General features: G+C 69.2%; 118 protein-coding genes, 1 tRNA gene and 8 pseudogenes (1 of these 127 only partly in view). 72 read left to right on the top strand and 55 right to left on the bottom strand.

Features of this window, described 5'->3' with window-relative positions:
* The 3 genes from ABZZ17_RS19920 to ABZZ17_RS19910 form a co-directional block, all read right to left on the bottom strand.
* A protein-coding gene (locus ABZZ17_RS19920) for an ATP-dependent DNA helicase (RefSeq protein WP_356877613.1) crosses the window boundary here: on the bottom strand, positions 1–637 show its 5' end (the start). The gene continues 1,487 nt to the left of window position 1, outside the view; 637 of the gene's 2,124 nt are visible here — the first part of the coding sequence; its start codon is at positions 635–637; the stop codon falls past the left edge of the window.
* Positions 638–858: 221 nt separating this feature from the next.
* Positions 859–1,860, bottom strand: a complete 1,002-nt coding sequence (locus ABZZ17_RS19915; protein ID WP_356877612.1) for a BtrH N-terminal domain-containing protein — start codon at positions 1,858–1,860, stop codon at positions 859–861.
* Between the two features lie 61 nt (positions 1,861–1,921).
* A complete protein-coding gene (locus ABZZ17_RS19910) occupies positions 1,922–2,347 on the bottom strand; it encodes an HIT domain-containing protein (RefSeq protein ID WP_356877611.1) in 426 nt (141 codons plus the stop codon).
* A 116-nt stretch (positions 2,348–2,463) separates the two neighbouring features.
* On the opposite strand from ABZZ17_RS19910, the gene ABZZ17_RS19905 reads away from it, so the two are divergent.
* Together ABZZ17_RS19905 and ABZZ17_RS19900 are read left to right on the top strand one after the other, a co-directional pair.
* Positions 2,464–3,537 carry an NAD(P)H-binding protein gene (locus tag ABZZ17_RS19905; protein ID WP_356877610.1) on the top strand — a complete coding sequence of 358 codons (1,074 nt, stop codon included), beginning with the start codon at positions 2,464–2,466 and terminating at the stop codon, positions 3,535–3,537.
* A 91-nt stretch (positions 3,538–3,628) separates the two neighbouring features.
* Positions 3,629–4,102, top strand: coding sequence for a nuclear transport factor 2 family protein (locus tag ABZZ17_RS19900; RefSeq protein ID WP_356877609.1), 474 nt, complete (start codon positions 3,629–3,631; stop codon positions 4,100–4,102).
* 45 nt (positions 4,103–4,147) lie between these two features.
* On the opposite strand, the gene ABZZ17_RS19895 is transcribed toward ABZZ17_RS19900, so the two are convergent.
* Positions 4,148–4,266: transfer RNA gene (locus ABZZ17_RS19895), tRNA-OTHER, on the bottom strand.
* A gap of 126 nt (positions 4,267–4,392) precedes the next feature.
* Here ABZZ17_RS19895 and ABZZ17_RS19890 point away from each other — a divergent pair.
* Positions 4,393–5,751 carry a hypothetical protein gene (locus tag ABZZ17_RS19890; protein ID WP_356877608.1) on the top strand — a complete coding sequence of 453 codons (1,359 nt, stop codon included), beginning with the start codon at positions 4,393–4,395 and terminating at the stop codon, positions 5,749–5,751.
* 37 nt (positions 5,752–5,788) lie between these two features.
* Here the strand turns inward: ABZZ17_RS19890 and ABZZ17_RS19885 are convergent, their stop codons facing one another.
* On the bottom strand, positions 5,789–6,547 hold the full coding sequence (locus tag ABZZ17_RS19885; protein ID WP_356877607.1) for a hypothetical protein: 759 nt from the start codon (positions 6,545–6,547) through the stop codon (positions 5,789–5,791).
* A gap of 226 nt (positions 6,548–6,773) precedes the next feature.
* Positions 6,774–7,109, bottom strand: coding sequence for a DUF6233 domain-containing protein (locus tag ABZZ17_RS19880; protein WP_356877606.1), 336 nt, complete (start codon positions 7,107–7,109; stop codon positions 6,774–6,776).
* A gap of 101 nt (positions 7,110–7,210) precedes the next feature.
* On the opposite strand from ABZZ17_RS19880, the gene ABZZ17_RS19875 reads away from it, so the two are divergent.
* Positions 7,211–7,516 (top strand): hypothetical protein, encoded by a 306-nt coding sequence (locus ABZZ17_RS19875; RefSeq protein ID WP_356877605.1) that lies wholly within the window; start codon positions 7,211–7,213, stop codon positions 7,514–7,516.
* A gap of 456 nt (positions 7,517–7,972) precedes the next feature.
* On the top strand, positions 7,973–8,377 hold the full coding sequence (locus tag ABZZ17_RS19870) for a transglycosylase SLT domain-containing protein (RefSeq protein WP_356877604.1): 405 nt from the start codon (positions 7,973–7,975) through the stop codon (positions 8,375–8,377).
* 98 nt (positions 8,378–8,475) lie between these two features.
* On the opposite strand, the gene ABZZ17_RS19865 is transcribed toward ABZZ17_RS19870, so the two are convergent.
* Both ABZZ17_RS19865 and ABZZ17_RS19860 read right to left on the bottom strand, forming a co-directional pair.
* On the bottom strand, positions 8,476–10,008 hold the full coding sequence (locus tag ABZZ17_RS19865) for a hypothetical protein (RefSeq protein ID WP_356877603.1): 1,533 nt from the start codon (positions 10,006–10,008) through the stop codon (positions 8,476–8,478).
* Between the two features lie 182 nt (positions 10,009–10,190).
* A complete protein-coding gene (locus tag ABZZ17_RS19860) occupies positions 10,191–10,364 on the bottom strand; it encodes a CsbD family protein (RefSeq protein WP_356877602.1) in 174 nt (57 codons plus the stop codon).
* Between the two features lie 180 nt (positions 10,365–10,544).
* Between ABZZ17_RS19860 and ABZZ17_RS19855 the strand changes: the two genes are divergently transcribed.
* On the top strand, positions 10,545–10,946 hold the full coding sequence (locus ABZZ17_RS19855; RefSeq protein WP_356877601.1) for a hypothetical protein: 402 nt from the start codon (positions 10,545–10,547) through the stop codon (positions 10,944–10,946).
* A gap of 157 nt (positions 10,947–11,103) precedes the next feature.
* On the opposite strand, the gene ABZZ17_RS19850 is transcribed toward ABZZ17_RS19855, so the two are convergent.
* Both ABZZ17_RS19850 and ABZZ17_RS19845 read right to left on the bottom strand, forming a co-directional pair.
* Positions 11,104–11,484 (bottom strand): hypothetical protein, encoded by a 381-nt coding sequence (locus tag ABZZ17_RS19850; RefSeq protein ID WP_356877600.1) that lies wholly within the window; start codon positions 11,482–11,484, stop codon positions 11,104–11,106.
* Positions 11,481–11,738, bottom strand: a complete 258-nt coding sequence (locus ABZZ17_RS19845) for a hypothetical protein (protein ID WP_356877599.1) — start codon at positions 11,736–11,738, stop codon at positions 11,481–11,483. The genes ABZZ17_RS19850 and ABZZ17_RS19845 overlap by 4 nt, the downstream gene beginning before the upstream one ends.
* A 320-nt stretch (positions 11,739–12,058) precedes the next feature.
* Between ABZZ17_RS19845 and ABZZ17_RS19840 the strand changes: the two genes are divergently transcribed.
* From ABZZ17_RS19840 to ABZZ17_RS19830, 3 genes are all read left to right on the top strand, one after another.
* On the top strand, positions 12,059–13,282 hold the full coding sequence (locus tag ABZZ17_RS19840; RefSeq protein WP_356877598.1) for a hypothetical protein: 1,224 nt from the start codon (positions 12,059–12,061) through the stop codon (positions 13,280–13,282).
* A gap of 168 nt (positions 13,283–13,450) precedes the next feature.
* A complete protein-coding gene (locus tag ABZZ17_RS19835; protein WP_356877597.1) occupies positions 13,451–13,681 on the top strand; it encodes a hypothetical protein in 231 nt (76 codons plus the stop codon).
* Positions 13,682–13,980: 299 nt separating this feature from the next.
* The gene (locus ABZZ17_RS19830; RefSeq protein WP_356877596.1) at positions 13,981–14,325 is read left to right on the top strand and encodes a GNAT family N-acetyltransferase; all 345 of its coding nucleotides are present in this window, start codon (positions 13,981–13,983) and stop codon (positions 14,323–14,325) included.
* Positions 14,326–14,413: 88 nt separating this feature from the next.
* Here ABZZ17_RS19830 and ABZZ17_RS19825 read toward each other — a convergent pair whose 3' ends face one another.
* The gene (locus ABZZ17_RS19825; RefSeq protein ID WP_356877619.1) at positions 14,414–15,139 is read right to left on the bottom strand and encodes a leucine-rich repeat domain-containing protein; all 726 of its coding nucleotides are present in this window, start codon (positions 15,137–15,139) and stop codon (positions 14,414–14,416) included.
* A 107-nt stretch (positions 15,140–15,246) separates the two neighbouring features.
* A pseudogene (locus tag ABZZ17_RS19820) lies at positions 15,247–15,654 on the bottom strand (ATP-binding protein); the annotation flags it as partial.
* Between ABZZ17_RS19820 and ABZZ17_RS19815 the strand changes: the two are divergent.
* The 4 genes from ABZZ17_RS19815 (at position 15,637) to ABZZ17_RS19800 (ending at position 20,226) form a co-directional block, all read left to right on the top strand.
* Entirely contained in the window at positions 15,637–15,840 is a 204-nt protein-coding gene (locus tag ABZZ17_RS19815) for a hypothetical protein (RefSeq protein ID WP_356877621.1), read from the top strand. The pseudogene ABZZ17_RS19820 and the gene ABZZ17_RS19815 overlap by 18 nt on opposite strands.
* A 179-nt stretch (positions 15,841–16,019) precedes the next feature.
* Positions 16,020–16,940: a CehA/McbA family metallohydrolase gene (locus ABZZ17_RS19810; RefSeq protein WP_356877595.1), complete on the top strand. Its 921-nt coding sequence runs from the start codon at positions 16,020–16,022 to the stop codon at positions 16,938–16,940.
* Between the two features lie 1,013 nt (positions 16,941–17,953).
* Complete coding sequence (locus ABZZ17_RS19805) at positions 17,954–19,138, top strand: ParA family protein (RefSeq protein WP_356877594.1); 1,185 nt, start codon at positions 17,954–17,956, stop codon at positions 19,136–19,138.
* Positions 19,135–20,226 carry a ParB/RepB/Spo0J family partition protein gene (locus ABZZ17_RS19800; protein WP_356877593.1) on the top strand — a complete coding sequence of 364 codons (1,092 nt, stop codon included), beginning with the start codon at positions 19,135–19,137 and terminating at the stop codon, positions 20,224–20,226. Before ABZZ17_RS19805 ends, ABZZ17_RS19800 begins: the two co-directional genes overlap by 4 nt.
* Before the next feature lie 320 nt (positions 20,227–20,546).
* Here ABZZ17_RS19800 and ABZZ17_RS19795 read toward each other — a convergent pair whose 3' ends face one another.
* Positions 20,547–21,668: an NADAR family protein gene (locus ABZZ17_RS19795; RefSeq protein WP_356877592.1), complete on the bottom strand. Its 1,122-nt coding sequence runs from the start codon at positions 21,666–21,668 to the stop codon at positions 20,547–20,549.
* A gap of 621 nt (positions 21,669–22,289) precedes the next feature.
* Between ABZZ17_RS19795 and ABZZ17_RS19790 the strand changes: the two genes are divergently transcribed.
* The gene (locus tag ABZZ17_RS19790) at positions 22,290–23,165 is read left to right on the top strand and encodes an IS5 family transposase (protein WP_356877591.1); all 876 of its coding nucleotides are present in this window, start codon (positions 22,290–22,292) and stop codon (positions 23,163–23,165) included.
* Positions 23,166–23,185: 20 nt separating this feature from the next.
* On the opposite strand, the gene ABZZ17_RS19785 is transcribed toward ABZZ17_RS19790, so the two are convergent.
* Entirely contained in the window at positions 23,186–23,785 is a 600-nt protein-coding gene (locus tag ABZZ17_RS19785; RefSeq protein WP_356877590.1) for an SMI1/KNR4 family protein, read from the bottom strand.
* A gap of 104 nt (positions 23,786–23,889) precedes the next feature.
* Positions 23,890–24,495 carry a hypothetical protein gene (locus ABZZ17_RS19780; protein ID WP_356877589.1) on the bottom strand — a complete coding sequence of 202 codons (606 nt, stop codon included), beginning with the start codon at positions 24,493–24,495 and terminating at the stop codon, positions 23,890–23,892.
* A 1,219-nt stretch (positions 24,496–25,714) separates the two neighbouring features.
* On the opposite strand from ABZZ17_RS19780, the gene ABZZ17_RS19775 reads away from it, so the two are divergent.
* A complete protein-coding gene (locus ABZZ17_RS19775) occupies positions 25,715–26,419 on the top strand; it encodes a hypothetical protein (protein ID WP_356877588.1) in 705 nt (234 codons plus the stop codon).
* A gap of 51 nt (positions 26,420–26,470) precedes the next feature.
* Complete coding sequence (locus tag ABZZ17_RS19770) at positions 26,471–26,887, top strand: hypothetical protein (RefSeq protein ID WP_356877587.1); 417 nt, start codon at positions 26,471–26,473, stop codon at positions 26,885–26,887.
* Positions 26,888–27,180: 293 nt separating this feature from the next.
* On the opposite strand, the gene ABZZ17_RS19765 is transcribed toward ABZZ17_RS19770, so the two are convergent.
* A complete protein-coding gene (locus tag ABZZ17_RS19765) occupies positions 27,181–27,783 on the bottom strand; it encodes a YdcF family protein (RefSeq protein ID WP_356877586.1) in 603 nt (200 codons plus the stop codon).
* Positions 27,784–27,911: 128 nt separating this feature from the next.
* On the opposite strand from ABZZ17_RS19765, the gene ABZZ17_RS19760 reads away from it, so the two are divergent.
* The gene (locus tag ABZZ17_RS19760) at positions 27,912–28,499 is read left to right on the top strand and encodes a TetR/AcrR family transcriptional regulator (RefSeq protein WP_356877585.1); all 588 of its coding nucleotides are present in this window, start codon (positions 27,912–27,914) and stop codon (positions 28,497–28,499) included.
* Positions 28,496–28,876, top strand: a complete 381-nt coding sequence (locus ABZZ17_RS19755; RefSeq protein WP_356877584.1) for a hypothetical protein — start codon at positions 28,496–28,498, stop codon at positions 28,874–28,876. The genes ABZZ17_RS19760 and ABZZ17_RS19755 overlap by 4 nt, the downstream gene beginning before the upstream one ends.
* A 93-nt stretch (positions 28,877–28,969) precedes the next feature.
* Here the strand turns inward: ABZZ17_RS19755 and ABZZ17_RS19750 are convergent, their stop codons facing one another.
* Positions 28,970–30,460 (bottom strand): hypothetical protein, encoded by a 1,491-nt coding sequence (locus ABZZ17_RS19750; protein WP_356877583.1) that lies wholly within the window; start codon positions 30,458–30,460, stop codon positions 28,970–28,972.
* A gap of 20 nt (positions 30,461–30,480) precedes the next feature.
* On the opposite strand from ABZZ17_RS19750, the gene ABZZ17_RS19745 reads away from it, so the two are divergent.
* The 4 genes from ABZZ17_RS19745 to ABZZ17_RS19730 all read left to right on the top strand — a co-directional run bounded on the left by ABZZ17_RS19745 (position 30,481) and on the right by ABZZ17_RS19730 (position 37,075).
* Positions 30,481–32,622: a hypothetical protein gene (locus ABZZ17_RS19745; protein ID WP_356877582.1), complete on the top strand. Its 2,142-nt coding sequence runs from the start codon at positions 30,481–30,483 to the stop codon at positions 32,620–32,622.
* Positions 32,623–32,662: 40 nt separating this feature from the next.
* Positions 32,663–34,969 carry a WD40 repeat domain-containing protein gene (locus tag ABZZ17_RS19740; RefSeq protein ID WP_356877581.1) on the top strand — a complete coding sequence of 769 codons (2,307 nt, stop codon included), beginning with the start codon at positions 32,663–32,665 and terminating at the stop codon, positions 34,967–34,969.
* 277 nt (positions 34,970–35,246) lie between these two features.
* Positions 35,247–35,942: an RES domain-containing protein gene (locus ABZZ17_RS19735; protein ID WP_356877580.1), complete on the top strand. Its 696-nt coding sequence runs from the start codon at positions 35,247–35,249 to the stop codon at positions 35,940–35,942.
* A 683-nt stretch (positions 35,943–36,625) separates the two neighbouring features.
* Positions 36,626–37,075 carry an XRE family transcriptional regulator gene (locus ABZZ17_RS19730; RefSeq protein WP_356877579.1) on the top strand — a complete coding sequence of 150 codons (450 nt, stop codon included), beginning with the start codon at positions 36,626–36,628 and terminating at the stop codon, positions 37,073–37,075.
* Between the two features lie 71 nt (positions 37,076–37,146).
* Here the strand turns inward: ABZZ17_RS19730 and ABZZ17_RS19725 are convergent, their stop codons facing one another.
* On the bottom strand, positions 37,147–38,532 hold the full coding sequence (locus ABZZ17_RS19725) for a hypothetical protein (protein WP_356877578.1): 1,386 nt from the start codon (positions 38,530–38,532) through the stop codon (positions 37,147–37,149).
* A gap of 625 nt (positions 38,533–39,157) precedes the next feature.
* On the opposite strand from ABZZ17_RS19725, the gene ABZZ17_RS19720 reads away from it, so the two are divergent.
* The 4 genes from ABZZ17_RS19720 (at position 39,158) to ABZZ17_RS19705 (ending at position 41,691) form a co-directional block, all read left to right on the top strand.
* Positions 39,158–40,069, top strand: coding sequence for a hypothetical protein (locus ABZZ17_RS19720; RefSeq protein ID WP_356877577.1), 912 nt, complete (start codon positions 39,158–39,160; stop codon positions 40,067–40,069).
* 253 nt (positions 40,070–40,322) lie between these two features.
* Positions 40,323–40,649, top strand: a complete 327-nt coding sequence (locus tag ABZZ17_RS19715; RefSeq protein ID WP_356877576.1) for a ribosomal protein L7/L12 — start codon at positions 40,323–40,325, stop codon at positions 40,647–40,649.
* Between the two features lie 53 nt (positions 40,650–40,702).
* Positions 40,703–41,143 carry a hypothetical protein gene (locus ABZZ17_RS19710; RefSeq protein ID WP_356877575.1) on the top strand — a complete coding sequence of 147 codons (441 nt, stop codon included), beginning with the start codon at positions 40,703–40,705 and terminating at the stop codon, positions 41,141–41,143.
* A gap of 245 nt (positions 41,144–41,388) precedes the next feature.
* Positions 41,389–41,691 carry a hypothetical protein gene (locus ABZZ17_RS19705; RefSeq protein ID WP_356877618.1) on the top strand — a complete coding sequence of 101 codons (303 nt, stop codon included), beginning with the start codon at positions 41,389–41,391 and terminating at the stop codon, positions 41,689–41,691.
* Here ABZZ17_RS19705 and ABZZ17_RS19700 read toward each other — a convergent pair.
* The 3 genes from ABZZ17_RS19700 to ABZZ17_RS19690 all read right to left on the bottom strand — a co-directional run bounded on the left by ABZZ17_RS19700 (position 41,686) and on the right by ABZZ17_RS19690 (position 45,409).
* The gene (locus ABZZ17_RS19700; protein WP_356877574.1) at positions 41,686–43,857 is read right to left on the bottom strand and encodes a hypothetical protein; all 2,172 of its coding nucleotides are present in this window, start codon (positions 43,855–43,857) and stop codon (positions 41,686–41,688) included. The two genes, ABZZ17_RS19705 and ABZZ17_RS19700, sit on opposite strands and share 6 nt — an antisense overlap.
* Positions 43,858–44,492: 635 nt before the next feature.
* Entirely contained in the window at positions 44,493–44,699 is a 207-nt protein-coding gene (locus ABZZ17_RS19695; protein WP_356877573.1) for a hypothetical protein, read from the bottom strand.
* A 257-nt stretch (positions 44,700–44,956) separates the two neighbouring features.
* Entirely contained in the window at positions 44,957–45,409 is a 453-nt protein-coding gene (locus ABZZ17_RS19690) for a hypothetical protein (protein ID WP_356877572.1), read from the bottom strand.
* Between the two features lie 165 nt (positions 45,410–45,574).
* Here ABZZ17_RS19690 and ABZZ17_RS19685 point away from each other — a divergent pair, with 165 nt between their 5' ends.
* Positions 45,575–46,003: a DUF4259 domain-containing protein gene (locus ABZZ17_RS19685; protein ID WP_356877571.1), complete on the top strand. Its 429-nt coding sequence runs from the start codon at positions 45,575–45,577 to the stop codon at positions 46,001–46,003.
* A gap of 38 nt (positions 46,004–46,041) precedes the next feature.
* On the opposite strand, the gene ABZZ17_RS19680 is transcribed toward ABZZ17_RS19685, so the two are convergent.
* A complete protein-coding gene (locus ABZZ17_RS19680; protein WP_356877570.1) occupies positions 46,042–46,578 on the bottom strand; it encodes a hypothetical protein in 537 nt (178 codons plus the stop codon).
* A 251-nt stretch (positions 46,579–46,829) separates the two neighbouring features.
* Between ABZZ17_RS19680 and ABZZ17_RS19675 the strand changes: the two genes are divergently transcribed.
* Positions 46,830–47,120: a hypothetical protein gene (locus ABZZ17_RS19675; protein WP_356877569.1), complete on the top strand. Its 291-nt coding sequence runs from the start codon at positions 46,830–46,832 to the stop codon at positions 47,118–47,120.
* Positions 47,121–47,305: 185 nt separating this feature from the next.
* Here ABZZ17_RS19675 and ABZZ17_RS19670 read toward each other — a convergent pair whose 3' ends face one another.
* Positions 47,306–48,004 carry a hypothetical protein gene (locus ABZZ17_RS19670; RefSeq protein WP_356877568.1) on the bottom strand — a complete coding sequence of 233 codons (699 nt, stop codon included), beginning with the start codon at positions 48,002–48,004 and terminating at the stop codon, positions 47,306–47,308.
* Positions 48,005–48,204: 200 nt separating this feature from the next.
* Between ABZZ17_RS19670 and ABZZ17_RS19665 the strand changes: the two genes are divergently transcribed.
* Positions 48,205–48,738, top strand: coding sequence for a hypothetical protein (locus tag ABZZ17_RS19665; RefSeq protein WP_356877567.1), 534 nt, complete (start codon positions 48,205–48,207; stop codon positions 48,736–48,738).
* Positions 48,739–48,987: 249 nt separating this feature from the next.
* Here ABZZ17_RS19665 and ABZZ17_RS19660 read toward each other — a convergent pair whose 3' ends face one another.
* Positions 48,988–49,329 (bottom strand): hypothetical protein, encoded by a 342-nt coding sequence (locus tag ABZZ17_RS19660; protein ID WP_356877566.1) that lies wholly within the window; start codon positions 49,327–49,329, stop codon positions 48,988–48,990.
* Positions 49,330–49,757: 428 nt separating this feature from the next.
* On the opposite strand from ABZZ17_RS19660, the gene ABZZ17_RS19655 reads away from it, so the two are divergent.
* The 7 genes from ABZZ17_RS19655 (at position 49,758) to ABZZ17_RS19625 (ending at position 54,837) form a co-directional block, all read left to right on the top strand.
* On the top strand, positions 49,758–50,120 hold the full coding sequence (locus ABZZ17_RS19655) for a hypothetical protein (protein ID WP_356877565.1): 363 nt from the start codon (positions 49,758–49,760) through the stop codon (positions 50,118–50,120).
* Positions 50,121–50,177: 57 nt separating this feature from the next.
* The gene (locus tag ABZZ17_RS19650) at positions 50,178–50,936 is read left to right on the top strand and encodes a DUF5819 family protein (RefSeq protein ID WP_356877564.1); all 759 of its coding nucleotides are present in this window, start codon (positions 50,178–50,180) and stop codon (positions 50,934–50,936) included.
* Positions 50,933–52,039, top strand: a complete 1,107-nt coding sequence (locus ABZZ17_RS19645) for an HTTM domain-containing protein (protein ID WP_356877563.1) — start codon at positions 50,933–50,935, stop codon at positions 52,037–52,039. The genes ABZZ17_RS19650 and ABZZ17_RS19645 overlap by 4 nt, the downstream gene beginning before the upstream one ends.
* A complete protein-coding gene (locus ABZZ17_RS19640; RefSeq protein ID WP_356877562.1) occupies positions 52,036–53,559 on the top strand; it encodes a serine hydrolase domain-containing protein in 1,524 nt (507 codons plus the stop codon). The genes ABZZ17_RS19645 and ABZZ17_RS19640 overlap by 4 nt, the downstream gene beginning before the upstream one ends.
* 41 nt (positions 53,560–53,600) lie before the next feature.
* Entirely contained in the window at positions 53,601–54,008 is a 408-nt protein-coding gene (locus ABZZ17_RS19635; protein ID WP_356877561.1) for a DUF393 domain-containing protein, read from the top strand.
* A gap of 66 nt (positions 54,009–54,074) precedes the next feature.
* A complete protein-coding gene (locus tag ABZZ17_RS19630; protein ID WP_356877560.1) occupies positions 54,075–54,344 on the top strand; it encodes a hypothetical protein in 270 nt (89 codons plus the stop codon).
* A gap of 187 nt (positions 54,345–54,531) precedes the next feature.
* On the top strand, positions 54,532–54,837 hold the full coding sequence (locus ABZZ17_RS19625; RefSeq protein ID WP_356877559.1) for a hypothetical protein: 306 nt from the start codon (positions 54,532–54,534) through the stop codon (positions 54,835–54,837).
* A 10-nt stretch (positions 54,838–54,847) separates the two neighbouring features.
* On the opposite strand, the gene ABZZ17_RS19620 is transcribed toward ABZZ17_RS19625, so the two are convergent.
* Positions 54,848–56,458: an alpha/beta hydrolase gene (locus ABZZ17_RS19620; RefSeq protein WP_356877558.1), complete on the bottom strand. Its 1,611-nt coding sequence runs from the start codon at positions 56,456–56,458 to the stop codon at positions 54,848–54,850.
* 230 nt (positions 56,459–56,688) lie between these two features.
* Here ABZZ17_RS19620 and ABZZ17_RS19615 point away from each other — a divergent pair, with 230 nt between their 5' ends.
* Entirely contained in the window at positions 56,689–57,144 is a 456-nt protein-coding gene (locus tag ABZZ17_RS19615; protein WP_356877557.1) for a DUF3592 domain-containing protein, read from the top strand.
* A gap of 53 nt (positions 57,145–57,197) precedes the next feature.
* Here ABZZ17_RS19615 and ABZZ17_RS19610 read toward each other — a convergent pair whose 3' ends face one another.
* Positions 57,198–57,410, bottom strand: coding sequence for an IS3 family transposase (locus ABZZ17_RS19610; protein WP_356877617.1), 213 nt, complete (start codon positions 57,408–57,410; stop codon positions 57,198–57,200).
* A 275-nt stretch (positions 57,411–57,685) separates the two neighbouring features.
* On the opposite strand from ABZZ17_RS19610, the gene ABZZ17_RS19605 reads away from it, so the two are divergent.
* Positions 57,686–57,976 (top strand): hypothetical protein, encoded by a 291-nt coding sequence (locus tag ABZZ17_RS19605; protein WP_356877556.1) that lies wholly within the window; start codon positions 57,686–57,688, stop codon positions 57,974–57,976.
* A gap of 454 nt (positions 57,977–58,430) precedes the next feature.
* On the opposite strand, the gene ABZZ17_RS19600 is transcribed toward ABZZ17_RS19605, so the two are convergent.
* The 3 genes and pseudogenes from ABZZ17_RS19600 to ABZZ17_RS19590 all read right to left on the bottom strand — a co-directional run.
* The gene (locus tag ABZZ17_RS19600) at positions 58,431–58,712 is read right to left on the bottom strand and encodes a hypothetical protein (protein WP_356877555.1); all 282 of its coding nucleotides are present in this window, start codon (positions 58,710–58,712) and stop codon (positions 58,431–58,433) included.
* A 555-nt stretch (positions 58,713–59,267) separates the two neighbouring features.
* The gene (locus ABZZ17_RS19595) at positions 59,268–59,786 is read right to left on the bottom strand and encodes a proline dehydrogenase (protein ID WP_356877554.1); all 519 of its coding nucleotides are present in this window, start codon (positions 59,784–59,786) and stop codon (positions 59,268–59,270) included.
* 26 nt (positions 59,787–59,812) lie between these two features.
* Positions 59,813–60,515: pseudogene (locus tag ABZZ17_RS19590) on the bottom strand (transposase); the annotation flags it as partial.
* Between the two features lie 237 nt (positions 60,516–60,752).
* Here ABZZ17_RS19590 and ABZZ17_RS19585 point away from each other — a divergent pair.
* On the top strand, positions 60,753–61,358 hold the full coding sequence (locus tag ABZZ17_RS19585) for a recombinase family protein (RefSeq protein ID WP_356877553.1): 606 nt from the start codon (positions 60,753–60,755) through the stop codon (positions 61,356–61,358).
* Between the two features lies 1 nt (position 61,359).
* Entirely contained in the window at positions 61,360–62,865 is a 1,506-nt protein-coding gene (locus ABZZ17_RS19580; protein ID WP_356877552.1) for a S1 RNA-binding domain-containing protein, read from the top strand.
* Positions 62,866–62,955: 90 nt separating this feature from the next.
* Here the strand turns inward: ABZZ17_RS19580 and ABZZ17_RS19575 are convergent, their stop codons facing one another.
* A complete protein-coding gene (locus tag ABZZ17_RS19575; RefSeq protein ID WP_356877551.1) occupies positions 62,956–63,210 on the bottom strand; it encodes a hypothetical protein in 255 nt (84 codons plus the stop codon).
* A 714-nt stretch (positions 63,211–63,924) separates the two neighbouring features.
* Between ABZZ17_RS19575 and ABZZ17_RS19570 the strand changes: the two genes are divergently transcribed.
* The 3 genes and pseudogenes from ABZZ17_RS19570 to ABZZ17_RS19560 all read left to right on the top strand — a co-directional run.
* Entirely contained in the window at positions 63,925–64,545 is a 621-nt protein-coding gene (locus ABZZ17_RS19570) for a PH domain-containing protein (RefSeq protein WP_356877550.1), read from the top strand.
* 369 nt (positions 64,546–64,914) lie between these two features.
* On the top strand, positions 64,915–65,226 hold the full coding sequence (locus ABZZ17_RS19565) for a hypothetical protein (protein ID WP_356877549.1): 312 nt from the start codon (positions 64,915–64,917) through the stop codon (positions 65,224–65,226).
* 690 nt (positions 65,227–65,916) lie between these two features.
* Positions 65,917–66,184 (top strand): annotated as a pseudogene (locus ABZZ17_RS19560) (IS630 family transposase); the annotation flags it as partial.
* On the opposite strand, the gene ABZZ17_RS19555 reads toward ABZZ17_RS19560, so the two are convergent.
* Positions 66,181–67,446 carry a PQQ-binding-like beta-propeller repeat protein gene (locus ABZZ17_RS19555; RefSeq protein WP_356877548.1) on the bottom strand — a complete coding sequence of 422 codons (1,266 nt, stop codon included), beginning with the start codon at positions 67,444–67,446 and terminating at the stop codon, positions 66,181–66,183. The pseudogene ABZZ17_RS19560 and the gene ABZZ17_RS19555 sit on opposite strands and share 4 nt — an antisense overlap.
* Positions 67,447–67,919: 473 nt before the next feature.
* On the opposite strand from ABZZ17_RS19555, the gene ABZZ17_RS19550 reads away from it, so the two are divergent.
* Positions 67,920–68,495: a GNAT family protein gene (locus ABZZ17_RS19550; protein ID WP_356877547.1), complete on the top strand. Its 576-nt coding sequence runs from the start codon at positions 67,920–67,922 to the stop codon at positions 68,493–68,495.
* 306 nt (positions 68,496–68,801) lie between these two features.
* Here the strand turns inward: ABZZ17_RS19550 and ABZZ17_RS19545 are convergent, their stop codons facing one another.
* The gene (locus tag ABZZ17_RS19545) at positions 68,802–69,206 is read right to left on the bottom strand and encodes a hypothetical protein (RefSeq protein ID WP_356877546.1); all 405 of its coding nucleotides are present in this window, start codon (positions 69,204–69,206) and stop codon (positions 68,802–68,804) included.
* A gap of 846 nt (positions 69,207–70,052) precedes the next feature.
* On the opposite strand from ABZZ17_RS19545, the gene cutA reads away from it, so the two are divergent.
* Entirely contained in the window at positions 70,053–70,370 is a 318-nt protein-coding gene (gene cutA, locus ABZZ17_RS19540; protein WP_356877545.1) for a divalent-cation tolerance protein CutA, read from the top strand.
* Here cutA and ABZZ17_RS19535 read toward each other — a convergent pair.
* Positions 70,367–71,650: a helix-turn-helix transcriptional regulator gene (locus tag ABZZ17_RS19535; protein ID WP_356877544.1), complete on the bottom strand. Its 1,284-nt coding sequence runs from the start codon at positions 71,648–71,650 to the stop codon at positions 70,367–70,369. The genes cutA and ABZZ17_RS19535 overlap by 4 nt on opposite strands.
* A 235-nt stretch (positions 71,651–71,885) precedes the next feature.
* On the opposite strand from ABZZ17_RS19535, the gene ABZZ17_RS19530 reads away from it, so the two are divergent.
* The 7 genes and pseudogenes from ABZZ17_RS19530 to ABZZ17_RS19500 form a co-directional block, all read left to right on the top strand.
* On the top strand, positions 71,886–72,113 hold the full coding sequence (locus ABZZ17_RS19530; RefSeq protein WP_356877543.1) for a hypothetical protein: 228 nt from the start codon (positions 71,886–71,888) through the stop codon (positions 72,111–72,113).
* Between the two features lie 194 nt (positions 72,114–72,307).
* On the top strand, positions 72,308–72,439 hold the full coding sequence (locus ABZZ17_RS19525; RefSeq protein ID WP_258054030.1) for a hypothetical protein: 132 nt from the start codon (positions 72,308–72,310) through the stop codon (positions 72,437–72,439).
* 19 nt (positions 72,440–72,458) lie between these two features.
* Positions 72,459–73,643: a cupin domain-containing protein gene (locus ABZZ17_RS19520; protein WP_356877542.1), complete on the top strand. Its 1,185-nt coding sequence runs from the start codon at positions 72,459–72,461 to the stop codon at positions 73,641–73,643.
* Positions 73,640–74,533 carry an aldo/keto reductase gene (locus ABZZ17_RS19515; RefSeq protein ID WP_356877541.1) on the top strand — a complete coding sequence of 298 codons (894 nt, stop codon included), beginning with the start codon at positions 73,640–73,642 and terminating at the stop codon, positions 74,531–74,533. The genes ABZZ17_RS19520 and ABZZ17_RS19515 overlap by 4 nt, the downstream gene beginning before the upstream one ends.
* Positions 74,514–75,371, top strand: a complete 858-nt coding sequence (locus ABZZ17_RS19510) for a hypothetical protein (protein ID WP_356877540.1) — start codon at positions 74,514–74,516, stop codon at positions 75,369–75,371. Before ABZZ17_RS19515 ends, ABZZ17_RS19510 begins: the two co-directional genes overlap by 20 nt.
* A 112-nt stretch (positions 75,372–75,483) precedes the next feature.
* Entirely contained in the window at positions 75,484–75,906 is a 423-nt protein-coding gene (locus tag ABZZ17_RS19505; RefSeq protein WP_356877539.1) for a hypothetical protein, read from the top strand.
* 442 nt (positions 75,907–76,348) lie between these two features.
* A pseudogene (locus ABZZ17_RS19500) lies at positions 76,349–76,516 on the top strand (6-carboxytetrahydropterin synthase); the annotation flags it as partial.
* 771 nt (positions 76,517–77,287) lie between these two features.
* Here the strand turns inward: ABZZ17_RS19500 and ABZZ17_RS19495 are convergent.
* The 3 genes and pseudogenes from ABZZ17_RS19495 to ABZZ17_RS19485 form a co-directional block, all read right to left on the bottom strand.
* Positions 77,288–77,579 (bottom strand): annotated as a pseudogene (locus ABZZ17_RS19495) (hypothetical protein); the annotation flags it as partial.
* Between the two features lie 40 nt (positions 77,580–77,619).
* Positions 77,620–78,819: an MFS transporter gene (locus ABZZ17_RS19490; protein ID WP_356877538.1), complete on the bottom strand. Its 1,200-nt coding sequence runs from the start codon at positions 78,817–78,819 to the stop codon at positions 77,620–77,622.
* The gene (locus tag ABZZ17_RS19485) at positions 78,816–79,841 is read right to left on the bottom strand and encodes an ATP-grasp domain-containing protein (RefSeq protein WP_356877537.1); all 1,026 of its coding nucleotides are present in this window, start codon (positions 79,839–79,841) and stop codon (positions 78,816–78,818) included. The genes ABZZ17_RS19490 and ABZZ17_RS19485 overlap by 4 nt, the downstream gene beginning before the upstream one ends.
* A gap of 298 nt (positions 79,842–80,139) precedes the next feature.
* On the opposite strand from ABZZ17_RS19485, the pseudogene ABZZ17_RS19480 reads away from it, so the two are divergent.
* Positions 80,140–80,369: pseudogene (locus ABZZ17_RS19480) on the top strand (IS5/IS1182 family transposase); the annotation flags it as partial.
* Here the strand turns inward: ABZZ17_RS19480 and ABZZ17_RS19475 are convergent.
* Complete coding sequence (locus ABZZ17_RS19475; protein ID WP_356877536.1) at positions 80,334–80,738, bottom strand: hypothetical protein; 405 nt, start codon at positions 80,736–80,738, stop codon at positions 80,334–80,336. The pseudogene ABZZ17_RS19480 and the gene ABZZ17_RS19475 overlap by 36 nt on opposite strands.
* A 292-nt stretch (positions 80,739–81,030) precedes the next feature.
* Here ABZZ17_RS19475 and ABZZ17_RS19470 point away from each other — a divergent pair, with 292 nt between their 5' ends.
* Entirely contained in the window at positions 81,031–82,176 is a 1,146-nt protein-coding gene (locus ABZZ17_RS19470; protein ID WP_356877535.1) for a hypothetical protein, read from the top strand.
* 254 nt (positions 82,177–82,430) lie between these two features.
* Here the strand turns inward: ABZZ17_RS19470 and ABZZ17_RS19465 are convergent.
* The 7 genes and pseudogenes from ABZZ17_RS19465 to ABZZ17_RS19435 all read right to left on the bottom strand — a co-directional run.
* Positions 82,431–82,526, bottom strand: a pseudogene (locus tag ABZZ17_RS19465) (IS5/IS1182 family transposase); the annotation flags it as partial.
* Between the two features lie 17 nt (positions 82,527–82,543).
* Complete coding sequence (locus ABZZ17_RS19460; RefSeq protein WP_356877616.1) at positions 82,544–83,941, bottom strand: FAD-dependent monooxygenase; 1,398 nt, start codon at positions 83,939–83,941, stop codon at positions 82,544–82,546.
* Entirely contained in the window at positions 83,934–85,130 is a 1,197-nt protein-coding gene (locus tag ABZZ17_RS19455) for an MAB_1171c family putative transporter (protein WP_356877534.1), read from the bottom strand. The genes ABZZ17_RS19460 and ABZZ17_RS19455 overlap by 8 nt, the downstream gene beginning before the upstream one ends.
* A complete protein-coding gene (locus ABZZ17_RS19450; RefSeq protein WP_356877533.1) occupies positions 85,130–85,699 on the bottom strand; it encodes a hypothetical protein in 570 nt (189 codons plus the stop codon). Before ABZZ17_RS19450 ends, ABZZ17_RS19455 begins: the two co-directional genes overlap by 1 nt.
* An 11-nt stretch (positions 85,700–85,710) precedes the next feature.
* Positions 85,711–86,346: a hypothetical protein gene (locus tag ABZZ17_RS19445; protein WP_356877532.1), complete on the bottom strand. Its 636-nt coding sequence runs from the start codon at positions 86,344–86,346 to the stop codon at positions 85,711–85,713.
* Positions 86,347–86,805: 459 nt separating this feature from the next.
* Positions 86,806–86,994, bottom strand: coding sequence for a hypothetical protein (locus tag ABZZ17_RS19440; RefSeq protein WP_356877531.1), 189 nt, complete (start codon positions 86,992–86,994; stop codon positions 86,806–86,808).
* A gap of 477 nt (positions 86,995–87,471) precedes the next feature.
* On the bottom strand, positions 87,472–88,974 hold the full coding sequence (locus ABZZ17_RS19435; protein WP_356877530.1) for a hypothetical protein: 1,503 nt from the start codon (positions 88,972–88,974) through the stop codon (positions 87,472–87,474).
* A gap of 650 nt (positions 88,975–89,624) precedes the next feature.
* On the opposite strand from ABZZ17_RS19435, the gene ABZZ17_RS19430 reads away from it, so the two are divergent.
* Entirely contained in the window at positions 89,625–90,068 is a 444-nt protein-coding gene (locus tag ABZZ17_RS19430) for a hypothetical protein (protein ID WP_356877529.1), read from the top strand.
* A 74-nt stretch (positions 90,069–90,142) separates the two neighbouring features.
* Here the strand turns inward: ABZZ17_RS19430 and ABZZ17_RS19425 are convergent, their stop codons facing one another.
* The 3 genes from ABZZ17_RS19425 to ABZZ17_RS19415 form a co-directional block, all read right to left on the bottom strand.
* Complete coding sequence (locus ABZZ17_RS19425) at positions 90,143–90,475, bottom strand: hypothetical protein (RefSeq protein ID WP_356877528.1); 333 nt, start codon at positions 90,473–90,475, stop codon at positions 90,143–90,145.
* Between the two features lie 140 nt (positions 90,476–90,615).
* Positions 90,616–91,179, bottom strand: a complete 564-nt coding sequence (locus tag ABZZ17_RS19420; protein WP_356877527.1) for a dihydrofolate reductase family protein — start codon at positions 91,177–91,179, stop codon at positions 90,616–90,618.
* 206 nt (positions 91,180–91,385) lie between these two features.
* Positions 91,386–91,982 carry a hypothetical protein gene (locus ABZZ17_RS19415; protein WP_356877526.1) on the bottom strand — a complete coding sequence of 199 codons (597 nt, stop codon included), beginning with the start codon at positions 91,980–91,982 and terminating at the stop codon, positions 91,386–91,388.
* A 16-nt stretch (positions 91,983–91,998) separates the two neighbouring features.
* Here ABZZ17_RS19415 and ABZZ17_RS19410 point away from each other — a divergent pair, with 16 nt between their 5' ends.
* The 3 genes from ABZZ17_RS19410 (at position 91,999) to ABZZ17_RS19400 (ending at position 94,034) form a co-directional block, all read left to right on the top strand.
* Entirely contained in the window at positions 91,999–92,718 is a 720-nt protein-coding gene (locus ABZZ17_RS19410) for an ATP-binding cassette domain-containing protein (protein WP_356877525.1), read from the top strand.
* A 390-nt stretch (positions 92,719–93,108) separates the two neighbouring features.
* Positions 93,109–93,564 (top strand): DUF6228 family protein, encoded by a 456-nt coding sequence (locus ABZZ17_RS19405; protein WP_356877524.1) that lies wholly within the window; start codon positions 93,109–93,111, stop codon positions 93,562–93,564.
* Positions 93,561–94,034, top strand: coding sequence for a hypothetical protein (locus tag ABZZ17_RS19400; protein ID WP_356877523.1), 474 nt, complete (start codon positions 93,561–93,563; stop codon positions 94,032–94,034). Before ABZZ17_RS19405 ends, ABZZ17_RS19400 begins: the two co-directional genes overlap by 4 nt.
* 119 nt (positions 94,035–94,153) lie before the next feature.
* Here the strand turns inward: ABZZ17_RS19400 and ABZZ17_RS19395 are convergent, their stop codons facing one another.
* Positions 94,154–94,450 carry a hypothetical protein gene (locus tag ABZZ17_RS19395; protein WP_356877522.1) on the bottom strand — a complete coding sequence of 99 codons (297 nt, stop codon included), beginning with the start codon at positions 94,448–94,450 and terminating at the stop codon, positions 94,154–94,156.
* 291 nt (positions 94,451–94,741) lie between these two features.
* Between ABZZ17_RS19395 and ABZZ17_RS19390 the strand changes: the two genes are divergently transcribed.
* Positions 94,742–94,885 (top strand): hypothetical protein, encoded by a 144-nt coding sequence (locus ABZZ17_RS19390; RefSeq protein WP_356877521.1) that lies wholly within the window; start codon positions 94,742–94,744, stop codon positions 94,883–94,885.
* Between the two features lie 206 nt (positions 94,886–95,091).
* On the opposite strand, the gene ABZZ17_RS19385 is transcribed toward ABZZ17_RS19390, so the two are convergent.
* From ABZZ17_RS19385 to ABZZ17_RS19375, 3 genes are read right to left on the bottom strand one after another with little or no spacing between them, the layout of a single operon-like run.
* Positions 95,092–95,424, bottom strand: coding sequence for a hypothetical protein (locus ABZZ17_RS19385; RefSeq protein ID WP_356877520.1), 333 nt, complete (start codon positions 95,422–95,424; stop codon positions 95,092–95,094).
* Positions 95,425–95,453: 29 nt separating this feature from the next.
* Complete coding sequence (locus tag ABZZ17_RS19380; RefSeq protein ID WP_356877519.1) at positions 95,454–95,822, bottom strand: STAS domain-containing protein; 369 nt, start codon at positions 95,820–95,822, stop codon at positions 95,454–95,456.
* 54 nt (positions 95,823–95,876) lie between these two features.
* Entirely contained in the window at positions 95,877–96,530 is a 654-nt protein-coding gene (locus tag ABZZ17_RS19375; RefSeq protein WP_356877518.1) for an HSP18 transcriptional regulator, read from the bottom strand.
* A gap of 182 nt (positions 96,531–96,712) precedes the next feature.
* Between ABZZ17_RS19375 and ABZZ17_RS19370 the strand changes: the two genes are divergently transcribed.
* The 7 genes from ABZZ17_RS19370 to ABZZ17_RS19340 all read left to right on the top strand — a co-directional run bounded on the left by ABZZ17_RS19370 (position 96,713) and on the right by ABZZ17_RS19340 (position 100,872).
* On the top strand, positions 96,713–97,147 hold the full coding sequence (locus ABZZ17_RS19370; protein WP_356877517.1) for an Hsp20/alpha crystallin family protein: 435 nt from the start codon (positions 96,713–96,715) through the stop codon (positions 97,145–97,147).
* Between the two features lie 129 nt (positions 97,148–97,276).
* Positions 97,277–97,672, top strand: a complete 396-nt coding sequence (locus ABZZ17_RS19365; RefSeq protein WP_356877516.1) for a DUF2267 domain-containing protein — start codon at positions 97,277–97,279, stop codon at positions 97,670–97,672.
* Positions 97,673–97,724: 52 nt separating this feature from the next.
* Positions 97,725–98,171, top strand: a complete 447-nt coding sequence (locus ABZZ17_RS19360; RefSeq protein ID WP_356877515.1) for a DUF2267 domain-containing protein — start codon at positions 97,725–97,727, stop codon at positions 98,169–98,171.
* Positions 98,172–98,519: 348 nt separating this feature from the next.
* A complete protein-coding gene (locus ABZZ17_RS19355; RefSeq protein WP_356877514.1) occupies positions 98,520–98,681 on the top strand; it encodes a hydrophobic protein in 162 nt (53 codons plus the stop codon).
* Between the two features lie 379 nt (positions 98,682–99,060).
* Positions 99,061–99,429 (top strand): PRC-barrel domain-containing protein, encoded by a 369-nt coding sequence (locus ABZZ17_RS19350; protein WP_356877513.1) that lies wholly within the window; start codon positions 99,061–99,063, stop codon positions 99,427–99,429.
* A 175-nt stretch (positions 99,430–99,604) separates the two neighbouring features.
* A complete protein-coding gene (locus ABZZ17_RS19345) occupies positions 99,605–100,180 on the top strand; it encodes a hypothetical protein (RefSeq protein ID WP_356877512.1) in 576 nt (191 codons plus the stop codon).
* 281 nt (positions 100,181–100,461) lie between these two features.
* The gene (locus tag ABZZ17_RS19340; RefSeq protein ID WP_356877511.1) at positions 100,462–100,872 is read left to right on the top strand and encodes a Rid family hydrolase; all 411 of its coding nucleotides are present in this window, start codon (positions 100,462–100,464) and stop codon (positions 100,870–100,872) included.
* 57 nt (positions 100,873–100,929) lie between these two features.
* Here the strand turns inward: ABZZ17_RS19340 and ABZZ17_RS19335 are convergent.
* A pseudogene (locus ABZZ17_RS19335) lies at positions 100,930–101,043 on the bottom strand (transposase); the annotation flags it as partial.
* A 200-nt stretch (positions 101,044–101,243) separates the two neighbouring features.
* Between ABZZ17_RS19335 and ABZZ17_RS19330 the strand changes: the two are divergent.
* The 5 genes from ABZZ17_RS19330 (at position 101,244) to ABZZ17_RS19310 (ending at position 106,691) form a co-directional block, all read left to right on the top strand.
* Positions 101,244–102,092 (top strand): MerR family transcriptional regulator, encoded by an 849-nt coding sequence (locus ABZZ17_RS19330; RefSeq protein ID WP_356877510.1) that lies wholly within the window; start codon positions 101,244–101,246, stop codon positions 102,090–102,092.
* A gap of 381 nt (positions 102,093–102,473) precedes the next feature.
* A complete protein-coding gene (locus tag ABZZ17_RS19325; RefSeq protein ID WP_356877509.1) occupies positions 102,474–103,928 on the top strand; it encodes a hypothetical protein in 1,455 nt (484 codons plus the stop codon).
* Positions 103,929–103,955: 27 nt separating this feature from the next.
* Entirely contained in the window at positions 103,956–105,389 is a 1,434-nt protein-coding gene (locus tag ABZZ17_RS19320) for a hypothetical protein (protein ID WP_356877508.1), read from the top strand.
* A 164-nt stretch (positions 105,390–105,553) separates the two neighbouring features.
* Positions 105,554–106,336, top strand: a complete 783-nt coding sequence (locus ABZZ17_RS19315) for a lysophospholipid acyltransferase family protein (RefSeq protein ID WP_356877507.1) — start codon at positions 105,554–105,556, stop codon at positions 106,334–106,336.
* A gap of 166 nt (positions 106,337–106,502) precedes the next feature.
* Entirely contained in the window at positions 106,503–106,691 is a 189-nt protein-coding gene (locus tag ABZZ17_RS19310) for a DUF4236 domain-containing protein (protein WP_356877506.1), read from the top strand.
* A 133-nt stretch (positions 106,692–106,824) separates the two neighbouring features.
* On the opposite strand, the gene ABZZ17_RS19305 is transcribed toward ABZZ17_RS19310, so the two are convergent.
* Complete coding sequence (locus ABZZ17_RS19305) at positions 106,825–107,616, bottom strand: PIG-L deacetylase family protein (protein WP_356877505.1); 792 nt, start codon at positions 107,614–107,616, stop codon at positions 106,825–106,827.
* Between the two features lie 182 nt (positions 107,617–107,798).
* Positions 107,799–108,251, bottom strand: coding sequence for a hypothetical protein (locus ABZZ17_RS19300; protein ID WP_356877504.1), 453 nt, complete (start codon positions 108,249–108,251; stop codon positions 107,799–107,801).
* 212 nt (positions 108,252–108,463) lie between these two features.
* Here ABZZ17_RS19300 and ABZZ17_RS19295 point away from each other — a divergent pair, with 212 nt between their 5' ends.
* Positions 108,464–108,994 carry a hypothetical protein gene (locus ABZZ17_RS19295; protein WP_356877503.1) on the top strand — a complete coding sequence of 177 codons (531 nt, stop codon included), beginning with the start codon at positions 108,464–108,466 and terminating at the stop codon, positions 108,992–108,994.
* 10 nt (positions 108,995–109,004) lie between these two features.
* Here ABZZ17_RS19295 and ABZZ17_RS19290 read toward each other — a convergent pair whose 3' ends face one another.
* Positions 109,005–109,646, bottom strand: a complete 642-nt coding sequence (locus ABZZ17_RS19290) for a transposase (protein ID WP_356877502.1) — start codon at positions 109,644–109,646, stop codon at positions 109,005–109,007.
* Between the last annotated feature and the right edge of the window lie 271 nt (positions 109,647–109,917).

Here is a 109,917-nt window from a genome sequence, read left to right as displayed (position 1 = left end):
CCTCCTCCGCGGCGCGCGGGAACGCGTACAGGACGTAGGCCGCCCGGTGCAGGGCGACCACCGTCTTGCCGGTGCCGGGACCGCCCTGCACCACGGTCACCCCGCGGTGGGCGGAGCGGACGATCTCGTCCTGCTCGGCCTGCAGCGTCGCGACGGCCGCGTGCATCCTGCCCGTACGCCGGGCCGACAGGGCCTCGGTCAACGGGCCGTCCCCCACGACGTCCTCGTCGGTCGGGGCGGTCCCGTCCAGCAGTTCGTCGCTCACCGAGACGACCGTGCGCTCCTCAAGGCGCAGGTGCCGGCGCCGCCGCAGGTCCATCGGGTGGACGGGTGTCGCCTCGTAGAAGGGCCGCGCCGCGTTCGCGCGCCAGTCCACGAGCAGAGGCAGGTCGTCCTCCTCCGTGTGCAGTCCGATCCGCCCGATGCGCAGGGCCGTGCCATCCGTCCGGTCGATGCGCCCGAAGACCAGGCCCTTCTCGGCGCCCTCCAGCCGGCCGATTTCCTTGGCCAGACGCTCGGCGGCGATTTCCCTCTCGTATGCCTCACCGGCGCTTTCCGCCGGCGCCTTCAGCACACTCGCCCGGTGTACTCGCGCCTCGGAAATCCGCTCGGTGAGCAACTCGTATAAGGAGGACACATAATCCCGCTCCGATTCAACCGCACGCGCGGCGGGATCATTCATCTTCGACAACAGGGGCTCCTTCGATTCGAGCCACACCATACGGTCGAATTTCCCCGAAGGTAAGTCTTGACTTACTTGGCAGGCCATGGCCGCCTTACGGTTCAATTCAGGACGCCTGACCCTATGGAGTCCCCTGCATTCCGCCGCTCCCCCGTTCCGCACACGTACCGGAGGTGTCACGCTTGGGTCTTGCTGCCCAAACAGCTCAGCGCCTGCATGGCCTCGGCCTCGATACGTGAGAGGTCGCCGAGAATTGAGCCGGCCTGGACGAGGAACTGCCCATCTCCCGATTCGCCGGCCCTCGCGATCATTGCCGCTGCTTCCGTCCACAGGGCGGCTGCCTCGGCGTACAGCCCGTGGCCGGTGCGCAGGTGGCTGTCGTCCAGCAGGTCGGCGCATTCGGCGAGGAAGTCACGGTAGAGGTTGCGGAACAGGGCGCCGCCGGTGCCGGCCTTCTCCATCAGCAGAGCGGCCTGGGGCAGGTCTCGCTGTGGATCGTCGGTGCGCTGGAGCCATGCGGGTACCAGCTTGGCGGCCTTCGCGATGCCGCGGTGACCGACGTTGGCGATGGGCGGGTGGAGGAAGGCGTCGGCGCAGGCGGTGATGGCGGGGACGAGCTGTCCGTGCGGGGTGGGCAGGCCTCTCGGGGCGGTGACGGTGAACGACCGGTGCCTGGCGGTCATCGGACCGCGCGCTGCCCTGGCCTGCGCGAGGCTGGTCAGGCTGGTGGATACCGCTCCGCCTTGCGGGTCGGTGTCCACCAGGTAGGCGGCGTGCTCGTCATAGCCGTACATGGCGACGACGTGGCCGCCGAAGTGAACCTTCGAACCAAAGTAGTCCAGGTAGTAGCTGTCGAGCTGGAGTCCGACGGGGTGGCCGGCATCAACGGCGGCCGCCACCCTGTCCCACGCCTTGCGCGGGGACGTGGTCTCCTGGACTTGGAGCTCCAGCCCGATCCGGGTGGTCAGGTTCCTGGTGAGTTCGAAGGGCTTGACCCGTCCCCCGAGGAAGGGGAAGCCCATGTTCTTGCTGTCCCAGTAGATGAAGGACAGACCGGAGCCGAGGCCGAACAGCATGGGCTCGGACAGATCGAGTCCTTGGTGCCGCAGCAGCACCCCCAGGACCGTCGTCTCGCAGTGCTGCGTGCCGCGGGCGTCGATGCCTACTACCTTGGTCATGCCCTGCTCTCCTGGGTGGGGACGATCAGGCGGCGCTCCGTCCGCCAGAACGGACTTTGGCTCAACTCGTGTGGTGCCGGCCCGAAGCCAGGGCGGCGGCAAGCCGCGCCCCCGGGTCGCCGGCGACGTGGTGGGCGGACCTGCCGGCCGGCCAGGTCGAGATTCCGTCGTTCAACCACCGTGGAACCACGTGGAAGTGCAGGTGGGGCACCGACTGCTCCGATCCCGGACCGCTGGCGCTGAGGACGTTCACACCCGAAGCGTTCAAGACGGTACGCGAGACCTCGGCCACGCGCTGGACAAGTGCCGTCACCTCGGCGAGGACCGCGGGCGGGGCATCGAAGACGCCTGCGTAATGGACCGTCGGAACCACCAGCGTGTGACCCGGCGCCAGCGGGTCCAGCGGGGTAAAGGCACAGGCCACCGGCCCACGCGCCACCCAGCTCGCGGTGTCTTCATGGATGAGCTCGCAGAAGATGCAGTCCATACGCCGGACCCTGCCAGAAACGGGATGCTGCCCGCCAACCTGTTCGGGGTCTGGCCGGTGGTTTGCTGTGGACCTGTCACTGCTCCTGGTAAGCTGAACGACCTCGATCCGCAGCCTTGGTTCTGCGTCCACGCGGCACGGCAGAGGCCGTCCGCACCCGGGCCAGGTGCAAGATCCACGCTCACGCGTCGAAAGGTCTTGCTGTGAAAGCGTTCGGGCAGAACGAGCAGAACAATCAGAACAATCAGAACGAGACGGTACCGAAAACCGAAGGCGTCTACCTGCTGACCGCCGTCAGCCCGCGCCGGGACGAAGGCAACAGCCCGACCGGGATGGTCGGCCGGTGCATGGCACGACAACTGCTCACCTCGGGCCGGCAGGTGCGGGTGATCGCCGAGCCGGACCAGTGCGACGGCTGGCCTGACACGGTCGAAGTGGTCGAAGGCTCCATCACCCGGCCGCTGGAGTCCGCCCGAGCCTTCGACGGTATCGAGGCCGTGTTCCTGGCCGGCGCCCATCCGTCCACGGTCCAGGACGCCTTGACCCTGGCGCGGAACGCCGCCGCGAGGAAGATCGTCCTGTTGTCGTCTCATGGACCGGAGTACGAGGAGGCGAATCCGCCGGAGACCTGGTTCTGGCTGGCGATCGAGAAGGCGGTGGAACGCTCGGACATCCCCTGGACGCACATCCGGCCGTCGGCCGTGATGGGCGCCGTCATCGAGGGGACCTACCCGGCGACAGGGTCGGACTGGGCCGACACCGTCCGCGCCGACGGGGTGGTCCGTGAGGCGTTCCTCAACCAGGGCCACTACCCCTTCATCCACGAGGAGGACCTCGCCGCCGTAGCGGCCGCGGCCCTGATCGGCGATGACTACGCCGGGACGGTCATCGAGGCGGTGGGCCCACCGCTGAGCACACGGTCACGCGTACGGAGCATCACCACCGCTCTCGGCCGCGACATCGATACCGTTGAACTGACGCCGGACGAGAGCCGGACGACCTGGCAGGACCTCGGCTGGCCCGTCGGTGCGATCGACGTGACGCTGTACGCCCTTGAAGAGTACGGCGTCCGATTCGCCGAACTCGCTCAGTGGACAGCCGACCAGCAGCCGTCCGTGCAGGACATCACCGGCCGTCCGCTGCGCACCTACGACGACTGGGTGCGCGAGAACATCGACTCATTCCGCTGACCTCGGCACGTCGTGGTATCCGCCCCCGGGGCGCGGACGGCCAGCTCGGCTGAGGGTGCCTCAACCAGCGGCGATCTGATATGAGTTGATCATGAATGCAGAAACTCTTGCCCCGATGGAGCGCCTGCTCGCAGAGCGGGCCTGTGAGCGGCTCGTCGTCGAGTTCGTCCACCGGCTCGACCTCGGGGACCCGTCCTCCGTGGCGGACCTCTTCACGCAGGACGGCACCTGGGAATGGCCCGCCGGCGACCGCCGCATCGTCGGTCACAACGCCCTGCGCACCTACTTCGGCAACCGGCCCGCAGACCGGCTGTCACGCCGTATATGCACCAACATCCTGGTGACCGTGACCTCCGCGGACACCGCCGCCGCCACCACCTACTTCACCACGTACCGCGTCGACGGCTACAGCGGGGGCCTCGTACCGCCGCGGCCCCCGGTTCAGGTGGGGCACTACGAAGACAGGTTCCGCAAGGTGGACGGCACCTGGCTGCTCACCACGCGGACCCTCTTCCTCTCCTTCGCCGGTCCCACGGAACGCCTCGACGGACCCGTCCAGTCATGAGAACGGCCCGCAGTTGACGGGTCCTGCGCCAGAACTGGTCAGCTGCGGTGCCGACGGGATTCGAACCCGCGGACAGAGGGGAGCAGACCCGCCCCGTCTCCGTCAGTCGACGTGAGAGGGGCCTCCCCCACGTCGATCGCATTGGGCCGCTCTGCCACGGCACCGCAACCTGCGGGAAGGCGCGCCGTCCCGTTCGGATCAGAGTAGGGACATCGGCCTCCGGGGACGAGTCCTTATCGGGGACAAGGTCATGACTGAGATCGTTCGTCAGAGCATTACAGTGTGCCGCCATGGACGCTGCTGATCTTGACCGCCGGGCCCGGACCCACTCCGGCTGGATACCTCCGCTCGTCGTCTCCCGTCTCCTCGAGCTCGGTTACGAGGAGGTGGTGGAGCTCCGGGCCGGCCGCGGGGAGTGGTTCTGCGCGCTGGAGTGGGCGCGGCTGCTCGGTGACCGGGGGCGGCAGGAGGAGGCGTTGGAGGTGCTCGCTCCGTACGTCGCCACGGACTGGTGGACGGCCGTCCGGGCTCGGGTGGAGCTGCTGGAGCGCTGGGGGCGGGTGGAGGAGGCGATCGCCCTGGCCCGGCCGTACGCCAGGGGCGGAGGGTTCAAGCTGGAGTTGTTGGCGCGTTTGCTGGCCCGGTACGGACGCCAGGACGAGGCGGTCACGCGGCTGACCGCCGGCATCGAGGACCCGTGCCTCGCCCACGCTCTGGTCGAGCTTTGGGAGGGGGCGGGCCGGGACGAGGACATCGCCGTGCTCCTGGCCGCCCGGACACCGGCCCCCGGGCACCGGTGCGAAGACCCGTGGTGCTGCCCGGGTCTCGACCCCGACACGGCAATCGGCCTGCTCGCCGCCGTCCGTGAGCGCCAGGGCCGCGTCGACGAGGCCATCGCCCTGCTGCGGACCCGGCAGATCACCTCCGTCAACGACCGCGACGAGCTGGCGGAGCTCCTGGCACGGCAGGACCGGATCGAGGAACTCCGTGCGTACGCGGCGTCCGAACCCAACGGGCTCGCCGCACAGCGACTGGCCGAGCTGCTGGAGGAACGCGGCGACGTGGACGGTGCGATCGCCGTGTACCGGCTGCCGGACGACTCTCCGGTGTGCCGGGTTCACGTGGCGTGGGAACTGGCCGGGCTCCTGGCCCGGCACGGCCGGGGCGACGAGGCGATCGAGGTGATGCGCGCGCTCGCGGACTCGGCCGGCGGCGCCGACGAGTGGATCGTCGGCGCACTGTGCACCCTGTACGCCGACCACGGCCGCGCCCTCGACGGCTTGGCGTACCTCGACACCCTCACGACAGCCCGCGGCGGCCGGGAGGAATGGGAGTTCTTCAGGCCGAGGCTGCGTCTCATGGCCGCCGGCGGACTGCTGGACGAGGCGATCGGGCTGGCCCGTGAACGCCCCGAGGGCGACAGCGGGTACGCGGCCTGGACCATCTCGGACCTGCTCGCCGAGACCGGCCGGACCGAGGAGGCCGTCGCCGTCCTGGAACCCCACGGCGCCGACCACCCCACCCTCCTGGCCGGCCACCTCATCGGCCTCGGCCGGATCGAGGAGGCCGTGGCCCTCTTCCCGCAGCGCGCAGGTCAGCCGTTCGTCCCGGTCTGGTCGGGCACCTTCACGGCCGAACCCCCGCTCTGACGCTGGCCTCGGCGTATACGAACGGGGCGCCGACGAATCAGACGGGTTCCGCCCGCATGGAGGAGAAGACCCTGCCCAGCGCGTCGCCACGGTCCCGGAGCGCCCCGTCGGAGAACGCCGCCCGGGCCCGGTCGAGGTCGTCGCGCCTGATGGGGCGGGGCACCTGTGGGGTCAGCCCGATGACCATCGGACGGACCCCCGCCTGCTCGTACGCGGCGAGCTTGTGGTGCCCGTCGAGGAGGTAACCCACCCGGCTTTCGGCGGTGGGGAACAGCACGACCAGCGCCGGCAGGCCGTCCCCGGCGCGGATGCGGTCGCGGTAGCCGCGCACCGCCCTGTGGTCGCGGGGCGGCCACACGTCGGTGGTCACCAGCGCGAGCTCCTCGTCGGCGTACCAGCCCTGGACCTGGAGGGCGCGCGGGTGGACCACCCGCAGGTCGGGCGGAGCGAGCGCGGCCGTCATCACGTACCGCCCGGAGGCGAGCAGCGACGTCAGCGGGCGCAGGCGTTCCGGGTCCGGCGGCCCGGCCCGGCCGGTGCGCGGATCGGGCACGAGGTTGGGGGCGCCGAGCCACTCGGTGAGGTACTTGACCTCGGAGAGCCCGGGGCCGCCCGTGCCCGCGCGGGCTGCCAGCCGGCCCACGCTGCCGCAACCGTCGCCGGCTTCCAGGAACACCGGATCGCCGGCGAGCAGGAGCAGGCTGCCGCCCTCGTCGCCGGTCACTTCGATGACGCCGTGTCCGTCGGGCACGGCGAAGGGCACGGAGGAGGGAGGCGGCGGCGACCGTCGGAGCATGCGCCGATCCTATGGGCGGCCTCCCGTGGCCGCACCGGACGGACCGAACGCCGGACCCCTCACCGCCACCCCGGCGGGGACGCCGTTCCGGCCGACGGAGCCCAGTACGGCCTCCGCGCCATCGACACCGGCCATACCACCACCGGCTGACACACCGTCATATCGTCGGCCGCGACGACGACGCGCAGTTCGTCGGCGGTCGTGTCTCCACCCCGAGGGCACCGGGTCACTCGAGCACTCCGAGGGCGGTGTCCGGACGGCAGTGCGGGCAGGCTGGAATCCCCTCGGCGAGGGCGCGCCGGACCGCCTCCCGGGTCGCGGGCTTACAGCGGCTGCGGGTGTCCCAGCAGCTCCCCGTGTGGACGCGCACGGCGGGGCGGCCGGTCCCGATGCCGTGCTCGACCAGCCACTCCGGCCGCGGCGGCGCCGGCGGCCGCGCGGTGCTGGACGCTTCGCGGCGCTCCTCGGCGGCGATCCAGTCGCGGGTCCGTCGCAGGTCGTTGACCTGGACCTTTTCCAGGAAGCGGAGGAGCTCCAGGCGCGACAGCTGATTTTCGGACACAAGTTCGATTATAGGCCAGGGTGAGGATTCGGAGTCCGATGCCGGTGGCGCGTGCGGTGTGGTGCGGGACGGGTCCCCCCGGCCGGTTCTAGGCTCCGCTCGTGGCGGATGTCGAACTCACCGACGATTTGATCATTCTCCGGAAGCGCGCCGACACGGCGTGGGCGCTGCTGCGGGATGTCCAGGAGCGGCACGGCCGGCCGTCCGCGGAAGGCGGCTGGCCCGCGGAAGCACACGCGGAGTGGGACGAGGCGCGCGTCCAGTGGGGCGAAGCCGCCGACGCCGTCCGGGTCGCCATCGGGGCGTGGGCGGCGGAGAGCGGTCAGCGCCGTATCGACATCGAGGCCCGGCTGACGGGTGAGGTGCGCGGAGGGAAGGATCCCCAGGTCTGGCCGGAGGCCGGATAGCCGCATCGGTGACATCGCTTCCAGGCGGTACGGCGTACCGGTCTGTTTCCTCGGAACAAACCGATCCGGCACTCAGCTGCCCTTCCTCGAAGCGGTACATCCAGTGACAGTCGGTGAGATCGGGACGGCTCGGGGGTGAGCCGTCCCATAGGGCCCACGTCACATACGACCCGGGGTAGTAGGCGCCGAAGGTCCGGTGCGGGCTCCTCCTCCCCGGCTCCGACCTGCACGGATACGTTCCGGCTCGCCGGCGGGCCGGGGGTCCCCGGCTGCGAGGGCGGGTAGTAAGTGGGCTCGTTGCCAGGCGGGTGGGGCATCGGTAGAACTGGATGTGTCGCCGGGCGGCCCGGGTGCTTCACTCACTCGCCGCTGACGAACCCCTCTCCACCGCGTGAGTGGCTCACGCATGCCTCAGGCATGCCGCGACCGCCCTTGTTCCCTGTGGAAGGTTCTCCTGTGTCGAACTCCGTCATCCGCCGCATCGCCGCTTCGAAGAAGACCCTCGCGGGTGCCGTCGTCGCCGTCGGTGTCGCCGGTTCGATGCTCGCCACGGTTCCCGCCCAGGCGGCCCCGACGAGCGCCAAGGCGATCGCCCAGCAGATGATCAAGGACCCGGCGCAGTTCGCGGCGTTCAACAACATCGTTTCCCGTGAGAGCGGCTGGAACCACACCGCCACGAACTCCTCCTCGGGCGCCTACGGCCTGGTCCAGGCCCTGCCCGCCTCGAAGATGTCCTCGGCCGGTTCCGACTGGAAGACCAACCCGGCCACCCAGATCAAGTGGGGCCTGGACTACATGAACTCCCGCTACGGCAGCCCCGTCGGCGCCTGGAACTTCTGGCAGACCCACCACTGGTACTAAGCCACCAGCGGACCCGAGAACACACCGCGAGACGCCCGGCCGGGACACCCCCGCCGGGCGTCTTCGCGTACCCCGGGACGGGCCGCGGATGCCGGTCGTCAGCGCAGGACGGCCCCCGGCGGGGTGACGGTGCCGTTCAGGCACTGGTCGAGGAGGACGTGCATGCGCGGCACGGGGAGGGCCGGATTGGCCGCGGCGCCCTCCGCGGTGCGGGGGTCGGAGAGGAGGGCGTCGAGGGCTTCCGGGGGCAGGCTCGGGTTGGAGGCCGCCGCCCGGCGCACCGACGCGTCGGGGTCCTCCACCGGAGGGTCGGGCAGGGCGGGATCGGCTGCTGCCAGGGCCCGCACCTCGGAATCCGGGTGGTCGATGAGATGAGCCCAGCCGGTACGGGGGAACGCGGGCAGGTCCGCCAGGTGCGAACGGTGGGCTTCGCGGGTGACGAAGACGTCCAGGAGGAGGCTCGGCGGAGCCAGCGGGTGGTGGCAGGCCAGCCGGATCCTCACCTCCTCGTCGTCGTCCTGCGCGAGCGCCTCGACGAGTTCCGCCGACAAGCCCGGCCACCTTGCCGCGACCCGGCGGAGCACCGGCTCCTCGGACACCGCACACGCGGCGAACCAGTCGGGCGACGGCCCGACGTCCGGCTCGACGTGCGACCTGGTGTACGGCCCGCCGGACGGGCAGATGCAGTCAGGACCGTGCCCGAGGACCTGATCGATCGCCCAGTACTCCGCCCAGGTACGGGGGAAGGGGTGGAGGCGCGCGCACAACCGCACGTACTCGTCCGGGTCCTGCGTCAACTCCGCCATCAGGTCCGGTTCCACGTCGGGCCGGGCGGCGACCGCCGCGCGGATCTCCGCTTCGGGGTGGCGGGCGAGACGGGCGAGGGCGTAGGCGGGGATGTGCGGGTTCCGGGCCATGGGGAGCACCGTGCCGTCCGTGAAGCACTGCTCGACGAGCGCGGGGGACAGAGCACACGTGTCGAGCATGTACCGGTAGCGCGGGCCGAAGGACGGCAGCTTGGCCTCCACCCGTTCCGGGTCCAGCCGCCAGTTCCTGTCGTGCGCCTCTTCACGGACCGCGGGGTCCGGATCGTCGAGCAGCCCCGCCCGCTGCGCCGGGGTGAGCGACTCCCACCGCCACGTCGCCCGTATCCGGAGTTCGGGGTTCTCGCTGCCGGCCATGGAGCGGAAGAAGGAGAGCGGGATCTGCCGGGACGAGTCGAGCCCCGCGATGATCTCGTCCACGGTGACCCGGCCGTCCACGCTCGCGTCCTGGGCGGTCAGGAGGGTCACGAGGACGTCGTCCGGCAGCGGTCGGACCCATCGGACGTAGTGACGGGGATAGGGGCCGGAGGCGAGCCATGCGCGGACGACCCCCGACGGGTCCGTCGCCAAGGGCGCGAGCCGCGCCGGGTCGACGTACCGGTTGCGGGCGAGCTCGCGGCGGACGACTCCGTCCGGATGGTGCAGAGCGGCATCGACGACGGCGTCAGGCAGGTCACGACCCCCGCACATCAACAGACCGGCGTCACCGGCAGCCGATCGGTCCAACAGGCGTACCAGTACGTCGGAGGGCGCCGCCCGGTTGAAGGCGATGCCGCGCAGCCACAGTTCACGCAGAGAGTCGGACACCGTGCCATCCTGCCACCTCACCTCCTGAACCCGGCGGCCCGGGCGGCCGGGCGCAGACCCGCAGCCCCGCAGGCAGCGGCAACAGGGGGCGTTCGACACACGGCTGGGCCCCGACCCGGGGGGAGGGGGTCGGGGCCCAGCCGGCTTGTGGAGGGGGCGCGTTGGCCCCTCGGTCCGTCAGATCAGCGACGGAAGGCGTCCTTGACGTCTTCCTTGGCGTGACGCACCTTGCCCTTGGCCTGGTCGGCCCGCCCCTCGGCGGTCATGCGCTCGTTGCCCACGGCCCGTCCGACGGTCTCCTCGACCTTGCCCTTGGCCTGCTCCGCGTGCGCCTTGCTCTTCTCCGTGCCCGACATCGGGACCTCCTCGTGTAGTACCGGTTTGGTCGTGTCGCTCTCCTGCTCCCGATCGCGGCCCGCAAACCCCCTGTCTTCAGCCCGCTTTCCGGGTGTCGTGGGAACGGCCGAGGGACGGGGTGGGTGCCGAGCGTGCCCCTGGGTGCCTTCCTCGGAAACGGTGCTGACACCGTAGGAGTCGTGAGAGCAGAAGGAGCGGCACCAGAACCGGAAACCTCCGTGCGCAGTGGGTTCACTTCTCTGGGTGAGGTGGCGTGCCGCTATCAGGCGGACGAGCTGCGCCCGGAGGATCTGCCGATGATCGCTGCTGAGGCGCTGGCAGCCGGACTGGACACCCCGACGCTGTGCGAGCTGGCCGGCTGGCCCCGCAACACCGACGCCCGCGACATTCGCGACGCGTTCGAGCAAGCACTTGCCGAGTCGGGGATCGAGTTGCCGGACAGGGATCTGGCACGGCGCCACGCCCTGCGCCGGCTGGCGGCGAGGCTCGTCGACGGAGAGGCAACTCCCGCTGACCTGGCGACGACGACTGGTGCGAGACGGAGGCCGAGACCGCGGCTGAGCAAGCGCTCGTGGCGCTGATCCCGCCATGTGATTGCTGTATCGAGTACACGTTGGGTCTTGACCAGCAGACGTGGGCGGCGCAGCTACGGAACGCCGCCCTCGCCCTGACCCTGTCTCCGCCGATCCGCCCCGGATGCTGAGCTGGAGTGATCCCGCGCTTCCGGGCGGCGTGAGCCTACGGGGTGAGGTCCAGGACGCGGACCGGCTGCCCTTCCCAGCGCTTCGGCGCGGTCGTGGCGACGATCGCGCCGTCGGGCCGGTCGGCCGTCGGCTGTGCGGCGTGCCGACTGTGGGCGGCGGCCCAGGTCTCCTGCTGGGCGACCGCAAGCGCCGCCGGCAGGTCCAGGTCCAGAACGGTGATGCCCGGCAGGGCGGCGAGGTGCTCCGCGGTACCGGGCCGGGCCCGGTCGGCTTCCACGAGCGCGCACGACGGCGCGTACAGGAACCAGCCCGTCTCGGCGTGCGCACGGTGGATCAGCCGCGAGGCCAGCACGTTCCCCTGCCCGGCCGCCGCCATCGCCGTCTCGTCCAGCACGATGTGCATCGCCTCGCTCACGGGCGCTGCACCTGCGCAAGCCGCCGGTCCAGCTCGTCATCGAGCTCGTGCTGCTCGTCCGGAGTCGGCGCGTACCCGTTCCAGGCCCGCAGCGCGGCCTGCGCCTTCTCCGCGCGCTCGGCGCGCTCGGCCGGCGTCAGCATCGTCTCGGCCAACCTGGCCAGATAGGCGCGCAGGGACAAGCCCTCGGCGGCCGCGATCGCGGCAAGGCGGTCCCTGGCTTCCTCGGGGATCCTCACGTTGGCATCGGACATCGTCGTGCTCCTTCCCATCCCCTCAGGGTACGGGTACGTACCCGTACCCGCCACGTGGGACCGGGCCGCCGACTGCCCAGTAGCCCCGCCGACTCCCCCGGCAACGCGGCGGCCACCGCAGGCGGGGGTGCGGAAACGGGCGAATGCGGTCACTCCTGGCAGCAGCTCCGCCCTTGTTCGGGGCCGGTGGTCGGGGCTCCATCCACTCCCACGCCGCCTCCGTCAACTCACCTCAACCTGCCACAAGATCAATCTTGCAGACCAGGCCTTAGCATGGGCACGCCATCCCCCGTGCCGTGTCCAGCCGACGGAAGACACCCATGCGCCTCCAGCGGATATCCGCCGCGACCGCGGCCCTCGCCGCGCTCACCACCCTCGCCACCGCCTGCGAGGACTCCCCCAAGCCGGGCCCGCCCGCCGCGAGCCCCTCCGCGAGCCCCTCCGCGAGCGCTGGGGGCGCTGCCCCCGACTCCCCCACGGCCGCCGGCGCCGGCGCCGCGCCCGCCACGTTGGCCGGGGCGCAGGCCCACGTACAGCAGTACACGTCCTGCGAGAACCTCAGCACCGACCCGAACGACAGCCGGGTGCCGCTGAGCGGGTTCATCGGTGCCGGGGACTGGGGCATCACGGAGCGCGGCGTCTGCACCGACAAGAAGGCGCAGGGCGAGATCGTCCTCTTCCTGACCCCGGACATGAAGGCCTTCCAGCAGGCCGCCAAGGACCACGCCGCGAAGCTGCTCGCCGAGGGCCGGTACGACACCGACCTCGCCAGCCGCACGGTCGTGGGCAAGACCTTCGCCCTGACCGCGCTCAAGACCGCCACCGCCGTGTCCCTGGTCGACCCGCCCAACTCCGACCTGCGCATCCTGAGCTGCAACCCCGACGTCTTCGTCCCGGAGGGGTTCAAGAAGGAGAAGGCCCTGGTCGAGGGCTGCTTCCTCACCGACTACGTCAACAGCCCCGACGGCCAGGGCAGCCCCCACCGCGGGGCGGTCCGCGACCCCTCCACCGAGGGAGCCGCGAAGCCGGGCCAGCCGTCCACCGGCAGCCTGGGCCTGCCGAGCGCCGGCAGCATCGCCGAGCTGAAGAAGCTCGTCAGCCCGCACACGGTCGACTGCACGAGCATGACGGTCACCGACGAGCAGGTACGGTCGATCGACTACATGCCGGTCGTCGACGGCCCCGCGAGCGCTTGGGGCGTCAAGCAGCGAGCGGTCTGCGGCCAGCTCGGCGGGGAGCAGCGCGCGCACAACCTGAACTGGCTGGACACCGTCTCCGACATGAAGACCCTCCAGACCAAGGCCAAGGCGGCGCAGCTGGCCGACCTGAAGGACGACGGGCGTCTCAAGGCCACTGCGAGCAAGCTGCTGGTCGGCACGAACATCGCCGTGGAGTCCAACAACGCGAACGTCCGCCGCGGGCTGTACCAGCTCCAGTTCCTGTACCTGAACTGCGAGACCGGCTTCACCGCGCCGGCCGGCTACCGGCTGGAGAAGTCCCAGGTCGAGGGCTGCATCCTGACCAACTACGAGCGCCCGAGCTGACACACGGCCCTCCGGGGCGTGCGCGGCGCGCCCCGGAGGGTACCGACTGAGGTGTTCCGCCATCCGCGCACCAGAAGCACCAGCAGCGGGCTCCGCCGACGACCCACCACCCTGCCGCGCTACTCCTGGCAGACTGACCCTCGATCATGAACCGAAGGGAATTACCTGATGATGTCATTGCGTGCCTACCTCGCCAGCTACGCGGACGGTGAGGTCACTCGGGCCGAGATGATCGAGACTGTCGCGGCATGGCCGCTGGAGGAGACCGACTTCGATCCGGCCCACACCCTGCCGACCCACCAGGACAACACCCCTGACGTGTTGGCCATTGCCCTCCTCAACGGGCAGATCGCCGATGCCGACTACCAGGAGATCACCCTGCGTCGCCAGCGGTCCTGACCACGCCGCGACTGCGGCGAGGTGGGAGAGGCCGGCGGGCCATCCTGGAAGAGGCGAAGGGCAAGTGTGCGGACCTGCCGCGCGGAGCGAAGGCTGTGCTGCTGACGTCGGGACCGCCGGGGGCCAGCAATGGAGGGGCCCCGAATCTGCTGCGCGCACGCCAGGGGGACGGAACGGACCTCGGTCAGGCCGCTTATGTCCTGCCGCTCTGTGATCGCCGACAGACGTTGGCTGCCTCTGGGTATCGACAGGCCAGCAGTGGCACAACCGCGTGCGGCAGGTCGGTTGCACCTCGGAGAATGGTGCACGTGGTCCACCGAATCGAAGCGCCCAGTCCCGACGATGCCGCAGCCGTGGGCCGTATGCAGCTCAGGGCCTGGCTCCAGACCTACGTGACCCTCGGACCGATGTATCTGCTGAACGAAGTCCAAGGCCATGGCATCGGCGGTCAGCTGATGGGTGAGTTCTTCCTATGGGCGGACGGTGCTCCCCTGCACCTGTGGGTGACCGAGTACAACGGGAGAGCGATCCGGTTCTACGAGCGCCACGGGTTCCAGCTCACGGGCGAGCGTGCACTGTGGCGAGACAGGTTGCCCAACGTGCGTATGGCGCGCGGTCCCATGCAGCACCCTCGGATCGCATGAGACGCGGGCGATGCGCAACGTGATCGACCACAAACTTGAGCCAGAACCCGAGAAAGAGCGGCACTGTGCCGCGAGGGGGGCGTCGGTGTCAGGTCAGGACGAGGCAGCCTAGCCGCTCCAGCTCACTGAGGAGCGGCAGGGAGGGATCGACCTCGTTCCACCGCAGATCCAGCTTCTCCAGCGATGGCATCAGGGCGAGCCAGTCCGGCAACTGGCCGAGGCGGTTGCTCCGCAGGTCGATCTGCCGCAGTTGCGGGAGGCCGGCCAGGGACTCTGGCACCCCGGTCAGGGAGTTCTCGCGTAGGTCCAGGTAGCGCAGTTCATGCAGCTCGGCTGCCGACGACGGCAGGTGCTCGATTGCGTTCCCTCGGAGCCACAGCTCACGCAGGCAGCGAAGCTGGCCGATGCTATCGGGCAGGGCGGTGAGCTGGTTGTGCTGCGCCCTGAGCTCGATGAGGCTGCTCATCCGACCGATGGTCTCCGGCAGGGTGGTGAGGGAGTTCTCACCGACGTTGAGGTAACGCAACCGGGTCAGGTTCCCCAGAGAATCGGGTATCCGAGACAGCTGGTTGTCGTGCAGGTAGAGGCAGTCGCTGAGCTCAGTCAACTCGCCGAGTTCTTCGGGCACCGACGCCAGCGCATTGTGGCCCAGGTCCAGGGTCTTCAGCCGGTGGAGCTGCCCGATGTCCGCTGGGAGGGCTGTGAGTCCGTTGTCAGCGAGGATCAGCACATCGAGATTGGTCTGTCGCCAAACCGACTCGGGCACATCTCCGAGCTCCCGACGCCACAAGTTCAGTGTGTTCCTCACAGCCATCTCCTCGGGCAACAGTCCTGGGCTCCGATTCTCGTCCGGGATCTACCTCGCCGACGACGGGGCCAGCAGACAGACAAGGCAAGATCAAATGGCCGCGGCTTCGGCGCGGATCGGGTGCTGGCGAGGCGGTTGGAATCGGTTCTGGTCTCGATGATGGTGCCGTTGAAGGTGAGTGGGTCGATGATGGCCGCGCAGTGGCGGGGGCTGGTGAACGTCTTGGTCCAGCCGTTGAACGGCTCGTTCGCGGCGATGGCCACGCTGTTCTTCTCCTAGCGTTCGGTCAGAACCTGGAAGAGGAGTTCGGTGCCACGGCAGTCGAGTTCCATGTAGCCGACTTCGTTGATGGTAGGTCGACGCGGCCATCGCGGGCGATCGTCTTGGTCAGCTGCTTCTCGTCGGCAGCCTCTAGGAGCTGGTCGACCAGCTTCGTCGCCAGCATGTACTTGACCCAGGCAGAGCGGCTGGCTCTTCCTGATCCACTCGCAGCTGGCAAAGGTATGGATGGCAGCCGCGTTGTCGGCGGCTACCAGCTGGGTGTGCACGGCGAGGAGTACTACGTCGTCGGGATCGACCGGGGGCCGCGCCCGACCTGGTCGTCGTGGCTGATCACCGTCCGGTGGCTGGGCGACCGCCGTGTGACGACCCACTGCACGGGCTGGGACGACCGGCGCGACGCCGTGGTCGAGCAGCCCCCGGCCTGAGGTACGGCTCTCCGCGCCCGCTGTGCGAGCGGCCAGGCGGCCTCGCTGCGGCCGCCGAACGCCAGCGTTGAAGCTCGCGTCCACCACCAGCCAAATCCGGCTGCGCGTGCTGATCGCCTCACGGCAACATGGGCGCAGCAAGCCGAGCAACCTGTCTGATCAACCTCAGGAGGAATCGGATGCAGAGCCTGCCCTTCGATCAGCCGGGCCGCTTCTGGCGAGGGAACCTCCACACGCACTCCGACCGGTCCGACGGCGCCCTGTCCCCCGAGGCCACGGCGCAGTACTACCGGGACGCCGGAGACGACTTCCTTGCCGTCACCGACCACTTCCGGCCCGAGTACGGCTTCCCGGTAACGGACACCACGTCGCTGCGCACCGAGGGATTCACCACCCTGCTCGGTGCCGAGCTGCACGCGCCGCGTACGGAGGCCGGTCCGGAGTGGCACATCGTCGCCGTCGGGCTCCCCCTCGGCTTCGCACCGCCCTCGCCGCAGGAGACAGGGCCTCAGTTGGCCCTTCGGGCCCGTGCCGCCGGAGCCTACGTGGGCATGGCCCACCCGGCAGCTTCTCTCCTGAGCATCGCGGACGCCGAAAGTCTGGACGCCGCACACGCGGTGGAGGTGTACAACGCCCTCGCGGCCCGCGAAGACCGCGGGGACAGCTGGCATCTGACCGATGTCCTCCTCAACCGGGGGCACCGGCTGCACGCCTATGCGGCCGACGATGCACACCTCCAGCCCCAGGATCCGCCGGGCTGTGCCGCCTGGATCCAGGTCCGCGCCCCCTCACTCGATCCGGACCACCTGCTGGCCTCCCTCAAGGCCGGGCACTACTACTCCTCCACCGGCCCCGAACTGCTCCACGTCAGCCTGACGGGCGAGCACATCACCGTCCGCTGCTCCCCTGCCCGCAAGGTCCTGATCACGGGAAGCGCCCCCGGAGCACAGGTCGTTCAGGGCAAGAACCTGACGGACTGCACCCTGCCGCTGGCGATGTTCCGCGGCGGCTTCTGCCGGGTCACGGTGGAGGACACCGCCGGCGGGCGGGCCTGGAGCAACCCCATCCACCTCTGGCCCAACACGGCCACCGATTCATGATCACTACCGCCACACCTGACGAAGGGACCCCCGATGCTCTGGCCCGCTCTGCGCGCGCTCGCCTACGGACACGTGGAAGACCCCCAACTGACCTGACTCCTCGACGACCTCAGCCTCAACGAGGGCATCCGGACCGCGGGCCCCGGCACCGAACCGCGGGCCCCGGCGCCGAGAGGAGCGTCGCCCACCGCACCCTCGCCGACGAGAACGCCGTGCGCCTGGTCTTCGACCTCGCCCGGAGCGGCGACTCCGGCTGGGTCTTCACCGCCGCCACTGTCGCCGGATACCGGGACAGGTTCCGCGAGGCCGTGCGCCACGATCTGACACTCGTCCAGGTCGAGCCGCCGGCCTCCGCCGACGAGGTCCTGACCACGACGTCCGCACCGGACGAGCCGCTCTCCCCCTTCGACCCCCAGTGGAACCCTGCGGTCACACGCCTCACCAGGCTTTGGGCGCACCTCGGACTGGTTCCTGGTCGTCGTCGGCATACCTGTCCGCGCATTGCCGTAGGTGCTCCCCGGAGTACGGGGTCATGTGCACCCGGCTTTGCGGGCAGGACAGTTGCGGGGCTATCCGCTGAGACGGGTCCGGGCTGGCCGGCTGCGCATGTGGTCCTCAGCATGCCTCGACGCCGGTCGGGCCGGAACCACCCCCGCCCAGACCAGGGAGGCATCCGCTCTCCCTTGCCGGCGGCCACGGAACCGCCCCCGTCTCGCCTGGCTCTGAACGCGGGGCTGACAGGGACCGTGGCAACCAGGCCCAGGTGGTACCGACTCGGTCTCGTGCCCTGAACTGGCGACGTACCTGGACCGGCGGATGCGGGCGGCGTCGGAGCCCGTCTTCCCGCGCCATTGGGCGGCGGTCTGCCCGTAGTTGAGAGGGGTGCTAACGCCGTTAGCACCCCAGCAGGGTGCTAACGGCGTTAGCACTGGAGTAAAAACTGCCGCAGAAAGTTAGCAAAACGCGTCTATTGGATCCCCGGTGTTACCTGCCACGGCAGTATGCTGCCGTGCATGTCATCTCCGAACTCGGGTGCTGATCGGGAGAAGCTCGTCTCGAAGCTGCCCGCGCACCTTCAGCAGGCACTCAAGATCCGTGCAGCACAGCTCCAGACCGACATGCAGGACGCGGTCGCTGCCGGTATCCAGGCCTGGCGTGACTGCCGGGACCAACTCCCCACCGTCAACACCGCCGGAGCCGACTCCTTCGGCACCTACCTTCCCGAGGGCCTCTACGAGGACTTCAAGGACGACTGCGGTGAGCGAGGCGTCTCCTACATTCAGGGACTCGCCCAGTCCGTGGTCCTCTGGCTCGCCGACAACCCGGCCGAAGCACAGAAGGCCACCCGGCGGATCATCGTCTGCAACCAGAAGGGCGGCGTCGGCAAGACGGCCGTCTCCGCCGGCCTCGCCGAGGCACTCGCCGAAGACCCGTCCGCCACCGGAGCCACAGCCTCGACGGGAATCGGCGGCCTGCGGGTCCTCCTCGTCGACTACGACCCCCAGGGCCACCTCACCCACCAGCTGGGCCTCACCGCCATCCCGGCCGGCGAGGAAAGCCTCATCACCCACATGCTGCACCGCGAGCAGGCCAAGCAGTCACTCCTCGACCTCACCGTGGCCATAGGCGGTGACCGCTTCGGCGGCCGCCTGCGGATCCTGCCCGCCGCGTTCGACGCGTTCCTCCTCGACTCCGGCCTCACCGTCTTCCGCGGCCCGCGCGAGGCCGCACTCGAGCGGGCACTGGCCCCCCTCGAGGAGCACTTCGACGTCATCGTCGTCGACTCGCCCCCCAGCCTCGGGCTCGCCATGGACGCGGCTCTCAACTACGGCCGCCAGCGTGACGGGGAGAAGCCCGGCTCCTCCGGCCTCGTCATCCCCGTCGAAGCCGAGGACACCTCCGCCCAGGCGTACGGAATGCTCATCCAGCAGATCGACTCCCTCTCCCGCGACTTCGACATCGAGATCGAGCAGCTCGGCCTCGTCGTCAACAAGTTCGACAGCCGCCGCGGCTACATCGCGACGTCCTCCCTCGACAAGTGGAAGTCACTCGGCACTCCCCCGGTCCTCGCCGTCGTCCCCGACGTCAAGGAACAGCGCGAAGCCGTACGCAAGCAGCGCCCGCTCCTCGACTACGCACCCGACTGCGAACAGTCCCACCAGATGCGGCAGATCGCCCGGGGGGTGAAGACCGCATGAGCAAGGCAGACATGCTCGGCGACTCCCCCACCTTCAACGCGGTCGCCCAGCCCATGAGCAGCCGCGCGGCGTCCTTCGCACGGTTCGCCGGCCAGGACGCTCCCGCCGCCGAGCCCTCGTCCGCCGCCCCGACCGGCACCCTGCGTGTTCCGTTGGACGCCCTGGCGCACAACCCCTACAACCCGCGCGAGGAACTCAAGTCGGTCAAGGACCTGGCCGACAGCCTCACCTCCCGAGGCGTCATCCAGCCCCTCGCAGCCGTCACACGGCAGGCCTTCCTCGCCGCGCACCCCGGCCACGAAGAGCAGATCGGCCAGGCCGCCTACATCGTCGTCGACGGCAACCGGCGCCTGGCCGCCGCGAACCTCGCCGGGCTGGACGAGCTGCCCGTCCACGTCGACGACTCCCTCGCGCAGGACGCCGACACCCTCCTCGAGACCGCCCTCATCGCGGCGGTGCAGCACGAGAACCTCGACCCCCTCGACGAGGCGAAGGCACTCCAGCGCCTCGTCGACGTCCACGGATCCCAGCGAGCCGTCGCGCGTGCTCTGGGCAAGTCCAGCCCGTGGGTCACCCAGCGGATTGCTCTGCTCAAGCTCACCCCAGAGCTGCAGGAGGCGGTCGAGGACCGGACGCTTCCGGTGGAGATCGCCCGCAACGTGGGCCAGCTTCCTGCGCAGCAGCAGCAGAGCGCGGCCGAGGAAGCCCTGGCGAAGCGCGCTGAGACCAAGCGGCGCAAGCAGAGCACCCAGGGTGCTAACGCCGTTAGCACCCCGCCGACCCCTCACAGTGCTAACGCCGTTAGCACCCCCGCCACCCCTCAGGGTGCTAACGCCGTTAGCACCCCCTCCGCCTCTGAAGCTGCCACTCCCCCGGTCGGCCACGAGGTACAGGGCAGCGAGAACGCGGAACCTGGCCCGCCGTCCTCGGAAGCGGCCGGCGCCCCGTTCCTCATGGACGTCCGCTCGATTCCCCGGATGCCTTGGCATGACGGAGCCGCCGTGGCCGACATCCTCCTCGAGAAGATGGACCCCGCACAGCGCGAACTCCTCGTGGAACGGCTCCTGGCCGCACACGGCGAGGAGTAGCAGTACAGCTGGAACGTGACTGAGCCCGCCCGGATTCCGGGCGGGCTCAGTCACGTTTCGGGTCCGTGTTGCTGACAGCGTGAGTACCGGTCCGGCGGCCGCCCCGAGTGAGGCTGGTGGTCAGCGCGTCCCGACATGGGGTCGGCCGTAGGACTGCGGTCGGCCGAGCAGAGCAGAGCAGAGCACCCAAGGTGCTAACGGCGTTAGCACCCCGGCTATCCCTCAGGGTGCTAACGCCGTTAGCACCCCGGCAGTCGTCCCGTCCCCGGGTTCCCGGGTCGCATGGCCGGGCCCTGGGGGAGTCCATACGTCTGGTTCGGTCACAGCCCGGGAATCGGGGTTCGCCGCATATGGAGTTCTGAGCGGACGAGTTCGAGGAGGCGGCCTGTCCAGTTGCGGCCCCGGCCCGCGTTGTCACCCCAGAACGCCGAATGCAGGTCGTCATAGATCACGGTGGCGTCGTCTGTGGCCATCAGGATTTCGGCGAGCTCGGGGTGCTGGTCGTACTTGGCCCGCAGCAGGCTGGTCATGACCGCGGTGCGGGCCTGCTCCCAGCCCCCGCGCAGCGGTGTCCCGGCCGCGAGCTTGCGCGCCGCCATGGCAGAGTCCGCCGACGTGATCTCGCTGCGGACCTCTGGCAGCGCGACGGACAGGGCCCAGTAGGCGTGGGCGACGGAGGGGTAGGTGGCCTCTCCGACGGTGATCGGGGCGGGGTAGTCGTTGCGCAGTGCGAGTCGGCCGGGGTCGGCCAGCGGCTCGTTCGGGAAGGTCTGGTCGAGCTGGACCGCCGGGGCGTGCGGAGTCGCCGGGCCGTCCGCGGGGACGCGTGCGCGGTAGTCGGTACTCCGCCGGGCGCGCTCTTCGAAGTACGCGAGGGCCCTGCCGTACGCCTCCTCGGTGACTGGCGGGTCAGCCGGCCGGTAGGTCCGGTTGCCGGGCCCGGCAACCAGCACCCGCAGCGGCCAGTCCTTGCTGTCCATGTCGCCCAGCGAGTAGCGGCGCTGTGTCGTCGGGATGGCCAGGAAGGCGGCGCGGGCCGCGGCCCGGTTCTCCTCTGTCCGGTCGGCGAGGAATGCGTCGACGGCTGCCAGGCAACGGCCGGTCGAGTCGGGGCGGCCGTTCAGCTGGTCGATGGAGTCGCGGACTTCGGCCAGGAGCAATTCCGGGGTGAGCCCTGTCCGGGGTTCGCTGAACTTCCAGGACGCCAGTTCGTGCGCCGACGCCTGGGCGCCCTCCGGGAGGGTGGTGGCCACCCAGCCGGTGCGGAGCTTCTCCTCGAACTCCTCCAGCGTGACCAGACCCCAGCAGTCGATGAGCCCGTCGGCGTAGATGAAGAGGTCGGTGAGGAAGTAGCTGCCTCCGTTGCAGATGAAGGCGTGCCGCCAGGTGCCGGGTATGCGGACGCCGTCCGCGGTGCGATGGGTGATCTGCTTGCCGTTCATCTGGTGATTGTGCCGCACCGGCCGCTGAGGAGACTTTGCCGCGACTCCAGGAGGTCGTCCCTCGCACCCGGCGCGGAAACCATCGGGGGAGCGCAGCTCTGCTCTCGGCCGGACACGCCGCACCGATCTCCCTGTACGCCGGCACCTCTTACCCCGCGACCTTCGGGTGGATCACGACTGCTGGAGTACTGCCCGCAGGGGTCGCGGTGGTGGCACGGATGCGGCAGGCATGCAGGGCAAGGTGCGATGGTGGGCATCGGGGCCGACCGTGGTCGCGGTGATCGGCACCCTCTTCCTCGGAGCCACATCAGAGACGTACCAACCACCGGTCCTGGAGCGGGCCCACTCCGTCGGACCGCGGCTCCGGGCACGGGACTTGAAAGGCCTCGGAGGCGGCCCACGGCCTCCGAGCAGGCGTCGATCTGTCCATACCCCGACTGCGAGGGCTCGCGGCCGAGGTGGGCGGTGGCGGGGACGGACGAGAGACCGGAACTGTACGTGCTCCTGGGCGATCCGGATGCCGGGGATCTGGCCGTGCTGCGCAAGTGTCTGGGGTGGCCGTGAAGGAACGGTCTAGGGCCTGTTGCGAAAGTTGATCAAGGCCGCGGATGATCGTCAGCCGTGGGACGTGGTGATCTGACGGACGACCAGTGGGAGCGTCTGGAGCGGTTGGTACCGGTGGGAAAGAAGCCCGGCCGCCCTCGGATCTGGACACATCGGCAGTTGATCGACGGCATACGGTGGAGGACCAGGACCGGGGCGCCGTGGCGGGATCTCCCCGAGCGCTACGGGCCATGGGACCGAGCTTATGACCTGTTCCGGAGATGGCAGCGCAACGGCACCTGGGATCGGATCTTCGAGAAGCTGCAGGCTGAAGCCGACGCACAAGGTCTGATCACGTGGGATGTCAGCGTGGACTCCACAATCTTTCGGGTCCACCAGCACGCCGCCGGAGCGCGCAAAAGAGGGGACCTGCAGAAGGAGCCTCCCGGAGGCATCGACACCGAGCCCGACGACCACGCCATCGGGCGCTCGCGCGGCGGCCTGACGACCAAGTTGCATCTGGCGGTCGAGCAGGGACAGAAACCACTGTCCCTGCTCGTCACCGCCGACCAGCGACACGACAGTCCTCAGTTCCAGCTGGTGCTGGACGGTATCCGGGTGCCCCGAACCGGACTGGGCCGACCATGCACGAAACCGGACAAGGTTCGCGCGGACAAGGCGTACGGCTCCCGCGCGAACCGCGCCTACCTACGCAGACGAGGTGTGCGATGCACCATCCCGGAGAAGGCCGACCAGGTCCGCAACCGCAAGAAGCTCGGTTCCTGGGGCGGTCGCCCGCCGAAATTCGACAACGACGACTACAAGGAGCGCCACGCTGTCGAGTGCGGAATCAACCGCCTGAAGCGCCACCGCGCAGTCGCCACGAGGTACGACAAACTCGCCGTCCGATATCACGCGATCGTGCTGGTCGCAGCCATAAACGAGTGGCTGTGACCGGCAGGGCCGCGACACCCCTACTGGTTGGCGGACCGCAGTTCACCGGAGTACCGGTCCAAGCCCGCCTTCCACCGATGCTGCTGTATCAGCCAGTGCACGTAGCGTGGTGAGGCGTCGCGGAGGCCGATGCTGATCGGGTAAGGGTCGAACTCGTCCAGGAGCAGCTTGCGGAGGAATTCGACCATGCCGCAGGAGAACAGGGTGAAGTCCTCACGAGTGTGGCGACCGCAGACCAGGACCGGCCACCGATCAGGGTCGGGGTCGGTGGTCAGCCAGCACAGGATGTCCGCGCCGGAGGTGACACCCCAGGCGAGGATGTGGTCCGGGTTGATGTCGAGGCCTTCCTGGCCATCCAGCATCTCCCAGGTATAGCGGGCGTTCTCCGTCTCCTCCTCGAAGGTCCCGGGATCCCACTGGATGTACTCCTTCGGCAAGGGCATGAGAATGCAGACCTCCTCGAAGGAGCCGGCGCCCCACACAGACATGAAGGCCATGTAGTCCCGCGGGAGCCGCGTGCCCCACCGCACCTCCGCGGCCGCCCAGTCGATCTCCTCGTCAGTGCCAAGATCCGGAGGGATAATCCTGGCCAGCGCTGCGATACCCGTCGGGTCTTCCATGGCAATCCCTTCGATCAGATCGCCGAGAGCCTACGAGAACCCACTGACAACCAGCACGGCGGTGCCAGACGTTCCTGGGCGGGGCCGCACTTTCCCAACAGGCCCTAGTACGCGCCTCCGCGGAAGAGGATGCTGTCGTGATGGCGCGGGTGGTCGCCGCGTTCGTGGGCAGCGTCGGAACGGTCGGCGGGGCGTGAGTGCAGGGAGAGGGCCCGGAGGGTTTCCAAGCCGGCCAGCATGTCGTCGCGTCGATCCGCGGACTTCATCCAGGCCGGCAGCCGGGAGAACATCGACATGGTGGGGGAGGCGTGACGCTCACGCAACCGGGCACCCACGTAAGCGGCGAGGGCCTCGACATGGTCCGCGTCGTAGGCCCACAACGTCCGCCCCGCACAACGCGTCTGAAGCCAGAGCGGCCTCCGGAAGAACGGGTCCTCGGTACCACCGGGCGCCGCGCCGACCAGACCGGCGCCCCGCTCGTCGGCCGTCCAGTCGGCGACCGCGCCGCAGCCCGCGCAGGAGAGGCGACGGGGGAGGAAGAGCAGCGCGCTGAAGTACTTCGGTGCCGCAAGGCCGGGGAGCGGCACGACGACCGCGCGGCCACCGCACCGCGGGCAGACCACGAGGATCCGGGCGGTGAACTGGACGAGCCACATGCCGTGGTCGTGGTGGCGGCGGACCGGTTCGGGACGCGCAGGCTCGGAGCTCATGACACACACCCTGCCAGGCCCTGCTGGGCTGTTGGGGTGACGTCGTAGCCGATTCACACTGCACCGAACCCGGCCGAAGGGCCTGGAAGCCCCTCTGGCGGCGTCGCGGGTATGGGATGGTCAGATCACTCCAGGAGCTTCGAGATAGAGCCTTCAAGGTGCCATTCTGTGGGTCGCTTATGACCCAGTTTGAGCTTTTCGCGAACTTGTTCCGTAGTGAGTTGGGCGTCTCGTCTCAGTAGATCCCCTACTGGTCCTGCCGCCGGTTCCGGCCGGTGCAGCCTGCCTTCGGCATCACGGCCGCCACAGCTGATGGCTGCTGAATCCGGAATCTTGTCCGCAATTAAGTGACGGCCCGTCAATCCCAGGGGCCAGCCCCTGGACCCCGCCAGCGCCTGGCCGCGCTGGACCGGCCGTGGCATGGGGGGCTCCTCGCCCCCCAGACCCCCTCGCCAGGCGCTCCGGCGCCCTGGACCCGCTCACCCTCATGTCCTGCGCCGACTCCCTAACGGTCGCCGCCGCACCGGTCGGGCGCGGGGCGCCCTCCCTGGACACGAGGGCCTCAAGCCACAAGGGGCCGACGCCTTCTGATGCTGATGTGGGGGACTGCCCGTCAAATGTCGGCCGGGAGCGCCACTACGGAGTTGAGGTGCTGTGGCCAGGGTGGGGGAGGGGAGGGCGGAGTAGTTGCACAGCAAGAGGTCTCACCGTGCCGCCTGCCCATCACCGCCCGATGGGACTTGAAGGGCATATGAAGGCGCGGCCGGTTGCGGGTTGCTCTTGTAGTAAGAGAGCGCGGCGCTCATAGCCCTCTGACCTGCATGTTTATGAGCATGAGTGTGCTACCCAGGGCACATTCCGCGACGTGAAATGTGTACCTGGCGGGCACATTTGGGAAAAAAATCAAGCAACAGTTGATTTTCTGCAGCCTTGTTGCCGCGATGGATCACTGCAGGTCAGAGCGTCAAGGGCTGAGGCGGAAGCCGGACAAGCGCTCCTCGCGGCCGCACTGCAATGTGCCGCAATGGCGACACATAGAATCAAGCAGGCGTGTACTTTCGGGCCTTCGGCGCAGCAAAACTTCACGTGGTGTGTACTTTTGGAGCTGCTCCGCGCGGTTCGCGCATCAGAGGCGCCTCTCGGCGCGCCGGTGCACCAAAAGACAAGCCCACGTTGATTTTTCGGTAGTCTCAGACCGCCTGAGTAACAAGGAGGTCCTGTGACATCTGATCCGCCCGCCCGTCGTCGACAGCGCGGGCCCCGGCCTGTCCCGGCACCCGCCGCGGCAGGGAACGACGCCGAATACGGGGACATCCTGGCCGTCCTCGGCCAGCAGCTCGGGGAGACGGTCGCACAGGCCACCGACCCCGGCGGCCGCCGTCGCCTCAAGGGCGTCCACTTCGAATACGCCGCGGACCCGAGGTCCGTCCACGACATGGCCGGCGGCGCCGGCTACAGCCTCGCCAGCAACTGGTTCACCCAGCTCCTCGCGCAGCTGGCCGTCGCCAACAGCATCACCAAGTCCCAGCTCTGCGTCTTCCTGTTCGTGGCCGGAGGGCAGGTACCCGGTACTGGCATCGCCCAGTACACCCAGCAGGAGATCACCGACGGGCTGAACAAGATCGCCGCGCAGAAGGGCGGCAAGATGATCACCCGTTCCACCGTGAACCGTGCCGTGCAGGCGCTGTGCGGATACAACTGGGTGGAGAAGGCCGGCAACGGCCGGATCCAGATCAACGTGCGCCTGTGGTTCCAGGGCAACAGCACGGCCCAGCACGAAGTACTCGCCGAAATCGCCGACAAGCACGACCACGACCCCGGCGCATTCCCCTACGCGGTGGGACCGGAAGGCGCCCACCAGGAGGAGCTGGACCTCGACTTCGGTGCCGAAGCCAGCTTTCGCGGAAGGAAACGTACCGGGTGATAGTGCTGCCATGCCCGCGCACGGGCGACCGCTCACGAGGAAGGCCATCCCATGGCTAACGTCATGTCTCCGATCGTCGCGGAGCGCATCTGGGCCCTGCCGCTGTCAGGGTCCGCCGTCAAGTTCCTCCAGTACCTCGTCTCCCGCAGCGACTTCGGGGGAGCGCTGCCGGTCCGGCAGAAGGACATGGCGGCTGAGTACGGTGTCACACCCCAGGCCGTGAGCGGACTCATGGCGCCCCTGTGTGACCTCAACATCGTCCTCAGGCCGCGCAGCGAGGAACGGAACGGCAACTCCTACCGGCTTCACCCGCTCGCGGCGAAGTACGAGAGCCCTGAGGCCATGGAAGCGGCGTTCCGGGCCGCCCTCGCACGGATCCAGGCCGGAGACCTTCCCAACCTGAAGCTGCCGACGTACCAGCAAGCCCCGCCGGCCCCGACCGGCAGGCCGAAGCTCCAGGTCGCGTGACCGCGAACCCGCCGGGACGAATACAGAGGGCCCCCACCAAGGTGGGGGCCCTCTGCGCCTGAGTAACAGTTGGCGTCCAGTATATCCGCCGGCCTTCTCTCTCGCAGTCAGCCAGAACCTGGCGTGAGGCGCGGGCCCTTGGCCGGCAGGGGAAATGGCCGCCGGTGCCGGTCCACCTCGTGAAAGGTGCCTGGTCCTCAGGCGTGGTCAGCCTGGTCCTCAGGCGTGGTCAGCCGGCTCCTCAGGCGTGGTCAGCCGGCGGCGACATGTGACGCCGAAGCGAGAGCGGCCGTCTACCGCACGGCCTTGCGTTCTTCGACCGTGAGGCCGCGGAGCGTCCAGAGCCCGTACAGAGCCAGCAGCGGTTTACCGGCCATCCACTCACCAAGACGGTAGTCATCCGCTCGCACGAGCCTCTCGGCGAGATCAGGGCGCTGCCGCCGCAAGTACGCACGAGCCTTGAGCGCGTGAGCCGGTTGGGAGACGATCTTGATGCGGTCTGCATCCTCAAGCAGCGGGATCACGTTCGTGATGTTTTCCCAGGTCGTCGCGCTCTGGTCTTCGAGAAGCATTGTGACGTCGAACCCGAGCACCGACTTCGCGTAGTCGGCCATCAACCGGGCCTCCGTAGCACCGTTGCTGCCGGTGGTACCGCCGCTGAAGATCACGCGATTCCCGGCGCACCCGTTGTCGGCGAGGGACCGGATCCCGGCACGAACTCGCCAGCGGTTGATGAAGTTCGCCGTCGGTTGTGGGTTCCGGTAGCCCAGCACGACCACGGCTTCGGAAGCGCCCGTGCCGGTCCCCACGAGGGCTCGAGACCAGCGCCAGTTCGACCACTCGCCCCAGGCCAGGGCCGTAGCCCCGGCCAACAGCAGTCCTGTCCTTCGTCGCATGCGGCGACATTAGGACACCGAGCCATTGAGCAGCGAAGGAATCAGCCGCCTTTGAGGGCACGCGTGCTGCTGGGGATTCTCATCCGGGGGTTGTTTACCATACGGGTCGACCCGTAAAGTAAATGGATATGAGCTTCTCTCCGTCCTCCAGAGGACGTCCCAGGGATCCCCGCTCGCACGAGGCGATCGTCAGCGCGGTCACCGAGCTGCTGGGCGAGGTGGGGTACGCCGCGACGTCGATCGGGGCGGTGGCCTCCCGTGCCGGTGTCGGCAAGGACACGATCTACCGGCGGTGGCGGGGCAAGCCGGAGCTGGTCTTCGAGGTCGTGTTCACGACCACCGACCACGCTCCGGTCCCGGACACCGGAACGCTGGCCGGGGACCTGACCGCACTGCTGCGGGGCCTGGTGGACGAGTTCCACGCACCTGCCGCCGCAGCCGCGCTCCCGGGGCTGCTCGCCGACTTCGCCGCCGACCCGGTGCTGAAGGCCCGCATCCGCAGCGACTTCCTGGCCCCGTCGAAGGAGCGGCTGCTGATCGTCTTCGAGCGCGCCGTGGAGCGCGATGAAATCGCGGCCGGCACGCCTGTGGACCTGGTCCTGGACACCATGGCGGGAGCCGTGTTCTTCCACGTCGGTCTGGTCGGGGAACAGCCCGACCCTCAGCTGGCCGGCCGGCTGGCCGCTGTCATAGCCCAAGGGATCGAGATCCGATGAACGGCTGGCTTCTCGCGGCGGGCATCACCACGTTCGGCGTGGCCGCGGCGCACATCGTCGGCGGGCACCGCGACGTGGTGCGCCCGCTGCTGTCCTGCGGACTCGCCGACGAACCCAAGCGCGTCCTCCATGCCGTGTGGCACATGGTGAGCGTCGACCTGGTGCTCTCCGCAGCCGCCCTGATCTACCTCGCGCTGGCCGACGGTACGTCAGCGACCGGCCTGATGGCCTGGTTCGTGGCCGCGCACTTCGCCGCGTACGCGATCGCCTTCCTGGCCGTCACCCTGTCCGTCGGCTGGCCGAGACCACTGCTCAGGCTGCCGCAGTGGATGCTGCTCCTGCCGGTCGCTGCCCTGACCGTGGCGGGCGCCGTGTAGCGACAGCCGCGGAGCGATGCCGCAGAGGTACCGGCAGAGCTGCTCCGAGCCGCCTGCCCCCTGTGGGTCGTGTGGGCGGCTCGGAAACCGCTGCTACTCCTCGGCTTCCCGCAGCGGCTGGCCGGGTTCGTCGGCCAGGACGAGCTGGGTGATGGTGAACCCGTCGGGTGTGCGGATCGAGACCCGGTAGAGGCTGGGCGCTGTCACGGTCGCGTCGGCGCGGGCTTGGCCGTCTTCCCAGCTGAGGGTGAGTTCTTGCCGGTCTTTGGGGTCTTCGAGGCTGGTGAGGCGGCAGGTGATGCCGGCGAGGGAGTCGATGCCGCTGAGGGTGATCTTCCACGGCCGGCCGGCTTCGACGAGGTCGGGTGCGGTCAGGCCGCATCCGGCTTCGCCCAGCGGCGGGCCCATGTGGGCGTCCTCGCGGATGATCTCGGTGATGGCTTCGAGCGCCGTCCGGGCCTTGGCGACGTCGCCGTGCTGGAGGGGGAGCGCGGTGACCGCGGGGGCGATGGCGGCTGATTCCTTGTAGACGGTGCCGTCGCCGTGGACGCGGAAGAACTTGATGTTCTTGTCGTGGTCGCGGACGAAGGTGCCGTCGGTGTGGGTCCGGGCGCCGTCGAGGTGTGCTTCGACCTGCCCGTCACGGATGGTCAGGTTCTGCCAGGTGGGCTGGTTGACGCCGACGACGGAGCGGTGGTCGGGCAGGCTGATCGGCTTCTGACTACGGTGGAACACGGCGGCGTTGCGCGCGAGTTCCGGGTTGCCGCCGATGGAGGTGATGTCGCCGGGTGTCAGATGGCGCACGTCTCCGTTGCTGCGCAGGCTCTTGTACTGCGGCAGCAGGTCGTGGAGGCCGGGCATGTCCGCGCAGATGGCGCGGAGCCTGCGGTGGGGGAGGGGTACGGGCGTTCCTCGGCCGGTGTTGAGGATGACCGCGGCTTTGACCGCTCCGTGGAAGGGGGTGCCCAGGGTGATGACGCCGCGGGTGTCGCCCCGGAGGTCGCTGTCGTACCGGTCGTCCAGCGCCGCACGGGTCACGAGCCCGCCCATGGAATGGGCGACGAAGACGAGCCGGGCTTCGCGTTCGTCGACGCGGTGCCGGCGGGCGGTGTCGTGGGCGGGGTGCAGCCGCCAGGAGGACAGGTGCTCGCGTGCCGCCGCGGCCAGGAGGCGGGCGTTGGCCGCGATGGGCAGGCGCCAGTCGTAGGCGAACTCCAGGACGGCCGCGGGGTGGGCGACACTGGTCCCGACGGTTTCCACGAGGTCGGTGTAGGGCTCGGAGCCCGCGAGATAGGGCGTCCAGGCGCTGTGTTTGAGCAGGCCGGTCGCCCTTATCCGGGTGTGCTTGCCGTCGAGTTCCTCGTCGGTCATCCGAAGGCCCTCAAGGCCCTTGGGGCTGGTCCACGCCTTGCGCAGCCAGGAGATTCCCTCCAGGCCCCACAGGTGCTTGTTCGTGTGGGTGTCGAACAGTTCGCTGCCCATGATGCCGGGGACGATCACAACGGCGTCCTGGGTGACGTGATCGGGTAACTCGCCGGCCATGCCGGCGGCCGCGGTGACCCGAAGCTGCTGATTCTGGTCCATGGGTGTGAACAATAGGGAAAGTGAACGGGCAGCGAGGCGAGATCGGCTTGGCGCAGCCGATTCCTGTGCCGGAGGCTGCCGAGGGCTCCTCCGCGCCGGAGGCGGGGGCGCTCTTCCTCCTGCTGCTGGAAGACGGCACGGACGAGATGCGGGCCGCGATGGACGAGCAACTGGACGCCGTCGCCGCCTGGTGGGTGAAGGCTCCCCCGGACGGCCCGGGATTCACGAAGGTCGAACCGGAGTACCCGCCGGCCAGCCGGCACGACGTGGAGCGCTTCCTGGCCGCCTCGCGCATCCGGGAGGTAGAGCCCGGTGTTCCGCTGGTGCTGTACGTGACCGGGCACGGGATCACGTCAGCGGCGGCGACGCACTACGCGGTGCTCCGCGACACCCGCACCGAGCGGCTCCTCGCGACGGGACTGAGGACCACCGAGATCATCGCTGCCGCACTGGACTCGCTCTCCCAGGACGTTCTGGTGATCGTGAACATGTGCGAATCCTCGGACGTCGGCCCCGAACTGCTGGCGATGGAACGGGACCTGACGGACCGCACGGAGTCCGCGACGCTCCACGTACTGGCGACCGCGGGGCCCAGACGCAAGGTACTGGGCGGCGCGTTCGCGGCGATCCTCCGGGAGGCGTACGAACTGCTGCGCTCCAGCGAAGAGATCACCCGCCCCTTCCTGACGATGGAAGAGTTCAGCGGAGCCCTGAGGCAGGCCACCCGGACCATCAACGAGCGGGAAGGCCGCAAGCTGGAGGGGCCCCGGGCACTCCTGCCGGGCAAGCAAGACGTCCCGACCGCGACGCTGCCGAACCCCGGATACCGGATGGTCGCGGCGGCCGTGGAGCCGGGCCGGCAGGAAGTCGCGCCGACGCTGGAGCACCTGGACTACTGGCTGGAGAAGGCCAGCGGCCGCCCCACCGCCGCCGACGTCGGCTGGTACTTCTCCGGACGCAGGCCGCTGAACCGGGACCTGGCCACGTTCTTGCGGGGTCCGGCCGCCGTCATGGTCGTCACCGGTATCGCCGCCAGCGGCAAGTCGGCGATCCTCGGCCGGGCCGTGACCCTCGGCGACGAGGGCTTCCGGCGCTCCGACCGGTTCGCGGCCGCGGTCCGCCACTGCCCGCCGGAGACCGTGCCCGACGAAGGCTCGGTAACGGTGGCGGTGACCGCCCACAACCGCGATCCCCTGGACCTCCTGCGGGCCGTCGCCACGAAACTGGGAGCGAGCGCGGATCCGGCCGGAGGCACCGACGCCCTGCGCAGGTGGCAGGCCGGGCTGCGGCTGTTCCTGGGGACTCCCGGGCCGATGGTCACGGTGGTCGTCGACTCGCTGGACGAGGCGAACGACCCCGTGGGATGCGTACGCAACGTCCTGGTCCCCCTGGCCGGCCGCCACAGCGGCCACGGCACGCGCCTGGACCGTGTTCCGCCGCAGCCCACGGACACCACACCCCCGGGGCGCGGTGTCCGGCTGGTGGTCGCCGTCCGCAGCAGCAGCCCCGCCGACGACACCTCCCGCGGCGAGGACAGCGAACATGAACTGCTGTCCGAACTCAGGACGTCGTTCCCCGCAGTCACGATCCTGCGCACCGACCTCGAAGGAATGCGGGAGGACATCGCCGGGTACGTCCGCGCCCTCCTGGACGGCGAGGACACCTGGCGGGGCCAGGACCTGGACGAGGTCTCACAGGTGGTGGCGGCCGCGGTCGGCCGGTCCTTCCTCGACGCCCGGGTGGCCGCGGAGCAGCTCAGGACGGGCGGGCCCGCACTCCTGGGCGACGCGTGGTGGCTGGACCGGCTGAACACTGGCACGGTAGGGCTGCTCGCCGCGGACCTGGACAGGGTCGCGGAGGACGGACTCGGGGCCGAGGAAGCGCTGGCACTGCTGCGCGCGACCGCGTTCGGCCTGGGGCGCGGCATTCCGTGGGGGGAAGTGTGGCCGGCGATGGCGGCAGTGCTGCTCGAACGGTCCCTGGAGGGAGCCGACGAGAAGATTCGCACACTGCTGGGCGGGCGTCTGGCCGGGTATCTCACCTACGACAGTGAGGACGACCGTCGTGTCTACCGCCCGGCGCACGACAGGCTGGCAGCGGTCTTGAGGCGCTGGCCCGCGGGCGGCGCCATGGGGGGAGGGGGGACCGGAAGTGACGGCTGATCATGAAGGTCAGGCGGGGGAGCCGACGGACGAACCGGGTGTGCACGCACGGATCGCCGAGGCACTGGCGCAGCTGATCGCCAGAGACGGGGAGACGCCCCCGCCGCCGTACGTGCGCCGGTACCTGGCCAGTCACGCCCAGCTCGGAGACGCGCTCGACGACGCCCATGTCCCGGCGGAACTGCTGCCCTGGGCGACGGGAGCCGGAATCCGCGGAATGCTGGCCGCATCCGGGGCGAGGGAGCCGGGGTCGTGGCTGGAGGCCTGGGCCACGGTCGAACCGTACCTGCACCGGGCGGACGTGCCCTCACGGCTGGCCAGTCTCCAGCTCGCCTACGCCGGCCTGCGCTTCCCCCGGGTGCCGCGGGCCCGAATGCCCGCCGAAGTGGCATCGCCCCCCAGTTCGAGGCTGGCCGTCCTGTGGTCCCAGTGGACCCCGCCCGTCAACGTCCTGGCCAAGGTGGCCGTCCCCGTCCACTCCCTCGCGGCCTGGACCACCCTGGAAGGCCGCCCCCTTCTGGCGGCGGGAGACGAACACGGCGGCATCGAGATCATCGACCCCGCCGACGGAAGCGCGGTCGGCGAACGCATCACCGCACACGAAGGCCTGGTGTGCCGCCTGCTCAGCGGAACCCGGCCAGGCCAGGGACCGGTACTGGTGTCCGGCAGCGCCGACGGCGCGGTCCGCGCCTGGGACCCGGTCCACGGATCGCTCATCGACCAGATCCGCCGGCCGGCCGGCATCTGGATCGACGACCTGAGCGCCTACCGTGACGCCGAGGACGAACTGGCCGTGCTCGCCGTCAACGGGTGCGCCGAAGTGGTGCGCTGGAACGAACGCATGGGAGCCGAGGACCTCCTGGCCTTGCCGGGGGAGACGCCACGCGCCGGCAAGGTCGCCCTGACCACCTTCGAGGACGGGACGGGCAGGCGGCTGCTCGCCATCGCCGACGGGACGTCGCTGACCTTCAGGGACCCGGAGGACTGCCGGCACACGGCCGCGGCCTTCGACGTGCCCAGCCCCGTGCGGGCCCTGACCGCCACCACCCGGGCCGGCCAGGTGGCCGCGGGCCACGCGGACGGGACCGTCACCCTGTGGGGGACCGCCGGGAAGACCGCGACCCTGGACGCCGGCGCCGGCCCCGTGACCGGCCTGGCAGCCCTGGCCGTCGGCTCCCGCCACCTGCTCGCCGCCTGCTCGGCCAACGACATCGCCCTGTGGAACACCGAACAGACCGGGCCGGCAGCACTGCTGAGCGGCCACAGCGCACCCGTGACCGCCCTGACCCGCGTCACCGTGAAAGGCGGCGACGCACTCGCCTCCGCATCCCTGGACAACACCCTGCGCCTGTGGGACCACCAGGCCCTGGACGCGGCCCTCGACGCCGGCTCGCCCGCACCACCACGCGTGACCAACGGGGTCCTGGCCCGCGACGACCACACGAGTTCCCCCTGGTTCGCCCTCAGCGGCCGCCATCCCGGCATCGACATATGGGACGTGGCCGGCGGGACCGTCGTGACCAGCGTCCCCACCGAGGCAGCGCCCGCCGCCGTGGCCTGGGCACGACGGACACAGGGCCGGACCCTGCTGTGGGCCGGCCCGGACCACGGCATCCGCATGTGGGACGCGGGTACCCGGACCCACCTCCCGGACCCGCTCGAAGGCCACATCATGCGCGTGCGGGCCCTCGCCCCTCTGACGACCGCAGACGGCCGCCACCTGCTCCTCAGCGGCTCCGACGACCACACCGCCAAACTGTGGGACCTGGACGACAGCAGCCTGCTGTGCGACTGGCACGGCCACGACCTGCGCGTCCTCACGGTGGCCGCGGCCACGGACCATCACGGCCAGGACTGGTACGCCACCGCCGGCGCCGACGGCACCGTCCGCCTGTGGGACATCGAAAACGGCGCCCTGCGCCGGCCTCTGCGGTGCATGCAGGGCCGCATCCACACCATCGGCATCAACCCCAGCCCCGCCGCCGGCCTGCCCCCACACCTGGCCAGCGCCGGGCAGGACGGTACCGTCCGCCTGTGGGACCTCCTCGAACACCGCCCGCTGAACGAGCCGCTGACCGGTCACACCAGCGCCGTGCGCGCCCTCGCCCTGTGGACCCTCGACAGCCTCGGCAGCTTCCTCGCCAGCGCCTCCGACGACGGAACGATCAGGATCTGGAACACCGCCAACGGTCACTGCCTCCTGCTGCTCGCCACCGGCAGCCCCGTCCTGACCCTCACCGCCCACCCCTCGGCCAGTCCCACGCGGATCGTGCTCGCCTTCGCCGGCGAAGCCGGCGCTGCCACGCTCGAACTCGAACTCGGCGAACGCCAGCGCAAGACCCCCTGACGTCATGCGCCCCCTGAAATCTCTCGTGCGCCCCCAACTGATCGCACCAACGGCTCGCTTCAGTCGCACCAGCGCATAAAAATGATCGTTCGGCATGTGCCAACGACCAGCACGCAGCGAGACCCCCGCCCAGCCTGCACGCCGCGCGACCACACACCGGCTCTCTCACGAACCCGGCCTGTTCGGCGACCCATGCCGGCAACAGCGAACCGACGAGCCACGAGCGTTACCGGCGCGCACCCCCTTGCCGGGCGCGGCCGGAGCAAGGAGCAGCCAGATGACCACGGACAAGACCCCACCGGGCGTCAGCCTGATCCAGGCTCCCGAGCGTGGCATCTGGCGCCTGGGCAAGGCGAACGAACCCCTGAAGTACGAAACGATCAGCATGGAAGACGCTTCGCACGCTGGAGGCAACCGCTGGAGCCTGGTGACCTACGGAACGCTCTACTGCGCCACGGACCACGACGGGTGCTTCGCCGAGGCCCTGGCACCCTTCCGGGTCCACCCCACCATGCTCGAAGACGTCCAGGAGGACTGGAAAGGCACCTCCTACATGCTCCCGGGCCAGCTGCCACGGGACTGGTCCACACGCCACACCCTGGTCCGCTTACAGCCCGTCAAGGAAGCGCGCTTCCTTGACGTCGACGACGAAGGCACCCTGGAAGCCCTCTCCCGGGAACTCCGCCACGAACTTGCGGCACTTGGAGTACGGCGACTGACCACCGCGCACGTCCAGGGATTCAACCGGCGCATCACGCGCCAGATCTCCGCGTGGGCCATCACCCAGCGCACCGGCCCGTCCGAGAAGGAACGCCTCATCCACGGCATCGCCTACCGGTCCCGCTTCGGCCTGCGCCAGTGCTGGGCCGTCTTCAGTGACGTCGAGCTCAAGCAGGAAGAGTCCAGCCTCGTCTTCCCCGAGGCGGAAGCCCTGCGCGAGGTCGCTGACGAGTACGGACTCAAGATGCTCTGACCACAGGCCCACCCGTGTCCACAGGCGCCCACGCGCCCACGCGCGTTGACGCGCCCACCCGAAACCCACCGGCTTGCCTACCGGAAAGTCCACCGGGAAAACAACCTGCCCGCCTGTAGTCCGAACGGAGGATTTCTTGCCGAGTTCGCCGGCGGGAAGGCCCCGTACGCCGCTGCGAACCGGGGAGTCCGACCAGGTCAGCTGGCAATTGCCGTTCCAAACGGCACTGTTGACGGGTGATGAGCAGAGGTGCCGGTTCTTGCTAACAGGTGGAGTTAGGTAGTGATAATGGGTAATCTGAGTAGGACCGACGAGGAAGATGTAGGGGGAAGCATGATCACGAAGAGTGCCTTCTTACCGCCGGGCTGCCTGACGCCCGTCCTGGCACTGCCCGCCTGGGACTTGATTCCGATCCAAGCCGACAGGCCTGACGCCGCCCTCGCCCGCGGCCTGGAACCCCTCGGTCATCCGCGCACCGGATCCCATCCGACCGGGAAGCGACGATGCTGAGCGCCGGCCTGTAGCCGGCGCCACACACCCCGCAGAGGTCACGCTTCCCCGCGGGGCAGGAACATCAGAAGCGTTCACTTGCTCGCCGTGACCGAGCGTCCATGCGATCGTCCCTCGCAGCAGCATGCGACAGCCTGGTCCTGTGCGCATTCCATGCACCCACCGTCCGACACGTGACCGCCACCAAACTGGCGCGTAGTCAGGGCACCGAGGGAGACCACGCCATGCCCATCGAGACCACCACAGCTGCCAGCAAGAGCGACCTCAGCGCCGGACGGGCCCACGTCACCACCGTGCGCATGCACATCAGCGAGATCGCCCGCTTCCTCCAGGACAACCTCGGCCAGCGACTGACCGCAAGGATCGCCGGCATCAGCGACCCCAAGCAGGTCGGCAAATGGGCCTCGGGCAATACCACCCCGCGCCCGGAGGCCGAGGAACAACTGCGCGCGGCACTGCAGGTGTTCCAACTGATCCAGGACGCTGAAAGCGTCTACACCGCACGCGCCTGGATGATCGGAATGAACCCCCAGCTCGAAGACGAAGCCCCCGCACTGTGCATCGCCGCCGGACGCCGTCGCGACGTCATGGTCGCAGCACGCGCGTACGTGGACGGCAGCTGACGAGCGGGCGCCTCAGCCGCCGATCCCACCCCTCGGCGCGACACCGGTCGGCTGGTGGCGCTCGCGCGCAACTACTGGAGCGGCCGCCCGTCGGTGGACTCGGCCTCCGCGCTGCTCCAAGTACCCCACCGGCGTTGAGCGTCCTCCCGCTGGGCGGCGACACTGGGTATGGCAGCGATGGCCTCGGCGGATCGATTCTGTCTGATCAGCATTTTGGCGAGGTCTGTGGCGGCGCTGAGTCCGGCATGGGGCCGGAGCAACTCGATTGCTTCGTCCAGTCTGCCGTCCTGTGCCAGCAGTGAGGCGATCGTGCTGTCCCGCTCGTCCGCATCCAGGTCAGGCATCGCCTCGACCTCCGCGATGGCTTCGCGGCAGCGCCCGGTTTCCCCCATCAGCCACCATCGGTTGGACGGAACCCAGTGCGTCTCTTCGAGGAATTCCGGGCTGCACTCGTCCAGGAGCCGCAGTGCCCGTTCGTGAAGTCCGTGGTCGACGAGCATGAGCACCGCTGGTTGCAGAAGGCCGTCCCAGAGGTTCTGGAAGGTGGGCCGCACCGCCTCCAGGGCCTCGTCGATCCGATGCTGCCCGGCCAGCAGATTCATGAGGAGGTACTGGCCGTTGCGCGGGCATTCGGCCGTGGTGATGAATGCGCGCAGCATCGCCTCGGCTTCACCTGCCCGCCCCGCCCCCTCCAAGATCCTCACCAATGGAGCCAACGCCTCGCGGGCGTGGCCACCGGTGGCCGCCTGGCGGAGTTCCTCGATCCGTCCGTGCCGGGCGAGGAGCTCCGCGTAGGACGCGACCGTGTTCCGGGGACCGTACCGGCGAGCGGCCACGTCCGCGCCGAGGATCTGTATCGCCTCCTCGACCCGCCCCGACCTCTCCAGGACGGCAGCCTGCAAGCCCAAAGCCTCCCAAAAGGAGGAGCATCGTCCTTCAGCCTGGACCCGCCTGGCCTCCTCCGCGAGCGGGACGATCAGTTCAAGGACCCGTTCGTCCTTGCCCTGCCCCTCGGTCATCTCAACCAGGGAGGCCGGCACCCGCGCATCCCCCAGGTGAGGTTCGAGCACCGTGATCGCCTCGTCCACCCGGCCGGCTTTCACCAGAACCTCGGCGTAGGCCCGGCACACCTCAACTGCCTGCCACGTCGCTCCGTCCGGGCGCGCCAACGCCAGGGCGTCCTCGACCCGGCCCCACCGGAGCAGGATGTCGGCACCCGCGGAAACGGCAGGCAGCCAGCCGGTATCCGCGAACGGCTTCATCAACGCCCAAGACCGTTCGAATTCCTCCGTGGCACACAGCTCACGCACCGCCGCCTGTGCGCAGAACCAGTCCCCACGCTCGTCGGCGGCCCGCACCACCAGTTCCAGATGCCCACCGCCCACAAGGCAGTCCACCACCTGCGGGGAGACTCCACCCCAGTTGCTCGCCTGCCACTGAAGATCGTCAACGTTCACACGGCCAGCCTAGAAGCCACCTAGACCTCCCGTAGGCCCGGCCTCTCGGATGTGAGGAGGGGCGCGGCCGCCGGTGCCGTCCCAGACGAGGCCGAGAGCGACGGCCCATGCCTTGATCTGCCGGTAGTCGTCGGCTTGCGCTTGCCCGGTGCGTATGGCGGGGGTGTTGCGGACGGCGTAGGCAGGCAGGCGGCCCTCGCTGAGGACAGCACGCGGCAGTGTGGCCTACACAGAGTGAACCCTCGGCGTCCTACGCCGCCGGACGCGATCTCCGCGAAGCGGTCCGTACCGGTGGAGTCCCCGTACTCCACGGCGCAAGCCCACCCCCCGTTCTCCCCGACCTTCACGACTCCGTCGCCGCGTGTGGGACGCCTCCCATGCGCACAGCCAGTTCCTCTGGGGACACACCACGTGCGAAGACCATGCTCTCCAACTGGCCGTCCAGAGTCGCCAGCCACTTGATCCCATCAGGCAAAGCACCCCCACCACTGGTCGACATCACCCCTGCCAGGTGGACCTGGCGAGCAGGGCGATCACTGACGCAGTGCGCGGGCTCACCGACTGGTCCGGGTCTGTGATCATGGGGGCAGTGTTCCTTCGCCCGTGAGGTGATCTTTTGACGTTGGTGGCATTGCGTCCGTACGCACTGTTACCTCGGCAGTACGACGAGCGGAAGGTCCTGGCCTCCACGGTGGATGCGTGGGGCCGGACCCTCTGGCTGATCTGCCCTGATGCCCGCTTCCCTTCCCGCGAGTTCGGGAGGGCCGTCCCCGCACCGCTGAGCATGCCCTTCGACGCCCTCCTCGTCATATCTGACGGGGGCAGGTTCCGGGAGCGGATCCTGCACGGCGTGGCCGTGGACCCGACCACGCTCGATGCCCTTCCGTACGGCGGGATCGTCCTGCACGGCCACGGCCGGCCGGGCGAACGCAACGGCCAGGTCTTCGACCGTAGCGGCCGCCCCGTGCGACGGTTCGCCCTGGGACACCGGCTCCTGCACCTGCAGGCGGACCGCCGGGGCAACTTCTGGACCGGCTACGCCGACGAAGGCATCTACAGTGACGACCCCGTGAGCGCACAAGCGCTGGTCCGCTGGGACAGCAGGGGCAACACCCTGGAGGACCTGCGCCCCGCGGAGCTCTACCGCATGGTGGCCGGGATCAACGCCCTCAACGTCACCGATTCGGTGGCGTGGGCCGCCTACTGGCCCGGATCGCCCCTCGCCCAGAAACGAGCCGGCGAACCATGGCGCATCCGGACGCTGCCCGTCACCGACCCGTACGCCATCGCAATCCGCGACGAGTACCTGCTCCTCCTGGGCGGCCACGAACGAGGCGCGGATGCTTCTGGCCGGCGCGGGCTACACCTGTGCCGCCTGACCGGCGACGGAGCGGTGATCGTCGAACGCTCGCAGCTCACCTGGCCGAACGGCGATCCCGTCAACCGGTATCCCCGGCCCGTCTGCCGCGGCCCGCACCTGTACCTGCGCAGCCGCCGCACCACGAGGCAGTGGTACGTACTGACCGTCCCGGGCTGAGGCACACGCCGGCATTCGCCGGACCCGTACTTGTCATATGCCTACCGCCGACTGACGTGGCGGGTTTACGGTGACGGCTACCGGTCCTCCCCGGCCCGGCGCCCCTCCCGGCCTCCCCACGGGAGGGCCGCCGCGCGCCCGGGCGCGGGCACAGACGTCGGCCGTCCACAGGTAGGCGCCGCCGCTGATGGTTCATTTGCCGGACGGCTTGGGATGGGGCGGGGGAGGGTGTGTGGAGGAGCCAGGGTTCCGTGTGCTGGTGACTGCGGTGGGAGACCGGAAGACGGAGGCGCTCCGCGCGGTCCGGACGGTCACCGGCCTCAGCCTCTGGAACAGCAAACTCCTCCTCGAAAGCGTGCCGGTAGCGGTCACGGAACCCGGCTGGCTGGAAGCCGCGGATGATGCGGCCCGCGACCTTCAGGACGCGGGCGTAGAGGCGGCATTGCTGTGCGACTGGTGCGACCGCACCATCACGCGGGAGGCGATTCCCGTCGACCCGGGCCCGTGCAAGGGGCCCTGGCCAGCCGGAACCTGTCGGGCGAGCTGCCCGCCGGGCACCGACTGGGCGACCGTCCGTTAGGGCGTCGCCCCGATGATATTTTGACCGGAATCGTGGGAGGGGCTGGCGGATCCGTGGACAGTGAATTGCGGCGTGCGGTCGTCGTGACGCTCGGCGAGCTCGGACGAAGCGATGACTGGCGTGACCGGGCGGATGCCGGTCACAGCCTGGCAGGGTTCGCCGAGATGCCGGAGGCCGTAGAACCGCTGCTGGGGCTCGTGCTCGATTCGCGTGACACCTTCGTCACCCGGCGCACCGCGGAGGGCTTGCTTCGGCGAAACGACAGGGCCGGACTGGCGATTGTCGCGTCCGCACTGGCAGTCGCCAACGACAACCACGCCGATTGGATCCACACCGCAGTCGTCGATGTCTTCAGCTTCTTCTCGGAAGATCTGCACGAGGCGCTACGGCTCTGCGAGGAGATGTCAGGCGGCACGGACGATCGCGTCGTCCGGGGAGCCCGTCGGCTGCACGAGAGTCTGGCAGAGATCGATCCTGCTCTTCGCCCCTCATAGTGGGGGCGACCGCGGTCGTGAGAGTGCGGATTGTCGACGACCGGCCGGACCAGCCCGAGCCGGTGCGGGCGTCGGCGGGGCTGGTTCCCCCCGGCTCAGTCCAGGCGGGTGCCCTGGAGGATCGGGGCGGCGATGGCTGCGGCCTGCTCTGGGTGCGGGGTGCCACATCGACGTACTCGCCCGCGTTCTCCAGGGGCCGGCCCGGCTCTGAGGCGCTCCGTCATCATGGGTTGGTGACGACATGGATGCGCTGCCACTGGGACGAGGAAGACGTCTGGTTCTACTTCGAGGTCGACGCGGACAGTTGGGTGACCCGGCAGGTCGAGCTCGCAGGGCCTGAGCTGACGCCGATCGCGGCCGCCTCCCTTGCCGAGTGGCAGCAGGCCTACGACACGGGCCGCCCCGACGAGTACGACAACCGGTTCGGGATCACAGCGGAACTGCCCGTCTCCGAGTGGGAAGGCCACGATCCGGAACAGCTGACCTCTGACGAGTTCGAAGTCGTCTGGGACTCCGCCCGTCGACAGATCGCAGCCCGGCCGTCATGACATCGGCGGAGTGCCCCTCCGGCGGTCCGTACGCTGATCCGTACGCTGATCCGTTGTGGAAGGCGCTCGCACAGGCGCACTCCGGGAGCACTTTCCGCACCGTTGACGGCCTCGCCTCATGCTGGTCAGGGTCACCGTGGTCTCCGCCCCGCACGAGCAACGGCAGCGCCAGCGGTCGGTGGTCTTCCCCGGGTAGGTTTCCAGGGGCTCGAACCCCGCCGCGCGCGCCTCGGCGGCGGCCGTCGAGGGATCGGTACGGCCTCCGGCTCGGGGGCACTTCTTGCAGCCGGCCGTTCCCGACCGGACGAAGGCCAGGCGTGTGGTGACCTCGTTCCCGCAGGAACAGCGGCAGCGCCACGGGTCCGTGGTTCGGCCGGGGTAGTTCTCCAGTGGCTCGAACCCGGCCGCGCGCATCTCGGCGGACGCACGCTCGTCGTTCGCCGAGTTGAAGGCACAGAACCTGCATCCGCTCGAACCGCTGTTGACGTTGGCGTACGTGGGAGTCGTCTCGCGACCGCACGAGGTGCAGCGGCACAGCCACGGCGTTCCGCTCCCGGGGTAGGGCCCCAGCGGCTCGAGTCCGGCCGCGCGCATCACCTGGCCGGCCTTGGGCGCGTTCGCCGCGACCCGTTTCGCCTGCGCGGCCCTTGTCCGGCAGACCCGGCAGCGCTGTCCCGCGTTCCGGACGGCGTTGAAGGTCGGGCGGCCTTCGTGCCCGCAGGTCGTGCACCGCGAGGGCCAGGTCGCGTTCGTACGGCCGGGGTAGGGCTCCAGCGGCTCGTATCCGCAAGCCCGCATCTCGGCGGCCGCGGCGTCCGCGTCGAACAAGAACGCGGCACGGGGCCGGCCGCCGACTCGGGGCGCGTAGGGCTCCTGGGTGTTCCGGGTTTCCTCCTCCACCATCGCCCAGAGCTCGGCCGCCGAGACACGGTCGGCGGAGCAGGTCTCACTCCAGCCGTTCGGCATGACGTCCTTGGTGAGGAAGGGGCTGAGCCCGGCCCCGCGCAGGCGGTCCAGCACGGCCTGCTCGACGTCGTAGGCGGCCGCGCCGGTGGTGAAATCGCGGGCCTGATGGAGTTGCCATCCCCGGCGTTGGTGCTGGACGAGGCGGGAGGTGTGGCCGGTGCAGGCGCCGATACCGATCTTGACCGCGTTCCAGCGCCGGTGGGTGATCACGTAGACCTTCGACGGTCCGGCGAGGTCGATGCCGTGTGTGGCACACATCCGGCATCCCCTGCCGGTGCGGACCCCGGTCAGGCGCAGGTGCACCTCGTGCCCGCTCGGGCAGCGGCAGAGCCAGCGCTTGTCACTTCCGGGGTAGGGCTCCAGCGGCTCGAATCCGTGCGTACGCATCTCGGCCGCGCATGCCCGGGGGTCCAGCGGTGCGCTGCCCGCGCAGTGTCCGCAGCCGTACCCACGCCCCTTGACGCCGGAGTACATGGGCCTGGACTCCTTCCCGCACGTGGTGCAGCGGCAGCGCCAGCCCGCGGAGGCGCCGGGGTAGGGGACCAGCGGCTCGAATCCGTTCGCGCGCATGAGGGCGCAGGCTTCCTCGGAGTCGACGCGGCGGGCGGCGCCCCGCCGCTGGTATCCCTCGGACCGGCAGACGGGGCACGGGTCGTATCCGCGGCGAACGCTTGACGCCCGCACCCGGACCTCTTCACCGCATGCGGGGTGTCGGCAGTTCCACGGCGCTGCGGCCGCCCGGTAGGGCTCCAACGGTTCGTATCCGGCCGCCCGCATCAGGGCCTCGGCCTCGGCGGCGTTGTCCTTGCGCTGCCGCTCCCCACGGGCCTTGCGGTTGCAGGCGGCGCAGCCCGACGCCGTCCCCGCTTTGATCAGGGTGCGAATGGAGGACAGGCGCCGCGTACCGACGTGCCCGCACCCGGTGCAGCGGCAGGGCCAGGGCATCCCGCTGCTGCGGTACGGCGTCAGGGGTTCGAGACCGACCGACCGCATGTCCGCCTCGGCCCGCTCGGCTCCGCCGGCACGCTGCTGGAGGACGGCCCGGCGGCTTTCCTTCGCGCACTCCCTGCAGCCGACCCTGCCGGTACCGATGTACTCAGGTCTGGAGGTGACGACGTTTCCGCACGCCAGGTGCCGGCACCGCCACGGCGCCCCGCTGCCGGGGTACGGCTCCAGCGGTTCGAACCCGGCCGCCCGCATGACGGCGGTGTGCTTGGCCTCGGCGGCCTCACGACGACGGCGTCCTCCCTCGGCCCGGCCGCATGTGGGACATCCGGAGGTCCTTCCCGTGAGGAACCGGTGGGGGATCACCTCGACCTCATGCCCGTTGGGGCACAGGCAGCGCCAGGGGGGTACGGCCGGTTCCCGGGTAGGGCTCCAGTGGCTCGAATCCCCGAGAGCGGATGCCCCCTTCCGGATCGTCGAGAGGCATGGATCGGGGCCCTCCCCGCCGGGCTGAATGTGGCTCCGGATGGGTCGTCAGGGAACGTACAGGGGCGGGCCGTGCGGCCACGGGGCCCTCTCCTTCGTCGCGAGGCCAGGGGTGGGCACGATCCCACAGGCCACTGACACGGGACGTGAGCGAGACCCCGGACGCGGGCAGCGACGGGCCTGGCCCGGCCTGGCCCGGCCTGGCCCGGCCGGTACTCAGCCACCTGCCGGCCCCTGGACCTTGCCCCGGCCACGGTTCACGCTGCCGCTGCGGTGAACACCCGGGGGTGGGAGACTCCGGCCCGGCTTCCGTGGAGCCGGTGGGCCAGGCGCAGTTGTACGCCGCCCGCTCTTACAGGCGAAAGGCGCACGGACTGGGGGAGTGACTTGTCCAGGGGGCCTGTTCAGATGGTGTTGTAGTCCTTGGGTTCGGTGCCCGGGATCGGCGTGTTGGAGATCACGATGTACGCCTCCGCGTGGGGGCTCTGCGTCTTGATGAGCTCGAACTGGTCCAGTTCATGGGTACAGAACCGGCGAAGGAGGGCCTTGAGCTGCTCCACCTCTTGGTCTGTCAGGCTTTCGCCCGTGCCAGTGGTCTGATCGTCGTCCATGAGGGCAGGGTATGCGTCCCGTCCCAGGCACCTGGACTATCCCTTATCCGCTGCCGGCCGACCCGCGGAGCGGGCTTTCGTCCTCGGGGCGGTTCCTATGAACCGGGCGGGAGGCCGGAGCGGCGTACCGGAGCGGGGTACCGGCAAGATCATCGCAGTAGACCGCTCCTGGTTCTTCACTCTGTACTTCGACGCCACCGGGACCGGGCTCTCGGCGTACTGCGGCGTCAAAACGAGCATCCCTCGCAGGAGGACGGTCAGAAGCTCCAGCTGTAGAGCCCGCCACCGGTGTTCACCGCAGACGCCGCGAGCCGGGCAACTCCCCGGAGGACCGCCGGCAGGTCATCGTCGGTCATGTCGTCCCCGTCCTCGGACCGGAGGCGCGTGGTCCAGCGGCCGCCGAGCTCTTCCAGCTCGGCGGAGCTCGCGTTGGCCAGCGCCCGGGTCAATCGCTGCGGCAGAGCGAACACCTCGACGCCGTCGTTCACAGGGGCAGTGACCCACTCCGGCCACGCCCACCCAAGGAGCTGCTCAACCGGCGGGGCCTCGGTCGAAGGCTCCTCGAAGTACATGTCCCATTGCGCGATGGCACTGTCCGGCTCAATGAAACGGCAGGTCACTGACTCAAGAGCCTCTCCAGGTCCTCCCAGGCGCGTCGCAGCAGCGGTCTCGTCGTCGGGGGCGAGGAAGAACACTATGTTGCTGGCCACCTGCGCTGATGGCGCCCGCCGAACTGACCCGGGTGATGGCCATCGAAGCCAGTCGACATCTGTCTCGAACAGTGACATGAGGCTGAAACCCCGCGCTGGACTGTACGGCCTCTGTCAGTGGCGTCCGTCAGGATGCCCCGGTCAGCATCGTGATCAGGAGAGACCATGGGAACTTGGGACGTCGGCCCCTTCGACAACGACACCGCGGCGGACTTCGGCGGTGACCTCGATGAAGTGCCTGCCGATGAACGTCAGGGCATCGTCCGTAGAGCTCTCACTCGTGTGATCGACACCGCGGCTTACCTCGAAGCACCCGAATCCGAGGTAGCCGTAGCAGCAGCCGCACTCGTTGCCGCGCAGTGCCCCGGGGGTGAGCCGGCCGATCCCGTCTACGGGCCGGAAGAGCCCCTCCCGGATCTCACCGGCCTACGCGATCTCGCCCTTCAGGCCCTCGACCGCATCATGACCGAACCATCCGAACTGATGGACCTCTGGGCCGAGTCGGACGGCGCCGGCCCCTGGCGCGCGGAAATCGGCCTCCTGCGGAGCGTGCTCCTGCCACAGCCTCCGGGAGAACAGCTCAGTCTGGCCTGACCCACCGCAACCGCTACTCGAGTCCTACCCGGATGCCGTCAGACGTCTACGAGGCCGTCGCTCGTCGGGACCTGGGTGCCGCGCGTCCGGCGGCGCTTGACGAGTAGAACAGCGGTGCGTGTGAGGACCATGGCCAGGGCCATGAACACGAAGGCGTTCGAGTAGACGTCCTGTGCGCTCAGCTTGTTCTCGATGCTGAACAGGATGACGTCCTGCGCGAACCAGTGCTCGGAACCGTAGGCGAACAGCACGCGGGAGGCGGACATCAAGGTCCAGACGATCGCATAGGCGATGCCGCCCTTGGTGTAGACGTCACCGTTGGGGGCTCGGTGGGCGGGCAGCAGAGTCGCGGCGATCAGGCCGCAGATGACTCCCGCACCGATACCGGCGAGTTGGAGCCAGGGGTCGTTTCCTCCCAGGGGGAGCGTGCGGACGAAGAGCGCGATCACGACCGCGATCGCGATGATCGAGCGCAGCAGCCGCATGTTGGTGATCTGGCGGGTACCCAGGTCGGTGGACAGGATGATGACCAGGATCACCCCGCTGGCTATCAAGGCGGTCAGGAACGGGCTCATGGGGCAACCCCTCTTGTCGATGGGTACGGGGTGCTTCGCGGCTCTCCCGGATCTTCTGTTCCCACGCTAGGCAGTGGGAGGGGTGGACCTGGACAACCGACCGATGGACCGGCTGTCCACCGACAGGTGGACACGTGCGGTCGGCGGGTGAGGCGTAGGGCGGCGGCGGCGAGCTTGCTTGTTCGGGTATGGGCTCGTGTGCTCGCGCTCTCGCGTGCCTGGCCGAGAGGGGGATGGTGCAGTCTGGGGAGATGAGACCCTGGAGCACCTCCACCGAGCGCGGCTTGCGGCGTCTGCTCAACGCGTGGGATCCGATCGGTGTCGCCGACGCCGTGCAGGACGAGTACGACTGCATGCTCGCCCCGCTGCTCGGGCAGCTTCACAGTGGCGCAGGCCCGACGGAAATCGCCGAGTTCTTGCGGCATGAGCTGGCGGACCACTTCGGTCTCGACCCCTCGGGCCCGCGGCCGGACGCGATGGCCGCGCGGATCGTCGCCTGGTGGACGCCCCCTGGCGGGGAAGACGGAACCGTCGGCGGATAGCGGCGACCGCATGGGTTTTCGGAACCCGCGCTCTGACGTCAGACTCCTGCGGCCGACTGCAGCCGGGCGGCCCGGTCGAAGGCAGCCTGGACTGGGCCCGGCCGAGCTTGCCTGGGAAAGGCTGGAGCGCGACATCGTCCGCTTGAACGCCGCGTACGGGCGAGGCCACTGGACCGCCTTCCGCCTCAGCGTTGGCTGAAGGTGTTGCCGGAGTCCTCGGCCGTGAGTGCGAGGACGAACCGCCGCACGAGCTCCCGAGCGGGTTCCTGACCGGTCACGAGCAGGTCGCGGACCACATCCTCCCCCGGTGCCCACGGAACACCGCGGCGGCCCAGACGCACCGTCACCCGTGCGGGCTCCGTACGTACCGGCGTGATCGCGAGCACTACGCGGTCCCCGTGTTCGGGACCTGTCCGGTCCGCAAGTTCCCGGGCCAGCAGCCGGGCGGCTGCGTCCACAGGCTTCTCCCAGCTGACGTCCGTGCTTGCCCTGAACAGTTCGGCGTCGTACTGGGCCGCGTCGAAGTGCAGGTCGGTGGGGAGCGGAACCCGGTTGTCGTGTGTGTTCTCCCACGACGTCCAGAGCACCCGGTCGCCCTGGCGCCGGATGGTGACGAAGATGCCTCCGCAGCAGTCGGTGACACAGTCGTTGTTGGACAGCTCGACCCGGCGCGGTTCGTCCGAGGCCGCGAACGGCCAGCCCTCGGCGGGGCCAAGCACATGCCGGCTTGAACAGCTCGACATGCCGTCCGGGTGGATTTCCGCCAGCAGGTCCCGGCCGTCGACCAACGGACGCACCTCCGCCCACCCCTCCTCGATCACCTGAGGGTGCTGCGGTATGACGAACCGCAGTCCGAAACTGCTGACGGGTGCGAGGTGGTCCATGAAGGCAATGATCGCCTACCAGTACCTCGACGACCGAGCGCGCGAACAGCAGCTCCGCGACCACCAGGACCTGGCCGTCCTCGACGCAGACCTCGACCACATCCGGCACCGCTTGTGAGCTGAACCCCGCGGCAGGAGTGTCCGACGGTGCGACCGGCGGGCATCCGGCGTTGTCGGTTCCTGGTGTTAGCGTCGCCACCATGGCAAACCGTTCATACCTCTACTCCGCGGACTCGATGCCGAACGAGGCGCAGATTCCCCAGCGGATCCGGTGCATATCCGAGCACAACTGGGACATCCCGCTTGCCCACAAGCTCATGGTGGGGCGCGGAACGACGGTCGTTCCGTCGATGATCTGGAACCCTCCGATCGGCATCGCCGCGGACTACGCCGACGGGGCGGCGCTGCTCCGCGACCTCCTGCGCGCGGTCGGCAAGGGCCTGGAGGACGACGCCGAATTCGCCGAATGCGTGGCCAGGACCACGGCCCACCTCGAGAAGCAGCAGGCGAAGTACTTCGTCCTCGAGACCGGTGAGATCGTCTCCATGTCCGGTGACGATCCGGCAGCGAGCGTGCGGCGTCTGGCGTCCGACGACATCCCCGACGCTGTCGCCAACGCCGAGGCGGCGATCGCCGGCCAGAACGACGACTGGCTGGCCTCGGTCCGAGCCGACTGGCAGAAGCACTTCGCGTCCTTCTACAGCGAGGCGCTCTACTTCTCCTTCCCCGGCTGACAAGTCCGCGCTTCGCCTCCGCGCTTCGCCTCCGCGCTTCGCCTCCGCGCTTCGCCTCCGCGTGGGGATCCCACGACGTCCTGGACGCGATCTTGGTCCGCCCGGACGCGGACCGGACCGGAGCGGGCCTCGGCTCCGGTACACCACGGTGTACCGGAGCTGCGTCATGTCCGGACCGTGACCTCGTAGCGGCCAACTCGGACCGGGCAGAGCCTCGGATCGGCCTCGCGCATCGGGTCCGAGGCGGTTCTAGCCGCCGCCTTGGAAGGCCCACAGCAGGAGCGCCAGCGCGCACAGCACGAAGGTGGCCAGGTGCGCGTAGATCAGGGCGATCAAGGCGCCGGCCCCGCCCATGACCAAGCCGCGGGTCCGCGTGTTCCGGTGGGCCGAGGGCCGCCAGGAGGCCGTCACCAGAGCCAGGGGAATGACGTACGGCAGGGCCAGCCACGCAACGCCGTGGATGATCGGGCAGGAGCGGTAGCCCCACGCACCGCCCAGTACAGCCGCCACGGTGAACAGGGCCGGAGCCAGCCACCACGGCGAGTGCCGGGTCCGTTCGGGCGGAGGGACCAGGGCAGAAGTCGTTCTCATGCCCCCATTGCACCGCCCGCCCCGTGGCCCCGGCATGGGCGTACGTACTCAGTTCGCCTGGTCCGCGTACCTAACTGCCGTGCGCGGGGCCGCACGTCGCGGCGCCTTCGGCCGTCGGCAGCGTGACCAGTCGCCGTCGACGGCCCATCGCCCGCTTCACATCGCCCCGATACCTCGATGCCTCGCGGGCTGGGCCCCGATGCGCACCCGTGCGTGTTCCGTTTTGTTTTCGGATGGATGCGGCAACGGAAAGTCAATAGTGGAATAGTTCATTCCGAAACTTTAAAGTAATTGCGGAATTGACTATTCCGATTGGTGTAATGAAATTACCTGCAGGTAAGGTTGCGTTCGCGCACCACATCGGTGTGCAGATTCTGGGTTGACCGCCAGAATCAACGTGAAAATATATGGGGGATTTCATGCGCCGGATGAAGATGGCCGCAGCATGCGCAGCACTGGCAGTTACCGCGGGTATCGCCTTCGCTTCCTCGGCTTCGGCCAGCCAGAAGGAAACCGAGCCGAACAAGGAGACCACCGCTGCCGCATTCGCCGAGGCGGCGAACCGGCCGGACAAGCTCACGGAGACCGAGTTCACCACGAAGGCGTGGGCGTCCGTGGCCAAGAAGGCGGCCGGATCCTTCGCCGGCTCCGCGGCCTGGGATTACGTCAAGGCCAACACCGGCCGTGACATGCAGCGACTCGCGGAGAACCGTAAGGGTGCCTTCATCCGCGGTGAGGTGGCCGGCACGGACGTCCACACCAATGTGAACTTCTCGCGCGCGTTCGACTAGTCAGTGGCCCTCTTGGTGGCGGGCGTCCCCGTACGGGACGCCCGCCACCTTTAGTAAGTGAGCAACAGCGTGCCAGAAAACTCATCGGACATCCCGCTTTCAAGCCTGTCCGCGGGCCGTCGGGCCTCCGTCATTGCCGCCTCCGTCATCGCAGCCGGCGCTCTCGCCTTCCATTTCGGAATGACGGCTCTTTACAACACGCCTTTCAATCCGATCCGCGAAAAATACGACGAGCAGATTCACTCCTACATGTCACCGTACTTCGGTCAGGACTGGCATCTTTTCGCACCGAATCCAATATCCGAGGATTCCGGTCTGCTCATCCGCGCCAAAATTCCCGGACCGGACGGGGCGCAGGTCACGACGCAGTGGTCCGACGTCACCACCCCGCACATCGACAAGCTCCACGATCAGCGGTTCTGGCCTTCCCGCGTCGAGAGGCTCCCGACCGCCGTGCGTCAGCAGCTCGACGGCTGGCGGGACCCCCAGCTCGAGAAACTGCGTGCGGAGAACCAGCCCGTCCAGCCGACCGGCGGGGCGGCGACAGCGGCGACGGACCCCACCGAACCGGCGGGGGAGCTGAAGCCCGCCCTCACCCAGGCCGAACTCGACGGCCGCGACAGCGCGATGCGCTACGCCCAGGCTCTCGCCAGCGCCGAGGCGCGCCGACTGTGGGGCGCCGACGTGGAGGCCGTGCAGGTCCGGGTCGTGTCCAACGAGTACCCGCGTTTTTCCGAGCGCTACACCAGGGAGAGCAAGGGCAAAGTGGACTATTACGACCTTGACTGGGCCAAGCCGCTGAAGGTGACGCGATGAACGCACCGCATACGGCGGCCGCCGCGCGCGCCCTCGCCGGCCGGTCACTGCAACGCTGGTCCGCAGCGCTCGACGCGTTCAGCCTGCACCGGCGCGCACTGATCGGCAGCGCCCTGGCCCGCATCCTGCTGGGCGCCACCGGCCTGTACTTCTACCTCCGCGACTACACCGACCGCGGCTACATGTGGGGGCCGGACGGTGTGTGGCCCTGGCAGAACTTCACCGGACCGGCGGCGGGCGACGGCTTCTCGCTCTACAACCTCAGCCGGTCGGACCTGTGGTTCGAACTCGTCTTCCACGCCGGCGTGCTGGCGGCGCTGCTGTTCACCTTGGGCTGGAAGACCCGGTTCTCCTGCGTCGCGCACTACGTCTTCCTGTGGTCGCTGAACCAGCGCAATCCCGTCGTGCTGGACGGCGGCGACAACGTCACCGCGATCGTCCTTGTCTTCTTCGTCTTCATCGACGCCGGCGCCCGGTTCTCCCTCGACGCCCGCTCCGCGAAGTCCCGTCCCTCCGGCATCGACCGGCAGTCGGTCAGGTACCGGATCGGTTCCCTCCTGCACCACGCCGGCCTGCTGGCGGTCATCCTCCAGGTCTGCACCGTCTATCTGGTGTCGGGCATGTACAAGGTGCAGGGCGAACGGTGGCAGAACGGCACCGCCCTCTACTACATCCTGCGCGTCAACGAGTTCGGCTGGCCCGGCGTCAACCGGCTCGTCTACGAGAACGCGACCCTGGTCGTCGCCATCACCTACGGCACGGTCTTCTTCCAGCTGGCCTTCACCTTCCTCCTGTTCAACCGCAAGTGGCGGGTGTTCGCCGTGGCGGGCGGCATCCTGATGCATGCGGGCATCGGTGTGCACATGGCCGGACTCATCACCTTCTCGCTGGTCATGATCGCTCTGGAACTGGTCATCATGGGCGACGACCACTACCGGCGGCTGGCCCGCACGTGGCGTCGGATGCGACAGGGGATTCCCGAGCCGGCCACAGCGGCCCCGGAGATCGACCCGCGACCGCGAGCGAACGCCGCCCCCCTCCCTCAGGCGACCTCCACGGGCGCCCGACCGGCCCCCGCCGATCCCGTCCTGACGCGGCTGTGACCGGACACCCCCGGCTCCGTACACAACGGGTCCGGCGCCCCGGCGCGTTGCTGCTCGGCCTCGCGCTGCTGCTGGGCGCCGTCGCGGGGTCCCTCTGGTCACCCGCCCCTCCCGTACTGGGTGGCCGGACCAGCGGGGATGCCACGCTCGCCGAACGGGTGCGGGTGGTGGTGGGCGACGGCCGGGGCTACCGGGGCCTCGCCGTGGCCGTCGTCGAGCACGGCACGGTACGTACGGCCGGGCTGGGCGACTCGGGGAACACCCGTGCGGCCGTCGTCGACTCCTCCACGGTCTTCGAGGCGGGCAGCCTCGGCAAGCCGATGACCGGCATGCTGCTGGCCGATCTGGCGGACCGAGGACGCATCAGCCTCACGGCGCCGCTGCGGACACTGCTGCCCGATTCCGCCGGCATCGGCCCCGGCCTGGCCGACGCCACACTGGAGGACCTCGCCACCCACCGGGCGGGCCTGGACAAGCTGCCGCCCACCTCCGCCATGGCCCTGCGCGAGCTGCGGCTGCGCCTGTTCGGGCACGACCCGTACCGCGGTCTGACCGAGGAGGACGTGGTGAGCTCCGCGGAGTCGGCCGCCATCGGCACTCCGGGGCGCTACAGCTACTCCAACACGGGAATGGCCCTCGCCGGCCTGGCCGCCGCGCACCACACGCGGCAGCCGTATCCGCAGCTGCTGCGGCAGCACCTGTTCAGCCCGCTGGGGATGGCGAACACCCGCATCGTGACCCGTGCGGACCCCCTCCCCCCGTCCGCGGCTCAAGGCCGGAAGGCCACCGGTCCCGCAGCGGACCACTGGTACGCCTCCGGCTACACGCCCGCCGGTGACATCTGGACCACCAGCGACGACATGGGACGTTTCCTGCGCGCCGTGATGGAGGGAAGCGCGCCGGGAGCGCGCGCGGCCGAACCCGGGTACGACGCGGGCCCGGGCGGACGGATCGGACTCGGATGGTTCACCAGCGCCACCGAGGGCCGCCGGATCACCTGGCAGAACGCGGCCACGGGCGGCTTCACCTCGTACATGGGATTCGACCGCGAGCGGGCGCTCGGGGTGGTCGTCCTGTCCAACACCGACCGCCCGGTCGACGGCATCGGGCAACAGCTCCTCGGTCTTGCGGCCGCACCGCAGGACGGGGACGGCGCCCTCGTTCTCCTCACCGTCGCGGGCACCGCGGGGGCCTCGCTCCCCGCACTCGCCGCCGCGGCCGGAGTAGGCGCCCGGCGGACCTTCCGCGGCCGCCGGTTCCTGGACGCCGCGTTCGCCATGACGGCGCTCGCCCTCACCCACCGGCTCGGTGACTGGCTCGCCGTACCCCCGGTGCTGTGGACCGCAGGCCTCCTCCTGGCAGCCGGCGCAGTCGTCCTCGACATCGCCCGCGCCGCCGCCCGGGCCACGCCCGCGCCCGACGGCCCCCACCCCTTCCCGGGGCCCGCCGTACGGGCAGGTGCAGCGCGGGCCGGTCTGCTGGCCGCCACACTGGCCGCACTGGCAACCTCCATGCTCTGACCACCTTCCCGCCCCTACCGCACGACACGAGGAGAGCCACCGTGGCCGAACGTCCGATCCTGCTCTACGACGGTGACTGCGGCTTCTGCACCAGAGCCGTCGACACCGCAGTTCGCCTGCTGGACCCCGACGCCACCGTCACCCCCTGGCAGTTCGCCGACATCGAGGCACTCGGCGTGACGGCGGAGCGAGCCGACCGGGAGGTCCTGTGGATCGAGCCCGGCAAGGGCGTCGTGTACGGCGGCTCGGACGCGGTGGCCCACCTGCTCCAGCGGGACCGCCGCCGGCCCGTGCGGTTCGCCGGCCGCGCCATGGCCCGGCCCCCGGTCAGCTGGGCCGCACGGCTCGTGTACCGGGCGGTCGCGGTGAACCGCCACCGCCTCCCGGGCGGTACGGCAGCCTGTTCCCTGCCCGCTCACCTGCGGCCCACCACCCGTGACGGAGCCTGAAACCAGGACCCCCGGCCATCACGGCCCACCACTTGAAACCCCGACAGCACGAGGAGACGCACCGTCATGAACACCCGCCCGCAGACCGGTCCGGCCGACCCGCCGGGCCCGGCCACCGGCCCCGAACAAGGCAGCAGCCGCTACTCACCGGCCGTCCAGGTACTCGGCTGCCTGCTGGGAACCGTCTGGTTCACCTCCCTGGCCATGTCGGGGGACGAGCGCCCCGCCTGGCTGCGCGCGGCCTACGCGGTCACCGCCCTGGTGTTCACCACGGGTGCGGGATCGATCGCCGTGGCCCGCATCAGGCAACGCCGCCGCGGGGACGCCGCACGGTAACGAGCCACCGCACGAGGCCCCTTCGCATCTCCGCCGAGGAGTGGACACCGTCCACGAGCTGCGTTGAACGTGTTCAGAAAGTCTGGCAACATGGCGTGCGGAAAGGCCTGACAGGCCAGGGGGACGTGGATCCGTCTGCCTTCGGCACCAGCCGGCCGTGAGAACCGGAGGTCGGTACGACATGATCATGCTCTTGCTCGTCTTGTTCCTGGGCCTGGTGGTGACCGTCGCGCCGGGCTTGATCATCGGGTATGCCCTCGTCGCGGTGAGCGGCGAGCTGTCGCTCACCGCGCGGGTCTTGTTGCTGGTGGCCCTGGCGATGGGTACGGCGGCGCTGTGGCTGGGGCTGGGGGAACCCGCCAGTGTCCTGCTGCCGCTGGCCATGCTGGTGTCGTTCCTCACGACCCTCGCCTCGGGAGCCACGTTCCTCGGGCTCGAAGCCCGCAGGCGGCGCGCACCCCGCCACCCCGCCCCGGTCTGGCAGAGCCGGTAGCCGCCCGCCGCTACCCCGCCTGCTTGACGCAGGTCCGGTCCCTCGCCGGCAGCTTGCCGGTGGCCAGGTACCGGTTGACCTGGTCGTCCACGCACGCGTTGCCGTAGCGCCCGAAGAGGGCGTGCCGGTTGGCGCCCTCGAGGGTGACCAGCCTGGAGCTCGGCAGCTGCCTGTGCAGCTCGACGCTTCCCTTGTACGTCGTACGCGGGTCACCGGTGGCGGCGACGATCAGTGCGGGGGCGTCGCGCCGCACCCGGGTGGGCTCTTCGCGCGGCGAGTCCCAGAAGGCGCACGGGTTGATGTTGTTGGTCAGAGCGCCGAACAGCGGGTGCGCGGTGCGGTTGCGCTCGATGTCCCGCCAGTAGAACTCGGGATCGCGCGGGGCGGGCACGTCCCCGCAGATGACGGCGGACTGCGCGCCGGTGGGCTCGCCCTCACCGCGCAGCACGTACCGGAGCTCCGGGACGAGCATCGGCGGCACCGTCGTCGGGCGGCCCTTCGCGGCTTCGGCCAGTACGGAAAGCAGCTCGCCGAACGACGCCCGCGCCGGGGCGGTGTCGTCCGCGATGCCCGAGAAGAGGAGGAGCGGCACCTGGCTGTCGTCGATCCGGAAGGCATCGGCGCCCGCGCCGATGGTCAGCGGACCGCGCGCGGCCGCCGCGACGACGCGGCCGACGGCGGCGAGCACCTCGGCGCGGCTGCGGCCGAGGCCGTAGGTGCCGTGGTGCTCCGCGGCCCACGCGGCCCAGTCGGACAGCGCCTTCTCGTTCTCGCGCTCGGTGCCCTTCAACAGCCGCGGGCGGTAGTCGCTCGGGTTGATCGCCCCGTCCAGCACCATCCGGTCGTGACGGCCGGGGAACATCTGCGTGTAGACCGTGCCCAGGTAAGTGCCGTACGAGTAGCCCAGGAAGGAGATCTTCCGCTCGCCGAGCGTGCCGCGGATGACGTCCATGTCGCGGGCCGTGTTGCGGGTGGTGATGTGCGGGAGCACCGCGGCGTCGGTGGCCCGGCACTTGTCGGCCAGGCTCTTCTGCAGGGCGACCTGGCGGTCGAAACCCGCCCGGCCGGCGCCGGCGGACAGCCAGGTCATGCCGACGGGCAGGCCGCAGTCCAGCGGGGTGCTGCGCCCGATGAACCGCGGGTCGAAGCCGACGATGTCGTAGCGCGCGCCGACCTCCTTCATCGACGCGCGGGCCTGCGGCGGGGACTGGAGCGCGGGACCGCCCGGGCCGCCGTTGTTGAGGAGGATCGCGCCGATGCGGTGCCGGGTGTCGGTGGCCTTGAGCCGGGAGACCGCCACGGTGATCGTGCGCCCCCCGGGGTCGGCGTAGTCCAGGGGCACGGTCACGTCCGCGCACTGCACGCCCGCCTGGTCCAGATCGCGGCCCGTGGTGTCGTCGGGGCCCTTGATGCAGCTGCCCCAGCCGAGGTGCTGACGGTAGTACCGGTCCAGTCCGGCCCCGGAGCCGCCCTGGGCTGGGGTCTCGGCGGCCGTGGCCAGGACGGGGGAGGACGTGAGGCAGGCGGCGAGGGTGAGGCCCACGGCCAAGGCGCGGCGCGCGGCGGGGCTGACCTTGGTCACGGGGTCTCCTTGGGCGTCGTCCGCTTCGTGTGATCGCATGCCCCGAGGCTAGGAACCCGCCCTGGTACGGCACATCGCCCAAGGGCACGAGGACCCCGGTCCCGTCCACGCCTGGTCCTGGACCTGCGGTCCGGTCCGGCGTCCTCCTCCGGGAGGAGACCGTCGGCGGCTCCGCAGAGGGCGGTCCCGGCCAGGCGCCCTTGGGGAGGGGAGATCGCCGCACTGGCATGCTGTCAGGAGTTCTCCGGCTCCAGAATCGAGACGACCCCGTGTCCGCTTCCCAGATCCTCTTGCTCTTCGCCTCGGTGTTCACCGCCGCGGGGTCGGCCATCGGAGTCGTCGCCTCCCTCAAGATCCGACGCGTCCGGTTCCTGCTGAGGGAGGGCGGCACTGCGCGGGGCGTGGTGACCCGTCTTGAGGAGACCCGGATCGCGCCGGCTTCGGAAACGGGCAGCACCAGCCGGAGCGTCGGAACCACCGTGTACTACCCGGTCATCACGTGGAGCACGGGCGACGGCCGCGCAATGGAAACCCGGACGAACATCGCTCGCCCCAAGGACAGGACCCTTCCCGTCGGTGCCCGCGTCGAGGTCCGCTACGACCGGGCAGACCCGTCACGCTGGACGATCCCGGCCGAGGGCACCGCCTTTTGGTGGCTGTTTTGCGCAATGGGCGCGCTGTTCGTCGCGATGGGGCTGGGGTTCGCCTTGGGAGGCCTGTTGTAAGGGGCCTTGATGTGCCAAACGTTCACGAAGCACCCGGGTCCGTACACCTGGAGTCATGAGGAAGCATCTCTAAGGCCCAAGACCAGCTCACAGAGCCCTACTGGACGGGCGCACGGCTGAGGTTCCCCCGTTTGCTTCCCCTCGTACTCGATCGGGCCGAGGTAGCCGAGTCGTTTCTGGATACGGCGGGGGTTGTAGAACCCGTCGATGTACTGCAACAGCGCGAGATCCGCCTCGGCCCTGCTGGTGAAGACGCGGCCGCGGATGCCATCGGATCCGTCTAGGTGTCTGAACGGCCGGGCGCCGGCCTCAGGGATGCATCATGCGACCACCAGTGGCGATGGGCCTGTGAGTATTGAGAACACGCCCACTGGCAAGCCAAGTCGCTGAGGGCGGCCAGCATGAGCTTAGGGCTGTCCCGCGAAGGACTTCGAGGGGCGGGGCTGCGTGAGCCCGGCCGGGGGCGAAGCAGGCGGATACTGTGGAGCGGCGCATCGGTGTGGCGGTCTTGGGGGGACGAGTGGGACGCAGCAGGCTGCCTGTGGAGAACGCAGGCAATGGCGATCTCTGCCTCTTCATCGAGCCGTACGGTGAGGACTTCTACCTGAAGCCCGGTGAGGTCTTCACGGTCGCGCCCGAAGCCGAGGGGATCGATGTCTGGTTCTCCACCGTTGTATGGGAGGGAGGCGTCACGGTGTGGCCCTATGAAGACGGCGATCCGACCAAGATTGTCCTGGAGTACACAGTGACTGACGCCAACGGAACCCGGCTGGAGTGCGGTCACCAGAGGCCCCCGAAGCCGGCTAGCTCTGACGTGGCTGAGCTGGGTTGACCTTCTTGTAACGGGGGCAGGGCACAATTCTGCAGCTGGGCGATTCCCAAATGGACCCCCCTCAGCGGTGATCGTCAGCCCGCGATCAACGGGCGGCTCCTGACGGTGGTTCCGGCCCGCGGGCAATCCGCGCGCGGGCCGGACGGCCACCGACCCCCGGACCGCGGTCCGGAGGGGCGATCGACACCGCTCGCAGGGTCCTGCGGCTGCCCACTGCAATCGGCTGACTGTCCTTCGAAGGCCTCCAGTGCCGGGCCGGCCGGCGCCTGCGGCGGCCGCACCGCCATCGTGCTCGCCGCGAAGAGCCCGGGCGTTCTTCAGCGTTCGACTGTGTCAGGTGTCGAAGGCCTGGTCGCCAAGGGAAGGAACTGGCGGCCGATATCAGCACCGACCCGGCGGTCTACCGCGATGAGGCGCAGCGGTCGGGGGAGGGCGGCCGCCCCGACGGGGGCGGTCAGTAGTGGCGGCTGGTGCGCTTCGCCCGGGAGTAGAAGGGCCATGCGAGCCCGCAGGTCATGACGATGAGGACGTACCAGCCGATCTTTCCGAGGCAGCCGACGCCGTGGACGGTGCGGGTGTGCTGGTTCGCGACGTGGACCTGGAAGGGCTGCTGCGGCGGCTGCCCGTACGGCTGGTGGTATTGCGGCGGGTACTGCCCGTAGGGGGACTGGCCCTGGGGCGGCTGTCCGTGGGGCTGCTGGGGCTGACCGTAAGGCTGCTGAGGGTATCCAGACATGACGGGGTGTCCTTGGGAAAGGAGGGTCGTCCCCAGGTCATGCGGTGCGGCGCGATGTGGCAGGGGCTGGCACAGAATGCCAGATTCCCGAGCAGCCTGCATACACGTCTTACATGAGAGCGACTCAGAAGGTGCGGAGGACCTCGACGGCTCGCTCGGCCGCTGCGTCGGTTCGGCGGGACGCTCTGGCCGTATCCCTGGGACTGCCGGTCTCTTGGCCCGGGTATCGCCCCGGAGGTCCATGGTCGGCAACCGTCAGGACCTGGCCCTGCACGATGACCAGCTGACCGGTTCGACAAGGCTCCCGCTCGACGCCGACGAATCCAGCGGCGCGCCCGGCGTCGCACGCTCTGGACACTGCGCGCACTGCGGTAGGAGCGCCGAGGTCCGGCCGCTGTGGGCGGACTCAGCACTGGGCAAGCCTCAGGTGAGCCTGGGCAAGCCCTCCATTACGGGGCTTGCCCAGGCTTCCGGTTAGCTTGACGTTCAACGTTTCAGGCTGAACAACGCCTCAATCTCCCAACGGTCCGGGGGCCGGGGCTCGGAGTCCCTGGATCAGTTGGTTTTGCCGATAGTACTGCGGGCCGCGAGGCGGAAGTCCTTGACGGCTTCGTAGAGGGTCCGCTCTCGTTCGGCGGCAAGGGCGAGGTCTTCGGCCTTGTGGGTGGTGTTGCCCGCGTGGGCGTTCTCGGCTATCCGTCGCATGACGTGTGAGAGGTCGGCGGAGGCGACGGTGACGCGTTCCGCGACTTCCGCGAGAGGTGCCGGCCCTTCGAGGATCACGATTTCGCAGGCGCGGTGGACCTCGCGGGCCAGGGTGATGAAGCGGCCTGTCTTCTCGTCGATGTCGGGCAGATCGGGTTGGTCTGCACGCAGCGCGTCAAGGACGGCGTCCATGGCGATGTCGCGGTCATGGAGAGCGCTGAGGTAGCCGGCGTATGCGTCGCGGCGATGCTGGCGACTCCATTGCGCGTGCTGGGACCGTGCCTGAGCACGGCCGTTGACGATTGCGGCCCCGAGGGTGGTGGCGGAGCCGACGGCGGCGCCCAGCAATGCGGCAAGTCCTGAGTCCATGAGCCCTAGTCTGCCGTTCTTGCTGTTCATCCAGTTCGCCGGGGCCTCGTCCCCCTTCGTGTGATGTGCGGGTCGGGTGTAGGACTCACCGGTGGCGAAGAGCCGCCCGACGTCGTAGCGGGTGGCGGGCCGCCTGTTCTTCGAGCCGAGCGGGCGGCCGGGGCCGGGCCGTGTGGGTTTCGGTGCACCGGCCGGCGTGCCCGTCTTCGCGTGCAGATTCCCGAACCCGCGGCGGACCCGGGCGGGGGTGAGGCTGTCCGGTTCCGCTGGTCGCTCCCATGGTCGGCGCAGATCCCGTGCGAGAGGGCGGGCGAGGCGGAGTTGGGCATGTGCGGCCAGGACGAGCCAGGTCCAGCGGTCGGCCGCGCCGGAGTTCCGGAGCCTGGGCCGGGTCTACCCGAGAGTTTGCTTGAGGAAGCGGAAGGTGTGCTCCACGTCGAACCGTCGCAGGAATGCTTGCCGGCACGGATCCAGGTCCTCGGGGCGGGCACCGGTCCGGGACCGCCACAGCCACACAGGCTTGTTCACCCCACCGCTGGGCAGTTTCGCGACCGCCAACCGGATCACCGTGCCTTCGATGACCGGCAAGGGGCCCTTGTGGTCGATCCACGGCACCGGGACCGGCTTGCGCATGCACCGGTCCGAGCGCAGCCGGCCCAGCACTTCGACCGGCAGATCGCTGAGGAGGTGGGCAAGGCGGGGCGCGTCGTAGTCGGCGTCGAGGACGACCGCTTCGAGGCCACCGTCCTGGTCGCCGCGATCGACTCGCCAACCCGATGCGAGGCATCAAGGGCGGCAAGCCGGCGATCAAGATACCCGCATCACTCACCGCGGTCGACGTGGAGTCCGCCGCTGTCGCCGCACTGCAGGATCCGGCCCTTCACGTGGTCGTGCAAGCGGCGGTCTCATTCAGGGGGTCGTCCGGTGAACTGTTTGGTCAGCGGGCACTCACCGTACGCTCCGGGCATGAGTGAACGCTTCGGCTACGCGAGATGCAGTCTGGACAAGGAGGATCTCACCGCCCAGCGCGAGATCCTCCTCAGCCTGGACGTTCCGGAGGACGGGATCCACGTGGACCACCACGGATTGACCGGAACCGATCGCGACAGGCCCGGCCTGGCCCAGGCCTTGGCGGCGGTGCGTGCCGGCGACACCCTCGTCGTCCCCGAGCTCGACCGCCTCGCACGCTCGGTGCCCGACGCCCGCGACATCGGAGACTCCCTTACCGCCCGCAGGGGCAAGCTCTCGCTCGGCGGCACCCTCTACGACCCCGCCGACCCGATGGGCAAGATGTCCTTCGGCATCCTGGCCACCTTCGCCGAGTTCGACGTCGACCTTCCGCGCATGCGTACCCGCGAAGGCGTGGCAGTGGCGCGGGCCAAGAGCAAGCTCAAGGGGAAGCAGCCCAAGCTCACCGCCCGCCGGCAGGCCGACTTGGTCAAGCAGCACCAGTCCGGCGAGCACACCATCGCCGGCCTTGCCGAGCTCTTCTCTGTCAGCCGCGCCACCGTTTACCGCGTCATTGAGCGCCACGAGAACGCACCCGCGCTGTCGAAGCCCGGCGGGCAGTGACGTGCTGCCCTACGTCTACCAGGTCACGAAGTACGACCCCGCCGACCGCGACCAGAACGGCCACTACGCGGGTACTGAGCCCGCGACCAGTGACCACGGGCCGGTTGAAGCCGCCTACCTGCAGGCCGTTGCCGCCTTCGCCGAGGACACCGGCGTCGACCAGCTGGCCATCCGCGAGCCGCAACTCGCAGGCTTCGTCCACTTCGGCCTGGAACCACCGATCGACGGCCACGGCCTGGCCGGCCTCTTTCCCGCCGACCACGCCGGGTTCCACGACGGCGCACTGGTGCCGATCGACGTCGGCCTGGAACTCGTCCGGGCCATGCTCCGCGACAACGGCGCCTGGTGCCGCCTGGAGGCGGAGGGAGCGTTCACGGTGCACGTCGGCTGGGACCAATACCTCTACCTCGGCAGCAGCCGACCCTGCGAAGCCGCGCTGACCCGCACCCGCGCGCTCGGCCTGTTCCCGGAACGCCTGGACGCATCGCCGTACGACTTCACCCCCGACGACCCCGCGTACGTGCAGCGTCCGGCCGACGCCGACTTCTGGGCCCGCCTGGACTGGACCGTCAGCGCCCACCGCGCCGTGTTCCTGCAGGAGGCCTTCGCCGACAACGCATCCCGGTGGCACCGCCTGAGCAGCGACACCATCGAGACCGTCCGATCCCGACTGGCCCCGCGCTCCCAGCTGGCGGTCTGGCCGGACCTGCTCACCGACATCGACACGGCCGTGGCCGCCCTGCCCGATGAAGGCCTGGTGGAGATCATCTGGGAGGACCAGGACGGGCAGATCACCAGCACGGTCGTGGACGACACCCAGTTCGAGGCGGTGACCTCCCAGCTCGCCGACGCGCGTGCTGCCGGCGTCGTATCCATGTACGCCGGTGAAGATCTCCCGCTGTTCACCGCCGTACTGCCCGACAGCGACGGGGTTCTCCGCGCTCGCTGGCAGACCGAGCCGACACCCAGCGACCGGGACTGGGTCTTCCTGAAGACTCTGCGGCGCGGTCAGGTTGTCACCGGCACGGTGACCTCCATCGCCAGCTTCGGCGTCACCTTCGTGGACATCGGTGGTTTCACCGCGATGATCAACATTCCGGAGCTGTCCTGGCGTCCCTTCAGCCACCCATCCGACGTCGTCAGCATCGGCCAGGAGATCACCGCCGAAGTCCTCGACGTCGACATGGTCTGGGAACGGGTACCGCTGTCGCTGCGAGCGGTGCAGGAGGACCCGTGGCCGCAGGTCGCGCAGCGGCTTGGACAGGTCGTCACCGGACAGGTCACCAAGATCCTCCCGTTCGGCGTCTTCGTCCGCATCGAAGACCGAGAGGACGGCTTCGAAGGGCTCGTGCACACCAGCGAGCTGGATGAAGCGACCCCGGTTGTCGTCGCGGTCGGCGACGCCCTCACGGCGAAGATCATTGATGTCGATCTCGCCCGGCGTCGCATCGCCTTGTCGCAGAGGCAGGCCGGAACACCCCGCGCAGAGGGAGATCGCCGTTCCTGAGGAAACGGCTGCCCACACGTCCAAGGACGACGCCCGCGGCCCAGGGCGCCGGCACGGTCGGCCGCCCTTACGGCTTGCCCGTGCTGTGGGCTACAGGTGGTCACCGCAGAAGGTATCCACCCGATCTCTGCATTCTGTGACCTTCTCCTCCGCCGCCCTGAACCTCTTCCGGGCGTTTTCGACCGCGATCTCTTGGGCTGCGATCTCCTTGGGGTCCGGGGGCAGTGCCGCCTGCAACTCGGCAAGCCGTTCCCTGGCCTCGTCCCACTCCCTGTGAAGACGAATCTTTAGCTGCTGTGCTCGCTCGAGGTCGGCCTTGGCCGCCTCGCACTGCTCCTGAGGCATGTTTCTCCCTAGCCCGAAGATGACGCTTCAGCCTCACGGGCAGGCAGCCGGCGTGCACGCCGGCTTAGACCAACTAGCTGTTCGAACGCCCGTGCGTTCTGAGGCTGAGCCAGTGGCTCCGCTGTGCTACAGCAGCTGTCCCTGCTCGGTGACCGTGTACGTGCGGCCGCCGCGGACGGCGAAGCCTGAGGTGTCTCCGGCCGCCGCGACCCCGTCGGACCAGACCGGCAATGCCGTGTCGCCCTGGCCACTGCCGAAGACCGCGCCGACGGACAGATGGCGGTGCCCGGCCGTCGTATCAGGGGCCGTAGGGCGGCTTCACCAGGCCGCGCCCCTGTGCGTGGTCACCGACCCCTCGCCGTGCCACACCGCCGGCTGTACGGGTTTGGTGGTGGAGCGCACCTGAAGGCTCGATCGGTCGGTCCGGGGCATCGGTGGGGCTGCACACCGCGAGCGCCGGCCACGACGGGATGCCGCCGGCGCTGCCGCTGCCGCTGCCGCTGCCGCTGCCGCTGACGCGGTGAGTTGTGGCTCCCGTGGTGGGTGTTTCGTGGGCGGGACGCTCCCGATGCCACCACCACCCGACCACCGTCAGTCCCATGGGCCCCGGCCGTGGCGAGCGAGCGGTCTACGACCACCTCCTCGTATGCCCCCGGTAGGCGGCTGCGATCATGTAGCAGCTCAAGATCCATCTCGGCTTTTCAGGGGGAGACCGTGCACGAAGGACCACTGCCACGCCGCTATCGAACCACGACCAAGAAGACGTTCACAGTCGTGTGGGTAGCGGGCCTACCGATCGCCGCTTTCCTCCTGCATACCTGGAACGAGTCCTTTCCCCTCTGGCTGCAGATAACGACCACCGTCGCCTGCGCGGCTGGTTTCCTCTGGGCTCTGGGCGCCGCACCGCGGACCTTCACCAACGTCGACGCCGACGGCATCTCCCTCCGGGCGGGCATGCGCACACGCCGCTTCGGCTGGGCCGACATCTACGACATCCGTACCGTCGCTCCGCCCTCGCCCCCGGTGGGGGAGCGTGCGACCCCGGAGAGGGTCGTCTACGCCTACCGTTCGGACGGCCGACGCGTGCTTCTGCCGAACCTGGACACCACCGAACTCGGTGAAGAGCGACTTTCACATGAAACGGCGGCCCTGCGCGCCCTCCTGGAGGAGCGACGGGCGCCCGGCTGGGCGCCGGACCCGCGTGTGGAAGCAGACATAGCCCGGCACGAGGCACGGTACGCGAAGCGGTATCGGGCTCTCACCGGCCGGATCTCCCTCACCCTGTTCTGCCTTGTCGTTCTCGCCGTCATCATCACCGGCACGACCATCTTCTGAGCACCCACGAACGAAACGACTCGGTACGGCCCCAGCCGGGCGTCCATCGGGTCCGTTCGCCGTGCGTGCTGCGGCATCGTCGGATCGCGGCGGTCCTGGCCGTGGCCGGCGGCACGGTGCGGTGTTTGAGGGGTGCCGTGGGCGAGCGGTAGACGCGGACGGTGGAGGTCCGGTCGGAGGACATCGAGCCCCCCTGGAGCCAACTACTACGTGGATCCCGGTGACCCGAAGGCCACAGACGATTCTGTGAAACGCCTTCCCGTGGACTTCCAGGACGGCGACACCTTCGCCGTCTACGACCCGAGCACGGGCGACCTCAAGACGATGTACCCCAGTCCCGAGCCGGGACGACACGCCTAGGAGAAGCGCATGGACGCGAAGACGAAGTCCTTCATCGGCAGCGCCTTCGGCCCCGACTACATGAATGAGCCGGAAGACCTCAAGAAGGGGATCCAGGGGAGTCTCGCCAACCCTGGCCCCTTCTCGAAGACCGTCGCAGACCAGCGTGACGGATTCGCCAAGGTGATTCGCACGCGGGAGATGTCGCTCGTCGAGTGGGAGGACATCACGCAGGGGAGTCTCGATTTCTGCAGCGAGGACGACCTGTACGCGTTTCTCGAGAAGGCGTACGACTATTTCTTCGGCGACGCCACCGAGTTCCCGTATCCGCCCCAGGCCTGAATCCGCGGGCCGGGGCAGCCCGGGATTCCTGCCCCGGGTCGCCGGTGTGGGTCCCCGAAAGCCGTGTCCTCACACGTCGCTCCGATCTGGGGTTTCATGGCCGGATCCCGCAGCCGTGTCACATCCCCTGTCCCGGTGCGCTGCCCATTTCCCCGGTCCCAGAGGGCTGTTCAGCACGTCATGTACCGGGACCAGGCGGGCCGCTGAGCTCAGGGTGAAGAAGTGGGGGCGGTCGCCGGCTCCGCCTCGACGGAGTCGTTCCTTCGTCGTTTCGCGCCGGCTGTGCAGCCAGCCGGCGGCCACCGAACTGGGGAGCTGACCGTAGAGGGTCCGCCCTCGCAGGGACGACCCCGGCGGCACCAGCCGGGCGGGGGCGTCGCCTGTTGGGTGCGGCCGCTGGGCGTGTGGCGCGGAAGGGCCCGCGAGGGGAGCGGCGCCGTCTCACCGCTTCGGGTGTAATTCCTGGTTTCTGTGACGCCGGATAAGGCCCCCCGGGTCGGGCCCGACCGACATGGTGCGGTTGGCCGGTCGGCCCACGGCGAACGGGTGCGGGAGAAGTACGTGCTCACCAAGGGCAAGCCGGCACGGACCGGATTCCTGAGCTCATGGGCGGACGGAGCCGAGCCGGAGGTTTACGTGGCCGACGCGGCCGAGTACCGGGAGGGCTCCGGGCGAAGCCGGCGGAAGACGCACCCGCGCTACCACCTGCACTTCACGCCGACCAGTGCGTCATGGCTGAACCTGGTGGAGCGGTGGTGGGCCGAGCTCACGCAGAAGAAAGAGAGAGAGCTCAAAACGCGGAGTCCACCGCTCCGTCCATGCCCTCGAACGCGATGTCCGAGCCTGGCCGACCGACTGGAACGATCAGCACAGGCCCTTCGTCCGGACGAAGAGCGCCGACGAGAACCTCGACGAAGTCGCCGCCTACTGCCTAGGAATCTCTGACTCAGGTCACTAGCCGACGGCGGGGTGGGCCGTGATTTCGCCGGTCGTGTTCAGGTTTCTGGGGTTCGTACCTGAGAGACCGACGTAGCCGTTGACCTCGGTGGGGGCGAGGCCGGGGTCCGTGGCCTTGTCCTTACCGGTGAGGGCGTCGAGTACGACCGTGCCGTTGGTGGTCGCTGCGTACACGGCGCCGTGCCAGGCCGTGGTCACCTCGGGTAGGAGCCGGGACTTGTCCTTGCGGTCGATGGTCCAGAGTTCCTTGAATGTTGTGGCGTCGAGTGCGAACACCCCCTTGTCGGCCGTGCACACTATCGTCGAGCGCTGGTCGTGCAGGCAGGAAAGATCTGTCGGTTCGCCCAGTGCCTTTTCGTCCATGCCGGCCGGCGGCCGGCCAGTGGATACGTCCAGCAGCGCCGCGCTGTTCTGGGGGCGGGTCGAGATTCCGCTCAGATTCGCCGTGAACAGGCCCGCGCCGACCGAATTCAGTTCCAGCGCGCTCTCCCGGTTCGTCCAGGCCTCCTTCCCGTCGGTGATCGCCAACCCGGTCACCTTGGTGCCCTCACCGCGTCCGACCACGATGCCACGGTCGACGATCTCGCCGTAGAATCCCTTGGCCGTCCAGACGGTCTGCCGCGTGGTCAGGGAGATTCCGATGGTGGTCGAGCCACCGACGCGGACGACCGCGGTCGTACCGTCGGAACCGATCAGTACGACCCCACCGCTTTGGCGGTCGGGCTTGTCGACCGTGGCGGTCCACAGCCGGGTACCGGACTCGGCGGTGACCGCCGTGATTTCGATGGCGGCCCGGCTGGGTGTGGTGCCCGAGCCCGGCACGACCACGGCGAAGGCGGCCAGCACTGCGGCCTTTCCGTCGATCTGCACGAGGGTCGGCCTGGCCACAGGGCCCGTACCGTAGGAGGAGTCCTGCTCCGGCTGGCCCTGCGGCTTGATGCTCCACCGCTCTTTGCTGTCGAGCGCGCCGACGGCCTTCACCTCGCCCGCCGAGGACGCGTACGCGGTCGTGCCGTCGAGGCGTACCGCCCATTTCCCCTTGCTGAATCCGCCGGCTATGGGATCACTCGTCTTCGCCCCGAACTTCAGCGGCGGATCGTAGGACTTCGAGGCCGTCGGGACCGGTGGCGTGGTCGGCCCCGGCGCGGCCTCCTTCTTGGGCTGGTCGGTAACCGGCTGATCAGCACCGCCGCACGCCGTTGCCAGGCACAGAGTCAGGCCTGCAGACATAACCATTGAACACACCCGCCATGTATGGCGCATGCTTCCTCCCCCATGTGATGAATCATCAGTAAGATCCTAAACGGACCTCACCCTGGTTGAGTTGACGTATGGCCGTCCGGTCAATGCGGCGTAGTTGGACGTCCGACAGGTGCCGGGCGTGGTCAGGGCAGAGGCTCCGGCCTTCGCGAAACCTGCGGCATCCCCCGTTCGTACAGGGGAGGGCGCCAGCAGCTTCTACGGACAGGGCAGGGCGGGCTTCGTCGTCCATGTCCATGCCGGGACAACGCCGTGCCGTCGCCCCTCGGTCACCACCACGGTCCCCACCTGCGGCTGCGGGGTCTGGTCGGCGTCCCGAGGGCGCGCCAGTACGGCCGCCGTCCGCTCGCCATGCCGGACGGTACCGCGGACTCACCGCCCATGCGGCGCGTCCGGCGTTACCGGGAACGTACGCGCCCCGACCGTCCGGATAAACGGATGGTCGGGGGTGAGCGTGACGCGGCAGGATGCTCCGCATGACGTTGCGCACCCCCGAGCTGCACACCGCCCGCCTGCGACTGCGGCCGTTCACCGACGCCGACGCGGTGCCGCTCTACGCGCTGCACAGCAGCGCTGACGTGCTGCGCTACTGGGATTCCCCGCCGTGGACCGACCGGGCCCGCGCTCAGCGCTTCATCGCGACCTGCCAGACGATCGAGGAGGAAGGCACGGGAGCGCGGGTGGCCGTCGACCGCTGCTCCGACGGCGCGTTCATCGGTTGGTGCGGCCTGACCAGCTGGAACCCGGACTTCCGCAGTGCGTCCCTGGGCTACGCCTTCGACGCCGCCGCCTGGGGCCGCGGCTATGCCACGGAGACCGCTCACGCCGTCCTGCGGTGGGCGTTTGACACCCTGGACCTGAACCGGGTCCAGGCCGAGACAGACACCCGCAACGTGGCGTCCGCCCGGGTCTTGGAGAAGCTCGGCTTCGTTCGCGAAGGCACCCTCCGCGAGGACTGCGTCGTCAACGGCGACGTCTCCGACTCCTGGGTTTTCGGTCTCCTCCGCCGCGAGTGGCACCCGACGACCGCGCCGACGGCCGGCGGCCGTTAGGACCGAGACCTGCCCGCGCCTTTTGGTCCGCGCCCCCACCGAGGTCACTGTGGGCCGCTCCGGCAAGCTCAGCGTCCTCGCTTGCCCCACCGATGTCCGAGGCCCGGGCCGAGCACGGTACGGCGGCGCGGCACGTCATCCCCTCCGCGTCCCACAGCGTCAGCGGCCGGTCCCAGGACACCACACCACGCATCCGGCGCGGCGCTGCTGTGCCCGGCAGCCACGACGGACGGCCCGGGCGGAACGCATCCCGCCCGGGGCCATTCGCAAGGGTCGAACGCAGTCGAATCCGCGACGGGCCAGGACTCAGCGGTCGGCGCAGCTGAGGCAGTCCCATCCACTCCAGTTCGCGCCGGGAGCGGTGCGGAGCCGACCCCAGGTCTGGGTGTTGGAGCCCTTGGCGTAGATCCAGATGGCGTGGGGGCCGATGTCGGTCTGCTCCCTGATGCTGATCTTGCTCCAGACGGTTCCCCCGAGGGAGTACCAGCCGGACCACTGCCCATTGGTGGTCCAGCGGGTCCACACTGCGTAATCGGTGCCGACCAGGAACTGTTCCCGCTGGTCCCCCGGAAGCGCGTGGTTGGTGACGCCGTACTCGCAGATGTACTGGGCGCCGCCGGTACTGCACGGGGCGGCCTGGGCCGGCGCGGCGGCGACGGCGAGTCCGGCCACGGCGGCGAACGCGAGGATGGCGGCCTTGATCTTCTGCACAGCTGGTGACGCTCCTTCGATGACACGCCGGGAAGCCGTCGGTCAGTCAACTCCCGCACGCGTGTTCACCCTAGCCAAGCGTCCCGCCCTCCCCGGCACCGCTCTCTCTGGCGCTTCGGATCACGGACGGGAACCACCCCGCACGAAGCGACGAGGTAGCTGGCGACCTCGTCGCAGGTACTGACCTCGTAGTCGTGGTGTCGCGAGTGTGAGTCCGGTTCCGGTAAGGCATCCCTCGATGAGGTCGCTGCGCTACCGGAACCGGCGGAGGCGGTGTCGCAGCCGGCGGATGAGGTGGACGGGGTCGGTGCAGGACCGACCAGATGCCTTCCACCGGGTTGGGGCCGGGTGCGTACGGCGGCGGCAGGTGGTAGGCGGTGATCCAGTCGCGCGTCAATGAAAGCCCTCAGCCGGCGGTCTTTGTGGACGTTCATGATGCCCCTGTGGTTCGTCAAGCAGCGGGAAGCGCCGTTGTGGCAGCCTGAGGTCGGATGTGCCAGTAGAGCTCCCGGGCGACGCAGCGTTCGCGGCAGCGGATGATCTGGCGCCTTGGCATGCCCTGGGCGGTGCGTCGCCATCTGGCACAGCGGTTCAAGGAGCTCAGCGGCGTAGCGGCCGCCCGCGCCTACCGCTTCGCCGCCACCGTGTTCGTGCGGGGCGCCCGGTATTCTTTCTGAGTAGAGCGAGGCCGCTCAACCATCGGGAGAGCGGATTGCCCGGCAGTTGGGATCCCAAGGCCATCCGCGACGATCGTTGCGGGTCTGTGTGAGCGGGTTCGCGTCGATCTCGCCGGAATCGATGACCTCTGCAGGGCCAACATGACGTCAGGCCAGGTACGTTGCCCCCATGGCTGACTTCTTGATCGTGATCACGACCGTGGACAATCAGGATGCCGCGCGGAGGCTGTCGCGCTCGGCGGTGGAGGCGAATCTGGCGGCCTCCGGGCAGGTGACCGGACCGATCGAGACGACGTACCGGCATCTCGGAGAGGTCTCCGCAGGCACGGAGTTCCAGGTGACCTTCCGTACGGCCGGCGACCGGCGCGAGGCCCTGGAGAAGCACCTGGTGGACAACCACCCGTATGACTCGCCTGAGGTGATCGCGTTCGCGATCGACGCCGGCCGCGCCGAGTACCTGGAGTGGATCACCCGCGCTACCCGCTAGCCCTTCGCGCGTTCCAGCAACGCACCCACCGGGGCGAGGGAGCGGTGGGGCTCCAGCCGCTTGACCATCAGGCGGGCCCGACCCATCGGTCGGATCGATGCGAGGCCCTCGGAGAGGTCGAACACCCGGGCCGTGATCGCGGCTGCGTGCTCGACCTCTCCGGCGTCCAGGTAGGCCGCAGCCAGCCATGTCAGGTACAGCGCCTTGTCACGGGACCGGGAGTCGTCGTACCGCCCCAAGGCGTCCTCCAGGGCCGGGATCGCCCGCAGCGGCCGGTGCAGCTCTGCCCAGCATCTGCCCGTCATGATCGCGATCTCGTCGCTGTCCACCCAGTACGCCCAGTCCGGACCCGGCTCGTCGGTGTGCTCGCGGATGGCCTCCTCTGCGATGCCCAAGGCGTAGTCCGCCTCCCGAGCGTTTCCCGAGGTGGCTTGCTGCCATGCCAGCCGGTCCGCCAGCAATGCCCGCACGACGGGTGCCGTCCCCGACCCGAGTGCCTCGTACGCGGCTGTCGCGAACCTGATCCCGGAGCCGCCGCCCACCGTCCACTCCAGGTACGCCAGGAAGGCCAGCGAGTTGCCTTCCAGGGAGCTGTCCTCGGCGGCGCGTGACGCGGCTAAGGCGGTCATGTAGTGCCCGCGGGCGTCGTTGTATTGCCCCGCGTCGTAGGCCGCCCAGCCGGCGAGCTGGGCCTGTTCGGCGATGATGCCGCGCAGTGCCTGGCCGGTCGCCTCGCTGTAGACGCCCTCGTCGGTCAGCCGGGTCGTGGCCTCCAGTTCCCGGGCGTACATCTGGTAGGTGTCTCCGCCACCCACGAAATCGTCCAGGCGCCGGAGTCGGGCGGTGCGCTGGCTCAACTGTCTTGGGACATCAGCCCCGATCCTCCGTCCCGACGAGAGCAGCGAAGAGGGCTGTATGACGGCGATCCCGGCGCCGGCCGAGACCGACATGAATCCGCGGCGGTCGAACACATCGTTCTCCTGGTCGGTCTGGTTCCTGTGCTCTTGTCGGCGAAGGCGCCGTGCGACAGCCACGGCCCGGCGTAGTTCCTCCTCCGGTACGCCGAACTCCGCAGCCAGCAGCGCCCGCGAAGCCGGATCCGGCAGCCGCTCGTGGGTCTCCCACCGGGACACCGCTCCCTGCTCCAGCGGGTACCCCCGTCGGGCGGAGAGATCAGCCGCCAGCCCTTCTTGCGTGCGCCCGCCGGCCATCCGCAGGCGCCGCAGCAGCGGCCCGATCGGTTCCACGCCGTCGCCCTCGTTCGTGGTCATCATCGCCATCCCTCGACCGTCCGCAGAGCCCGGATCCCAGCCTGGCCGTAAAAGCTGGCCATGTCCCCGGAATGGCCATGCCTTCTGGCCCATCCGTCCAAACGCGTACGGCAGTTGACTGGTGACAGCCGCCCGGGAAGGGCGGCCTCCCCCTCGCAGCGGGCCTCAGGTCCCTACCCCATGTCGCACCTCGGCTGGCTGCGTCCCCGGAGCGAAGCGCCTGCCCGAGAGCAAGGAGAGAGCCGTGGCCCCTCAGATCCGTCCGCGCCAGCGTCAGACCGTGCCTGGCTGGGTCAGCGAAGGAACGTCGATCTTCGATCCGCTGGAGAACCGCCGCGGCATCGTCCAGTTCATTGGCGAGTACGAAGACGCGACCACTCGGGTCTCGTATGCGAACGCGGTCTTCGCCCGCCCCCAGGGCGGCGGCGTGGAGTGGGTCGTCCAGGACCCTTCCAGCCTGGAACGCGGCTGAACCCCCAGGGCCCCGTGGGGCTGGCGCCAGCACCTGCCGTCCTCCTCTACGTCGCGTCCGCCAGCGCGCTGGTGGTCGCCCTGACGTCGCAGGCGACCCCAGCCGCTGACCCCGCGGATCCCCGCCCGGCACTACCCCCAGATTTCCCGCAGGAACCCCTGCGGGACACGTCAAGGATCAGGAAGGAGTACGGGATGAACGAGAACGCTCCCACCGAGCAGGCCAGTGGTCTGCTGATCGGTGTCCGCCGGATCAACGCGGCGCGGTCGCGCGCCGAAGAGGCGTCGGACAACACCGGTGGCAAGTCGGACATGAACGACACCTGATCGACCGAGGAGACCCACGGTGATTGATTCCGCATCGTGGGCGCAGCGTCTGGGCGGGGACATGTTCCTCGCCCAGACGTGTTTCCGCGCCCACACAGTGATCCGCTCAGATGGCGCCGCCGTCCCTTCGCTACTGACCTGGGAGGACCTCAACGAGATCGTCGCCGTGCACCGGCTGGAGCCGCCCCGCATGCGGCTCTCGCGTGCGGGCGAGGCCGTACCTGCCACGGCGTACTCCGTCCTGCGCACGAATCGGCGCGGGGTGTCGTGGTACCAGCCCCAGCCCGCCGAGTTCCACGCCCGTCTCGCCGACGGCGCCTCCCTGGTGATCGACGCGATCGACCAGATGCACCCGCCCGTCCGCGAGGCCGCCGTCGGTCTCGAACGGTTCTTCCGCACGCCCGTCCAGGTCAACGCCTACGCCTCGTGGACCGCCGAGGAGGGCTTCGGAACCCACTGGGACGACCATGACGTCGTGGTCCTCCAGCTCGAAGGCTCCAAGCGGTGGAAGATCTACGGGCCCACCCGGCAGTCCCCCGCCTGGCGCGACGTCGAGGCCCCCAAGGCTCCGACGAGCGAGCCGATCGCGGACATCGTACTCACGGCCGGGGACCTGCTCTACCTGCCGCGCGGCTGGTGGCACGCGGTGAGCGCCGACCAGGGCACCGCATCGCTCCACCTCACCTTCGGACTGGCCACGCAGACCGGTGCCGAGTTCCTCGGGTGGCTGTGCGACGACCTGCGCACCAGCGCCACCGTCCGCTCCGACATCCCGCGCTTCAGCACCCCCGAGGAGCGCATGGACTACCTGGCCTCCGTACGCAAGGAGGTGCTGGCCGCCCTGGAGGACCCGGCGGTTCTCGACCGCTGGGAAAGGTCGCTGGACACCACGCACCCCGGTCATCCGCGCCTTTCCCTGCCGCACCTGGCCACCGTTCCAGCCCAGCCTGGGATCACCGTCCAGGTCACCGTGTCCCGCGCCCGGGTGGACCAGGACGCCGAGGCGGTCACGTTCTCCGGCGCCGGCCGCGAGTGGACCTTCGGCCTCCCCGCCGCCCCACTGCTCCGCCGCTTGGCCGACGGTGAGCCGGTCACTCTCGGGGACCTCGCCGCCGAATCCGGCCTCACCGTCGGCCAGAGCGCTGAGGTCGTCACAGCTCTGGTCGGTGGTCAGGCCGCCGCCGTCATCGGGGCGACCAGGTGACCGCCTCTCTCGGGCTCGGAACGTACAGGGTGCGCGCCGTCGAGGAGGCAGCGCGCACCGCGTGCTCCGACGGGCTGGTCTGGCTGGACACGGCGCCCAACTATGCCGCTGCCCACCAGGCCATCGGCCGTGTGATCGCTGACCACACGTGCGCCATGGTCGCGACGAAGACAGGGTTCTTCACCCAGGTGGAAGGTCAGGCCGCGCTGGCGGCCGGCGTCCTCACGCACGAGGAAGCCGCCGCCGGCCACAGTCTCCGCCCCGACTTCACCCGCTGGCAGACCGATCGCTCCCTCACCGCCCTGGGCCGCGCCGACATAGTGTTCGTCCACAACCCCGAGCACGCCCACCAGGACCGCTCGGTGCTGCATGCGCGGCTGCGCGGGGCCTTCTCCGTACTGGAGGAGTACGCCACCGCAGGTCGCATCGCCGGATACGGAGTGGCCACCTGGTCAGGCTTCCAGCACGATGCGTTCACCGTCCCCGAACTCCTCGGCCTGGCCAAGGAGGCCGCCGGATCGGGTGAACACCATCTCGGTGCCGTCCAGCAGCCGATCAGCCTCGTCATGGTCCGCCCGATCGCACTCGCCCTGGACGGGCGGGGCCCGCTGGTCCAGGCCCGCTCGGCCGGCCTGCTCACCTTCGGCTCCTCGCCGCTGCACGGCGGCGAACTTCTGGACCTGACAACGCCAGAACTCAGCGACTTCATCCGCCCCGGCATCAGCCCGGCCGCCGCCTGCCTCCTGGCTGCGGCATCCTGCCCGAGCCTGGACGTGGTACTGCTGTCCGCCAGCACTGCGCAGCACTGGAACGCCGCCAAGGACGCCATCGCCTGCCCGCTCGAACCGGGCCAGCTCAGGAGGGTCACCGATGTACTCGCCCAACGATGAGACCACCAGGGCACGCATGGTGGACGCGCTCGCCGCCGCCTCCGAGCACCTGGGCACCGCTCCGACGGGGCGTCTGGCATGGGGGTGGCTCGGCCGGACCATCGGCTCCCGCACCGATGGCGGCCACTGGCTCCGTGTCCACTGCGGCGAGGCCGCCAAGACCCCCGCCACCAGGAACGAGGGCATTGCGCTCGCCGAGGAACGCGTGTCGGACAAGGTGTCCCGCCCGCACCTCCACGACCTGCACCGGTGGGAACGAGGGGAGTACGTCTTCGAGGCCGAACTGATCGACTACATCGCCCAGCCCGTCATCTCCCCGGAAACTCCCGACCTCACCGCCGACCCGGGGCTGCCGGATTCCTGGTGGGCAACGCTGCGGGAGAGCCTGGACGCCCTCAGCACCGCTGAACCACCCCGCGAGACCATCCGGCAGTCCTGGGCGGACCGCGTATTCCCCGAGTTCCTCGGCATCCCAGCGCCGACCATCGCCGAACGCGTCACCGGACACGCCGATCTGCAGTGGGCCAACCTCACCCACCACCCCCTCGTCATCCTCGACTGGGAACGCTGGGGCGCCGTCCCCGTCGGCTACGACCCGGCCATGCTCTACGTCAACAGCCTCCGCGTCCCCACCGTCGCCGAACGCATCCGCACCGAGTTCGCCGACGTCCTCGACACCCCCGCCGGCCGGATCGGCGAACAGATCGCCCTCGCCGAAATGCTCCAGGCGGTCGGCCGCGGTTGGTACGTGGAGCTGGCCCCACTACTGCGCCGGCGCGCCGAGGAAATGACGGGAGTGCGCCCCCCGATCCCTACGGGTCCCAGGACCACTACCTGACACCGCGCTCATTCGTACCCCCGGGGCCACGCAGCAGTGCGTGGCCCCGGGGGCACTACCTCTTTGGTCAAGGTGGATGGGTGCTGGTTCCGGCGTCTGGAACGATGTGCCTGTGCATGCTGATGATCAGGTTGGCGAGGGTGTCTCTGCGGAGCTTGCGGTGTTTCTGCTGAACGCCGCCGACGGCCGTCCGGTGAAGATCGTGCCTTCCGTCTGCGTCGGGTGCGACGGGCGCGTGTTCTTCATGCTCGTTGACGATGTCGAGGGCGGAGCCGAGAGGGTGTGCGCTGGTTGCGGCGGCCGCGCGTTCATCGCGGATAGCGAGGAGTTCTGGGAGGACCTGGACCCTGGCGAGGCCTGCTGCCCGTGTGGGAGCGAGGAGTTCGAGACGGCAGTCGCCTTCTCGCTCGTCGGCGGCGGCTCAGTCCGTTGGGTGACGGTTGGACTCCGATGCCGGATGGACGGCGCCGTTGGGGTCTATGCCGACTGGAAGATCGACTACGGCCCCACGGATCACCTCCTGACCATGGTCTAGGTCTGCGGTCTCACGTGAACGCGTCATGACCGCATCATGTGGAGCACCTCCCACCGTCGGCCGGGGAGGTGGCCGCGAATACCTCGTTCGGCCCAAGACACAACCTACGCGGATCCGGCAGGTGCTCCCCGGAACGGCTTCGGATCGGATCCATGCTCGGTAGCGTGGGCGACCTTTCGGGGCACGGCGTTACGCTCCCCCGGGAGGTCATGCTGCCGAGGGGGGCATCCGGTGTTCGTTACCACGCGAGAGATCACCCTGTGCTTCGAGGCGACCCACGCTTCGCCCGTGCTGCCCCGGTGGCATCCCGCGCACAGCATCCACCGGCACCTCTACGAGCTGGGATTCGAAGTTTCCCTCCGGACAGGCCGCGTCCACGGCTGGCGGGCACGAGTAGGCGCTCCAGCAGTGGGTCGAAGACGAGTCGGCACTCCAGCAGTGGGCCGAGGCCGTTCTGCACGGGCGGCACCTGAACGATGTCGTCGAGCGGCCGACCGCCGAGCTCTTCGCCGTGTGGGCCTACGAGCACTGGGTCGATCGGCTGCAGGGCCCGTCGGCGGTACGCGTCTCGGAGACCCGCGACACGGCGGCGGCCTACCGCTCGGCGTGACGCCTACCTCGACCGTCTGCTGTCCGGCCACCTACGGCCCAGCTCGTCCACGGCGCAGGATGTCGGCGTAGACGCGGCCCGGACTTTGGGCTCGCCTCTGCTTCATCTCCCATCCGACGACGGGGGAGGGGTTCGCCAGCGGACCAGGATTTACACGTACGAGCGAGAGCGCACCGCCGGAGCCCGGCCGCAGAGGCGGGGGTTGTAGCGGAAGACGTCGTCCGCGACGGCGTCGCCGCCGACCCGAGGGAAGCGCTGCTGCTGACGGTCGGTGATTTCGTTTGCTCGGGCGAGGATCTTGAACGGGACTTCGTGGCACGTACCGCCTGCTGGAGCCAGGCCAAGCGGGCGGTGCTCACCTACGACCAGGAGCCGCGTTCGGTACCAGGACGCCACCCGCCACCTCATCCCCGCCATGGCCAGCATCTGGCGTCTGTTCGTCGCCTACGCCAACCGCCGAGGATGGGAACAGGTCCAAGCCGGCGCCTGGCACTACCAGGGAAACTCCGGCATCTGGGGACCAGACGGCGAACCTCGACCCGTTCCTACGTCCAGCCCGGTGACAACGGAAGCCGGGCCACCTGTCGATGCACGCGGCGTCACCATCCATAGCCAGATGAGCTCCGCTGAATGGCCGCCAGTTGGGAGAGCCAACTGGCCACTATCCATCGATCGCCTGGCTCACAGGAACCGATCTCCAACCGGCTCCATACAGAGCTTCACGTTGTTCCCACCGCCGAGGAAGCGGACCGCCGTGCTGCTCGAGTGCGGGGGGAGCGTGCCCTTGCGGGCGAGGCGGCGGCCGAGGGCGTCCCCGCTGGGTCGCTCGCGGCGGGGGTTCGTACCGAAGGAGCGGTACGCGTCGTACCAGGAGGCGATGCGAGGATCGGTCTCGTCCGCGGGCGACCAGTCACCGGCGGCGACCGACTGCTCGAGGTCCGCCAGGGCGGCATCGCTCTCGGGGCCACGGCTCGTGCCCGCGCAGGCCCTCGGCCGTGACCAGGGCGATCAGGGCGGTGGGGAAGGCTGCCGCGACCTCGGGGGACAGACGCAGGACAGTCAACGGGACTCCGTGGTGCTCAGGGGCCGGATCATGATCGGTGCTATGGCGCCGGCACGGGTCGGGGCAGGCGGGCCGTGAGCGCTCCCAGGCCCGCGGCCAGGAGAGCGAAGACCGGGGCCAGACCGACCCCCGCGCTGAACCCCCACAGCCCGAAGGCGAAGGCGCCCGCCGCCTGGCCCAGCGCGGAGCCGCTTTGTAGCGCCGCACCCACCCAGGCCTGGGTCTCCGCCGCAGTACCTGCGGGCGCGAGATCGCCCGTCAGTCCGTACACGGCGACGAAACACGGCCCGAAGGCCGTCCCGACGGTCAGCATGAGAGCGATGGCCACCATCGTGTTGCCGGTGCCCGCCACCGCCAAGACCGTTGCGGCCAGGCCCAGGTACACGAGCAGGCGCGGCAGCCGCGACACCTGGGCGGCCCGCTCCGGCGGCAGCGCGCCGATCAGCAGCCCGCCCGCGATGCTGCCGGCGGCCAGCACGCTCACCGACACGCTGCCGAGGAGTTCCCCGCCGTGCGAGATCAGACTCACCTCGACGACCCCGACCGCAGCGGAGAAGAACAGGGCGCAGCCGAGGTGCATCCGCAGCGGAACGCTGGTGAGCGATCCCTTCCAGTTCTGCTCCTTGCCGACGGACTTGGCGGGTTCGCGGCCGGCCAGCGCCCGCAGCAGCAGCACCGTCGCGAGCACGCTGGTCAGGACGCTGGTGCCCAGGGCCACTTGCGGTACGAGGACGGAGCTGAGGGCGCCCACCAGCAGCGGGCCCACGATGAATCCGGCGTCGGCCAGCACCGCGTCCAGCGCGAGCGCCGTCGAGCGGGTCTCCTCACCGGTGACGGACCTCCACATGACGCGGCTCAGCACGCCCACCGGCGGGGCCACGGTGTTCGCGGCCAGCGCGCCGGCGAAGGTGAGCAGGACAGGCCCGTGCGCCAGCTCGTTGACCACGATCAGGGCGACCAGGGCCGCGTGGAGGGCGATGGCGCTCCAGAGCACTGCGGCGTAGGGCAGCCGGTCGAGCAGCCGTCCGCGGGCGGGCGCCGCGATACCGCCGAGGGCGGATACCGCGGCCACGGCGCCGGCGACGCCGTAGGAGCGGGTCGCCGCGACGGTGAGCAGCAGGCTCAAGGTGAACATCGAGCCCTGTAGCTTGCTCGCGAGTGCGGCCACCGCGCACCCGGCCATTCCCGGCCCGGACAGCAGTCGGCGGTAGCGGCCGAGTCCCGTGTGGTCCGGTGTCATGACGTGGGCGCGGTTGCGGGCTCGACGGTGATCTCGAAACGGCCGACCGCTTCCCGGGCCAGGCGCAGTGCCTCGTCCGGGGTGTCGCCGGTGGCGCTGGCCGCCCCCGAGCGGTCGGAGGAGCTGCGCAGCTCGCCGATGACTGAGCCGGGCGCGACGGTGAGGTACGCCTCCGTAACGCCTTCGGCCGACTCGGCCGCGTCCAGGCCGCCGATGTCCGTCACCGTCCCGGCCCCCGGTGTGAGGAACCAGGTCGAGGCGGCCCGCGGCCGGGCGGTGCCCTCCAGGTCCAGCGGGCGCCCGGCGAGCCAGTCGAAGGTGATCCGCTGGACGTCCAGGCCCACCGCCGGCCGTACGAGTTCGACGATGCCGCCGCCGGGACGGCAGTGGGTCTCGACGATGTGCCGCCCCCTGGCGGTGAGCACGATCTCGGTGTGGGCCGGCCCCTCCATCAGCCCCACGGCGTCGGGACACGCGCCTACCTCGGCCGTCACCTCCCGCACGGCGTCGGCGGAGAGGCGCGCCGGCACCAGGTGTCCTGCCTCGACGAAGTTCGGTCCCTTGAACTTCTCGGTGACCGAGAGGAGATGGTGCGTGCCGCCGGTGCTGAAGGTCTCGACGCTGAACTCGGGTCCGTTCAGGAACTCCTCGGCTATCCACGTACCCTCCGGGCCCGGCGCTGCCGTGCCCGGGGTCCGGGCGACGGCGTCGTCCAGACCCTTCTCATCCGGTACGAGGGTCACGCCCAGGCTGCCCGGTCCGTCAACGGGCTCGAGGACGAACGGGTAGCCCGCCTCCGCAGCGAATCCCTGGACCTCGTCGGCGTTGGAGACCCGCGCGGCGGTGACCGCGCCGGCCGCGGAGCCGCGCAGGATCTCGCGCATCCGCGCCTCGTCGTTCGCGGCCCGCGGCGCGCCGGGGCCGTTGCCGGGGAGGCCGAGTGACTCGTTGATCACGGCGACGGCTTCCACGTACGCGTCGCTCATCGGCACCGCCACCCACCGCGCACGGTCATTGCGCACCTTCTTCCTGTTCATCCGAGGCGACTGCCTGAGGGGTGTCCAGCAGGCGGTGGCGGTCTCTGATACGCCGGGCGTACTCCGGGTCCTGCACCATAAGTATGAAGTGCACCCGGTGCAGGGCGTGGTGGGGGATTCCCGGCCACAGGCGATGAACCGTGTGGTGGCCGTCCGCGTACGGATGGACCAGTACCCGGTCCAGCAGACCCTCGTTGGAATGGTGGCGTCGAAGACCGTCGCAGAGTCGGAGTAGTCGGAGTAGAGGTGCTCGTCCGCCTCCGCGATCAGCCGCAGTACGGGCAGGAACGTGAAGCCGCTGATCGCGCGACGCGGCACCGAACACGGCTCCGGACTCGGAATCAAACGCTGGGTGCCGAGCGCGCCGTCGCCCACCCGCACTGGTTCCGCCGCCCGTGGATCCGCTGGGAAAGCCGCGACGACATCCACGAGGCCTGCCTCACCCCGGGATGCGCACGCATCTGCTGGCGCCGCCTGTCACAACGCGTCCGAGCCCTCGCCCTCCCGCAGTAGCCGTTCCCGGACCGAAGGCGCACGGTCAAAGCGCTGGCTGACCCGCATGCCTTCTTCGCGTGAGGTCACCCTCGGCAGCGGGACGAAGTGGTCCGGAAGCACGTCCAGCAGACTCGTCACGCAGTCTCCCGTACGCAGAGTGATCAACAGCTCGCACCGCAGCTGACGTGGAACGTCCGGGCGGTGGGACAGGCTGTGCCACAGGGCCGGCCACAAGTAGTGGGTGCCACCGGGCGCCACACTCGCTCGCACCCAAGCCGGGTCCAACCGCTGGCTCAGGCCGAGGTCGTACGCCCGCTCCTCCAGCCTGAACAACGAGGCCGAATCGACGGCTTTCAGCTCGCGAGGCAACGGCTGATCGAAGTCCATCGCCCCATGCTGCCCGACGGCACCCCGCGACGAGGGTGCCGGGAGCGTGGCCGCAGCGGCGGAAGCGTCGAATTACCGGGCGGTCTCCTGGTCGGGGTAGGTGGTGGGCGTCTTGACGACGCGCGGCAGAGGGACGTGCGGGTGCTCGATGACGAGCTCGCGGCCGCACGCACGGAGTTCGTGGGCGAGGAGTTCGGTCAGACCGGATGCCCTTGCCTGCCTCCCGCTCTCTCGCCTATGCCGAACTGTTGCCCTCGGCGTCAGTCCCGTCGTGTCGGAGGTCGCATCTAGGTTGATCTACAAGATCACTGGCGGGTGGCGTCAGGGGTATGCGGAGCAATCGTGGGGGGTTGCCGTGCATTGGTGGACCAGGAAGCCCGGGGATCGGGCGGAGTGGGTGCTTGAGCCATTGGTGGAAGTAGGGCCGTTGCGGTTCGGGATGAACCCGGACGAAGTGGCATCGGCCCTGGACGGAGCGGTTGCCCATGTCTCGCAAGGGTTGGGCAGCGGCAGCGGCATCGGCTGGGGCTACTACACGGACTGGGGTGTGACTGCGATCTACGGCGAGGACGATGGCCTGGTTGCCGTAGCGATCGATGCGATGGATGGGCCGTTGGTGCGCCTGGGGGACATCGGCCTCATAGCCCGGGTGCCGTCCGAGGTACGCGCAGACATTCAGGACCTCGCGCTCCGGCAAGGGGTTTCCGTGCGAGTGAACTGGAGCGGTGATCCGGAAGTCGAGGCATGGGGGGTCTCCCTGGGCGCCGCACAGGAGCGGGGGTTGACGCCCGAGGGGTACACGCAGCGATTGGACACGATGATCACCAACGCGCTGCTGGTCGGCCCCGAACTGGCGAAGAACCCGTTCGGGTCAGAACCGGTCATCCGTTGGCGCGACGTCCGTGACGAGCCGCCGAACGTGGGGGCGTGGCCAGTAAGGGCTGAGCAGGAGCGACAGCACTGGGACTGGACACCGTTGGAGAACGTCGGTCCGCTCAGGTTCGGTATGAAGCCACAGGAAGTGGCTGCGGCACTGAGCGACGAGCCGACCACGCGCCATGGCCGGTATCCGTTCGGAAGGTCGTGGGAAGGCCTGGGACAGTGGATCTTGGGCGAGGAACGCTTCGACCGCGTAGGCGTAACCGCTCACTACTCCAGTGGCTACAACTGGCCCCCCACTCTCGGCGCTGTCACCATTCACGGACGGACTGGGCCTCAGGTCGAGTTCAGTGGCATCCCACTGATCGGCATGGCGGTCTCGGCCGTTGACACAGCCCTGATCCAGCACATCGAAGAGCGAGATCTGGGCCTGGTGATCGGCTGTGGCGGCGATCTGGGGGTGGACGGTCTCAACATGTACGTACGGACCTGTAGAGCCGGGGACACTGTGGTGAGTGGGGCTCGGTTCTGCCAGGCTCAATGGGAGGACCACGGCTGATCCGCTTCGGGTCCAGGACGCAGGGCATGCCCTTGCCGGGAAAGATCCGCAGGCCGGGGGTCCAACAACGTCCGCCCGGCCGCGCGCCGGACGTTGGCCTCGTCGGCATCCGCGAAGGCGTACTTCCTCCGCGTGCCGACGCTCGCGTTTCGCATCCGCGCCGAGGCGAAGAACCCAGCGTCGCCATGCCCGCCGACCCGTTAATGATTTTTGCGTGGCCGGGAACCGGTTCGGTCGCTGCGGGTTCCGCTCGCCTATCCGGCGAGGGCGAGGTCGTGCAGGCGGGCGATGCCGCGCACGGTGTGACGGACGCCGTCGCCTTTGAGTCGGCAGCCGCAGAGGATCTCCCAATCTGCGTTCTCGGGCCTCAGGCGGCGACGGACTTCCGTTCGCGTTCGGAGAGCGGAGCGGCATCCAGGTAGGCGAGTTTCCGGCCCGTGAACATGTGGCGCAGCATGTCGGGCTTGAACAGTCGGGAGGGCGGCCGCTCCATGCTCATGACGTCCAGGAGAGCACTCAGGGCATGCGGGTTGCGTGCGCCGGCATCGACGGCGCGGTCGATGAAGGATGCGAGGAATTTCTCCAGCTTTGTCGGCGGCTTCCCGCTGGCCCCCGGATAGAAGACGTCCTGACCCACCGCCAAAGCCCAAGCGATTCCCACCGGACGTGCGACGGCTCGTTGAACGCGGCGGGCCGTTCCGCGGCTACCGAGCTCGTGGCTGTGGAGCACGTCTCTGAGTGCGACGGCGCATTGGGCCGAAACGGTCAGTCCGTGTCCGTAGACGGGGTTGTATCCGGCGACGGCGTCGCCGAGGACAGCGAATCCGGACGGCCAGTGCGCGGCCTTCTCGTAGAATCGCCGCTTGTTGGCGGTGCTACGGGTGGTGACGACATCGGCGACGGGCTTTGCGTTTGCGAGCAGTTCACCGATGACGGGATCGCTCAACGAATTGGCGAAATCGAGGAAGTCGTCGTTCCGATTCGAGGGCTGTCCGCCGCGGGTGCCGGAGAGGGTCACCATCCAGCGTCCGTTTTCGATCGGGATGATGATGCCGCCTCGGCCAGGGGCGTCGCTGGGGTTCGCCTGCACGTTGACGAGCGGGAAACCGTCGGCGGTGCTGCCAGGCGCATGGTAGATGCGGCTCGCATAGCCGACGCCGGCATCGACGACACGCTCCTCCAACGCTGGTACGCCCAGGTTTTTCAGCCACGTGGGTGCCTGGCTGCCTCGTCCACTCGCATCGATCACGAGGTCTGCGGCCAGTGACGTTTCGGCGCCGGCGGACCTGATGCGTACTCCGGTCACCCAGCGCGCGTCACCCTCCAGAGCCAGGAGTTCGGTTTCCTGACGCAAAGTGATGCGAGGGTTCCGTAGGACTTCCGTGCGAATGGTCGCGTCGAGCAGATCACGACTGCAGACGAGGTTGGTGTGGTGGCAGGCGTCGAAGCGGCGGAACCACTGGCCGGAGGGGGCCTTCGAGACGAGACCCGCCATGACCGGGACGCGACGGGCGCCATGGGTGACGAGTCGGTCGACGATGCCGGGCAGGAGTTCCTCGAATGCCTTGACTCCGCCAGACCACAGCAGATGGCCATGGCGTGCTTGAGGAAGTCCTTTTCGAGGCTCGGGGCCTTCGGGCAGTGCGTCGCGCTCGATGATCGTGACGTCGGCGAAGTCGGCCAGAACGGCTGCGGCAAGCATGCCCGTCATTCCTCCGCCGACCACTATTGCCGTACGCCGCGGTGCGGTAGAGCCTTCATCCATCGGTGTGACTACTCTTTCTGTTTTCAGCGAGCCGTCGAACGGCTTCAACTCGTGACGGGGATCGGAGAGCGAGCGAAATCGGTTCCACGCTGATCAGTTCACTGCTGATCGGGGCGGAGCTTTCACCGTCCTCAGGCCTCTTAGCGCTGCGGAAGAGATCGACCGCCACAAGGATGTCGATCGCGCCGGCCATTCCCCGCGCGTAGTGCTCCTCGTACCCGGCCTCCAATGCGGAGTGGAACGCGGTACGGCGACGCTGGTCGTCAAGGTGAGGCGCCAGGAGCAACAGACCGTCGCGAATGTTCGTCTGTCGTCGCATCAGACGCAGGGGGAAGGGGGAGAACTGGCGGACGCGGAGGGGCACGGGCGACGGGTCGATCGAGTGGAGCAGCCGCCACAGCGGCCTCAGACGACGGTAGGTCGCATGATCAGTCCAACGATCCCGCAGGAACGGGCCGGCTTGGGGGAGGATGAAACCGAGGGCGACCAGAATGCCGTTGAGCAATGCGAAGTTGGGGGCGATGTGCAAGCTCAGGAAATCCCAGTCGGGGGTGCCGAACCAGCGGGCGGCGAGTGCGCATAGTTTTGTGACATCGAAAACGAGGCCGCATGCATAGCCTGCCTGAAGGAGGCGTAGACCCGCTCGTAGCCAAGCCGACTCGAGTTCCTTGACCCAGGGCAGGATCAGCCGGACCGCGGCCATGGCCGAGGCCATGTGGGCCAGCAGGTAGAGGAGAATGTGCTCCCGCATCCATGGCGTGGTGGCGTAATAGGTATCGAGATCCGTTATGCGCTCGGTGGGGACATCCGCCATGAAGAACGAAACCCAGAGGGCCGCGATTATCCCCACGTGAATGATCCACACGCGGCGTGTGCGCCGAAGGCGCTGTGGTCCCGGTCCGTCCTGCCATGTGATGAGCATGCTGAGGCAGCAGCCGCCAAAGCCGGTGAGCAATGAATATGTCCACGGTGCGGCGACATTCGGGACTCCGATGAGTGTATTGATCCTGTGGACGGAGGTGGGTGCGATGGAGAGGAAGATCAGCGTCGCCAGGAACAGCATCAGGCTGGTCGAGCGGACATTGGGATCGCGAAAGGCGCGCCTGAGAGTGGGTAGCTTGATGAGTAGCGCCACCACGAAGAAGACGGCGGGCACCATATACGGGATGCGTAAGTCAGTTGCTTCCATCAGCCCATTGGTCCGCTTCTGGCCGTGAGTGATGAGGCTATTCGGCCCGCCCGAGTTCGTTGGGTAATCGTGTCGCGGGCGCGTGGACCGGGTAACCACGACCGGAATCGGCTGCCGACGAGCAGGCCGAACTCCTCGGCTCGTATCTCAGCCTTCACATTGTGATCGGCCTGTACGTCCGAGCGTGCCGCGATCCTGAGCAATTCCCCCCACGGGATGTCGTCATCCGTACCGAAGCGGCGGGCGGCAGCGGCGACCGGTATTCCATGATGGCCGCAGTCTCCGCTCTTGATGTGCCACAGTTCGTGCCCCAAGATCGTGAGCTGATGCTCCGGCGGTGTGCGCTGTTCCACGATGACCAAAATGAACTTGTCGCCCTCCAGCGTGAGCCCCGAGGCCCCGGTACTGTCGGGGAACGGGCGGATCCTCAACCTGATGGGTTTCTTCATCTGTTCCGGCATTTGCTCGGACATGACGTTGCACAGCGTCTGCATCAACTCTTCCGGCTCGGCAGGAAACTCCAGAATCCTGGCGGTCTCCCTGGCGAGATCTGCGAGCAGGGTCTTCATCGCCCTGGTGCTCACTCGTCGCCGTCCTCGTCGATCCACTCGCGGATCTTCTTGGCGAGAGTGGTCTTTCTCGCATGCGAGAGGGTCTTTGCGCGGGTGGAGGTACCTGACAACCCGAGTTCCTCCATGATCTGGTTCATGGGGTCGTTCGGGTGGTATTCAAGTCGACTTTGGTCGGGCAGACGTTCGAGTTCCATGAGTGCCGACTGAAGTGCCCTGTTCAGCAGCTGTGACTTCGTCGCCCACAGGAACCCCTCCTCGGTCCCGAAGAACTTCTCGAAGTATTCCTGCAGGGGAACTCCGTGTTCAATGGCCGGCACCTTGGCGCCGAGGCACAGCTGCCGCACCCACTCGGGAGACAGGCCGAGCTGAGAAGCGATCTCCCGGCGTACGTCGGTAGCCCGCCTTCCCGTCTCAGCCACGAGCTTTTCGAAGAGGATCTTGACGCGCCCGCTGACGCGTTCGTTGATGCTCTCTTCTGGAAGTTCCTCACCCGCCAGCAGCCTGTTGACCTCCCCTTCCGTCAACAGCGTGCGGCTGGAGAGCGCGGAGACGTCGACGACCTCGGCGCGGTCGAGGCCCCTCTCGGTGATCAGCGCGTCAAGCCGTGCCAACGTCTCGCTGAGAGGGGGGTGGGGCTTGCTCACCGATGTGCTCCCAGAGTTGAGAGTGACGACCAGGTCGCTGGTATGTGGTGCGACCATACGTCGCCGATTCGGCCTGCGGCCAAGCTTCACCAACGATCGTGGCCGGATCACCAACGATCGTGGCTGGATTGCCAACGACCGTTGACAGTCGCACAGTTGGGGACCAGGATCGTGGCGCAGGCGACGACCGCAGCGCGGTTTCACGGCTTCGAATCCCGGCATGCCCATGCAAGCCACTTCTGGCTTGAGCCGGCGCCGAGGCCGTGGGTGACCTGAGGCCCGTGAAGCGGCCCGTCCAGTTATCCCCCGGACAGCTGGCGCCCGAGTCCTTGAAGGACTGGAAAGCGGCGATCGCCGCAGTGCCACCCCCCTGGTCCTGACCGACCCGCCCTGCGGCACTGCCGGCTCGTCATCCAGCGCAGACCCCACCCCCGCAGATCCGACCCACCGGTTCCGCGATCACTCTCCGGCGGGCACGCGCCGCTCCTCCCGCTGTTGGTGGCGCACCTGCTCGACGTGCGATCGGATCGAGGCAGTGAACGCCGCGTCGGCGGCGCCGTTGGGAGCGGTGCCGGCGGTGAGCGTGACGACCTGGATGGCCAGTACGGTGATCAGGTCCGCACTCGCCTCGGGGCCGCGGGCCAGCACCAGCGCGCGTACGGCGTCATCGAGCCGGTCGTATGCCGTGTCGTCGCCTGCAGCGAAGCTGGGCAGGTCGGCCAGGACGTGACGGACGACCGCTACGGCATCACCCAGACACTCCTCGATCCCGAACTCCTTGCGGGCCGCAAGGCTGGCACCGAGAACAACAGCCAGTGGACTGGGCCTGTGCTTCGGGATCAGCCCCTGCTTCGTCCAGTCCTCGTACGGGGGCAGTCCCGCATCGTCCCGCCGGGCCCGGTGGTGGTCGGCGGGGCGCCCGGAGGGAGTGCGGCAGGGGTGGCCGACGGCCCCGTTGCAGGTAACGACACTCCACCCGTCGAAACCAGGAGGGGACGAGGCCGGACAGCGCCCCCCGAGCGCGGCTTCGGCTGTTGACCCCAGCGGTTCTGTTGCATCAGGTGTTCCTCCTGTCGCCCGTACTGGCCGATGCTGGCCCGGGCGTAGTACGCGTTGCTCGTGGTGTCAGCAGTCGACCGGTTCGTCCTCCGGTTCGTCGTCCGACCAGAACAGCGCCTCCTCCTCCCGCTGGGAGGGGATGTCCTTGGGGTGGACGCACCTGGCAACGGTCGAGCGTCCATGCCCGTCGTCCCGGGATTCGAGGGTGATCCCGTTTTCGTCGCACTGGTCGCAGGCGCCCATGACGGTGCGGTCGTAGACCCGACGGACATCCGCGTTGACCTTCCGCAAGGCTCCGAGCGCAACAGGGGTGGCGTGCCAGCGGGGCGGGTCGTACTCAGGGATCGAGTGGCGAAGCTCGATCGCCTTCGCGATCTTTCCCCCGAGGCTGGTCACGCTCGCCGAGGCCGCCTCGGGCGGACCGATCTTCGGCCCGCTGCGCTCCTTCCAGGCCGCTGCGGAGTCGGCGGCCCGCCATGCGAAGCAGAACATCTGGCCCGAGGTGTAGCCGGCGTCGAATCCCCCGCGGACGATCTCGGTGAGTTCCTCGCGCCTGGCCTCGGGCACCGCGGGGTAGTTGTACTTCTTGACCAGCAGACCGTCGAGGTAGGCGACGACATCGAGCATCTCCATCTCCTCCACGAGGTGTTGGAGTGCGGAGCGGTACTCATGTGCTTCAGGGCCGGGCCGTGTCCGGAGAATGGCCGAAAGGCTCTGTGAAACGGTCTTCGTGGTCCCGATACCGCCCGCCATTCGCCACCTCGCGCACCCGAGATCGAACGTGACTTCGTCCTCGGCCGACGTGCTGAACGCCGTGGCGGGCGTGCTGGGGTCGAGGGCGAGCAAACCGCAAGCGTAGAGCTCACTCAGCATGTCCGCGTCCCGCTGCGGGTCGCCGGTCCAGGCAAGCGTCCCGATGTCACTGATGCTGGGCAGCGGTTTGCCCGGGGCCGCGGTGGTGGCGTAGCCGGTGAGGGCAACGTAGAAGGCCAGGGCAGCCTTGTTCCGGTACGGGACGGCGTAGTCCGTTCCGTCCTTCGCTTCCTCCCTCGCCAGCGTCTCGGTGAGCCGCCGCCGGTCTTCCGCCTGCTTGGCGTCGGCGATCTCCTTGGCGACCCGGGCCTTCTCTGCCTCGCGCTCGCGCTGAAGGGCGGCCTCCGCCTCTTGGATCGCGGAGCAGTCCGAGCAGATGTACTTCTCGTTCTTCCTGTCGAGGTAGGTGCCGGCGACCTTCGCGGCCCATGAACGGTTCGTCACGCGAAGGGGCTCGTCACAGTGGAGGCAGAGCGAGCCGAGCAGAACGGCGTACGACGCGCCGGTTGCCGTGGAGGCCACCCACTGGGAGTCGCCGATGCTGGAGACGGTACGGGCCCACTTGCCGGCCTCGTTGATCTCCCAGTACAGACGGGCGAGCTCCTGGACCTGCGGATCGAGGCCCGGCTTGATGACAGCCCGAAGCCGCGGACCCTCCGCCGGAAAGTCGAAGACCACCGAAGCGGGTGTAGTACCCGGCCGCTGCTGCTTCCGCTTCGCCTGTTCCCGCTTGCGGCGGCGCTCGCGCTTACCCACGCATCCCTCCTCGGCTCATACGCCAGATGGTCTCGTACGAAGAGCCAAGGACGGGGGCACTTTCCAGGTCCGAACCATGCCAGCCCTTACGTCGAGCCTGATCCATGTCACCCGAACGGGCTTCCACGGACGGTGACATGGCGCACCGCCGAGCTCGCTGCACCCCCACGACCCGCTCGCCCACGCGTAACCGAAGCCGACTTCACCGAAGTCGACTTCTCTGCCTTGACCCGGAACGGCACGTTGACCCGGAACGCCACGTTGACCTGGCCGTAGACCGCGGACCGCGGCCACTCCAGCCTCCAGCAAGCCTGAAGGCGTCATCGACTCTGGGTTGCAGCCGGCGCTTCGGGGCTTGGGCGTGCCTGGTCCGTCATGGTTTGCTGCCGACGCGGCACTGGTGGCAGACCCCTGTCGGGACGCTCATACTGGTAACAACCGTCAGGGGGCCGCCGCTTCGGCGGCGTGACGCGGAAACCCACTGGATCTGCCTTGGAGGAAACCATGGCGCTCCGGCTCCCACTCGAATCCGTCGGGTCCCCACACGATGTCATCGCCCCCTACATGGTGCCGAATATCCGCACCCGCTACCTGATGCGTCCGATCCGCTATCGCAGAACCTCAAGGTTCTGACATTCTATAGCGGACAGTTGATATTCGACTTCCCCGCCGCGGCTTCTGAAGAGGTAGTCGAAGAGGATGTTTTTTCGTACATCCCCTATTCGGGCGGGGAGGTGCAGAAGTTTGGAACCCATCCCCGCATGCGTGTTGCAGCCGTGGTGACGGCGTCCCTGGCGTCGATCAGCACCCCTTCGGAGTTCTTCGGATCGCCGAAATCCATTGCGGCTGTCGATCAGATGGGAGCCAAGGTCAAGCCGGTGTTCCCTGAGGATGATGGCGGTGATCGCGCTTTGGTCCTCAAGTTGAGGATCGCGGCGAAGAATGTATTCATCCACCGGATTTCGTATTCGGTCACGGTGAATACGACGATCTACAGGTCGGACAGCGGTGAGACGGTAACACAGGCCCTGGGTATCTTCACTAACCCTTCAGCTCGCTGGTCGACGGGGCTGCCGTTGCCGCCGACATGGTGAGGGGCATGCCCTTCGGGCGGGCTTCCCTCACCAACAGAACCCGAAATGCGTTGTTGTGGTGACCCGACCCGTGGTCAGCCGACTTCAGGTACCGCGCCAGGCGGATCAGGCTCCTCCGCGGTGACACGCCGGATGTGGCCTACCCACGAATCCGGCGTCAGGGAGGACCACTCAACGTCGATCTCAACGCCGTGGAATACGCGGGTGAGGTCCGCAAGCGGTGTGAAGATCGCCGTCTGCACGTCCTCAAGGGCCACCTCGGCGGGCATCGGGACCTTGCCGCATCCGCCACCCGAGTCGTCGGCGATGAACGTGTACGGCCACACGTCTTGCCCAGCCAGCAGGATGATCTCCTTCGGTATGCCGAAGGGGGGCCGCTTCTTCTTCGTCTTGGGTCGTCTCGCCACGGTGCCATCCAACCTGACGGACCGCAGAGTCAGGCACCCGGCATACACACCGCAGCCGCTTCCACGGGCATCCCAAACAGCAAGCAGAGCGCTCTCACCACACCTGGCAGTCCAGCAGCCGTGAGACGGCGGGAAGCTGTTCAGCGCCTCGTCTCGTACCGGGTAAGGACCACGCCGCCGGGAAACGTCCGTGTCTCCAGCAGGTTCAGGTTCACGCGGTTGTCCAGCGCCGTGAAGAACCGCGTGCCGCTGCCCGCCAGGACCGGCGCGGTGGCCAGCACGTACTCGTCAATGAGTCCGGCCCGCATGGCCGCCCCGGCGAGCGTCGCGCCGCCGATGTCCATCGGGCCGCCGTCCTCGGCCTTGAGCCGGGTGATCTCGGCGACCGCGTCGCCGGTGACCAGGCGGGTGTTCCAGTCGACCTCGTCGATCGTCGAGGAGAACACCACCTTCGACATGTCCCGCCAGCGGCGCGCGAACTCGATCTCCGCCGGGGTGGCGTTGGGCTGCTGGTCGCCGGTCGGCCAGTAGGAGCTCATCGTCTGCCACAGCTTGCGCCCGTACAGCGACAGGTCGGTCGCCAGCAACTGGTCGGACCAGAACTGGAACAGCTCGTCGCTCGGCACGCCCCAGCCGATGTCGTCGCCGGGCGCGGCGATGTAGCCGTCCAGGGTCAGGTTCATGCCGTAGATCAGTTTCCGCATGGCGCCAGCCTTCCGTGAGTCGGTCTCACGCATACCGACCGGCGCGGCGCGGGAAACCCATAGGTGCGCGATCTGAGTGGAACGGCCCGTCCATCGCACGCGGACGCCGCACCCTGGACCGGCTGATGGCGGGGGTGTTCGGATGACCGCACCGCACCACCGGACCGAGCCCCCACCGCGCAGCCACCATCGGCGGCGAGGCGGCTTCACTCCCGGCCGCGCGGACGGGCGCACAGCAGCCCTCGGCGCCGCCGGAGCTCGACTACAACGGGCGCAAGCACCGTCGGGCGATGGACGACGCCACCTTGTGGGACATGGCCCGGCGCATTCCCGCGGCCATGGTCCAGACGGCCAGCCTGGCCTGGAGCGTCGACCGGCGCATGGCCCTGACGATCGTCGTCTGCCAGCTGCTGTCCGGCGTCGGCACGGCGGTGATGCTCACCGCGGTCGCGAAGGCCCTGCCGCAGCTGATGGCCGACAACCCCCGCCAGGGCCTGGCCCATGCCTGGCCGGCGCTGACCGTCGCCGTCGTCGCGATGGCCACCGGCGCGTCCATGTGGATCCTCGCTGACTGGGCGACCCGGCGCCTGAATCCGAAGATCGCCTCGGCTGCGGACCTGCAGCTCGTGGACCTCCACATGCGGGCCGAACTCGCCGCCTACGACGCGGAAGGGTTCGGCGACCGGAGCCAGGCGGCCGAGATCGGCGCGCTGCGCGCCGTCGACCTCGCCGACGACGCCAAGACCCTCACCAACGGCCTCGTCCAGCTCGCCTCCGCGGCCCTGGTGCTCACCACCTTGCATCCCCTGCTACTCGACGGTGCTGTTCCACCACGGGCTCTACCTCTCCGACTACTACGAGTTCATCGACGAGGTCCGCACCATGACCACAGCCCGCGGCACCACGCGGGCCACGCCCCCGCAGCAGATCCGCCTGGAAGGCGCCTCGTACACCTACCCGAGCAAGGAGGCCGGGGCCGTCAAGCCGATCACCCTCACCCTGAACCGCGGCGAAGTAGTCGCCCTCGTCGGGGAGAACGGCGCCGGCAAGTCCACACTGATCCGCATGCTCACAGGACTGACCGTCCCGACCGACGGCATGGTCCTGTGGGACGATACCGACCTGGCCGACGCCGACGCGGAATCGGTGTGGAGAAACGTGGGCCTGGTGCCGCAGAAGAACGGGCAATGGCCGCTCGCCGCCCGGGAGAACATCACCCTGGGCCAGCCCCGCGAGCACGGCGATGAGCGGATCTGGGACGCGGTCGAACGGGTCGGCATGACCAAGGCCCTGCGAGAACTTCCCGAGGAACTGGAGACGCTGCTCGCCCGGTCGGTGTGGGGCGGCCACGAGCTCTCCGGAGGGCATTGGCAGAGGCTGGCCTGCGCACGGGCGATGTACCGGGAGCCGGCCGTACTCGTCCTGGACGAGCCGACCAGCGAAATGGACGCCCGAGGAGAGCACCAGATCTTCCGGGAGCCGCGGCCACGGCCTCGGACCGGATCACCGTCGTGGTCACCCACCGCCTCGACAACGTGAGGATGGCCGACCGGGTGATCGTCCTCGACCAGGGAACCGTCCGGGAGCAGGGCTCCTTCGATGAACTCGTCGCGACCGAAGGGAGTTTGCTCGGCGAGCTGTACGCCCTCGCCCAGGACCGCTGCCCCGCGTCCCCCAGCAAAGGTCCACGCGGGGCCGCGCATACCGTCGCGGCCCCGCCACTCCCGCGACGCCAAGGAGCAACATGCACCACCCCGAACCCGATGCTGGTAGTTCCGGCTATCAGAAGTTGCGCAATGCGCGCGTTGCGGCCGGTGGCGTGCCGGCATCACCATGGACCGCCTGCGTGAGCTCGCCGTGGCCCTGTTGCACGGTGTCAGCGGCGAATCCGGATGACGATCACGGCAGCACTGGCTTAGCGTTCCTTGCATGACATCCCCAGGCGGCCACTTTGATGACAAGTCCAGCGTGACCATTCGCTGCCAGGACAACTCATCCGTGGGTGTGACGTTCTGTGACCGGTTCAGCTTTGACGCGGACTCGGTGCACTATGCCGTCGAGCTACGGGCCCCGGGCCTGACGGCTCGTGTCAACGAGGTCGTCGCCTGGATCTGGGACAGCGATCTCGCCGCGTTCCTGGACGAGCTCGTTGCCGACTACAGGGGATGGGACGGCGAGCGGAGCTGGCAGACCAACGATCGAGACCTGACGGTGTCGGCCGTCTTCCGGTCCGGTGGCTACGTCGGGCTGACCTGGGCCTTGCGGCCGTGGCCACAGGCCGCTGGCGGCTGGGGCGCCTCGGTGACCACTTGGCTGGAGGCCGGCGAGCAGATGGCTTCCCTGGCGGCCGACGTCCGGAGCTTCCTCACCATGGAGCAGCCGTGACATCCGGCATGCGCATCACCTGGACGCTGGCTGGATCCGGGTGGGCCGACTGCACCGTTGAAGATCACCAGGTGAAAGTCGAGCTCACTGCGTCCTACATCAGCAATGCGCCCGAGGATTTCCTGACCGCGGTGGCCCGGCTCGTCGCCGGCGAGGCAGAGACCCGTGCCCAGTTCGAGGCCGAGCCGACCGTCTACCGGTGGATCTTCTACCGCGAAGGCGACGACACCTGGATCCGCGTGCTCGAACTACGCGACGGCAGAGACCACGACCACAAGGGAAACGAGATTTGGTCGAGTCAGCTCGGCCTCGACCAGCTCGCCCGCGCTGTGATCCGTTGCTTCGACGAGGTCGCAAAGACCTACGGCGAGAGCGGCTACCGAGGCAAGTGGGGTGAGCACTTCCCCCGAACTGAACTCGAAGCCCTCAGACGCCTCTGGCGCACCCACCAGCATCCCCAGAACACGTAAGCCCGTACGGCGCGCTCTGCTCAGGTTGAGCGAGACGAGTCAGCCTGTCCCGTCGCAGTCAATCTGAACCACCCCAGGTCAGCGCACCAGGATGGCCCACGTCGAGAGAGACGGGACAATCACCGGCGGTTGGCGACCTCAGCGGTGTAGCTGTTGGCCCGGCCGGCGATGCGCTCCCAGGTGTCGGCGGTGTTCTGGTGGATGCCGAGCAGACGGCTGACCACGACCGCGGGCAGCTCGGAGGCGAGTTCGACGAGGGCGGTGTTGCGAGCCGGGTTCGTCACGGTCACTGCCACGGCGACGGTCAGCACGGTCTGCTGGACGATGGGCGACGGCGCCACCATCAGCTGCGCCGGCCCGGGCACCCCGTACTCACTGGAGTCCGGGAAGCAGCCGTCCCCGACGTGCGGTGACATGTACGAGCGGACCAGCGCCCAGGCGCCGGGCGGCCGCTAACCGGTCACCGCCACCAGCACATGGGACGTGGCTTGGGAGGGCACGGGACAGAGAGGCACGATCACCACCACTCGCCAGAGCCAGACGCGTCGGCGATCGGTGAGATCCAGGCCCTCAACGTGCCCTGACCTGTGGGCTCGGAACTCACCGGTTCTGTACTGGTGACTACGGATCAGCCGGTGAGTTCACCGCCGACCCCGCCGACGACGCTGGTCTCTTACCCTCGGCTCAGACAGCCTTGGGGAGACGAGTTGATCACGGAGTGCCAGCAGAAGCTGCGCGACCGCTACATCGACGCCACCGCCATGCCAGCCCCGGAACCGTGGCAGCTGGTGCTGGACCGCAGGACCCCCATCGGGGGTCTGCTCGGCATCGGCTTCGCCGTCCGCCGGTGACGGCCCGACCCGCTTACTGTTCCGTGCGCACCGGCCCCGCCGACCGCGGGGCTCCCGTCTGACCGTTCCGCAGACGGATGGAGGCCGGGTTTCCAGCCGTTGAAGCCGCCGGCCACACCGACCGCGCCGGCCACACCGACCGCACCGGCCACACCGGCCGGATGACCGGCGGCGCGGGACGAACTGCCCCGCCCCTGCCGGGGCCGTTACGGCTTGTCGGTGAAGGTGTCGAGGACGAGGAGCCATTCGTCTTCGCGGGTTTCGACGGTGAAGCCGGCACCCCGCAGCGCGGCGGCCAGCGCGAGGCCGAAGGCGCGGCGGAGCCCGGACAGCTCGGGGTCGGGGTCCGGGGGCTGGTTGCGGCGGGGTTCTGGTCTGCGGGGCGGGGTGATGTCCTGGGGTATCCAGCCGATCATGACGCCGCGGGCGTGCTCGATGAGGTGCACGCCTTCCGCGCCGGTGGCGATCTCCTCGAAGCCGAGCTGGGCGAGCGCCCACCGCACCCGCACCAGCAGGACCTCGGCCTCCTGGTCATCCATGGCCGGTGTGTATAAGGGTGAGGGTGTGCTCACGTGGGCTTTCCGTTGGACGGGGGTGTGTGGAGGGGGAAGAGGGGGAGGGTGCCGGTGATGTCCAGGAGGCGCTGCATCTGCCGGTTGGGGGAGTCCAGGCGGATGTCGATGCCCGCTTTCTGGGCGGTCTGCCGGGCGACGAGGAGGGCGTTGAGGCCTGCGGAGTCGCAGAACGTGAGCCGGCTGCAGTCCAGGACGAGCGGCCTGGCGGGGGTGGCGTGCCGCAGTGCTTCGGCCAGCGCGCGGCTCAGGTGCGGGCCGGCGGCGATGTCGATCTCACCGACCGGCCGCACGGCCACCACGTGGTCCAGCACGTCCACGCTCACGCCGTTCTCACCGGCGGCCCCTGACGGATTCACGGTCATGACAGAGCACCCTCTCGAAAGGCCGCGCCACGGCGGCGCGACACGGGCTGGAGATCAGGTTGTCCGGGTGTTGCGCTGGTCGTGGCTGTCCTGGCGCAGCTGGTCGGTGTGGCGGGTCAGCGCGTCGATGCGCTCGGCGAGTTCCGCGTCCTGTGGACGCAGATGCTCGCGGGCTCCGCTGAGGGGTTCGACGAGCCGGGCCACGTCGTTGTCCGCGAGCGCCTGGTCCAGCTCCTCCATGGACGCTGCCGCACCGGGCGGCAGGTCACTCAGTGAGCTGACCTGCCCGGCCAGACGGCGCAGGTCCGCGGCGTTGCTGCGGGCCCACGCGGCGACGGTGCGGTCCGCGGCGCGGGAGTTCCGGGTGGCCGCGACACGCTGTTCACCGGTGCTGCCGACGGCTCCGGGGCGCAGGCGCAGGTAGCGGCGCTCGGCGGCCTGGCGGCTGGCCACACCGAGGGGGCCGGCGAGGTCCGCCCAGCTCGCACCGTTCTCCCGGGCCGCCTCGACCAGCCCGCTCTCCCACCCGGCCAGCTGCTCACGGACCTCACGCAGCATCGTCAGCGCGGCCAGGGCCGGATGAGGACCGGATTCGGGTGAGGCCGAGGGCTCGCCGGGGGCTCCGAGGCCGGCTTCTTCCAAGGCCTGGCTGATGGTCTCCAGCGCGGTGACGGCCGCGTTGAGGCTGAAAGGTTCTGGCTGCCGCATGGCACCCTCCGCGATTCCAGTCGCCCTTCAGGTGACATCTACTAGGTCACCCAGTACACGACATTCTCCAGGTCACTCTTTCAGTGACACTCTGCTTGTCATCGTCTGGATGACATGTTACAACGGATGCACGTTGAAGCGCATTGGCAGTTTCTGCCTGAACCAACTGGAGGTGTTTCGCGATGTTGATGCGCACTGACCCGTTCCGCGAGATGGACCGGATCGTCCAGCAGCTGTCGGGTACGTCGGGCACGTGGTCGAAGCCGTCCGTGATGCCGATGGACGCCTACCGCCAGGGCGACGAGTACGTGATCGCCTTCGACCTCCCGGGTGTGGACCCGGAGGCGATCGACATCGACGTCGAGCGGAACATGCTGACCGTCAAGGCCGAGCGCCGGCCCACGGGCAAGTCCGACGGCGTGCAGATGGAGCTCTCCGAACGGCCCCTGGGCGTGTTCTCCCGCCAGGTGATGCTGGCCGACACCCTGGACACCGAGCGCATCGAAGCCGACTACGACGCGGGTGTCCTGACCCTGCGCATCCCGATCGCCGAGCGCGCCAAGCCCCGCAAGATCAGCATCACCGGCCAGACCGGCCGCAAGCAGATCTCCAGCTGAACCACCCCCTCCACCGCGGCGGGGGCAGGGGCCACCCAACCCCCTCCCCCCGGGCACCCCGGTCCCCGCCGCCGCCCCTTTTTCTTCCTCTCCTCCTTCTCCTTCGTCCTCTCCCGTGGGGGTGACGTGATGTCGATGCGTCGGGAAGCCTTTCTCGCCCACGTCCAGGAACGCGGCCAGTACGCGACCCGCGACGACGCCGAGCGCGTGGCCCGCGTCGTCCTGGCCCTGCTGGGCGCGCATCTGATCGGCACGGTGCGGGCCGAGCTCGCGGCCCGGCTCCCCGAGACCTACGCCCTGATCCTCCTCAACCCCCTCCAGGCCGCCGAACCGCTTTCACCTGAACGTTTCGTCCGCGCGACCGCTGCCTGGATCGAAGGCGCCACTGAGAAGACGGCCCTGTGGGACATCGGCGCGGTCCTGTCCACCGTCGCCGCCGCGGCGGGCGACGGACTCACCCACGAGATCCTGCTCCAGCTCCCTCCCGGCTACGACCTCCTCTTCGGCCACCCCCACCCCACCTGACCCGGCCCCCCGGACGCCCCCTACGACCTGCACAGAAAGGCAAGCCACCGTCATGTACGAACAGACCCGACCCGACCGGAGTCCCGCGGCCATGACGTACGACCAGATGCTCGAACGCGTCCGCTACGAAGGCGCCTACCCCACGCGTGAACGCGCCGAGGAAGCCGTCCGCAACGTTCTGAGCGCCCTCGGGCGGCAGCTGACCGGTGACGAACGCGTCGACCTCGCCCGCCGCCTGCCCGCCGAAGCCGCCCTCGCCCTCACCTCCACCGCCCCCGATGCCGGACAACTCACCGGCTGGGGCTTCGTCAAAGAACTCGCCGCCCGCACCGGCGTCAGCCCGGCCGTCGCACGCTGGGACACCGGCGCCGTCCTCGCCCCCGTCGCCGCCCTCGCCGGCCCCGGCCTCCTCGCCCGCATCCTCCAGCAGCTCCCCGACGGCTACGCACTCCTCTTCGGCCAGGCCCAGCTCGGCCAACACCTGCCCGCGGCCGCCTGACCTGGCGAAGCCCAGGCCCGTCACCGGATCCGCATGACCGGCCCATCGAGCGGATGCGGAACTCGCCTTCCGGGTGTGCAGGAGCGGACTGTCGAGATGGAGCCGGGCGTGGGACGCGCCACCACGGGCTGTTCGGCCTTACCGATATTCCGCAACCTGAGAGTTCCAGGTACTGCGAACCTGTGCTGATGGCGGCGCTCTGTGAAATCGACTGCGGCGGATACGCGTACCGGCACGCCTGCGATGCGGGGACGTGCGTGTTCCCGTCAGTGCCGATAAGAAACAGGTAAGTTTCCCGCGCATGAGCGGCAGGTGCGAGGGCATTCGGTTCTCTGGAGGTTGATAACTATGGTTCCCCTGCTTCTCGTTCTTCTGCTCGCTCTGCTTCTTTTCGGTGCCGGTTTCGCGGTGAAGATTCTCTGGTGGGTCGCGATCGCGGTCCTGATCCTCTGGCTGATCGGCTTCGTGGCCCGCCCGAAGGGCAGTAGCGGCCGCTGGTACCGCTGGTAGCCGACCGGCGGAAGCCCAGGTCAGACATGTATGGCGGTGGCCTGTCACCCTCTCCGAACGAGGGTGGCAGGCCACAGCCATGTCCGCGCGCGGGCGCAGGGTGTCCGGTACCGGGTGAAATCGTCTATCCGGGGTACCTGGGGGAGTAACCGGGACGGCCGCCGTGACGCAGCAGGGGACCTGCTCACCTCCAATGATCGACGGCCGTCCCGGCCCCCGAACCCGATCCGGGGGAATGAAGCCGCAAGGGCGGGGCATGTGGCTGCCAGGCGGAACGGAGAATGCGCCATCCGCCGCACGAGTTGTACGGAAGGAACGGGAGCCGGCGGGGAATTGTTTTCCTTATGGTTCTCGCTTTACCCGGAGGAGTTGTTTTCGCGTGACTGAGCATGTGTGGAGTTACAAGTCGACCGCGGGTCACCTGGCCGGTACGGACCTGACCGGATACAAGGTCGAGGCGACCGACGGGAGCATCGGCAAGGTGGACAAGCACTCCGACGAGGTCGGTGACGCCTACCTGGTCGTGGACACCGGGGTGTGGATCTTCGGCAAGGAGGTCCTGCTGCCGGCGAGCACGGTGGTGCGGATCGACCCGGACGAGCGAAAGGTTTACGTCGACCGGACGAAGGAACAGATCAAGGACGCTCCCGAGTTCCACCGTGACAAGCACATCGGTGACGCCGGCTACCGCGAGGAACTGGGCACCTACTACGGCACCGGCGCCCCCTTCGGCGGCCCCCCGTCCTGACCGCGCCCTTCACGGCTTGGGCCCCGGCACCCTCAACAGGTTGCCGGGGCCCGAGCCGTTGGCCGTGGCTCCGCTCGCCCGGGACATCATGGGCACTCCGCTTCACCGCCAGCGCCGGCGCCTTTATCGTGCCGCCATTGCGGAGGTGTGGGGCAGGCCTTGAGACTGCGGTCTCATGGACCTCATGAACCTGACACCCGTACAGGCGACCCTGATCGCCACGGTTGTGACGACGGTGGTGACGACATCGACCGTTGCCGGTACTCATCTGCTGACCCGTGCCCGCGAGCGCCGTCACCTGATCTGGAACCGTCGCATGGACGCCTACGGGGCGGCGGTCCAGTCCTGCGTCGCCCTCGCGCGGATGCGCCAGGAGATTGCCGCGCGCGTGGACCGTGGGTCCGACAACGACACGGTCCCTGACATGACGGCATTGGGGCTGGTCGGGGCGCAAGTGGAGATGTTCGGCTCGCGGCAGGTCGCGGACCTCTGGAACCAGTTCTTCGATGCTGTCCACTCGTGGACATACGCCCTGGACCTTGTCGAAGGGCGGATACGGGTGGTCGTGGTAGCCACCGACAGTTTCGGATTGACTTCGGCGCCCTTGCCGCCCATCCCGGAACCGAGTGCCGAAGAGAAGCAGGAGGCCAACCTGCGAAGGCTCGACGCGGCAGGGGAGCGCGCGACCGCCGCCGATGCACGGCTCCTCCAGGCGATCAAACGAGAGGCCAGGTTCCAGCGGCCCAGATAGCAGGATGCGGTCAAGGAGCTCGCCGCCTCTGACCTACCCCATAACCGGCTTCCAGGTGTTCGGGCAGTCCTTCGCGACCCCGAACAGAGCCTCGCATTCGGCGTCGTCGGCGGCCAGGTTCCAGCGGCGGCCCCGACGGGAAGACCAACCCCGCCACTGCGTGGGGAGGCTGACGGCAGTGGCGCCCATCACGGAGTCGACGGGCCAGGAAAATGTGTCGAACGCGGAGCCGACCTCTGAGAAGGTCCTGAGTGACCCGGAACTGCTGCGAAAGGAAGCCCGTGCCGCGTGCTGTCACATTGATTCGCTCTGCCTCCCTGTCCGATGTTGCGGAGTACGCCTACGCGGCCACGGCCCCGGCCGAGTCGCGGCTGATCTTCCTGGCCGGAGCATGTCCTCTGAATGAGGATGGCTCCACAGCGGCGATCGGGGACGTCGCGGGGCAGGCGGCCAAGGCTGTGGAGAACATGCGGACCGCTCTGACGGACTCGGGCGCGTCACTGCACGATGTCATCAGCACCCGTGTTCTCGTTGCCTCTCACCGGCGGGAAGACCTGGTGACGGCGTGGGAGGTTGTCCGGGACGCGTTCGGTGACCACGACGTGCCCAGCACCTTGATGGGTGTCACCGTGCTGGGCTATGACGGCCAGCTCGTAGAGATCGAAGCCGTCGCCGCCGTGCTTGATTCCTGAGCCGACGGGCCATTCTGCCGAATCGGCATCGGTATTGGCGGCGGCCGGGATGCGCTGGAGGAGCCTCTCCCAGGTGCGGTCGGCCGACCACGGCAAGTACCGCATGTGGACCATCTTCCACGGGCCGAACCTTTCGGGCAGTTCACGCCGCTGCATCCCAGTGCTGAGCCGTGAATGATTCCGTCGTGCTTCCCGGCGTCGGCGGCGATGGGGGGCTGTCGACGAGTGACACCTGGACCGTGCGGGGCCCGCCTGGATCAGTTCCGGCGGCAGCCAGGGCCTGGCTCTGGTGGAACCTGGACGGTGTTTTTGCACCTGCCGTAGCGGCATGTGGTGTGGTCGAGGCACCACAGCACGAAAGGCTCCCTCTCATGTACCCCTCCATCACGCCTCCCCGCCAGGTCAAGATCGGTGATGCGGCCGCGTTCGCCGGGACCACCCCCCGTGCCATCCGCCACTACCACGCAATCGGCCTGCTGCCGGAGCCGGCGCGAGGGGGAGACGGCCGCCGCCGCTACGGCTACGACGACATGATCCGCCTGCTGTGGATCCGGAAGGCGGCAGCGGTCGGCATCAGCCTGGACGACATGCGGGCTGCCTTCGACGAAGCCCGCGACATCGAGGAGATCCTGAGCAGGCTGGAGGAGACCCTGGCGGCGCGGGCGGCCGAAATCGAACGTCAGCGCGCCGCTGTCCGCCATCTGCAGGCGGTGGGCAACCCGCTGGGGCTGCTCTCCGAACTGGTCACGGACCGGCTCAGCCACCTGCCCCCGGGCGCACTGCGCCCCTCCGACCTCGACGCCCTGTTGGTCACGGAACGGGTCTTCGGCCCGCTGGGCGCCGCCGTCCAAGCCAGCGTGTTCATCGTGCTGGCCACCCACCCCGAGCTGAGGGCCGAGGACGACCGTCTCGACGCCGCCGAGGCCGCTCTCGACGACGGCGTCGATACCCACGACCCACGCGTCGAAGAACTCGCTGTACAGCGTTGTGCCCAACAAAAGGCCCTGGATCGGGCCATCGAGGCGGCTGGGCTGGATGCGGCAGAGGAGGAGCTGTTCGAGATCTACGACGCCGACCTGACAGGGGAGGAGGACACACAGATGAGCGCCTTCAAGGCGATCACCAAAATGCCCTACGACTTCTCTCCCGCCCGGATGCGCTGTATCGAACTCACGGCACAACTCCTCGCCGACGCCGACACCCACTCCGCAGACCAATGATCGCCCGTGCCCGGCACCGATGCGGCCCGGCAGCCGGTCGCGCCCGGCACGGCGCCTCTCCGCGGTGTCGGACCACGGCCACCGGCCTCCCGTGCGCATGACCGGGGTCAGGGGTGGCACCCGTCAACGCGGCGACCTCCCTCTCATCCTTCGAGTTGCACGGAGATGCGCGGCGGGCCCGGCCCCGCCGTGCCCGTCCCGTACCCGGTGGGACCGGCGGCACGCAGCCGCAGGGTGGGCGCCGACCGCCGACGGTTAGGCCCACCGCCGTCGCCCGCCGGCCTCTCGGGTGGGCGCGGCGGATCGGCGCCGGTGCCACGATGCCTGGCGGAAAGCCGGGCAGTGCGGTGAAGCGCCCGCACAGCGACGAGAGGGAAGACCGTGACGCCTCATCAGGTGGTCGTCGAAGCAGCTCAGCCGATTCCGGGGCAGTCCGGGCCGCCCGTGGACACGCTGGACGCCGTGCCCGGCCGGGCTCCTTCCACGACGGGGCAGCCCGACGCGGAGCTCCTGATCGCCGCCTCCGTGCTGCTGGCGGACGCGGCGCTCACCGCGAAGCGGGCCGGAGCGGATCTGACGGGCGCGTTGAGCAGCTGGCGGTTCGGCCTCGCCTGCCTGCGCCGCCCCGGGTGGGCGTTCGGTACGGCGGTGTCGTGCGCCAAGGCGCTGACCAGCCCTTCGGGGCTCGGGTTCGGTCCGAACGGTGGAGTCGTCGGCGAGCTGGCCCGGATGGCGGGGAGCGTGACCTACCGCCGCCCGGCCGCGGTGGCCATGGCCGTGGACGCCTTCGCGCTGAGGATCGAGGCGGCGGTGGCCGAGCACCCGAACCTCGACTCCGTACTGGCGAGGCGGCTCACCGACGCCATGGTGAAGGGCAACCGGTGGGAGGCACTGCGGGCCCTGCACGCGCTGGTCGAGCGGCTCGGCGTGACCCGTGCCCTGACGACCGTCAGCCCCGTCATCATGGAGCTCCTGGGGCTGCTGGGACTGCTTGACGAGAACCCGGTCAACGACGACTTCTCGTGGGTGACCCTCGCCGGCAGCGTACCGACCACGGATCCCTTCTTCGGACTGCCCAGTTCGGTGCTCGGGTTCCTCAATCCCGGTCCCGGGCGCGCGGAGCGGATCGAACCCGACTCCATCCTGGCGAAGGCCCTGCGCACGTCCTGCAACGACATCGTCAGCTACATCAACGACATCGGCACGCTCGGCAATCACGGCCTGGTGCTGCTGCGGCGCGTCGCATGCACCGACGGCCACGTCAGGTACGTGCTCCTGTTGCCCGGTACCAGCTTCGGGCTGCCGAGCAACAGCACTCCCCAGGACCTGATCGGCGCCTTCGACGGGTGCCTGCGCTCCGACACGACCTACACGCGCGCCGCGCGGAAGCTGCTGCGCCGGGCGGGGGTGCCGGCCGGGTCCGAGGTGATGTTCGTCGGACACAGCCTGGGCGGGCTGACGGCGATGAACCTGGCGATGGACGTGGACCTGGCGTCGACCTACCGGATCACGCACGTGGTCACGCTGGGCTCACCCATCGACAACAAGCGCCCGGCCGACCACACCACGCAGGTGATCAGCCTGGTCAACAAGCACGACGTGATTCCCATGCTCGACGGACGCGGCCCTGCCTCTCCCCACGACCTCCCCGCCGGCTGGGTCGAACTGACCTGGCTGGACGAGTCGTACGACTACCCGCTGTCGCACGCCCCGCAGGCGTACTCCGGCACCCTGCGCGGGGAGATGGCACACCACCGGGACCGGGTGAACGAACTGATCGCGGCCTACGACGGCGAAGTCGTCGGGAACCAGCCGTACATGCTCCGCGACAAGTGACCGCGTGACCACGAGGGAGACCAAGCGATGACCACCCCGTACGACGCCCCGGCCACCACCGCCCCGCGACCCGAGACGGCCCGGCCTCTGGAGAACGTCCTGTTCAGCGCCGCCTTGGTGGCCCGCTGTCTGCCGTGGGCGGACCTGCCCGCGCGGACGCTGGGTCTGGACGCGCTCACCCGCGCCGGCCTCGAGCGCCGGCTGGTGACACACCTGCAAGACCGTCGGGACGGGCGACCGGTGCGGCTCAGTACGCCCTTCGGCACCTTTCTCGTGCCGCTGGCCCGTGCGGACGCGGAGGACCTGCTGGCCCGTGCCGACCGAGCCGGTGCGCTGGGAACCGCGTCCGCTCTCGCCACCGACGGGCGCCGCCGCGGCCTCTCGCCGCACGTGGTCCCGGCGGGCGCGTGGGATGTGCTGACGCAGGAGGAACTCGCCGGGCTGACCACCCGGGTGGGCGGGTACCTGCATGCGGTGCTCGATGCCCGGCGTGAGGACGGAGCCCTGGACGGGGACCACTGGCACACCGTAATGCTGCGGCTGAGCCGACACGTCGTACTGGGGGCCGGCGCGGCCGCGGACACCCTGCTGAGCGAGATGGTCAGGGCTGCGACGGGCGCCGTGGGCAGCCGTGCGTACGAGGAGCGGGCGGCGGCCCTGCGGCGCCGGCTCGCCCCGTACCTCGCCGACCCCGAGCCGGGTTCCCTGGCCGGCCGGCTGTCAGCCCGGTCCCAGGGCGCGCCGGAAAGGGACCTGGCCGTCGCGCACGCCCTTGCCCTGGTGTCGACGGTCACCAGCGTGTCGGCGCTCCAGGCGCTGGCCCTGCTCGCCGCGGGCGCGACCACGGGCGCCGTGACCTCTCCGGACGCCGCCGTGGACCTCGCCCTGGAGCACTACCCTTCGCTGCCCGCCCTGGTGTACCCGGTCCGTGCGCCGCTCGACACGGACGGACCGGCGATCGCCCCGGGAGACGAAATCCTCTACGACCGCGCCATGTTGGGGCGGCGCACACCGGGGGAGCCCGCCGATCCGGCGTGGGCCCTGTGCGGCAGCCCGTCCGGCTGCGCCACCGCGCGCTTCGCGGCGCTCGTGGGCCGGGAAGTCGTCCGCGGCGCCACCGCGGGGGCGCGCCCCGTCCTCCTCGCGCCGCGGTTCGCCCTGGACCGCCTCCCGGGCCGCCTCAGTCCGGAGTCCGTTGCCGTCGCCCTCGTCGAGGCCGACGGTCCCCCCGTGACAGCGGAAGCGTACGGAGACCGGCTACCGGCGTACGGGGCGCGGGGACGGGTCGACGCGGACCGGCTGGACCACCACGCGGAGCGGCTCTCCGCCTGCGCCGCCGATACCGGCTGGAACGGGAGCGAAACCGGCGAACGGTTCCGGGCGGCCCTCCTCGCGCACGCCGACCGGTGCGCGAACGCGGCCGCCGACGTCCGGCAGGCCGCGAGGTGGTTCTCGGGCTGAACCCACCCGCGCGGGCGCCGCTCGTCCGACCGCTCTCGAACGCACGACTTCATCCGCGCCGTCGCGATCACCCGTGATCAACAGCGCCCACGCACGTTGAACCGGCAGAACCCGTCCCGTCGACATCCCGTCGGTGACGCGCGATGCGAGAGTGAGGTCCCACCATGAGGGACAGTGTGGCCGAGATGATCAAGGCGGCCGGGGCGGAAATCGACTCCGCCAAGCGGCTGCTCGGCGAAGCCGGCGAGGTGGCGTGGGACCGCCTCCTCGACTGGCTGGTCGACGACTACTTCCGGGTGGTCGCGCTCGGCCTGGAGAACATCCCGGCCGAGGGCCCCGCCGTGATCGCCGTCAACCACTCCGGTGCCTGGGGCCTGGACGCGTTCGTACTGGACAAGGTCCTGGGCAGGGCCCTGGACCGGCGCGTGCGCTTCCTCGCGGCCCCCTTCGTCTTCCGCACACCCATCCTGGGGCGGCACGCGCGCCGCAACGGCGCGCTCCCGATCGGCCCGACGGCCGGCGTCGACCACCTCAACGCGGGACGGCTCGTCGGGATGTACCCGGAAGGCGTTGCCGGCCTGGAGAAACCGTTCACCGAGCGGTACCGACTGCGGCCCTTCCACCCCGGCTTCGCCGTCGCCGCCATCCGCTCGGGAGCTCCCGTGGTACCGGTCGGGATCGTCGGAGCGGAGGAGGCGACCCCCAAGCTCGGCGAGGTGCCGACCCTCGCCCGGCTCCTCGGCGTGCCGTACTTCCCGCTCACCACCCCGTTCCCGCTGCCGTCCAACTGGACCATCACCGTCGGGGAGCCGATCCCGGCGCCGGCGCGGCCCGAGGGTCTGGCCGCCCGCCGGGAAGCCGCCCGACTGCTCGGCGAGACCACGCGCAGAGCGGTCCAAGAGCTGATCGACCGCGAACTGGCCGATCGGGAGAACCTGTTCGACTGACCTCGCCACAGGCGCCGGACGTCAGCCCCCCCGCCCGCCCGGTGCTCAACGGAGCCAGGACGCATGGAACGGGGAGCGCCGGACATACGGGAGGTACGTCAACCGGCCTGAACGCAGGCACGGTTCGGCCGCCCGTCCCGTACCCGCACCGAGGAAGTGAGACGACATGCCGCTGACGTTCCGCAAGAGTTTCAGGATCCTGCCCGGTGTCCGGCTCAACATCAACCGCAAGTCGTGGTCGGTCACCACCGGCGGCAAGCACGGCCCCCGCCGTACCCACAGCAGCACCGGACGCCGCACCACCTCGATGGACTTGCCCGGCCCCTTCGGCTGGCGCAAGACCCGCCGCGGCTGATCCGCGAGCGGCCCACCGACCCCACGCCCCCGGGCCGGACAGGCCGGGGGCGTGGCGCATGAGGCACGGCGCGTCTACGAACGGGACGGCCTTCCGCGCCCACACCCGGCGCGGGCCGCGTGGGGCGTGGGGCCTACCGGTCCCAGGGCGGCGTCCCCTCGAACGTGAGGTGGTGTACGTCGAAGAGGACCGCCGCCTCGACACCGAGTGCGGGGCCGCCCATCCGTGCCGCCCAGGTCAGGAACGGGCGGGGTTCGAAGCCCCGCTCTCCCAGCCCGCTGGTGTATTCGGCGTGGGCGGACAGGGAGGCGATGCCGCGTTCCAGGGGTTCGCCGGTGACGTCCACGGCGTGGGTGGGTCGTTCTGGGCCGGCCACGCACACCAGTCGGACGCCACCCCAGGGTTCGAGGCCCTCGTCGGCCAGTTCCGGGAAGATCCAGCGGTTGCCCGCGTCCCTCGCGGCGTCCAGGGCCGCGAGGCCGACCGCGCGGTGATCGGCCTGGTTGGTGACACCCGCGACCATCCGCACGGTGAACGCACCCGTCACCACCACCTCGGGCCGGTGCCGACGGATCGCGCGGACGATGTCGCGGCGCAGGCCGGGGCCGTACTCCACCACGCCGTCGCGATGGTCGAGGAACTCCACCGTGTCCACACCGACCTCACGGGCTCCGGCCCGCTCCTCGGCCTCGCGCAGCGGTCCGGCCTCGGCGGGGTGCAGGGCGTCGATGCCCGCTTCACCACGGGTGGCGAGCAGGTACGTCACCCGCTTGCCCTGAGCGGTCCAGCGGGCGACGGCCGAGGCGGCGCCGTACTCGATGTCGTCCGGATGCGCCGCCACGGCCAGACACCGCTCCCAGTCCTCCGGAAGCGGCGGCAGCGGGCCCTGAGGGCGGAACGCGCCCGTTTCATCTCGCGTCGTCATGGACCGATAGTGGCGGTCCGCCCTCCCCGATCCGCAGAGGCGCGCGTCTTCGCCGGTCCTCCCGCGCCCCCGGGTCTGTTGGAGCGCAAGCCCCTGGCCCTTCGGGCCTGACTCGGGATCCGTGTAACGGGGCCGATTCTGCTCGTGGATGGCGTCTGTCCGGCGGGGATCTGAGTGTGGCTCTATGACCTGATGAGCAGGGCGGCGATGGTGAGGGTGAGCAGTGTGAGGGGTGTGGCGATGAGGCATGCGAGGGTGGTGACGATGATGGCCGGTGTCCGGTATGCGCGGGGGTCGGCGAAGTTCGCGCAGATCAGCATGGGTGCGGAGGTAAGGAACGTCCAGGTTCCTTCGAGGACGCCGACGGCTGACCACCCGAGTACCAGGACGGCGGTGATGACGCTGGAGGTCATGAACCATGCGCGGTTTCGGCGGAGGGCCAGTGGTATCCCGAGGAGGAGCGCGGGGACCGTGAGACGGAAGACCGACCCGCCGTCGACCGCGACGGCGAGGGCGCACGGCAGCGGCAGTAGCAGGGCTGCCAGCGCGATCCTGGTCTGCCACGGGTGAGCGGCAGGCCTCCTCGCCTCGATTTCCGGCTCTCTGTCCGATGTGGTGTGCGTGTTGGCCGCCATGGGTCCCCCCGGTCCTCACTGATTTGAACGCGTTCAGTCTATGCCATGTCCCTGTCGTCTCGCCGCCTGGTGCGCGGCGGCCCGATCTGGGGTGTTTCGAGGCTGTGGCGAATATTTCGTGACGCACGCGATGGCGAGGGGACCGGTGGTTGGCCGATGCTTGATCGCTAGCGCCGGGCCCGGGGGTCCGGCATGCCTGGAGGGGGGCCGCGGTGGTGGTCGGTGAACTGGTACGCGCAGAACTGCGACGCGTCGATTGGGCATCGTTGAAGTGCGGCTGCGGTGACTCTGCGGAGCATGTGCCGCTCCTGATCGAGGCGATCATCACTGCTGAGACGCCCCAAGACATGATCGGATACACCCTCGATGGTCACGTCGAGGAAAGCACGATCATCTTCGAGTGCACTCCGCCGGCGGTCGGTGTGATCATGGCTGCGCTGGCGGGCGACCTCTCCACCCTGGCCCGGGACGTGCTGCTGCAGACGTTGTGGTTGGTGGCTGCGGGTTCCGGTGACTACGGGCCGACTGCGGGAAGCGCGGGTCTGGGCGAGGGGTGCAGGCACCACGTTCAGGAGGGGTTCTGGAGGCTTGTCCAGATCGGGCTCACGGGTACGGCAGAAGACGCCGAAACGGTGGCGGACATCTTTGAATCCTTCGGGCTTGGCGGCGGCAAAGCCGCGTTTTACCAGGCCGAGCTTCGCAACCGGGTGCACGTGAAGACCAAGCGCGGGCGACGCGTCTGATGCTGTGGGATCAGGGTGGGTGGGCAAGGACGAGGGTGTGTAGGAGGGCGAAGGAAGCGCGGCCGTATGACCGGCGTTTGATCAGTTTGATGCGTGTGACCTGCCCCTCGACGGCGCCGGAGCTCCAGTGGAGCGTCAGGCCGTTGACGACGGCGTCCCAGTCGTTCTGGAGGAATGCTGCGAAGCCCTGGACCGGCTGTGGGCCTTGGTCGAGGGCGCGGGCCATCCAGCCGGTGAGGTCGTGACCTCGGCGTTCGCGGGCGATGGCACTGAACTCGTGGGCGAGGTCGCGGGCGGTGGCCAGGTCGGGACAGGCGTCCAGGATTCGGTCGAGTTGTTCGCGCTGCTTGTCGGTCAGGGTGTCGGGGCGGCGCATGATCCATGTCGTGATGCGGCGCGGGCTGGGTATCGGGAGTGGTGGTTCGGGGGCGGCGGTGCCGGCGCGGAGGGTCGCGATGTACTTGGTGACGACGACGCGACTGCCGCGGTATCCGCGTTCGCGAATCTCACGGAAGAGCCCTGCGGCGTTGGTCTGGCCGCTGCGGAAGCGTTGCTGCAGGTAGGGCTTGAAGCGGTTGATGTGGCCGTTGGGCCGACGCTCGCGGGCGGAGACGAGGATCTGGTCGAGGTCGGTGGTCAGGTAGTGGCGCACCGTCTTGCGGTCCCGTCCGAGGCGGCGTGCGATGGCGCTGATGGTCCAGCCTCGGTCGCGGAGGTGGTGGATATCCGTGTGCCACTGCCGGACTCGGGCAAGGAGCTGGCTGTCTGGAGGGTCTGCGGCCTCCGGTGGCCCAATCAACGCTGCCAGTGCCGCGGGATCTGAGACCTCTAGGCAGTGTCTTCAAATGATCGTCACTGGTGGATCATGGTGTCGTGATACGTCGCCATGAACTGTCTGATGCCGAGTGGGAGTTCGTCAGGCC

The sequence above is a fragment of the Streptomyces sp. NPDC006512 genome (assembly GCF_040611935.1).
GTDB lineage: Bacteria > Actinomycetota > Actinomycetes > Streptomycetales > Streptomycetaceae > Streptomyces.
Note: the sequence above shows the minus strand (reverse complement) of the source record. Positions and strands in the feature narration are given on the sequence as shown.

Excerpts from the sequence above, each read along its gene's own strand:
- ABZZ17_RS19525 (WP_258054030.1), top strand. The coding sequence starts at position 72,308 with ATGAACGAGAACGCTCCCACCGAGCAGGCCAGTGGTCTGCTGATCGGT.
- ABZZ17_RS19345 (WP_356877512.1), top strand. The coding sequence starts at position 99,605 with ATGGACCTCATGAACCTGACACCCGTACAGGCGACCCTGATCGCCACG.
- ABZZ17_RS19665 (WP_356877567.1), top strand. The coding sequence starts at position 48,205 with ATGGCAAACCGTTCATACCTCTACTCCGCGGACTCGATGCCGAACGAG.
- ABZZ17_RS19835 (WP_356877597.1), top strand. The coding sequence starts at position 13,451 with ATGATGTCATTGCGTGCCTACCTCGCCAGCTACGCGGACGGTGAGGTC.
- ABZZ17_RS19565 (WP_356877549.1), top strand. The coding sequence starts at position 64,915 with ATGGACGCGAAGACGAAGTCCTTCATCGGCAGCGCCTTCGGCCCCGAC.
- ABZZ17_RS19450 (WP_356877533.1), bottom strand. The coding sequence starts at position 85,699 with ATGAAGACCCTGCTCGCAGATCTCGCCAGGGAGACCGCCAGGATTCTG.
- ABZZ17_RS19620 (WP_356877558.1), bottom strand. The coding sequence starts at position 56,458 with ATGCGATCACACGAAGCGGACGACGCCCAAGGAGACCCCGTGACCAAG.
- ABZZ17_RS19700 (WP_356877574.1), bottom strand. The coding sequence starts at position 43,857 with ATGCGGGCGGCCGGGTTCGAACCGCTGGAGCCGTACCCCGGCAGCGGG.
- ABZZ17_RS19490 (WP_356877538.1), bottom strand. The coding sequence starts at position 78,819 with ATGACACCGGACCACACGGGACTCGGCCGCTACCGCCGACTGCTGTCC.
- ABZZ17_RS19655 (WP_356877565.1), top strand. The coding sequence starts at position 49,758 with ATGAAGATGGCCGCAGCATGCGCAGCACTGGCAGTTACCGCGGGTATC.
- ABZZ17_RS19420 (WP_356877527.1), bottom strand. The coding sequence starts at position 91,179 with ATGCGGAAACTGATCTACGGCATGAACCTGACCCTGGACGGCTACATC.
- ABZZ17_RS19300 (WP_356877504.1), bottom strand. The coding sequence starts at position 108,251 with ATGGCGGCCAACACGCACACCACATCGGACAGAGAGCCGGAAATCGAG.
- ABZZ17_RS19840 (WP_356877598.1), top strand. The coding sequence starts at position 12,059 with ATGCGCCTCCAGCGGATATCCGCCGCGACCGCGGCCCTCGCCGCGCTC.
- ABZZ17_RS19750 (WP_356877583.1), bottom strand. The coding sequence starts at position 30,460 with ATGGACCAGAATCAGCAGCTTCGGGTCACCGCGGCCGCCGGCATGGCC.
- ABZZ17_RS19660 (WP_356877566.1), bottom strand. The coding sequence starts at position 49,329 with ATGAGAACGACTTCTGCCCTGGTCCCTCCGCCCGAACGGACCCGGCAC.
- ABZZ17_RS19370 (WP_356877517.1), top strand. The coding sequence starts at position 96,713 with ATGTTGATGCGCACTGACCCGTTCCGCGAGATGGACCGGATCGTCCAG.
- ABZZ17_RS19755 (WP_356877584.1), top strand. The coding sequence starts at position 28,496 with ATGAACGGCTGGCTTCTCGCGGCGGGCATCACCACGTTCGGCGTGGCC.
- ABZZ17_RS19310 (WP_356877506.1), top strand. The coding sequence starts at position 106,503 with ATGCCGCTGACGTTCCGCAAGAGTTTCAGGATCCTGCCCGGTGTCCGG.
- ABZZ17_RS19805 (WP_356877594.1), top strand. The coding sequence starts at position 17,954 with ATGTCATCTCCGAACTCGGGTGCTGATCGGGAGAAGCTCGTCTCGAAG.
- ABZZ17_RS19735 (WP_356877580.1), top strand. The coding sequence starts at position 35,247 with ATGACCACGGACAAGACCCCACCGGGCGTCAGCCTGATCCAGGCTCCC.
- ABZZ17_RS19510 (WP_356877540.1), top strand. The coding sequence starts at position 74,514 with ATGTACTCGCCCAACGATGAGACCACCAGGGCACGCATGGTGGACGCG.
- ABZZ17_RS19645 (WP_356877563.1), top strand. The coding sequence starts at position 50,933 with ATGAACGCACCGCATACGGCGGCCGCCGCGCGCGCCCTCGCCGGCCGG.
- ABZZ17_RS19330 (WP_356877510.1), top strand. The coding sequence starts at position 101,244 with ATGTACCCCTCCATCACGCCTCCCCGCCAGGTCAAGATCGGTGATGCG.
- ABZZ17_RS19600 (WP_356877555.1), bottom strand. The coding sequence starts at position 58,712 with ATGTCTGGATACCCTCAGCAGCCTTACGGTCAGCCCCAGCAGCCCCAC.
- ABZZ17_RS19815 (WP_356877621.1), top strand. The coding sequence starts at position 15,637 with ATGGATGGCAGCCGCGTTGTCGGCGGCTACCAGCTGGGTGTGCACGGC.
- ABZZ17_RS19595 (WP_356877554.1), bottom strand. The coding sequence starts at position 59,786 with ATGGACTCAGGACTTGCCGCATTGCTGGGCGCCGCCGTCGGCTCCGCC.
- ABZZ17_RS19585 (WP_356877553.1), top strand. The coding sequence starts at position 60,753 with ATGAGTGAACGCTTCGGCTACGCGAGATGCAGTCTGGACAAGGAGGAT.
- ABZZ17_RS19760 (WP_356877585.1), top strand. The coding sequence starts at position 27,912 with ATGAGCTTCTCTCCGTCCTCCAGAGGACGTCCCAGGGATCCCCGCTCG.
- ABZZ17_RS19365 (WP_356877516.1), top strand. The coding sequence starts at position 97,277 with ATGTCGATGCGTCGGGAAGCCTTTCTCGCCCACGTCCAGGAACGCGGC.
- ABZZ17_RS19915 (WP_356877612.1), bottom strand. The coding sequence starts at position 1,860 with ATGACCAAGGTAGTAGGCATCGACGCCCGCGGCACGCAGCACTGCGAG.
- ABZZ17_RS19380 (WP_356877519.1), bottom strand. The coding sequence starts at position 95,822 with ATGACCGTGAATCCGTCAGGGGCCGCCGGTGAGAACGGCGTGAGCGTG.
- ABZZ17_RS19375 (WP_356877518.1), bottom strand. The coding sequence starts at position 96,530 with ATGCGGCAGCCAGAACCTTTCAGCCTCAACGCGGCCGTCACCGCGCTG.
- ABZZ17_RS19475 (WP_356877536.1), bottom strand. The coding sequence starts at position 80,738 with ATGGACTTCGATCAGCCGTTGCCTCGCGAGCTGAAAGCCGTCGATTCG.
- ABZZ17_RS19625 (WP_356877559.1), top strand. The coding sequence starts at position 54,532 with ATGCTCTTGCTCGTCTTGTTCCTGGGCCTGGTGGTGACCGTCGCGCCG.
- ABZZ17_RS19910 (WP_356877611.1), bottom strand. The coding sequence starts at position 2,347 with ATGGACTGCATCTTCTGCGAGCTCATCCATGAAGACACCGCGAGCTGG.
- ABZZ17_RS19675 (WP_356877569.1), top strand. The coding sequence starts at position 46,830 with ATGAGACCCTGGAGCACCTCCACCGAGCGCGGCTTGCGGCGTCTGCTC.
- ABZZ17_RS19770 (WP_356877587.1), top strand. The coding sequence starts at position 26,471 with ATGGCTAACGTCATGTCTCCGATCGTCGCGGAGCGCATCTGGGCCCTG.
- ABZZ17_RS19315 (WP_356877507.1), top strand. The coding sequence starts at position 105,554 with ATGAGGGACAGTGTGGCCGAGATGATCAAGGCGGCCGGGGCGGAAATC.
- ABZZ17_RS19795 (WP_356877592.1), bottom strand. The coding sequence starts at position 21,668 with ATGAACGGCAAGCAGATCACCCATCGCACCGCGGACGGCGTCCGCATA.
- ABZZ17_RS19575 (WP_356877551.1), bottom strand. The coding sequence starts at position 63,210 with ATGCCTCAGGAGCAGTGCGAGGCGGCCAAGGCCGACCTCGAGCGAGCA.
- ABZZ17_RS19355 (WP_356877514.1), top strand. The coding sequence starts at position 98,520 with ATGGTTCCCCTGCTTCTCGTTCTTCTGCTCGCTCTGCTTCTTTTCGGT.
- ABZZ17_RS19830 (WP_356877596.1), top strand. The coding sequence starts at position 13,981 with ATGGTGCACGTGGTCCACCGAATCGAAGCGCCCAGTCCCGACGATGCC.
- ABZZ17_RS19900 (WP_356877609.1), top strand. The coding sequence starts at position 3,629 with ATGAATGCAGAAACTCTTGCCCCGATGGAGCGCCTGCTCGCAGAGCGG.
- cutA (WP_356877545.1), top strand. The coding sequence starts at position 70,053 with ATGGCTGACTTCTTGATCGTGATCACGACCGTGGACAATCAGGATGCC.
- ABZZ17_RS19320 (WP_356877508.1), top strand. The coding sequence starts at position 103,956 with ATGACCACCCCGTACGACGCCCCGGCCACCACCGCCCCGCGACCCGAG.
- ABZZ17_RS19555 (WP_356877548.1), bottom strand. The coding sequence starts at position 67,446 with ATGCGCCATACATGGCGGGTGTGTTCAATGGTTATGTCTGCAGGCCTG.
- ABZZ17_RS19305 (WP_356877505.1), bottom strand. The coding sequence starts at position 107,616 with ATGACGACGCGAGATGAAACGGGCGCGTTCCGCCCTCAGGGCCCGCTG.
- ABZZ17_RS19780 (WP_356877589.1), bottom strand. The coding sequence starts at position 24,495 with ATGAGCTCCGAGCCTGCGCGTCCCGAACCGGTCCGCCGCCACCACGAC.
- ABZZ17_RS19670 (WP_356877568.1), bottom strand. The coding sequence starts at position 48,004 with ATGGACCACCTCGCACCCGTCAGCAGTTTCGGACTGCGGTTCGTCATA.
- ABZZ17_RS19765 (WP_356877586.1), bottom strand. The coding sequence starts at position 27,783 with ATGCGACGAAGGACAGGACTGCTGTTGGCCGGGGCTACGGCCCTGGCC.
- ABZZ17_RS19360 (WP_356877515.1), top strand. The coding sequence starts at position 97,725 with ATGTACGAACAGACCCGACCCGACCGGAGTCCCGCGGCCATGACGTAC.
- ABZZ17_RS19385 (WP_356877520.1), bottom strand. The coding sequence starts at position 95,424 with ATGGATGACCAGGAGGCCGAGGTCCTGCTGGTGCGGGTGCGGTGGGCG.
- ABZZ17_RS19630 (WP_356877560.1), top strand. The coding sequence starts at position 54,075 with ATGAACACCCGCCCGCAGACCGGTCCGGCCGACCCGCCGGGCCCGGCC.
- ABZZ17_RS19395 (WP_356877522.1), bottom strand. The coding sequence starts at position 94,450 with ATGTCACCGCACGTCGGGGACGGCTGCTTCCCGGACTCCAGTGAGTAC.
- ABZZ17_RS19825 (WP_356877619.1), bottom strand. The coding sequence starts at position 15,139 with ATGGCTGTGAGGAACACACTGAACTTGTGGCGTCGGGAGCTCGGAGAT.
- ABZZ17_RS19890 (WP_356877608.1), top strand. The coding sequence starts at position 4,393 with ATGGACGCTGCTGATCTTGACCGCCGGGCCCGGACCCACTCCGGCTGG.
- ABZZ17_RS19860 (WP_356877602.1), bottom strand. The coding sequence starts at position 10,364 with ATGTCGGGCACGGAGAAGAGCAAGGCGCACGCGGAGCAGGCCAAGGGC.
- ABZZ17_RS19885 (WP_356877607.1), bottom strand. The coding sequence starts at position 6,547 with ATGCTCCGACGGTCGCCGCCGCCTCCCTCCTCCGTGCCCTTCGCCGTG.
- ABZZ17_RS19705 (WP_356877618.1), top strand. The coding sequence starts at position 41,389 with ATGCGCTGCCACTGGGACGAGGAAGACGTCTGGTTCTACTTCGAGGTC.
- ABZZ17_RS19680 (WP_356877570.1), bottom strand. The coding sequence starts at position 46,578 with ATGAGCCCGTTCCTGACCGCCTTGATAGCCAGCGGGGTGATCCTGGTC.
- ABZZ17_RS19550 (WP_356877547.1), top strand. The coding sequence starts at position 67,920 with ATGACGTTGCGCACCCCCGAGCTGCACACCGCCCGCCTGCGACTGCGG.
- ABZZ17_RS19785 (WP_356877590.1), bottom strand. The coding sequence starts at position 23,785 with ATGGAAGACCCGACGGGTATCGCAGCGCTGGCCAGGATTATCCCTCCG.
- ABZZ17_RS19535 (WP_356877544.1), bottom strand. The coding sequence starts at position 71,650 with ATGGCGATGATGACCACGAACGAGGGCGACGGCGTGGAACCGATCGGG.
- ABZZ17_RS19685 (WP_356877571.1), top strand. The coding sequence starts at position 45,575 with ATGGGAACTTGGGACGTCGGCCCCTTCGACAACGACACCGCGGCGGAC.
- ABZZ17_RS19455 (WP_356877534.1), bottom strand. The coding sequence starts at position 85,130 with ATGGAAGCAACTGACTTACGCATCCCGTATATGGTGCCCGCCGTCTTC.
- ABZZ17_RS19460 (WP_356877616.1), bottom strand. The coding sequence starts at position 83,941 with ATGGATGAAGGCTCTACCGCACCGCGGCGTACGGCAATAGTGGTCGGC.
- ABZZ17_RS19810 (WP_356877595.1), top strand. The coding sequence starts at position 16,020 with ATGCAGAGCCTGCCCTTCGATCAGCCGGGCCGCTTCTGGCGAGGGAAC.
- ABZZ17_RS19800 (WP_356877593.1), top strand. The coding sequence starts at position 19,135 with ATGAGCAAGGCAGACATGCTCGGCGACTCCCCCACCTTCAACGCGGTC.
- ABZZ17_RS19845 (WP_356877599.1), bottom strand. The coding sequence starts at position 11,738 with ATGTCCGATGCCAACGTGAGGATCCCCGAGGAAGCCAGGGACCGCCTT.
- ABZZ17_RS19415 (WP_356877526.1), bottom strand. The coding sequence starts at position 91,982 with ATGCAAGGTGGTGAGCACCAGGGCCGCGGAGGCGAGCTGGACGAGGCC.
- ABZZ17_RS19405 (WP_356877524.1), top strand. The coding sequence starts at position 93,109 with ATGACATCCCCAGGCGGCCACTTTGATGACAAGTCCAGCGTGACCATT.
- ABZZ17_RS19695 (WP_356877573.1), bottom strand. The coding sequence starts at position 44,699 with ATGGACGACGATCAGACCACTGGCACGGGCGAAAGCCTGACAGACCAA.